At 43.8% G+C, this 113,577-nt stretch carries 108 protein-coding genes, 2 tRNA genes and 1 riboswitch (2 of these 111 cut by a window edge); of the genes, 49 read left to right on the top strand and 61 right to left on the bottom strand.

From position 1 onward, the window contains the following. A protein-coding gene (locus LEP1GSC050_RS08330; protein WP_010570779.1) for an LIC_10740 family protein crosses the window boundary here: on the top strand, positions 1-74 show its 3' end. It extends 700 nt beyond the left edge of the window; only the last 74 of its 774 coding nucleotides appear in the window; the start codon falls outside the window, past its left edge; its stop codon occupies positions 72-74. Between the two features lie 255 nt (positions 75-329). Then, positions 330-1,625 (top strand): hypothetical protein, encoded by a 1,296-nt coding sequence (locus LEP1GSC050_RS08325; protein WP_010570778.1) that lies wholly within the window; start codon positions 330-332, stop codon positions 1,623-1,625. Positions 1,626-1,676: 51 nt separating this feature from the next. Here LEP1GSC050_RS08325 and LEP1GSC050_RS08320 read toward each other — a convergent pair whose 3' ends face one another. Further along, entirely contained in the window at positions 1,677-2,525 is an 849-nt protein-coding gene (locus LEP1GSC050_RS08320; protein WP_016549473.1) for a tetratricopeptide repeat protein, read from the bottom strand. Positions 2,526-2,652: 127 nt separating this feature from the next. Here LEP1GSC050_RS08320 and LEP1GSC050_RS08315 point away from each other — a divergent pair, with 127 nt between their 5' ends. Then, a complete protein-coding gene (locus LEP1GSC050_RS08315) occupies positions 2,653-2,832 on the top strand; it encodes a hypothetical protein (RefSeq protein WP_010570776.1) in 180 nt (59 codons plus the stop codon). A gap of 17 nt (positions 2,833-2,849) precedes the next feature. Here the strand turns inward: LEP1GSC050_RS08315 and LEP1GSC050_RS08310 are convergent, their stop codons facing one another. The 7 genes from LEP1GSC050_RS08310 to LEP1GSC050_RS08280 all read right to left on the bottom strand — a co-directional run bounded on the left by LEP1GSC050_RS08310 (position 2,850) and on the right by LEP1GSC050_RS08280 (position 11,935). Further along, complete coding sequence (locus LEP1GSC050_RS08310; protein ID WP_010570775.1) at positions 2,850-3,674, bottom strand: crotonase/enoyl-CoA hydratase family protein; 825 nt, start codon at positions 3,672-3,674, stop codon at positions 2,850-2,852. A gap of 106 nt (positions 3,675-3,780) precedes the next feature. Further along, complete coding sequence (locus LEP1GSC050_RS08305; protein WP_010570774.1) at positions 3,781-5,148, bottom strand: histidine kinase dimerization/phosphoacceptor domain -containing protein; 1,368 nt, start codon at positions 5,146-5,148, stop codon at positions 3,781-3,783. Positions 5,149-5,415: 267 nt separating this feature from the next. Further along, a complete protein-coding gene (locus LEP1GSC050_RS08300) occupies positions 5,416-6,516 on the bottom strand; it encodes an alpha/beta hydrolase (protein WP_020987291.1) in 1,101 nt (366 codons plus the stop codon). A 76-nt stretch (positions 6,517-6,592) separates the two neighbouring features. Then, positions 6,593-7,714, bottom strand: a complete 1,122-nt coding sequence (locus LEP1GSC050_RS08295; RefSeq protein ID WP_020987649.1) for a peptidoglycan DD-metalloendopeptidase family protein — start codon at positions 7,712-7,714, stop codon at positions 6,593-6,595. A gap of 98 nt (positions 7,715-7,812) precedes the next feature. Beyond that, positions 7,813-8,223, bottom strand: a complete 411-nt coding sequence (locus LEP1GSC050_RS08290; RefSeq protein ID WP_010414395.1) for a bactofilin family protein — start codon at positions 8,221-8,223, stop codon at positions 7,813-7,815. Between the two features lie 154 nt (positions 8,224-8,377). Then, positions 8,378-10,843, bottom strand: a complete 2,466-nt coding sequence (locus LEP1GSC050_RS08285) for a penicillin-binding protein 1A (protein WP_010570771.1) — start codon at positions 10,841-10,843, stop codon at positions 8,378-8,380. 24 nt (positions 10,844-10,867) lie between these two features. Beyond that, a complete protein-coding gene (locus LEP1GSC050_RS08280) occupies positions 10,868-11,935 on the bottom strand; it encodes a zinc dependent phospholipase C family protein (protein ID WP_010570770.1) in 1,068 nt (355 codons plus the stop codon). Positions 11,936-12,012: 77 nt separating this feature from the next. Between LEP1GSC050_RS08280 and LEP1GSC050_RS08275 the strand changes: the two genes are divergently transcribed. The 3 genes from LEP1GSC050_RS08275 to LEP1GSC050_RS08265 all read left to right on the top strand — a co-directional run bounded on the left by LEP1GSC050_RS08275 (position 12,013) and on the right by LEP1GSC050_RS08265 (position 14,234). Further along, entirely contained in the window at positions 12,013-13,281 is a 1,269-nt protein-coding gene (locus LEP1GSC050_RS08275) for a diaminopimelate decarboxylase (protein ID WP_010570769.1), read from the top strand. After that, a complete protein-coding gene (locus LEP1GSC050_RS08270) occupies positions 13,259-13,963 on the top strand; it encodes an IspD/TarI family cytidylyltransferase (RefSeq protein ID WP_040911241.1) in 705 nt (234 codons plus the stop codon). Before LEP1GSC050_RS08275 ends, LEP1GSC050_RS08270 begins: the two co-directional genes overlap by 23 nt. Positions 13,964-14,152: 189 nt before the next feature. After that, positions 14,153-14,234: transfer RNA gene (locus LEP1GSC050_RS08265), tRNA-Leu, on the top strand. Positions 14,235-14,475: 241 nt separating this feature from the next. On the opposite strand, the gene LEP1GSC050_RS08260 is transcribed toward LEP1GSC050_RS08265, so the two are convergent. The 6 genes from LEP1GSC050_RS08260 to coaE all read right to left on the bottom strand — a co-directional run bounded on the left by LEP1GSC050_RS08260 (position 14,476) and on the right by coaE (position 18,639). Next, positions 14,476-15,297 (bottom strand): CPBP family intramembrane glutamic endopeptidase, encoded by an 822-nt coding sequence (locus tag LEP1GSC050_RS08260; protein ID WP_010570767.1) that lies wholly within the window; start codon positions 15,295-15,297, stop codon positions 14,476-14,478. Positions 15,298-15,336: 39 nt separating this feature from the next. Then, on the bottom strand, positions 15,337-15,765 hold the full coding sequence (locus tag LEP1GSC050_RS08255; RefSeq protein ID WP_020987347.1) for a VOC family protein: 429 nt from the start codon (positions 15,763-15,765) through the stop codon (positions 15,337-15,339). Positions 15,766-15,793: 28 nt separating this feature from the next. Continuing rightward, complete coding sequence (locus LEP1GSC050_RS08250) at positions 15,794-16,483, bottom strand: hypothetical protein (RefSeq protein ID WP_010570765.1); 690 nt, start codon at positions 16,481-16,483, stop codon at positions 15,794-15,796. 125 nt (positions 16,484-16,608) lie between these two features. Continuing rightward, the gene (locus tag LEP1GSC050_RS08245) at positions 16,609-17,262 is read right to left on the bottom strand and encodes an FFLEELY motif protein (RefSeq protein ID WP_010570764.1); all 654 of its coding nucleotides are present in this window, start codon (positions 17,260-17,262) and stop codon (positions 16,609-16,611) included. 82 nt (positions 17,263-17,344) lie between these two features. Further along, a complete protein-coding gene (locus tag LEP1GSC050_RS08240; protein WP_010570763.1) occupies positions 17,345-18,016 on the bottom strand; it encodes an SPOR domain-containing protein in 672 nt (223 codons plus the stop codon). After that, positions 18,013-18,639, bottom strand: a complete 627-nt coding sequence (coaE, locus tag LEP1GSC050_RS08235; protein WP_010570762.1) for a dephospho-CoA kinase — start codon at positions 18,637-18,639, stop codon at positions 18,013-18,015. Before coaE ends, LEP1GSC050_RS08240 begins: the two co-directional genes overlap by 4 nt. A 212-nt stretch (positions 18,640-18,851) precedes the next feature. Between coaE and LEP1GSC050_RS08230 the strand changes: the two genes are divergently transcribed. After that, the gene (locus LEP1GSC050_RS08230) at positions 18,852-19,094 is read left to right on the top strand and encodes a hypothetical protein (protein WP_010570761.1); all 243 of its coding nucleotides are present in this window, start codon (positions 18,852-18,854) and stop codon (positions 19,092-19,094) included. Positions 19,095-19,101: 7 nt separating this feature from the next. On the opposite strand, the gene LEP1GSC050_RS08225 is transcribed toward LEP1GSC050_RS08230, so the two are convergent. Beyond that, positions 19,102-19,174: transfer RNA gene (locus tag LEP1GSC050_RS08225), tRNA-Phe, on the bottom strand. A gap of 39 nt (positions 19,175-19,213) precedes the next feature. On the opposite strand from LEP1GSC050_RS08225, the gene LEP1GSC050_RS08220 reads away from it, so the two are divergent. Continuing rightward, positions 19,214-19,921 (top strand): protein-L-isoaspartate O-methyltransferase family protein, encoded by a 708-nt coding sequence (locus LEP1GSC050_RS08220; protein ID WP_010570760.1) that lies wholly within the window; start codon positions 19,214-19,216, stop codon positions 19,919-19,921. Between the two features lie 46 nt (positions 19,922-19,967). On the opposite strand, the gene LEP1GSC050_RS08215 is transcribed toward LEP1GSC050_RS08220, so the two are convergent. Next, positions 19,968-20,867: a porin OmpL1 gene (locus LEP1GSC050_RS08215; RefSeq protein WP_010570759.1), complete on the bottom strand. Its 900-nt coding sequence runs from the start codon at positions 20,865-20,867 to the stop codon at positions 19,968-19,970. A gap of 494 nt (positions 20,868-21,361) precedes the next feature. Continuing rightward, positions 21,362-21,459, top strand: a riboswitch (TPP riboswitch). Between the two features lie 132 nt (positions 21,460-21,591). On the opposite strand from LEP1GSC050_RS08215, the gene thiC reads away from it, so the two are divergent. Next, positions 21,592-23,172, top strand: a complete 1,581-nt coding sequence (thiC, locus tag LEP1GSC050_RS08210) for a phosphomethylpyrimidine synthase ThiC (RefSeq protein ID WP_020987261.1) — start codon at positions 21,592-21,594, stop codon at positions 23,170-23,172. A 34-nt stretch (positions 23,173-23,206) separates the two neighbouring features. On the opposite strand, the gene LEP1GSC050_RS08205 is transcribed toward thiC, so the two are convergent. Together LEP1GSC050_RS08205 and LEP1GSC050_RS08200 are read right to left on the bottom strand one after the other, a co-directional pair. Then, entirely contained in the window at positions 23,207-24,064 is an 858-nt protein-coding gene (locus tag LEP1GSC050_RS08205; protein WP_010570757.1) for an LA_0991 family prenyltransferase-like protein, read from the bottom strand. A gap of 48 nt (positions 24,065-24,112) precedes the next feature. After that, positions 24,113-25,144 (bottom strand): mechanosensitive ion channel family protein, encoded by a 1,032-nt coding sequence (locus LEP1GSC050_RS08200; RefSeq protein ID WP_020987370.1) that lies wholly within the window; start codon positions 25,142-25,144, stop codon positions 24,113-24,115. Between the two features lie 212 nt (positions 25,145-25,356). Between LEP1GSC050_RS08200 and LEP1GSC050_RS08195 the strand changes: the two genes are divergently transcribed. From LEP1GSC050_RS08195 to LEP1GSC050_RS08180, 4 genes are read left to right on the top strand one after another with little or no spacing between them, the layout of a single operon-like run. Beyond that, positions 25,357-27,684 carry an adenylate/guanylate cyclase domain-containing protein gene (locus LEP1GSC050_RS08195; protein WP_010570755.1) on the top strand — a complete coding sequence of 776 codons (2,328 nt, stop codon included), beginning with the start codon at positions 25,357-25,359 and terminating at the stop codon, positions 27,682-27,684. A 6-nt stretch (positions 27,685-27,690) separates the two neighbouring features. Beyond that, positions 27,691-29,202, top strand: coding sequence for a FecR domain-containing protein (locus LEP1GSC050_RS08190; RefSeq protein ID WP_010570754.1), 1,512 nt, complete (start codon positions 27,691-27,693; stop codon positions 29,200-29,202). A gap of 10 nt (positions 29,203-29,212) precedes the next feature. After that, the gene (locus LEP1GSC050_RS08185; protein ID WP_010570753.1) at positions 29,213-30,043 is read left to right on the top strand and encodes a fibronectin type III domain-containing protein; all 831 of its coding nucleotides are present in this window, start codon (positions 29,213-29,215) and stop codon (positions 30,041-30,043) included. Between the two features lie 10 nt (positions 30,044-30,053). Continuing rightward, the gene (locus LEP1GSC050_RS08180; protein ID WP_010570752.1) at positions 30,054-30,692 is read left to right on the top strand and encodes a DUF1554 domain-containing protein; all 639 of its coding nucleotides are present in this window, start codon (positions 30,054-30,056) and stop codon (positions 30,690-30,692) included. Here the strand turns inward: LEP1GSC050_RS08180 and LEP1GSC050_RS08175 are convergent. From LEP1GSC050_RS08175 to LEP1GSC050_RS08160, 4 genes are all read right to left on the bottom strand, one after another. Beyond that, positions 30,689-31,363 carry a response regulator gene (locus LEP1GSC050_RS08175; RefSeq protein WP_010414356.1) on the bottom strand — a complete coding sequence of 225 codons (675 nt, stop codon included), beginning with the start codon at positions 31,361-31,363 and terminating at the stop codon, positions 30,689-30,691. The genes LEP1GSC050_RS08180 and LEP1GSC050_RS08175 overlap by 4 nt on opposite strands. After that, on the bottom strand, positions 31,360-32,409 hold the full coding sequence (locus LEP1GSC050_RS08170; RefSeq protein WP_010570751.1) for a sensor histidine kinase: 1,050 nt from the start codon (positions 32,407-32,409) through the stop codon (positions 31,360-31,362). The genes LEP1GSC050_RS08175 and LEP1GSC050_RS08170 overlap by 4 nt, the downstream gene beginning before the upstream one ends. Before the next feature lie 110 nt (positions 32,410-32,519). Continuing rightward, entirely contained in the window at positions 32,520-33,821 is a 1,302-nt protein-coding gene (locus LEP1GSC050_RS08165) for an LruC domain-containing protein (RefSeq protein ID WP_010570750.1), read from the bottom strand. A gap of 203 nt (positions 33,822-34,024) precedes the next feature. After that, the gene (locus LEP1GSC050_RS08160; RefSeq protein WP_010570749.1) at positions 34,025-35,548 is read right to left on the bottom strand and encodes an HDOD domain-containing protein; all 1,524 of its coding nucleotides are present in this window, start codon (positions 35,546-35,548) and stop codon (positions 34,025-34,027) included. A 415-nt stretch (positions 35,549-35,963) separates the two neighbouring features. On the opposite strand from LEP1GSC050_RS08160, the gene LEP1GSC050_RS08150 reads away from it, so the two are divergent. Next, positions 35,964-37,454 carry an aldehyde dehydrogenase family protein gene (locus tag LEP1GSC050_RS08150; protein ID WP_020987685.1) on the top strand — a complete coding sequence of 497 codons (1,491 nt, stop codon included), beginning with the start codon at positions 35,964-35,966 and terminating at the stop codon, positions 37,452-37,454. 88 nt (positions 37,455-37,542) lie between these two features. Here LEP1GSC050_RS08150 and tpx read toward each other — a convergent pair whose 3' ends face one another. Continuing rightward, complete coding sequence (tpx, locus tag LEP1GSC050_RS08145; RefSeq protein WP_010570747.1) at positions 37,543-38,058, bottom strand: thiol peroxidase; 516 nt, start codon at positions 38,056-38,058, stop codon at positions 37,543-37,545. 60 nt (positions 38,059-38,118) lie between these two features. Further along, entirely contained in the window at positions 38,119-38,487 is a 369-nt protein-coding gene (locus LEP1GSC050_RS08140) for a DUF2065 family protein (protein ID WP_010570746.1), read from the bottom strand. 341 nt (positions 38,488-38,828) lie between these two features. Here LEP1GSC050_RS08140 and ilvB point away from each other — a divergent pair, with 341 nt between their 5' ends. The 3 genes from ilvB to LEP1GSC050_RS08120 all read left to right on the top strand — a co-directional run bounded on the left by ilvB (position 38,829) and on the right by LEP1GSC050_RS08120 (position 42,769). Beyond that, positions 38,829-40,562: a biosynthetic-type acetolactate synthase large subunit gene (gene ilvB / locus LEP1GSC050_RS08130; protein ID WP_051184928.1), complete on the top strand. Its 1,734-nt coding sequence runs from the start codon at positions 38,829-38,831 to the stop codon at positions 40,560-40,562. Between the two features lie 168 nt (positions 40,563-40,730). Further along, complete coding sequence (locus tag LEP1GSC050_RS08125; RefSeq protein ID WP_010570743.1) at positions 40,731-42,167, top strand: anthranilate synthase component I family protein; 1,437 nt, start codon at positions 40,731-40,733, stop codon at positions 42,165-42,167. Beyond that, positions 42,164-42,769: an anthranilate synthase component II gene (locus tag LEP1GSC050_RS08120; RefSeq protein ID WP_010570742.1), complete on the top strand. Its 606-nt coding sequence runs from the start codon at positions 42,164-42,166 to the stop codon at positions 42,767-42,769. Before LEP1GSC050_RS08125 ends, LEP1GSC050_RS08120 begins: the two co-directional genes overlap by 4 nt. Positions 42,770-42,791: 22 nt before the next feature. Here the strand turns inward: LEP1GSC050_RS08120 and LEP1GSC050_RS08115 are convergent, their stop codons facing one another. Beyond that, entirely contained in the window at positions 42,792-44,504 is a 1,713-nt protein-coding gene (locus LEP1GSC050_RS08115) for a response regulator (protein WP_010570741.1), read from the bottom strand. A gap of 132 nt (positions 44,505-44,636) precedes the next feature. Continuing rightward, positions 44,637-45,107 carry an LIC13081 family protein gene (locus tag LEP1GSC050_RS08110; RefSeq protein ID WP_010570740.1) on the bottom strand — a complete coding sequence of 157 codons (471 nt, stop codon included), beginning with the start codon at positions 45,105-45,107 and terminating at the stop codon, positions 44,637-44,639. Between the two features lie 80 nt (positions 45,108-45,187). Between LEP1GSC050_RS08110 and LEP1GSC050_RS08105 the strand changes: the two genes are divergently transcribed. Next, positions 45,188-46,066: a pirin family protein gene (locus tag LEP1GSC050_RS08105; protein ID WP_010570739.1), complete on the top strand. Its 879-nt coding sequence runs from the start codon at positions 45,188-45,190 to the stop codon at positions 46,064-46,066. A gap of 73 nt (positions 46,067-46,139) precedes the next feature. After that, positions 46,140-47,351: a BaiN/RdsA family NAD(P)/FAD-dependent oxidoreductase gene (locus LEP1GSC050_RS08100; protein ID WP_040911235.1), complete on the top strand. Its 1,212-nt coding sequence runs from the start codon at positions 46,140-46,142 to the stop codon at positions 47,349-47,351. A 26-nt stretch (positions 47,352-47,377) separates the two neighbouring features. On the opposite strand, the gene LEP1GSC050_RS08095 is transcribed toward LEP1GSC050_RS08100, so the two are convergent. From LEP1GSC050_RS08095 to LEP1GSC050_RS08070, 6 genes are all read right to left on the bottom strand, one after another. After that, positions 47,378-47,722, bottom strand: a complete 345-nt coding sequence (locus LEP1GSC050_RS08095) for a VOC family protein (RefSeq protein ID WP_010570737.1) — start codon at positions 47,720-47,722, stop codon at positions 47,378-47,380. Next, positions 47,719-47,997, bottom strand: coding sequence for a GNAT family N-acetyltransferase (locus LEP1GSC050_RS08090; RefSeq protein ID WP_040911541.1), 279 nt, complete (start codon positions 47,995-47,997; stop codon positions 47,719-47,721). Before LEP1GSC050_RS08090 ends, LEP1GSC050_RS08095 begins: the two co-directional genes overlap by 4 nt. Positions 47,998-48,104: 107 nt before the next feature. Continuing rightward, a complete protein-coding gene (locus tag LEP1GSC050_RS08085) occupies positions 48,105-49,478 on the bottom strand; it encodes a sensor histidine kinase (protein WP_010570735.1) in 1,374 nt (457 codons plus the stop codon). Between the two features lie 330 nt (positions 49,479-49,808). Then, positions 49,809-50,249, bottom strand: a complete 441-nt coding sequence (locus LEP1GSC050_RS08080) for a DoxX family protein (protein ID WP_010570734.1) — start codon at positions 50,247-50,249, stop codon at positions 49,809-49,811. Positions 50,250-50,354: 105 nt separating this feature from the next. After that, complete coding sequence (locus LEP1GSC050_RS08075; protein WP_010570733.1) at positions 50,355-50,804, bottom strand: MarR family winged helix-turn-helix transcriptional regulator; 450 nt, start codon at positions 50,802-50,804, stop codon at positions 50,355-50,357. Between the two features lie 94 nt (positions 50,805-50,898). Next, entirely contained in the window at positions 50,899-51,720 is an 822-nt protein-coding gene (locus tag LEP1GSC050_RS08070) for an aldo/keto reductase (RefSeq protein ID WP_010570732.1), read from the bottom strand. A 146-nt stretch (positions 51,721-51,866) separates the two neighbouring features. On the opposite strand from LEP1GSC050_RS08070, the gene LEP1GSC050_RS08065 reads away from it, so the two are divergent. Continuing rightward, positions 51,867-52,448, top strand: coding sequence for a hypothetical protein (locus tag LEP1GSC050_RS08065; RefSeq protein ID WP_010570731.1), 582 nt, complete (start codon positions 51,867-51,869; stop codon positions 52,446-52,448). A 17-nt stretch (positions 52,449-52,465) separates the two neighbouring features. On the opposite strand, the gene LEP1GSC050_RS08060 is transcribed toward LEP1GSC050_RS08065, so the two are convergent. From LEP1GSC050_RS08060 to LEP1GSC050_RS08050, 3 genes are all read right to left on the bottom strand, one after another. After that, positions 52,466-53,083: an HD domain-containing protein gene (locus LEP1GSC050_RS08060; protein WP_010570730.1), complete on the bottom strand. Its 618-nt coding sequence runs from the start codon at positions 53,081-53,083 to the stop codon at positions 52,466-52,468. 169 nt (positions 53,084-53,252) lie between these two features. Then, a complete protein-coding gene (locus tag LEP1GSC050_RS08055; protein WP_020987744.1) occupies positions 53,253-53,705 on the bottom strand; it encodes a DUF1801 domain-containing protein in 453 nt (150 codons plus the stop codon). Positions 53,706-53,858: 153 nt separating this feature from the next. Continuing rightward, positions 53,859-54,746: an LIC_13029 family protein gene (locus LEP1GSC050_RS08050; protein WP_010570728.1), complete on the bottom strand. Its 888-nt coding sequence runs from the start codon at positions 54,744-54,746 to the stop codon at positions 53,859-53,861. 135 nt (positions 54,747-54,881) lie between these two features. On the opposite strand from LEP1GSC050_RS08050, the gene LEP1GSC050_RS08045 reads away from it, so the two are divergent. From LEP1GSC050_RS08045 to LEP1GSC050_RS08030, 4 genes are all read left to right on the top strand, one after another. Beyond that, positions 54,882-55,904, top strand: a complete 1,023-nt coding sequence (locus LEP1GSC050_RS08045) for a DUF2804 domain-containing protein (RefSeq protein ID WP_040911233.1) — start codon at positions 54,882-54,884, stop codon at positions 55,902-55,904. Between the two features lie 38 nt (positions 55,905-55,942). Then, a complete protein-coding gene (locus LEP1GSC050_RS08040) occupies positions 55,943-57,067 on the top strand; it encodes an acyltransferase family protein (protein ID WP_408605400.1) in 1,125 nt (374 codons plus the stop codon). Between the two features lie 345 nt (positions 57,068-57,412). Further along, a complete protein-coding gene (locus LEP1GSC050_RS21305; RefSeq protein ID WP_156895955.1) occupies positions 57,413-57,736 on the top strand; it encodes a chemotaxis protein CheD in 324 nt (107 codons plus the stop codon). 167 nt (positions 57,737-57,903) lie between these two features. Next, entirely contained in the window at positions 57,904-59,142 is a 1,239-nt protein-coding gene (locus LEP1GSC050_RS08030) for an ATP-binding protein (protein ID WP_040911231.1), read from the top strand. 130 nt (positions 59,143-59,272) lie between these two features. On the opposite strand, the gene LEP1GSC050_RS08025 is transcribed toward LEP1GSC050_RS08030, so the two are convergent. The 7 genes from LEP1GSC050_RS08025 to LEP1GSC050_RS07995 form a co-directional block, all read right to left on the bottom strand. After that, entirely contained in the window at positions 59,273-62,419 is a 3,147-nt protein-coding gene (locus LEP1GSC050_RS08025) for an efflux RND transporter permease subunit (protein ID WP_010570723.1), read from the bottom strand. Positions 62,420-62,421: 2 nt separating this feature from the next. Next, complete coding sequence (locus tag LEP1GSC050_RS08020; RefSeq protein WP_010570722.1) at positions 62,422-63,450, bottom strand: efflux RND transporter periplasmic adaptor subunit; 1,029 nt, start codon at positions 63,448-63,450, stop codon at positions 62,422-62,424. Continuing rightward, positions 63,447-64,826, bottom strand: coding sequence for a TolC family protein (locus tag LEP1GSC050_RS08015; protein WP_010570721.1), 1,380 nt, complete (start codon positions 64,824-64,826; stop codon positions 63,447-63,449). The genes LEP1GSC050_RS08020 and LEP1GSC050_RS08015 overlap by 4 nt, the downstream gene beginning before the upstream one ends. A gap of 65 nt (positions 64,827-64,891) precedes the next feature. Further along, a complete protein-coding gene (locus LEP1GSC050_RS08010) occupies positions 64,892-65,263 on the bottom strand; it encodes a hypothetical protein (protein ID WP_010570720.1) in 372 nt (123 codons plus the stop codon). A gap of 90 nt (positions 65,264-65,353) precedes the next feature. After that, a complete protein-coding gene (locus LEP1GSC050_RS08005) occupies positions 65,354-66,565 on the bottom strand; it encodes an acetyl-CoA C-acetyltransferase (RefSeq protein WP_010570719.1) in 1,212 nt (403 codons plus the stop codon). 130 nt (positions 66,566-66,695) lie between these two features. Then, complete coding sequence (locus LEP1GSC050_RS08000; protein ID WP_040911229.1) at positions 66,696-67,688, bottom strand: YheT family hydrolase; 993 nt, start codon at positions 67,686-67,688, stop codon at positions 66,696-66,698. A gap of 42 nt (positions 67,689-67,730) precedes the next feature. Further along, positions 67,731-70,025, bottom strand: coding sequence for a hybrid sensor histidine kinase/response regulator (locus tag LEP1GSC050_RS07995; RefSeq protein ID WP_010570717.1), 2,295 nt, complete (start codon positions 70,023-70,025; stop codon positions 67,731-67,733). Between the two features lie 823 nt (positions 70,026-70,848). On the opposite strand from LEP1GSC050_RS07995, the gene LEP1GSC050_RS07985 reads away from it, so the two are divergent. From LEP1GSC050_RS07985 to LEP1GSC050_RS07975, 3 genes are all read left to right on the top strand, one after another. Further along, positions 70,849-72,423 carry a TolC family protein gene (locus LEP1GSC050_RS07985; RefSeq protein WP_010570715.1) on the top strand — a complete coding sequence of 525 codons (1,575 nt, stop codon included), beginning with the start codon at positions 70,849-70,851 and terminating at the stop codon, positions 72,421-72,423. Next, positions 72,420-75,686, top strand: coding sequence for an efflux RND transporter permease subunit (locus LEP1GSC050_RS07980; RefSeq protein ID WP_010570714.1), 3,267 nt, complete (start codon positions 72,420-72,422; stop codon positions 75,684-75,686). Before LEP1GSC050_RS07985 ends, LEP1GSC050_RS07980 begins: the two co-directional genes overlap by 4 nt. Positions 75,687-75,768: 82 nt before the next feature. Then, positions 75,769-76,383 carry a TetR/AcrR family transcriptional regulator gene (locus tag LEP1GSC050_RS07975; protein ID WP_010570713.1) on the top strand — a complete coding sequence of 205 codons (615 nt, stop codon included), beginning with the start codon at positions 75,769-75,771 and terminating at the stop codon, positions 76,381-76,383. A 4-nt stretch (positions 76,384-76,387) separates the two neighbouring features. Here LEP1GSC050_RS07975 and LEP1GSC050_RS07970 read toward each other — a convergent pair whose 3' ends face one another. The 5 genes from LEP1GSC050_RS07970 to LEP1GSC050_RS07945 form a co-directional block, all read right to left on the bottom strand. Next, entirely contained in the window at positions 76,388-76,774 is a 387-nt protein-coding gene (locus LEP1GSC050_RS07970) for a hypothetical protein (protein ID WP_020987598.1), read from the bottom strand. 199 nt (positions 76,775-76,973) lie between these two features. Next, complete coding sequence (gene leuA2, locus LEP1GSC050_RS07965; protein WP_010570711.1) at positions 76,974-78,272, bottom strand: 2-isopropylmalate synthase LeuA2; 1,299 nt, start codon at positions 78,270-78,272, stop codon at positions 76,974-76,976. A gap of 228 nt (positions 78,273-78,500) precedes the next feature. Continuing rightward, positions 78,501-79,118: a tetratricopeptide repeat protein gene (locus LEP1GSC050_RS07955; RefSeq protein WP_010570710.1), complete on the bottom strand. Its 618-nt coding sequence runs from the start codon at positions 79,116-79,118 to the stop codon at positions 78,501-78,503. Between the two features lie 147 nt (positions 79,119-79,265). Continuing rightward, entirely contained in the window at positions 79,266-80,051 is a 786-nt protein-coding gene (locus LEP1GSC050_RS07950) for a hypothetical protein (protein WP_020987727.1), read from the bottom strand. Between the two features lie 87 nt (positions 80,052-80,138). Further along, positions 80,139-80,933, bottom strand: coding sequence for a crotonase/enoyl-CoA hydratase family protein (locus LEP1GSC050_RS07945; protein ID WP_010570707.1), 795 nt, complete (start codon positions 80,931-80,933; stop codon positions 80,139-80,141). Positions 80,934-81,397: 464 nt separating this feature from the next. On the opposite strand from LEP1GSC050_RS07945, the gene LEP1GSC050_RS07940 reads away from it, so the two are divergent. The 3 genes from LEP1GSC050_RS07940 to LEP1GSC050_RS07930 all read left to right on the top strand — a co-directional run bounded on the left by LEP1GSC050_RS07940 (position 81,398) and on the right by LEP1GSC050_RS07930 (position 82,697). After that, on the top strand, positions 81,398-81,985 hold the full coding sequence (locus tag LEP1GSC050_RS07940; protein ID WP_010570706.1) for a hypothetical protein: 588 nt from the start codon (positions 81,398-81,400) through the stop codon (positions 81,983-81,985). Positions 81,986-82,114: 129 nt separating this feature from the next. After that, positions 82,115-82,303, top strand: a complete 189-nt coding sequence (locus LEP1GSC050_RS07935) for a hypothetical protein (protein WP_010570705.1) — start codon at positions 82,115-82,117, stop codon at positions 82,301-82,303. Positions 82,304-82,310: 7 nt separating this feature from the next. Then, positions 82,311-82,697 carry a phage holin family protein gene (locus LEP1GSC050_RS07930; RefSeq protein WP_010570704.1) on the top strand — a complete coding sequence of 129 codons (387 nt, stop codon included), beginning with the start codon at positions 82,311-82,313 and terminating at the stop codon, positions 82,695-82,697. Positions 82,698-82,721: 24 nt separating this feature from the next. Here LEP1GSC050_RS07930 and LEP1GSC050_RS07925 read toward each other — a convergent pair whose 3' ends face one another. Then, positions 82,722-83,318, bottom strand: coding sequence for a TetR/AcrR family transcriptional regulator (locus LEP1GSC050_RS07925; RefSeq protein WP_010570703.1), 597 nt, complete (start codon positions 83,316-83,318; stop codon positions 82,722-82,724). An 89-nt stretch (positions 83,319-83,407) separates the two neighbouring features. On the opposite strand from LEP1GSC050_RS07925, the gene LEP1GSC050_RS07920 reads away from it, so the two are divergent. The 3 genes from LEP1GSC050_RS07920 (at position 83,408) to LEP1GSC050_RS07910 (ending at position 85,789) form a co-directional block, all read left to right on the top strand. Next, positions 83,408-84,430 (top strand): zinc-dependent alcohol dehydrogenase, encoded by a 1,023-nt coding sequence (locus LEP1GSC050_RS07920; RefSeq protein WP_010570702.1) that lies wholly within the window; start codon positions 83,408-83,410, stop codon positions 84,428-84,430. Between the two features lie 100 nt (positions 84,431-84,530). After that, the gene (locus LEP1GSC050_RS07915; RefSeq protein WP_010570701.1) at positions 84,531-84,905 is read left to right on the top strand and encodes a hypothetical protein; all 375 of its coding nucleotides are present in this window, start codon (positions 84,531-84,533) and stop codon (positions 84,903-84,905) included. 17 nt (positions 84,906-84,922) lie between these two features. Next, positions 84,923-85,789 (top strand): hypothetical protein, encoded by an 867-nt coding sequence (locus LEP1GSC050_RS07910; RefSeq protein ID WP_010570700.1) that lies wholly within the window; start codon positions 84,923-84,925, stop codon positions 85,787-85,789. 73 nt (positions 85,790-85,862) lie between these two features. Here the strand turns inward: LEP1GSC050_RS07910 and LEP1GSC050_RS07905 are convergent, their stop codons facing one another. Together LEP1GSC050_RS07905 and LEP1GSC050_RS07900 are read right to left on the bottom strand one after the other, a co-directional pair. Then, positions 85,863-86,555, bottom strand: coding sequence for a DsbA family protein (locus LEP1GSC050_RS07905; protein ID WP_010570699.1), 693 nt, complete (start codon positions 86,553-86,555; stop codon positions 85,863-85,865). Positions 86,556-86,652: 97 nt separating this feature from the next. Continuing rightward, complete coding sequence (locus tag LEP1GSC050_RS07900; RefSeq protein ID WP_010414189.1) at positions 86,653-86,937, bottom strand: LIC10816 family protein; 285 nt, start codon at positions 86,935-86,937, stop codon at positions 86,653-86,655. Positions 86,938-87,316: 379 nt separating this feature from the next. Between LEP1GSC050_RS07900 and LEP1GSC050_RS07890 the strand changes: the two genes are divergently transcribed. Then, a complete protein-coding gene (locus LEP1GSC050_RS07890; RefSeq protein WP_010570697.1) occupies positions 87,317-88,462 on the top strand; it encodes a M14 family metallopeptidase in 1,146 nt (381 codons plus the stop codon). On the opposite strand, the gene LEP1GSC050_RS07885 is transcribed toward LEP1GSC050_RS07890, so the two are convergent. After that, the gene (locus tag LEP1GSC050_RS07885; RefSeq protein WP_010570696.1) at positions 88,459-90,222 is read right to left on the bottom strand and encodes a GAF domain-containing SpoIIE family protein phosphatase; all 1,764 of its coding nucleotides are present in this window, start codon (positions 90,220-90,222) and stop codon (positions 88,459-88,461) included. The two genes, LEP1GSC050_RS07890 and LEP1GSC050_RS07885, sit on opposite strands and share 4 nt — an antisense overlap. 148 nt (positions 90,223-90,370) lie before the next feature. Between LEP1GSC050_RS07885 and LEP1GSC050_RS07880 the strand changes: the two genes are divergently transcribed. From LEP1GSC050_RS07880 to LEP1GSC050_RS07860, 5 genes are all read left to right on the top strand, one after another. Next, positions 90,371-91,603, top strand: coding sequence for a metallophosphoesterase (locus LEP1GSC050_RS07880; protein ID WP_020987295.1), 1,233 nt, complete (start codon positions 90,371-90,373; stop codon positions 91,601-91,603). Positions 91,604-91,668: 65 nt separating this feature from the next. Further along, a complete protein-coding gene (locus LEP1GSC050_RS07875; protein WP_020987464.1) occupies positions 91,669-92,325 on the top strand; it encodes an MORN repeat-containing protein in 657 nt (218 codons plus the stop codon). Between the two features lie 123 nt (positions 92,326-92,448). After that, positions 92,449-92,877 (top strand): DoxX family protein, encoded by a 429-nt coding sequence (locus LEP1GSC050_RS07870; RefSeq protein WP_020987568.1) that lies wholly within the window; start codon positions 92,449-92,451, stop codon positions 92,875-92,877. 824 nt (positions 92,878-93,701) lie between these two features. Further along, complete coding sequence (locus LEP1GSC050_RS07865) at positions 93,702-94,127, top strand: host attachment protein (protein ID WP_010570691.1); 426 nt, start codon at positions 93,702-93,704, stop codon at positions 94,125-94,127. Positions 94,128-94,330: 203 nt separating this feature from the next. Then, entirely contained in the window at positions 94,331-95,881 is a 1,551-nt protein-coding gene (locus tag LEP1GSC050_RS07860; protein WP_010570690.1) for a glycerol kinase 5, read from the top strand. Between the two features lie 8 nt (positions 95,882-95,889). On the opposite strand, the gene LEP1GSC050_RS07855 is transcribed toward LEP1GSC050_RS07860, so the two are convergent. Continuing rightward, the gene (locus tag LEP1GSC050_RS07855) at positions 95,890-96,324 is read right to left on the bottom strand and encodes a hypothetical protein (protein ID WP_010570689.1); all 435 of its coding nucleotides are present in this window, start codon (positions 96,322-96,324) and stop codon (positions 95,890-95,892) included. A gap of 105 nt (positions 96,325-96,429) precedes the next feature. Between LEP1GSC050_RS07855 and LEP1GSC050_RS07850 the strand changes: the two genes are divergently transcribed. The 4 genes from LEP1GSC050_RS07850 to LEP1GSC050_RS07835 all read left to right on the top strand — a co-directional run bounded on the left by LEP1GSC050_RS07850 (position 96,430) and on the right by LEP1GSC050_RS07835 (position 101,907). Further along, positions 96,430-97,662, top strand: coding sequence for an alpha/beta fold hydrolase (locus LEP1GSC050_RS07850; RefSeq protein WP_010570688.1), 1,233 nt, complete (start codon positions 96,430-96,432; stop codon positions 97,660-97,662). Between the two features lie 221 nt (positions 97,663-97,883). Beyond that, complete coding sequence (locus LEP1GSC050_RS07845; protein ID WP_040911531.1) at positions 97,884-99,737, top strand: SpoIIE family protein phosphatase; 1,854 nt, start codon at positions 97,884-97,886, stop codon at positions 99,735-99,737. 53 nt (positions 99,738-99,790) lie between these two features. After that, the gene (locus LEP1GSC050_RS07840) at positions 99,791-101,152 is read left to right on the top strand and encodes an ammonium transporter (protein ID WP_020987264.1); all 1,362 of its coding nucleotides are present in this window, start codon (positions 99,791-99,793) and stop codon (positions 101,150-101,152) included. An 86-nt stretch (positions 101,153-101,238) separates the two neighbouring features. Further along, a complete protein-coding gene (locus LEP1GSC050_RS07835; RefSeq protein WP_010570685.1) occupies positions 101,239-101,907 on the top strand; it encodes an LIC11874 family lipoprotein in 669 nt (222 codons plus the stop codon). Positions 101,908-102,054: 147 nt separating this feature from the next. Here LEP1GSC050_RS07835 and LEP1GSC050_RS07830 read toward each other — a convergent pair whose 3' ends face one another. From LEP1GSC050_RS07830 to LEP1GSC050_RS07805, 6 genes are read right to left on the bottom strand one after another with little or no spacing between them, the layout of a single operon-like run. Next, on the bottom strand, positions 102,055-102,471 hold the full coding sequence (locus LEP1GSC050_RS07830; RefSeq protein WP_010570684.1) for a zinc ribbon domain-containing protein: 417 nt from the start codon (positions 102,469-102,471) through the stop codon (positions 102,055-102,057). Next, positions 102,472-103,023, bottom strand: coding sequence for a cytochrome c-type biogenesis protein CcmH (locus LEP1GSC050_RS07825; protein ID WP_020987624.1), 552 nt, complete (start codon positions 103,021-103,023; stop codon positions 102,472-102,474). Beyond that, positions 103,020-105,203 (bottom strand): heme lyase CcmF/NrfE family subunit, encoded by a 2,184-nt coding sequence (locus tag LEP1GSC050_RS07820; RefSeq protein ID WP_010570682.1) that lies wholly within the window; start codon positions 105,201-105,203, stop codon positions 103,020-103,022. Before LEP1GSC050_RS07820 ends, LEP1GSC050_RS07825 begins: the two co-directional genes overlap by 4 nt. A gap of 10 nt (positions 105,204-105,213) precedes the next feature. Further along, positions 105,214-105,627, bottom strand: a complete 414-nt coding sequence (locus LEP1GSC050_RS07815) for a cytochrome c maturation protein CcmE domain-containing protein (RefSeq protein WP_010570681.1) — start codon at positions 105,625-105,627, stop codon at positions 105,214-105,216. A 15-nt stretch (positions 105,628-105,642) separates the two neighbouring features. Next, on the bottom strand, positions 105,643-106,461 hold the full coding sequence (locus tag LEP1GSC050_RS07810; protein WP_010570680.1) for a YdcF family protein: 819 nt from the start codon (positions 106,459-106,461) through the stop codon (positions 105,643-105,645). 2 nt (positions 106,462-106,463) lie between these two features. After that, complete coding sequence (locus tag LEP1GSC050_RS07805; RefSeq protein ID WP_010570679.1) at positions 106,464-106,643, bottom strand: tautomerase family protein; 180 nt, start codon at positions 106,641-106,643, stop codon at positions 106,464-106,466. Positions 106,644-106,786: 143 nt separating this feature from the next. Here LEP1GSC050_RS07805 and LEP1GSC050_RS07800 point away from each other — a divergent pair, with 143 nt between their 5' ends. After that, a complete protein-coding gene (locus LEP1GSC050_RS07800; RefSeq protein ID WP_010570678.1) occupies positions 106,787-107,323 on the top strand; it encodes an Mpo1 family 2-hydroxy fatty acid dioxygenase in 537 nt (178 codons plus the stop codon). Positions 107,324-107,381: 58 nt separating this feature from the next. Here the strand turns inward: LEP1GSC050_RS07800 and LEP1GSC050_RS07795 are convergent, their stop codons facing one another. Together LEP1GSC050_RS07795 and LEP1GSC050_RS07790 are read right to left on the bottom strand one after the other, a co-directional pair. Then, positions 107,382-108,164 (bottom strand): helix-turn-helix domain-containing protein, encoded by a 783-nt coding sequence (locus LEP1GSC050_RS07795; RefSeq protein WP_010570677.1) that lies wholly within the window; start codon positions 108,162-108,164, stop codon positions 107,382-107,384. Beyond that, the gene (locus LEP1GSC050_RS07790; protein WP_040911529.1) at positions 108,161-109,006 is read right to left on the bottom strand and encodes an alpha/beta fold hydrolase; all 846 of its coding nucleotides are present in this window, start codon (positions 109,004-109,006) and stop codon (positions 108,161-108,163) included. Before LEP1GSC050_RS07790 ends, LEP1GSC050_RS07795 begins: the two co-directional genes overlap by 4 nt. Before the next feature lie 150 nt (positions 109,007-109,156). Between LEP1GSC050_RS07790 and LEP1GSC050_RS07785 the strand changes: the two genes are divergently transcribed. The 3 genes from LEP1GSC050_RS07785 (at position 109,157) to LEP1GSC050_RS07775 (ending at position 111,719) form a co-directional block, all read left to right on the top strand. Further along, positions 109,157-109,534 carry an SMR family transporter gene (locus LEP1GSC050_RS07785; protein ID WP_010414115.1) on the top strand — a complete coding sequence of 126 codons (378 nt, stop codon included), beginning with the start codon at positions 109,157-109,159 and terminating at the stop codon, positions 109,532-109,534. A 50-nt stretch (positions 109,535-109,584) separates the two neighbouring features. Further along, complete coding sequence (locus LEP1GSC050_RS07780) at positions 109,585-110,466, top strand: polysaccharide deacetylase family protein (RefSeq protein WP_020987590.1); 882 nt, start codon at positions 109,585-109,587, stop codon at positions 110,464-110,466. A gap of 80 nt (positions 110,467-110,546) precedes the next feature. After that, the gene (locus tag LEP1GSC050_RS07775) at positions 110,547-111,719 is read left to right on the top strand and encodes a CaiB/BaiF CoA transferase family protein (protein ID WP_010570674.1); all 1,173 of its coding nucleotides are present in this window, start codon (positions 110,547-110,549) and stop codon (positions 111,717-111,719) included. Positions 111,720-111,808: 89 nt separating this feature from the next. Here LEP1GSC050_RS07775 and LEP1GSC050_RS07770 read toward each other — a convergent pair whose 3' ends face one another. Next, on the bottom strand, positions 111,809-112,516 hold the full coding sequence (locus LEP1GSC050_RS07770) for a hypothetical protein (protein WP_010570673.1): 708 nt from the start codon (positions 112,514-112,516) through the stop codon (positions 111,809-111,811). Positions 112,517-112,568: 52 nt separating this feature from the next. Here LEP1GSC050_RS07770 and LEP1GSC050_RS21115 point away from each other — a divergent pair, with 52 nt between their 5' ends. Continuing rightward, the gene (locus LEP1GSC050_RS21115; protein ID WP_010570672.1) at positions 112,569-113,087 is read left to right on the top strand and encodes a hypothetical protein; all 519 of its coding nucleotides are present in this window, start codon (positions 112,569-112,571) and stop codon (positions 113,085-113,087) included. Positions 113,088-113,313: 226 nt separating this feature from the next. Continuing rightward, positions 113,314-113,577, top strand: partial view of an LIC_13076 family protein gene (locus tag LEP1GSC050_RS07765; RefSeq protein WP_010570671.1) — the 5' end (the start) only. 510 nt of this gene lie beyond the right edge of the window; the window shows 264 of its 774 coding nt (coding positions 1-264); it begins with the start codon at positions 113,314-113,316; the stop codon falls past the right edge of the window.

Genomic DNA, 113,577 nt, shown 5'->3' with positions numbered 1-113,577 from the left:
AGCAGGAAGAAATTCCCGGATTGAACTATTCACTTACCGAGTCTCATCTTAGAAAGAACGAACCTACGAAATAACGAATCCTCACCGCTTCTGCACGGACAAGATCGATTATTTGGACTGACTATTCCGGCGGCCTGGGCGTAGGAGCTCCCACATAGCACCCGTTTATAAAACGGTTGCACAATAAGCGAGAATATGATAAGAACGCCGGAACTCCGCCGCTTCGCTCCGGCCCCCGCCCAGGAAGGGTGGGGAATCCCGCAAAAAAACTAGGTATTTGTCCCGGAACCTTTTCTCCTTCCCCCGATTGACCGATATTAAATGTAGCTATGCTGCGAATTCAAATTTCATTCGGTGCGATAATAAAAAAATGCCCTCCGATTCTTATATTATGGGCCTTTACTGCTGCTTCTTCCGTGGCGGACCTACAAACTGCACCCGAGATCGGAAATATTACCGATTTTCGTACGGATCGCTTGGCATTTCATTATATTCAGCTAGTCGATAAGGATGGAAAGGCGCTTTCGGATCGGAATGCCGCCAAAGATAATTCCGAGTCAACCCTAGTGATCATCGAACGAGGACAGCTTACTTTACTAAAGGATGGGTTCGACGATCCGGCGCAAGTTCGCGAGAAAGAGCGAGAATATCTTGAAAAAATTTATCGATACACTCGATTACGGGAACTCGAGCAGGAATATCGCAAATTGCCCGAAGCCGAACGGAGTCAACCCACATCAAGTCAGGTAAAGAATCCTTCACAGAATTCCGATGTAAAGAATTCGGCTTCGGATAATGCAGTAGTCGTCTCCGCAAATATAGGGGAACTGGAGCAAAGATCGAAAGAGTTCGATCTATTATTAAAATTTGATGAAGAGTTGCTCAAATCGTACGGAGCCGAAAAATCCGCATACGCCGAATATTCAAGGTCGGAGCGCATTTATGGTAAGGATTCTCCGAGAACCGGTGCGTTACGGAACCGGTATTCGGAACTTAAAGATAAGACTAATTCTAGAAAAAAGTTCTTATTGGATTTTTTAAGAAATCCGGGACAGGAAACAAATCCGTATCCGGGAGAACGCAAAGAACAAAGCGTCTTTACGAATCATATGAATGGCGCTCCTGATTACTATCTGCATTCGACGAGTCCTAGGGAAGTGGACGGTTTAATGATAGGCGAAGAGGAAGTCGGAAAGAAATACGGCGAATTGTATAAAAAGGGGAGAGATCGCCTCATTGATGCCGAAATCGATAAGTTGTATTACTATCTTTGGAATCGGGACATGACGAATACCCGTATCAAAGTGGATAAATATCTTAAAGGTAAGAAAGTCGTAGTTATCACCGGAGATTCCACCGTGTATACTATGATCGATAAGGAAGGAGACGGAATTACGGAATCGTTCTTTGTGGATTCTCCAGGATTACGTTTTTCTTGGGGTAGAGATATTCCAAATATATTATCTATTTCTAATTGTACGGATGAATTTATTTTGGCTAAGATAAAAGCCCTTGCGGACGATGTAGCGTCCGGTCGAGTGCCGAAAAGAATCGAAAAACTGGATATTACGATTCCTGAAGAGCAGATTTTGGAAGAATTGAGACCTTTATTAAAGAATCTTTAGATTTCGGCTTTACTCGATCGGAAGAGGAAGATGGGTTCGATGAAAGATAGTTTAAGCTTCGTCGATTTCGACGTTTTCCAGGGTATCAAAGAAACCTGTTTGCAGCAACGGGCCGAAATCCACCATATCTTCGGCGGAAAGTTTTAATCCGTTTTCCATCGAGTATGCTTGCAGGAGGGACGCACAGGCCAGGTGACTTTCCCCGAGTTGCGCGTGCGCTCGAGCCTTAATAACCAGGATGTCCGCGTCGGATTCTCCGAAGTATTTAATGTAAAGATCGATGAATTTTAAAGCATTCTTATGATCACTCACTTTCAAATAGCATTGCGCGATCATATCGTAATGCAGGAAAGTTTCCTCTTCATCCATCCTCATGGCGGTTTTTAAAGATGCGAGGGCGGAATTATAGTCGCCTCTCTGAAAATAAAGGTAACCTAACTCTGCCCATATATCCTTTCTTTTGATTCCGCGTCCGCGGGAAAGTTTTTCCTGCGATAAGGCCTGCTTTAAAACCGCAATCGCTTCGTTAGATCGATCCGTGTCCTTCAAGAGGCTAGCTAGAGTTAGATACAACTCAAGTTGGTCCGGAAAAGATTCCACAGCTTTCCCTAAAATCTTTTTTGCGAGTTTATAATTGTGAACCTTGATTAGATAATTCGAGTAATGAAGATGACTTTCCGGATGGAGGGTGAATTTATCCAAGAGTTCCTGAAACAAATTCAAAGTTTCCCGGGTATTTCCGATGTAATATTGGCACCAGGCTTGACGATTCTTTACTTTTAGGACTGTTTTAGGATTTTCGGTGAAATTCAAAGATTCTTTGTACAAATTAAAGGCCTTTGTAAATTCCCGTTGCCTCTCCCTTTGAATGGCGCTGCGTATCAATTCCCGAAATCCCACGACGGGGACAGGTTAAAAAAAAAGCTAAAATAATCAAGTTTTCCTTTGATTAACCGATGATTGAAATGGGGAAACAGAAAGAGAAAAACCCGAAAATTTCGGCGGAATTCGCCGGAGAGGAGTGAATATGGAAATCAGCAACCAAGCCAGCCAATCCTTAATGCTCGAGAGAATCGCGAATCTACCTAAAGAGATCTTTCAAGCACAAGCGGATCTCAATTCAAAACTTTTGAAAGTCGGTATTGAGACGAAATTACAATCCCAGGCTATCGAAGGAAAAGCACGTTTACTAGACGCTTACGCATAAACGCCTAGATTCGTCCGTTAGAGCCTATTATATTCGGGACGCTTTCTCTCCTTAAAGGATAGCGAGGCCTCTCTGAAATCTCTGGAGTCCAAAAAACTCGAATTCCAGAGAGCAACGTAATTCAATCCCGCGTCCAGCGGCTTGCCTTCCGCATAATTCATGACTTCTTTAGCACCTTGAACTACGATTTTCGGATTGGCGGCGATTTCAGTTGCGGTTGCGAGCGCTCCCTCCATGAGTTTTTCCTGCGTATCGAATAATTTCGAAACGAGACCGATTCTGTATGCTTCAGATCCGTCTATATCCTTTCCCGTAAAGGCAAGTTCACGCGTATGACCTTGCCCAATAATACCCGGCAATCGATTGATCGATCCCATATCCGCAACAATGGCTACCTTCGCTTCACGAAGAGAAATGCTTGCATCCAAAGTCGCATAGCGAATATCGCAAGCCGAAATCAAATCCAATCCTCCGCCGATACAATGTTTGTGTACTGCTGCAATCGACGGCTTAGAGGAATCGTAAACCGCGTTAATTCCTTTTTGCATCTGCAGGATAAGATTGTAGAATTTCTTACGATCATCTCCGTAACTTCCCTGCACTATGCTCCCGAATTGCTGAAAAAATGAATCCAGGTCCAACCCGGTTGAAAAAGACTTACCGCGAGCGGCTATGACGAAGGCTCTGATTTCCGATGCGGAATCAATCTCTTCTATCACGTCCGGAAGGTCTCTCCAGAAACTCCAGTCCATGGCATTTCTTTTATCAGGACGATTCAAATAAACGATCGCAGTTCCGTCATTTCTCGGGACAATTTCGAAGAATTCGAAAGAAGTTTTCATGTCGTTCAGAATAGCTAGGCGGGAACTTACCAGGCTACCATTTTTTCTCATTTTATTCAATCGATATCGATCGGATTGAAAAAGGGGTTTTCGTTGCGGTTATATATTACTTCTTAACGGGAAAAGAGAGACGGGCGAGACAGCCCGAGGAATTTTCCAATTCCAGCTTTCCATGCAATAATTTTACGAAAGAGTCCACTAAGGAAAGCCCTAACGAATGTGGATTGCGGTTCCGGATTGCCTGGGCAGGCAATCCGACTCCATCGTCCTTCACTTCTAAGATAAAATTCCCGTCGTTCTTAAAGAATCGGACTAAGATTTCTCCTGTCTCGCGACCGACGAATCCGTGTTTAAAAGAATTTGTTAAAAGTTCGTTAATAATCAGTGCGCAATTCATTCCAGTTTCGCTCGGAATTCGACATTCTTGAATATCCAAGGTCAGTTTAAATTTGCTTCTGTCCACTTTATAGACTTCGAATAAAAGATCCGTCAATTTCCGAACGTATAGATCGAAACTGATGGACGAAAGATCGTGGTTTTCATATAAAACTTCGTGTAGAAGAGCCACTGCGTGGATTCTATGCTGACTCTCCTTAAAGATATCGACGCTTTCCTGATCCTTAAGATGGTTCGCGTTCATACTTAATATGGAGGAGATGATAGTAAGATTGTTCTTAATTCGATGATGAATTTCTTTTAGATAGGATTGGCCAGGGTCGTCTGAATCTTCGGTTCGAAGTACCGTGATAAAGCCGGTTACTTTCTCTTCCGTATTTAAAATCGGAGAGGTGTTGATCGAAACGGGGATTTTCTTTCCCATTGCGCTGATGACTACCAATCCGTCCCAGCTCACGTTATTATTCTGACCTAGAAGTTCAGAAATCGGAATCTGTCGCTGATTTCCTAAGTTGTCCTTTATTTTCAGGATTTTAGAAAGCGGTTGCCCGATGCATTCAGAAAAATTAAGTCCGGTGATTTGCTCGGCGGCAGGATTGCAAAATACCACAAGGCCGTTCTCGTCGGTAGTAATGATACCCGATTCGATTTTATTCAAAGTCGATTTTAGCGACTCTTCGCTTTTTCGATTCTTAAATTCCACTTCATTCTTGTACAATGCAACTTCGATGGAAGATCTAAGTTGATCGGATTCGAAGGGTTTTACGATGTATCCTAACGGCTGGGTTCTTTTTGCCCTGTTAAGAGTATTTTCGTCGGCGTATGCCGTAAGATAAATGACGGGGGTTTGAAATCGATTTCGTAATACTTCCGCAGTCTGTATTCCGTCCAGATTCCCTTCAATATTAATGTCCATTAATACTAGATCCGGATGATTCTCTTCGGCCTTTTGAATGGCCTCCTCTCCCGAAGAGGTAATTCCCACGAGATCGTAACCCAGTTTTTTTAGTTTTTGTCCTAAATTAACGGCGACGATGATTTCGTCCTCAACCACGAGAATTTTCGGTTTCGTGAGCATGCTTCTAATTTACGAATAAAAGTTATAGTTTCAATCACATTAATATAAATTCCTTTATGAAATTGTGAACGAAAAGGTTTACAAAAACGAAGAAGTGTCGGACGCAATCATTAATCGATCGGGATCGAATTTTTTATTACTTAAGTGTTTTCATTTTAGAAAGCTTCAAGAAATTAAGAATTACTGTTAATTCGAACGTGCGTTCCAAAATTTTTTTTAGAATGGCTAAATCCGATTTCTTACCAACTAATCCTTCTTGCTTATTTTTCAGTTACGAAGGACGTAGTTTTCGTTTCCGTAGGATTTTCGGATGAAGAGGCGCTTGTCGGCCTTTACCCCTAAGAAAAGCTGATATAGATCGGTAAGAATCGGCCTGGATGAATAATATCCGTGACCTAAGGAAATCATCGAAGAATCGATGGGATTCACATTAACTACGTCGACGCCGGGAAATTTCGAGCAGTTACCGAGGCGACCTGTCTGGTGAATCTGTGAAGAGGCAAGTAAAGCCGAATCTCCCGGTGAACAATATAAGGTAATTCTTGAGGACGATCTTAACAAAGGATCGAGTAAAAGGATAAATTCCCCAGTTTCGTAGTCCGGTGCGTTTAACACTAGTTCATGAATAAACGAATTCGAAGATTCTTTTGCGATTTCGGCGATGGGCTTGAGCGCGACTTGATGTCCCATGGAATGAACTAGTAAATGGATTTTTTTTCCAGTTTTGATCATTCTCTTTAAGAAAATTTTAAATGGTTCCCTGCTAGATCTGGCCGAAATCAGGTTTTTTTCATACGTATTTTTCAGAAGTAGGGAACCTAAAAGCGAGGCGTCTCCTCCGGCAGGCCACGTAAACGTCACGACGCGACCCGGAAATTTTAAGTCGTATTTCAATTGGGCGGTGCGCAAAACGGCCTCCTCGAATCCGACGTTGAAGCCGTGGACAAATACGATGATTTCATCAAAGGGATCTTCTTCGATTCTACTCCACCAAAGCTTATCGGATTCTTCGATAGATAGGTTCCCCGCGTTAATTCTGTGCTCTAAAAATTGAAAGAATTTATCTCTCGCACCGAGTCCGAAAGGAATTTCACCGACTTCCCTGTCTGCGGGGACGCTGACCACGCAACTTCCGGTCTTTTGCACTTGGTTCCCGAAAACCATAAAATACGCGTTCGAGCAAGCAACCTGAGCTGCAGGATTCGTGGATCGTACAGTTACAAAAAAAACTTCCATTGCTTGAGTGGATGCGTACGAGTTGGAGGTCCTTCGTTCGATTAATTCCGCAAAAGAAGGTCCGCAGGAAAAAAGGAAAGCTACGATACAAAGGTGTGAAGTTTGAGTGATACTTTTTAGGAAGAAAGACATGTTCCGAAGAGTTTTTAAAACGGGCGAATTAGGCAAGAAGAAAGGTCGATCAGTACGCTTACTTCCTATTGGCGCGTTAATGATTCGGTTTAGACCCTTTTTTGAAAGCTAAGCCTTTCAGATATTTGGCCGGATTTACGGATTTGCCTTTGTGAATGACTTCAAAATGTAAATGGGGTCCGAAGCAATAACCGGTGCAACCGGAAGTAGCGATTTTCTTTCCACCTACCACGTAGTCTCCCCGTTTTACGTTTAAGCGAGAGTTATGCGCATATAAGGTTTTAAAGTCGTCGTTATGCTCCACAACGATCGCGTTTCCGTAACCGCCCATCCAGCCGGCAAAGATGACCTTCCCGTTACGAGCCGCCATTACTGCTTCATAGTTGGCTTTTAAATCCAATGCCTCGTGAAATTTGTGCTGCGGGAAGGTTCTCCATCCGAAGTTGGACGTGACGATGTGCGAAGAAACCGGAACCACCCATTTTGGAGTCGGATCCGGGATGACTGCTCCGGGTAGGAATACCTTTTGTCCAGGACGGAGGACATCCAAATCATCGAGTTTGTTTTCCTCCAGGATTTCGTCCAAATTAACTTTGTATAAAGACGCAACCCGTGCGATTGTATCTCCTGCCTTGACTTTGTAAAGAAGTCCCTGCTTATTCGGTATTTGCAATATTTGACCGGGATATAATGCTTCTTCCAAATTGATATTGGACGAACCTGCGATCGATTCCATGGAAACTTTGAAACGAGTCGCAATTTCGGAGAGGGACTCATTACGTTTAACCTTGTACGTTATTACCTTTAGTTGTTTCTTTTTATCCGCCGGATTGCGAATCTCATTTGCCATTAAAATGGTGAGTTTAGCTTTTTCGGATTCTTCCAAAAACTTCTCGTCCCCTTTTTTGGCCTTCAGATCTTCCGAATCGTTTTCGGAGATTTCGTCGACTTTGGTTTCCATAGACGCGTTGGACGGGCTCATCCAAATCCCGAGGAAAAAGATCACGAAAAGTATCGAGGCAATTGCAGGGATCATCCGGAATTTTCGTCTTCGGAAGTCGACACTTCCGTGATATAGATTACCTTTAAAATAAAAGGAATAATGAAAGTGGAAAGAGCCAAGATAAATCAGCGTGAAATTATCCGTCCGGAGTAGTTCTTTTCCGGCGGTTAGCTGTCTGGGCTTCTTAAAGATCATACGTTCTAATTATCGGTCGGGCAGCTTGGACTCTGCCCGAGTTTTTCAACAGGAAGGGGGCTCTAGGTTGGAAAAAATATCCGGTCTCCGCCTTGGAGTTATTCTTCCTTCCCGTTATCCAAAGTTCTGGTTCCGCCGAAGGATTCTTCCACGATTTTCTTAACATCCTTCTTTTGTCCGCCGGTAACAGTTATATTCCCTTTTGCAACCACCCCTTTTGCTAGGGATAGGGCAGGGGCGATAATGTCTCCTAAGAGGCGTCCCGTTTCTTCGAGTCGAACTTCGGCTTCCGCCTTAATATTTCCTATTAAAGTGCCCGCGACTATGACCTCTCTAGCCGAGATATTGGTTCGGACTTTTCCCGTTTCTCCGATAAAGAGTGCGTCGTCGGTCTTAATTTCTCCCTCGAATTTTCCGTCGATGCGTAGGGAGCCAGCGATATAAAATTTACCCTCGAAGATAGAACCGGGGCCGATTACGCTGTTATTATTGTCCTTACCGATGGCCATCTGTTACTCCTGAATGCTGTTAAAAATACCTGAGAATAAAATCTATTTGGCAGTGCGTTGCGAAAACGACAACTCTTTTTGCGGAGCTTTGCTCCTTGTTTCTCGCTAATGCGACGGAAAGCCGCCGTTATCCGATGGAGGTCCGGTTGGGATTCTAACGAATTACGTCTTCGTCCCCTTCAAAAAGATTCGGTTTTTTCTTTTTGATCGGCGTAGGGCGTTGGGTCGCCGGAGAATTAGGTTCTCCCAGTCCTCGGTGGTCGTCGCATATTTCGGTAGGGACCGTATCTTTATCGAAAACTTCCTCTTCGGTTTGATGGCAATGGCTTCCGGGAAGTTTTCCCGAGATGGAACAAATTGTTCTTCGAACGATTCTCACCTCGCCAAAATCGAAAGGCTTAGATTTTTCCTTAGACAGCGCGTTTGCCATGAAGCGACCCCAGATCGGAGCCGCGACAACCGCTCCGGACATTCCTTTACCTAGAGAAAGTGTTCCGGTATCGTAACCGACCCAGACAACGCCGACCAATTCGGGAGTATATCCGGCGAACCAGGCGTCTCTAAAATTATTCGTGGTTCCCGTTTTGCCTGCCGCAGGACGAGTAAGTCCGTAAGATCTTGCTCCCGTTCCAGTCCCTTTTCGGATCACGTCCTCCATCATCGAGGTAATGATGTAACTGACTTCCGGAGAGATTAATTGCTTACGCTCTTTGTTTTCGTATTCTTTTCGAAAATCTTTTACTAGATTTCCTTTATCATCTTCCACATAGAGAACGCTCAAGGGGAGGATTTGTTTTCCGCCGGACGCGAAAACCGAATAAGCTCTCGCTAGTTCGAACGGAGATACTTCAAAACTTCCTAATGCGATTGAAAAATCTCGAGGAAGATTTCTGTTTTCGATTTGTAGAAGTTTTTCCAGATTGGGTAATAGATTATTTAATCCGGTGTGTTCCAATAGCCGGACTGCGACGCTATTTCGAGAAAGTTCGAGCGCTTGTCTCAATCGTATAAATCCTGAATATTCTCCGGAATAGTTCGTCGGATTCCATTCATCTCCATCTTCAAGGACGTACTGTAAGGGGGAATCGTCGAACAAAGATGCAGCGGTCACGTTTTTTTTCGGATCGGGATGCTGATGGTAGTATTCCATGGCTGACGCATAAACGAGAGGTTTAAACGCAGAACCTGGTTGTCTATATGCCTGGAAAGCGCGTATTTGTTGATTATCCGAACGAAACCCCGAGCCGCCTACCATCGCAGTGATGTAACCCGTATCGGGACGAATCGATATAAGCGCGCCTTCCACCGGAAGTAAATGGTCTTCCGTAGCTTGGGTTTTATAACTCCAATCCACCACTTCACCCAGGCTTTCCGTTCCGGAAATTAAATTCAAAACTGAAAGTTCGTCCCGAATATCTTCCTGCCAAGCACGGTTAAAGGTCCTGAAAGAACGCGATATTTTGAATTTAAACTCCGGGATATCGTGCAATCTCGCCAAGATTTCGTATACGTCCCCGTATGCATCCTCGAACGCATCGATCTTCGTAAACGCTCGCTGGTTTGATAATTGCGTTTGCTGTTTGAGACCGGCAGCCAAGGCTTTTTCCGCCTGGCTTTGATGCTGGATATTCAGGGTTGTGTATATTTTTAGACCGCCTTCGTAGAGTTGGGTCTTCGGGATATATCGGGCGAGATTTTTGCGGACGTATTCGGTAAAGTAGGGGAATCGATTCAATCGGTCCGAAAAGGCCGAATCATTAGGGGACCTATTTAAAGTAATATAATATTCAGAAAATGCGTCGAATTCTTTTTCCGCAGTTTGCACGTCCAAAATTCCGTTTTCTACCAGTTTCTTAAACACGACTCTGACTTTACTTTCCGAAGTGAGTGGATTTACGAGAGGGGAGAATTCCTTAGGGCGCGTCGTCAAGCTGGCTAAAAGCGCCGCTTCTCCCCAGCTCAAATCTTTGATGTCTTTTCTAAAATAGAACCGCGCGGCCGCTCCGGCCCCGATCGTTCCGTGGCCGAGAGGGATCTCGTTAAGATAGATCTCCATTAAAGTTTTTTTATCAAACTTCGCTTCCAATAATAGAGCGAGCCAAGCTTCCCTGGCTTTTCTTAGAAAGGATCGTTCCGTATTCAAAAACTTTAATCTTGCGACTTGCTGGGTAATGGTGGATGCTCCCTCCTTGACCCGGCCGGCGATTAAATTGACCATTGCGGCCCGCAAAATCCCTCGAATATCCAGACCCCTATGCGATCGGAAATTATTATCTTCCGTAGATTCGAAGCAGCGAATCACTTTATTATCCCAGCCGCCTGGGAGATCGGATTCGGTCAGTACGATTCTGGAAAAACGATAAAACTCCGCGATCGGCTCGTACTTTCCGTCGGTATTCACTCCGTAAAGTAGAGAGGGTTTTTCATAAAGGTTCGCTTGGGGAACTCGCCAAATATCCTTTACCGAAAAAACGAAAAGAAAACCGTTCGCGAATACGAGCCCTAAGCAAAGATAAACAAGTTTCCGGACCGGGTTCTCTGAATCCAAATATTTCTGGATGCGTTCCCGGAAGAGAGTAACGAAATAGCGGGCGAGAAAATCTACGGGTTCTTTTTTCATGTTTCGTTTAAAGGGTTTTCGAGTTTATAGCGGGGAGAATTGTTTCATCTTGTCGATTCCGTGGTAACGTAATCCTGTATCTAAGTTGTATCCTTGGTATTCTTTCAAAAAGGTCGCCCTGGACGTTTTATCATGCAAATAATCCCAAGCCGTCGTAACCGCGTCCTTTGCGACATCGCAGGACTTGTTGAGTAATTCGATAAACGAATCGTTGCGTACAAGAGACGGATCTGCGGGATAGGACCAATCTCTTTTTTCCTCATTCATAATTCTCTTATCAATATTTTCCTTTAAAGGAAGCATTAGAACGGAGGATTTTACTTTGTGAAACGAAATTTTATCGATAAGACCCAGTGCGGCACGTACGAAACGGCTTCTAGAATCGAGGTATTTATGAAATTGTAAATAACCCAGAAAGGATTCGTTTAGAATATCTCCCGGAATGATTTTGTCTTCCGAGCCCAAGTATTTAGACCTAAACAGTTCCGGAAAAGTCTCTTTCAATCCATTGAGCCAAAAATGCCAGAGCATCGGGTCCATTTTCCGTTTTCCGTCTTTTGCCTTGTGGATTACGTCCACATGATGCACGAAATCGTACGCTTTCGGCGTCATCCCCCAGCGGAAGTCCAATAACCAAGAATCGATGGCAAATTCTACTCTCATATGATTGTATTGGGCTAAGTTTCCGATTTCCTTATTCGAACTATAATAGTCCCCGGAAATAAAAAATATATAAGGATGGGTGACGATATCAACCGCACAATGAATGATATATCCTAGAGTGAACGCGAGAAATCGATCCCGGTACATTCCCTCTTCGGTTGAAAGGATTCGATCCAAAAAACTGGTCACTAGTTCGAAAACTTTTTCGTGATGACTGATATCACCCCAGTCCGTCGCCTTTTTGGTTCTTCTTGGGGAGAGAATATGATAAAAATAAAAAATATCGGGAGCGATCGCGCCTATATTCGCGTACTTACGGGTATTTTCTTCCCGTAACAGCCTTGCGATTTTGCGCTGTTCCTGACTGCCATGGTCCAAGTGTTTGCACACTTGCGATAGGGCCTCCAGATGGGTGATTTTGCCTGCCATATTAGAATTTTGCCTTTGAAAAAACCCCGACCGATCGAAATGATGGCCTAGAACTATCTAGAAAAGCCTCGATACGTATGCAATCAATAGAAAATCTAAAATTTTTGACGCCCGATGAAGCGAGAAAAATTGCTGAATCCTACGGAACTCCCGTCTTCGTTTATACCAGAAAAGGAATCGAATCCAGTTGCGATGCTGCACTCGCTTTCCCGAATGCCTACGGGCTTACCGTACGATTCGCGATGAAAGCAAATCCGGGTCGAACGATCCTGGAAATATTGAGAAGAAAAGGGATTCATATCGATGCTTCCTCCGAGCATGAAGTCGCCAGGGCTATCTTGGCAGGATTTCAACCGGGAGATATTTTGCTTACTTCCCAACAGCTTGCAGCTTCCCTAAAGGATCTGGTAGAACAAGGCGTTCAGTTCAACGCTTGTTCGCTTCGACAATTGGAAGAATTCGGAAAATTATTTCCAGGTCGGGAAGTTAGCATTCGTTTCAATCCCGGACTAGGCTCGGGCGCTACAAAAAAGACCGATGTGGGAGGAAAGACTTCCTCATTCGGAGTTTGGCACGAAGAAATAGATCAAGTTAAGGCAATTGTTTCCAGATACGATTTAAAAGTCGTAAGGGTCCATACTCATATCGGTTCAGGTTCCGATCCGGAAGTGTGGAAGGCTGTCGCTCTTTATACTCTCGAAATAGCCGCTCAGTTTCCTAATTGCAAAATCGTTAATATGGGCGGAGGCTTTAAAGTCGGTAGAATGCAAGGCGAAAAAACCACCGATCCTCAAACGATCGGCGGTCCAGTTCGAGAATTGTTCGAATCGTTTGCGAAGGAAAAAGGAACGAAACTTCGGATGGAGATCGAACCCGGTTCTTTTTTAATGGTGAATAACGGCGCGATTATCGCTCGAGTGGACGATATCGTCAATACCGGTCCGGGCGGATATACGTTCGTAAAATTAGACATGGGAATGGACGTGAATACCCGCCCTGCTCTCTATGCAGCCAAACATCCGTTGGTCGTCGTTCCTTCGGGCGGAGATGAAACGAGAGCGGCGGCCGATTTTGTCTATGTCGGACACTGTTGTGAAAGCGGCGATTTGATCACCCAGGAAGAAGGAGGCGGACCTCAATTAAGAAAAACGCATGAACCGAAAATCGGAGACTTAATCGTAATGGAGGGAGCCGGAGCTTATTGTTCTTCCATGTCGGTTAAGAATTATAATTCGTATCCCGAAACGCCCGAGATACTCTTCGATACGGACGGAGCTTATAAATTAATCCGAAAAAAACAAAACTTAGAACAGATCGTTCAGAATGAAATCCTGGTTCCCCTCTGAGAACCTATATGTAATTCTTCTCTTAGGGGGGACGGGTTCTAGAATGAGCTCCTCCTTACCTAAGCAATTTATAGAATTGGAAGGTAAACCGATTCTATTACATAGTTTGAATTCGTTTCTGGAGTGGGGGAAGTCCAAAAGTATAGTCCTAGTTTCGCACAGGGATTATATGGAAAAGACCGAAAGACTTTGCGCTCCGTACCTTAGGGAAAGAGATCGAATTGTAGAAGGTGGAGAGACTCGGCATCAGTCGACTCTTGCAGGTTTAAGAAGTATTCAAATATTCGATTCTGATCTGGTGCTCATACACGATGCTGCAAGGCCGTTCGTACTTCCTTCCGACTTAGATCGTTTATCTATAGCTGCGGAAGACTCGGGCATATCCACCTTGGCGAATCGAAATTATGAAACGGTATTGCAGGAAGAGAATGGGCGAATTCGGTTTCTGGATCGCGATACGATATGGTTTATGAAGACACCTCAAGCCGTTCGAGGAGATATATTAAAAAAATTACAATCCGATCGGGCAATACAGGAACCGACGGATCTTTGCACATGGACAGAGAGTTTCGGTATTACAGCGAGACTTATCGAATCTCATCCGTATAATTTGAAAATCACGAGATCGGAAGATCTCCCTTTAGCGGAGGCGTTTTTACCGCTATTTCGATCCTTGCAGTAACTAACCGACGATCCGCTGAAACCGGAAGTCACGCCAAATCGTGTGCCTCCTTGCGGGCGAGTTCTTCCACTCATTCAATCGCGCCACCTATGAAGCGATTGTATCTTAGAAAACTCGTCTTGCAAAATCGCTTTTCAATATCCTTGACTTCCGATTCCCGACTTAAAAAATGACTAAGTAGATCGCATCGCGAGTGTGGTGAAATTGGTAGACACGCCAGATTTAGGTTCTGGTGCAGTAATGTGTGGGGGTTCGAGTCCCTCCACTCGCAAGAAATTCCCTTCCTATCGCCTTAATCTGAATCAACAATAAATTCTAGGGACTCGAAAGCGAATAAGCCCGCGGAGCCGGGTTTGTCAGAGGACTGAAGACAGAGGACGGAGGAAAGAAGATTGATGAGCGGAATTTCCACGTACTAGGAAAAGATTCTCGCGTTATAGTAGATCTTTCCTCTACTTCTATTGTCTTTCCAACTAATAGCAACTTCTGTCTTCCGCTAATCAAATCTTTTCTTAATCTGCGAGTTTAGATCCTTGGCGAAAAAGGTAACTCGAGATCAGGATTCCGAATGCCGTGATGATTACGCCTAGGATATCAAGCCAAACGGGTTGCAATAATCCGTTGGCCATTGATTCGCCGGTATATCCTTCGATTTTAATTTGAAATCCATGTTTAACCAAAATCGGGAATCCGTTAAATACCATATGAGCTAAAATCGGCTGAGCTATGGATCCTGTTTTTGCAACTAACCAAGCAAAATAATAACCTACGATGCCCGCTCCTAAAAATTGCCAGGGATTCAAATGCAAAATACCGAATAATAAGGCGGTAAGTAATGCGGCCGTTCCAAAGGAGTAGTTTCGTTTTAAGCCGTCGAAAATAAGCCCTCGAAATAAAAATTCTTCCGTGAACGGCGCGACGACCATTAAGGTGATGCTGGTTCCAAGTAGATCGTCGTCGGAAAAAAGTCGATTCAACATATCTAAAATAAAATCCGGTTTGGGTACAACTAAAGAGAAAACGTTATCGATTTCGGAGATTAGTATAGTAAAGCCGATACATGTAAGGATGATCGATAGAGACTCCAATAATTTAGGTTTTTGAAATGAAAAGACTTCCGAGAATCGTCGTCTTGTAAAATACCAACCTGCGATAGTGACGAATCCTATCGAAACTGTGTTTGTGATCCCTAGAAGCGCGGTTTCAGTAAAACGGATTCCCGATGCATGACCGATTTGATTGAATAGGAATCCGACGGTGAACGTCACTAAAATCGTAGCCAATACGATCAGGATAGATCCGGGCAATCCGGGGAAACTTCGATAATCACTCATTTTTAATTTTAAGACCTATATTGATAAATAATTATTTTCTTAAATAGGTAACCGGATGCTTCCGTCTTCGTTCATGGGAAAATGAGGATTCCATGCCACTTCCCATAAAAAACCGTCCGGATCGGAAAAATAACCGGAACGTCCTCCCCAAAACGCATCGTGCGCGGGCCGAACGATTTTGCCTCCATTCTGTTTTACGAAATCCAGCGTGCGGTCCACGTCCTCCGCGAGTCGGACATTATGAGCGAGAGTAAATCCTCTGAAGCCGGTACCTGCGGAATCTACCGTAGCATCGTCAGCCAGATCCTCTCTCGGAAACAATGCCAGAACGATTCCTCCCGTGCGAAAAAAAGCGATGGCTTCTTCACTAGCGCCCGAGAGAGGCCATCCGAGTCCGTCCTTATAAAATTTTAAAGAACGTTGCAAATCGGAAACTCCGAGAGTGATAATGCTGATGCGAGATTCCATTTTTATCATGATTTCCTCAACGCAGTTTTCAAGATTCTTTAGGGATACGCTTCGTATCCAGCCATCCACCTAACGCGGCGATTACGATGTACCCGAAAAGCGCTTGAGCTGAAAATTCAGGGATGCTTGTAGGAGGCGGAAAGAAGGGGGTTACTATCGCTAGCAAGATGAGAAATGCCGCAAAAAATTGCATGCCATACTTGCCGGCAAAGGTACTTCCCGGTTTTGTCGCGCTGAAATAAAGAATCAGTCCGAGTAAAGTTACGACGATTTCCAGGCTAATGGAAAGAACACGATTTTTCCAAAGTCCTAATCCGATTTTCGGACCCGAGTCCCAAAGAATAGGAAGATCCGGAGTATGCATTAACAAATCCGCAAAATAATGTGAAAGGACCGAGATTCCGATCAAAAAGGAGATCTTAGTTTTCGTTTTTGAGTCGTAGGGTTTGGATTTTAGCAGAATATATTTTGAAAGAAAAAATATCAGAATGCCCCAAAGTATTCCGGCAACAAGGCTATGGGTATAAGGCATAAAGAATAAATCAAAATTGTTTGTTTCGGTAAAACCGGGAACGAATCGAACGCCTTCGATTCCAAACATAATGAAAATCATAAAGAGGATATCGACGAACTGAACGCCTACAAGGGTCGTCCAAAGCGGGGTCTTTGGTTCCGCCTTCTTTAGAGCGAAGGAAACACTGTAATGACCGATGAACATTCGATTTCTCCTATTTTATCGCTGAACGACTAAAATACGGACAAAGCATTTAGAGAACCGTGAAAATTTGCAAGAAGGAAGTTTCTTCGGTAGATAAGCGGAGGGTTTTTAGGAACGAGACGGGTTTAAATTCCGTCGCTATAGGAGTATTTTTGTCCGTCTTCTAACTTGGTAACCAAACGATTTTCACGATCTTGAAACGCTTCTATAAAGGGATTCAAGTCCTTGATTTTACTAGAAAGGCCGTAGCCTGCTTCCATCGTATCGACTAGAGACGTGGCTCCGACCATGGATGCCGCGACTTTAATGGGAGCCATAATCAATTTTACCATCGGAAGTTTTGAGAGGGAAAAAAAGAACCGCAAAGTCTCGCCGACCATCCGAATTTGTTCCCTTCGATCTTCATATCGTCCCACTTCTCCGATGGCGGCGTAGAGACTTTCCTGCCTAATGGTCCCGTCATCCATTAGGTTATTCTCGATTACGATTCTCGCAGTATCAAAATCTAGAGAGTCCGTTATTTTATTCAGGAGAATAATCTGATGAATGCTGTCCGTCATGGCCTTGCCGGCGACGGTTTTCAGTTTTTCGTACAGATTCTCGAGAGCGTTATCCCTCTCTTCCTTATTTGCGGGGGCATACAGATTATTTTCAAAAAAATGAGGAATGCCATCGTAGCCTTTTATCGTGGTAAGAAGATCCGAATACGTAAAACGCAAGCGGACAATTGTGGATCTGACTACGGCTAGACGAACTGGTTCAAGTTCTTTCAGATCCATTTCTGTTAGCAACACTTGGGCCCCCATAGCATTTGGGTCAATAGAAAAATAGATTCGGAAAGTTTCCGTTTTCCCGATCTTTCTATTCTTTTGAAACTATTGCTTTCTCCTTTAGATTAGACGGAAGTTTTTTAATCGATTTATCAGCATCTTCTCGAGTGGAGAAATTTCCTATTCGCACGGTGAAATATCCGTTCTTCGTTTTTTTTACGTAACTTTTTCCACCCATCGATGATTTTAATTCGTCCGCTTTTTCATGTCCTTTAAAGGCGGCAATCTGAACATAAAATACGCCTTCGTTCCTGTGAGCCGATTTTCGAGAAGCGATTTCCGATTTCTTGGATTCCTTCTCGCGCTTTACGAGTTTTTTCTCTTTATGCGGTTCGGTTGGGGCATCAGCGGAAATTTTCGCGACTTCTTCCTTTTTCGTAGAAGAAACGTTAGTCCGTAGATCTACTATTTCCGATCCCGGTGGTAGGTTACGAAATTTTATCTCTTCTTCGCGAGGCCCGTTCTGAGAAGCGAGGGAATTTTTCGCAATATGCTGTGTTTGTTCTTGGGTCGGTTCGGACGAAGGCGCCGTCGTTGAATTGTTAAGCGAATTTAACGATAAGTCTTCCTGAACTTGACCTCTTTTTCTTCCTATTGAAACTCCTAGAAAGAAAAAAGAGAATAGAAGGCCGATTAAAAAAATGGACAGCAATGTGATCCGTTTATTATCTAAATTAATTACGTAGAATACTTTTTCCTTCATTTCATCCTGCCTTTTAGTTCCGAGAACAGCTTTGCACAATCCTTCTTTAGGTCTTCTAAATCCCCTAGGTTCCTAAGGACATAATCGGCTCTTTCCGATTTTTCCTGGAGGGAAAGCTGGCTTTTTGCGCGCGCTTCGGCTTCTTCCATGGAAATACCGTCCCGATCCATGGTCCGTTTTAAGGACGATTTCGGGTCCGAAACCACGCAAACGGTAGCGTCACATAGCGTATAAGAGTCTGTTTCGAATAAGAGAGGGACTTCCCACGCCACCAAGCGACTTCCCGCCTGATTTTTTAAGATTTCTCGAAATTCCTTTCGAATCAGAGGATGGACGAGCTTATTTAAGGCCGTAAGCTTCTCCGAATTACCGAATACCAGCTTTGCGATCTTCTTTCTGTCCGGTTTTTGAGACTCATCTAAAATTTCCGAACCTAAAACCTTTACAAGTTCGTCTTTGATCGGGCTATCAGGGTCGGTATACTTTCGGGCGATTTCATCCGCGCTAATCCGGAAGGCTCCCAGCTCTTCAAAGAACTTTGAGGCAGTCGACTTTCCTCCGCCGATCATTCCGGTTATTCCGACTAAGAACGCATCGTCGTCTCTACCTGGATGCTTCGACATAAACAAACCTATGCATAGGCCGGTTAGGAGTACAAGCAAAAAAGAAGCGGGAAATGATCGGTTCTTTCAAAAGAGGAATCTTGTGGAATATATTCCCGATTTGAGTTATATTGTTTTTGCCTTCCTCCTTAGTAGGAGTTTTCGGCTTTAAAAAAGAAGGTGGAATGTTTTTGCACGTAGAGTAAAAACAACGAATCAGCTTAGAGGAAATTATGAAATATTTGGAAACATCTCAAATCATTCCATCCAAGGGTATGTCGTACACGATGTACGAAATAGAAGGCGATGATCAAATCTTGCGGATGTTGACCTATATTCCGGACACGGACGAAGTTCATGTTTACCCAAAGCCGCCGGTAAAGAAACTCTATAAGCCGGAATTATGTAAGGCAGTTCAGGATGTCGTATTTTCTGAATTATGGAAATTGGGGGAAGAGAGAAAGAAGGATAAGTAGAGGGTTTTGGCTCCGGGCAGAATCGAACTGCCGACACAAGGATTTTCAGTCCTCTGCTCTACCGACTGAGCTACAGAGCCGAACCCACTGCCAAGGTAAGAAATCGAGGCTAGCTGTCAATGGAAAATCATCCTTTTGGGCCACAGCCGCTCTTTGAGTCGGCGAGTTCTATCGCCGAGAGAGAGGCAATGGTGAAAAATCAAATCATCGCGAGAGGAATCTCCGACTCCTCCGTTATCAGCGCGATGAGGAATGTGCCAAGGCATCTTTTTCTACCCTCCGAATCTAGGCATCTCGCATATCTGGATAAAGCGATTTCAATCGGATTCGGACAGACGATTTCACAGCCGTACATCGTTGCCTATATTTTGGAAAAGCTCTCTCTATTTCCGAAAGCGAAAGTTTTGGAAGTAGGAACCGGATCCGGTTATCTGACCGCACTTTTAATCGAAATGAAAGCCGAAGTCGTTTCGGTGGAAATCGTTCCCGAATTGTATCAGAGGGCGACGGAAATTCTAGAGATTTGGTCTCCTGGTTGCACAAAGGTGCATCAGATCCGAATCGGAGACGCATACGAATTCGCGATGCGGAAAGATACTTTTAATCGCTTTGTTTCTTCGGCCTGCCTGCCAAAAATCCCGGAAACCATTCATCCTTTCTTTCTTTGCTTACGCGAAGGCGGACTCGCGGTCTTTCCGATTTTTGGGACGGGGAACATTCAGCATCTAGTCACTTTATTGAAACGTAATGATCAGTGGGAAGAAAAGGGTCGAATCGAAGTAAAATTCGTACCGTTAACCGGAAGAGGCGGCTTTGCCGATAAATAAAAAAGGCCCCGAATGGAGCCTTTTAAGAACGGGTTAAGCTTGAAGATTAGATTTCGAGCTTGTATCCGAAACGGTATTGAGTTCCACCCAAAACAATCGGATAAGCAGGAGTTGGGGATAAGCTGATAATACCACCCAAGGAATGAGTATGGCCCACTCCGTATTGGAAGGAGTAGAGAGTCTCCGCTTCCATAAAGAAGTGGCCTTTGTCGGTAAGTCTCGCTTGCGCTCCGATCAACCAGTTTGGAGCGAATCCGGCCACGCTAAAACGAGTATTTTCCCAGTTCGCTTGAGGGTTTGTTCCATCGGCGACTAGATTCGTAATCGTGTTTCCTGCTCCAAGAGTTGAAACCAAGTATTGGTGTACGTCTTCAGCGTGGTTACTACCAGCTAAACTCCATCCACCTTTGAAGTAGTGAATACCGGCTCCGATGTAAATCGCCGCATCTTCCGACACGGAAAGTTTGATACCGACGTTTACGGGAATTTGAATGGCGTTATAATCCCAATGAGTATTATAGTATTCGTATCCAGCAAACTTTGCAGTGGTATCTCCACCCATGATTTTTCTGGTATAGTTACCTGAAATTCTCCAGAAGAATGCTTTTCCAAAGTCCTTTTCATATCCGATGGATATCACTCCACCGGTCATGGCTCCGGCGGTTTTCGCGCTGATCAATCCGTTTGTTGTGTGTTGAAGAGTGATCAGACGATTTTCCGGAATGATCGCGCGACGTGGCGAAACACCCGCGTTAGCATTAGCAGATGACGGAGCGACGTCAAAGTTATTGGATGCATCCAGACCATCTTTAGTGATTGTGCCGCCGAGTTGCCCGAGGTCGAATTGAGTACCAAGGCTCCCGAAGACGTATGATTTTGCGCTTATGCTCGCTGCCGAAAAAAGAACGGCGAAGACAAGCACAACTTTGCTTATGTTACGAACCATTTATATAGCTCCTTTAAACTTTTCGTATCGTGAAGTGTCGTAAAGCCAGGACATTTTATGTCTATTGCCTGTCCCAGGCATAGGACAGGACTCTAAGGAGCTTCCGTTCGCTGTCAAACAGATAATCGAAGCTAAATAAAAAAGTCCTGTTTTCTATTTCTTTATTTCGAACATGAGTTAGGTAATCTTGATGACGTTAATTTTTCCGCAATGCAACACGTAAAATTTTTAAAATGGATCGTTTAACTTTCGTTTTCGCTCTATGATTTTGGATATAGCGAATGCTCGTTCAGCATGAACGAGTTTGTATCATGAATGTATCTATTCTATAGAAGAATGTAGAACGCGCTGTGAATGATCGAATTCTTAAAACATAGATATCGAGTAGCTTCTCTTTCTGCTGAATGGCCATTCCATTCTTAAAATTGCTTGGCCGTAGCGATATATGCTATGGAAAAGTCCTTGCAAGCTGATGAAAATATTAGCTAATGGAAGAGAACCGTTGGGGGTGGGACGCCATTTGGCGACTCTGAGAGAGTCCCCGGAACCTGATCAGGATAATGCCTGCGAAGGAAAACGGATGAGCAGAAGGATTTGCTCTCAAATATATTATTTTTTTCTGTTTGATCTCGATTCTTCGGAAAGTTTAAACAGAGGGTTTCCTTCTTTCACATTTTTTGTTTTCCTATCTAGGTTTTATTCCTCCCTTCGGTTGGAGAGGCATATGGACCCAATTCAAAGCGATTTCGCATCGAAATACCAAATTCCCAATAAAGAGATCCGTCTTACGGATGGAACTAAATATCATGCTTATACTACCGAAGGTCCTTGGGGAAAAGGGGAGATCCCACGCGATTTTAAAATCGGAATTCCAAAATTACGCGAGCCCTGGATCCGAAATAGGAGCGAGGACTCGAATCATTCTCAGATGTATTATGCCAGACGGGGTATACTAACCGAAGAGATGAGATACGTAGCTCTGCGAGAAGGTATGGAACCCGAATTCGTGCGCTCCGAAATCGCCCGAGGTCGTGCGATTATTCCATCCAATAAAAAACACTTGGAACTGGAGCCGATGATTATCGGTAAGAATTTTCTGGTAAAGATAAATGCAAATATAGGAAATTCCGCGCTTTCCTCTTCCATCGAAGACGAGGTCGAAAAACTGAGATGGGCTGTTAGGTGGGGAGCCGATACGGTTATGGATCTTTCCACCGGAAAGAACATCCACGAAACTCGCGAATGGGTGATTCGTAACTCGCCGGTTCCGATCGGAACGGTTCCAATATATCAGGCTCTCGAAAAAGTGAAAGGCAAGGCGGAGAATCTAAACCTAAACGTCTTTTTGGAGACATTGGAAGAACAGGCCGAACAAGGAGTGGATTATTTCACGATTCACTCTGGCGTTTTGTTAAGATATATTCCGCTAACAGCCAAACGTACCACGGGCATCGTTTCGAGAGGCGGTTCGATCATCGCGAAATGGTGCTTGGCTCATCATAAAGAAAATTTTCTTTATGAACGGTTCGACGAAATTTGCAAAGTTATGAAAAAATACGGAGTTTCTTTTTCTCTGGGAGACGGACTTCGACCCGGAAGTATCGCGGATGCGAATGACGAGGCTCAGTTCGGAGAATTAAGGACGTTAGGCGAACTAACTCAGAAAGCTTGGGAAGAGGATATTCAAGTCATGATCGAAGGACCGGGTCACGTTCCGATGCATCTCATCAAAGAGAACGTCGATCTTCAGATGGAAATTTGTAAGGAAGCCCCTTTCTATACTCTCGGCCCGCTGGTTACCGATATAGCGCCCGGTTACGATCATATCACTTCGGCGATCGGTGCCGCGATTATCGGCTGGCATGGAACGGCGATGCTTTGTTACGTAACTCCGAAGGAACACTTAGGGCTTCCGGATAAAGAGGACGTCAAGCAAGGAGTGATCGCTTATAAGATCGCGGCGCACGCAGCCGATCTTGCCAAAGGACATCCCGGCGCCAAACAAAGGGATGATTTATTGAGCAAAGCTCGCTTTGAATTTCGTTGGGAAGATCAATTTGCTCTTTCCTTGGATCCGGAAACGGCACAATCATTTCACGATGAAACTTTACCGCAGGATAGGATGAAGACCGCGCATTTTTGTTCTATGTGCGGTCCTCATTTTTGCTCTATGAATCTGACTCAGGAACTTCGAAAATACGCCGAAGAAAAAGGAATATCGGAATTAGATGCGGTAAGCGAGGGAATGAAGGAAAAGTCGGAAGAATTTTTAGAGAAGGGAGCGAGCGTTTATATTGCACCTTGAAATCATTAGTAGGCGTTCCGAAAAAGAACGCCTACTAATACCAAGATAATATCCAAGGAATAAAACCGATTATATAGATTCCTTCTCCTATCATTCTATATCGTTGGGAACCTGAAAAGAAATCGGAGTAACGTAAGATAATTCCCGGAACGGCACAAAGCAACCCGGCGAAGATACATGCGGAAACCGACTCGGCTGGTTCGAATTTGCGTGTCCAACCCGCGAGTAAAAGTCCGGCAACGGCTCCTAGTAAGGAAAATCGAAGCACCCAGTCTCTCGCCGATTCGGGTGAAAACGTTCCGAGCAAATAGACGAGTCCTTCTTTTTCGTCCAAGTCCATTTCCATCAACGAATTCATAATTAAGTTCAAGACGGTTCCCAAAAAGAAAAGTATCAGTAAGACTCCCGTTATCCAAGATCGGAAACCTACTACTAACAAGGGACCGAACCAAACTCCCAATGTGTAAATTGTCGCGACGGAAAATTCTTTTCCGAACCTGATTTTTCCCCAGGAGGCTAACGACAAATGAACGATTGCGAGAACGGAAAGGATCAGTCCTCCGAGGAATACGATTTCCCTTACGAAGAGAAGAGCGAGCGCCGCGCAAAGAATCGCGCCTCCGAACGCCAGTACTATTAGAATTTTAGAATATTCGAAATGAAACCTGTGCCTAGGGTTGACGGAAGATTCGCCCACTTTTCTTCCGTCCAATAAGTGGTCTGCCGTGTAAACCACCCAGACGCTAAGCGGGAGAAGAATCCACCATGCCCATTTCATCTTAGCGCCTGTAACCGTGACTGCGTAAGCCCCGGACCCGACTACCCCTAAGCAAATATCCAAACTGAGAACGTGGATATAAAACCAAAGACCTCGATAATTTTCAATTCGCATGGGGTTCGCCTTTTCAGGTCATCAACGATAAATTTAGCGTAAAATCGTCTAAACTTTTTTTTGCGTGGATATCGGAAATTCGATTCCGTCCGATTTGAACTTTTCATGCAAGGATTTTATAAATTCCGATTTCAGTAAATATTGATCGGTTATTTCCTTTAATTGAAACGTGACCGTTAAATCTATGCTAGACGGTCCGAATACCTGGAAACGGACGTGAGGTTCGATGTCTGTCGCTTTTCCATAAACGGATTGGAGAGTCAGCTTGGCGACTTCTTTGCAAATACTTTCCACTCTTTGAAGATCGTTTTGATAGGAGACGGATAGGGCAACGCCGATCGATACCTTCGAAGATGGGAGTTCATAATTTATGTAAGTCGTTTGAGACATTTTTGAGTTCGGAATGACGACCGTACTCCCGTTCAGTTTTCGTAGAGAAGTGGTTCTCCAGTTGATATCTTCTATATATCCTTCTTGTCCGGTTTCTAAGGTGATGAAATCTCCGACTCGGACCTTTTTACTGAGTAAGACCTCCAGTCCGGCGAAAAGATTCGAGAGAGTCTCTTGTAATCCTAACGCTACAGCTAATCCTCCAACACCTAATGCGGTTAAGGCGGGAGCGACGGAAATTCCCAGCGTTTGTAAAATCACCAATCCGCCGATCAACAATATGCAGATACGCAAAATATTGTTCAAAATCGAAGCCGAGGAAAGGATGCCTTCGTTCTTCGATGAGAATAATTCAAAAAAGCCCGTTGCGACGTTAGCAAGAGAAAGCGTAAAAAATAAGATTGTGAGGACCTTTAGGTATAAGAAGTAAGAAATCCTTGTCTCTGGATGCAAGGAAGACGCATGAATCGCGGCATACAATCCTAATATTAAGAAAAAATAACGTACGAAGGATAATAAAGCAAGATAGAGAGGATGCCGCTTGTCCAATTTATCTTTCGTAAGATTCGCCGCGAGCTTTGGAACTATAAAGCCGCCAAAAATATAACCGAGCAAAATCCCAAGGGCAGCGAAGGCCGGGCCGATGACCCAATGGAATCGAAGAATCGTTGGCCAATCAATTTCGTGCATTGGCATACTGTAAGAATCTATTCGATTCCGAAAAGGGTTTTCTCTTAGCGGAAAAGTCACCAAGTATTGATTATGTGGCATTGCCGCGGCATTTTTAGCGAGGATTCTTGACGCTAAATCGAACTCCCGTTTTTTGAAAAAGGATTTTCGAATGACAAACGAAGTAGTTTTGAGAAACTCCGAACCCCATGGATGGGGAGGCATACGAATAAATGCTCGAATATGCGTTGGATTCCGGGCTTTCGCTCTATGTCCAAAGGTTTACTCCCGAATCGGAAGAAGAGCAGCCCTGGTTGGAGGAAGTTCACACTCGAGGGATTAGAGAAGTAATCCTTTGGGGTAGTCCGACCGAGGCCGGCGCCTGGAAAAGGAACCCGGGTTTTATAAAGTTAATCAAGAGTCTGAAATCCGAGCAGATTTCTATTACGACTCTTGACGGTTCCAAGTTTAATTTGTCCGACAAATCGGTGGAAAAACTGATCTCGTTTCTGCAAGCGAGAGGAAAGAAATCTCCCGTTTTATTTTGGTATTCCTTGGACGAGGCGGATCGGGTATTAAGCGTATTCAAGGATCGCTTTCCATTAACGGAGAAAATTGTTTCGACGCCGTTCTCTCCTATTAAGAAGCCGGCGCCGGTTCAGGAAGTCCGTTCCGAATTCGCCAACTACGGAAAGTCCGGAAAGGATTCCGCAGAGAGGGAGGCTTTTCGTCCTTCCCAAGTCACCATACGAGTAAAGCTACTATCCATAGTATCCGCAATCGTCGTCCTTAGCATGGGATTTATGATCGCGCTAGCGACGACGTTATTTAGAAATTATACGGTATCGTTAATTCAAGAATATAACCTGAGTCTTGCCCGATTGACCGGTTTGCAGGTCGGTTTAAGGGTTCGAGATCTAGCCGACAAGGCCGATGAATTCTATGAAAAATCCCCGGGACAAGTCGTCCCGGGCACGAACTCTAAGAAAGGATTTCTCCCGAAGGATTTAGAAGCTTATTTTGCCAGTCAACCTAGAATCCTGGCCTGGGGGAAAGCAAAGGATGGAGAAGCGAACTTATTTTTCAATCCCCGTTTTCTTAAGGAGTTGAGAACGGAGGAAGAACCTATCCGTGCAAAATGGAATTCAATACCTATGACGGAGAGGACTAAACTTCTTTCTTCCGATTCGGATAAATTACATGTATCGAATATAAGCTCCAAATTCGGATTCCCGTTAGTGTTGTTCTCCGAAAGAAAGAAAGGCGGCAGCGAAGCTAGTTTCTTTTTATTGGCGCCCACCGATTTATGGGAATCGGCGCGTTCGGCGCTACAAACCGAATTATTCGAAATATGGATCGTCGATTCTCAAGGAAAATTGGTCGCTCATACAAATGAAGCGGAGGCTCTTTCCGAAAAAGATTATTCAAAGAATCCCCTAGTTCAATTTCTGCTTCGCAATCCTACGGATAACGGCTCAAGGACGACCGATTACGAAGGAAAGGAAACACTCGGATCATTCCAGCAACTCGAAGACGGAAATCTCGCGGTGATTTCCTCCATCGAGGCTGAAAAAGCCTTCGAAGCCGTATATAAAATTCGAAGGCAGAATCTTTATATTCTACTTTGTGTCCTATCGATAGCTTTCTTAGTCGTGTTTCTTTTTTCTCGAACGCTTACCGTGCCTATTATCAATCTGTTAAGCGCAACCAGACAGATCGAAAGAGGAAATTATCACGTAGCGATTCGTCCGGTAACTAGAGACGAGGTAGGGGTCCTTACGAATTCATTTTTAAAGATGGCTCAAGGTTTGGAGGAAAGGGAAAAAATCAAAGATACCTTCGGCAAATTCGTAAATAAGGAAATAGCGGAACGTGCTCTTTCCGGCGAGGTCTCTTTGGGAGGAGAAACGAAAGAAGTCGCGGTATTTTTTTCGGACCTACGGAATTTCACCGGTATGTCGGAAAGATTAAAGCCGAGCGAAGTCGTCGAATTTTTGAACGCATACTTCACCGAAATGGTGGAATGCATATATCTAACGCAAGGGATCGTGGATAAGTTCATCGGAGACGCTATTATGGCTCATTGGGGCGCATTGTATTCGGACGGAAACGATACTAGAAATGCCGTCAATGCAGGGCTTTTAATGAGAAACGCTTTGATCGAATTCAATCGAATCGGAAGTCAGATCGGTCGGCCGAAGGCAAGATTCGGATGCGGAATTAATACGGGGTCCGTTGTGGTAGGTCAAATCGGTTCGGAAAAGAAATTCGAATTCACCGTCATCGGAGACGCCGTAAATTTGGCCTCGCGAATCGAATATCTTACGAAGGATTTTGGAACCGACATTTTAATATCGAGCTCTTCATTCGAAAAAGTAAAAGATTATTATTTATTCGAAGCTCTTCCTCCGGTTTGGATTCGCGGTAAGGAAGAACCGCAATATTTATATGCGGTTTTGGGTTGGAAGGAAGACCCCGAATGCCCTAAAAGTTTGGAAGAGGTCAGAAGAATCTGCGAAATTCCCGAACCTGCCGGTCCGTCCCAGGCATTGGCACATTAGAAAATCATGAATTTCAAACCTTATATTCGAGAGATACAAGTAGGGTTGCTTTGCATCCTAGTTTTCTTGATGTCTTTATACTTGCTTTATTTCGAATCTAAATCCAGAGGGGATTCCGGAAAGGAAGCTTTAGGAACCGTTTCCTTTAGATACAAGACTGCCCAAAGGAAATTTCCGGATCGGATGCTTTGGGAGGATGTGGAACAAGGTATGTCCGTATTCAATAAGGATTCGGTAAGAACGGATGAAGCGTCGGAAGCGGTCGTGCATTTAAACTCCGGAACCCAAATCGAGTTGGATCCGCAGTCGATGGTCGTTCTGCAATTAAAAGAGAATCGGGAAATCCTACAGTTAGGGGAAGGGAGTCTTTTGGTCGAAGGTAAAAAGGTTCTTTCGGTGATAGCCGGAAAAGTCGGTCTGGATGCTAAGTCCGATTCCTCATTTCAGATAACAAATTCGCCGGACGGTCTTTCCGTAAACGTACGAAAAGGAGAAGTGATCTGGAAAGAAGATGGAACCTCTAAGATGACATTGGGAGAAGGGGAGACGGCTCTGAATGCGATCAAGTCCGAAAAAAAATGGAATTTAATCTTTCCCGAAGAATCGCAGAGATTTTTCCCGCAAGAGCCGGAGCAACTTGTGGAATTTCGCTGGGACGGCGGGGATGATTCGGTTTTGGAGGTTGCCTCGAAAAGAGATTTCGGCAAAATCATCGAAACGAGAACCGTCAAAGAAAAGGGACTTCGGCAGAAGTTCAAAGAAGGAATCTACTTTTGGAGAGTACGATCTCAAAATGGAAAGAGAATATCGGAGGTTCGTAAATTTCGAGTGCTTCCTAATCCGGTACCTGATTTGTTCTATCCCAAAAAAGAAGGTATCCAAGAAGAACGAACCGTTTCATTTGCTTGGGCGAGACAGAAGATCGCGAGCGGTTATCGACTTCAGATTTCGAGCGATCCTTCTTTTTCAAACGTAAGGGAATCGCAAGTGTTTCGAACGAACTTTTCAATGACCTTGGATCCCGGTACTTACTATTGGCGAGTAGTATCTTATACGAATCTGCCCGGGACGGATGCGATATCCGAAACACGTAAGTTCGCCATCGTTATCCCCGAATCTCCTATTGCTAAAGCCCCCCAAACTCCGCTAAAAGAACCGACTCAAACGACGAATAGCGACGTGTTGTCGCTGGAGTTCCCGAGAAGCGGATCGTTAGTCGATATGACCGGGAAGGAAAGTTTGGTCTTTCGATGGAAGTTTAAACCCGGCACTAAAGAATCCGATTGGAAGTTCCGCCTCTACGTACGAAAACCCGGAAAAGACGAACTAGTGTACGAAAGAAAGATGAAAGGAGATCGCTTTTCTTTTAGAGATTTGGAAAAATTAGATGTAGGCGTCTTTTTGTGGACTATCGAATCGGAAGAAAATCCCTCGATTAAATCCGAGGCTGAGTTTAGAATACAATTAAGAGAAGACTTAGAAGCTCCCGAAACTAAATCTAGCGGGGCGCGGCCTTGAAAAAAGATTCATGCAAAGAATATTTAAAAGAAGAAAGAATAAGGAAAGCTTGAAAGTATTTTACTTTATCATAATATTTTTTTCTTCCTTTTCCGTCGTTCTTTCCGAAGGCAGAAGTTTCATTTACTATATCGAATGGAAGGAAGTGAAAGGTAGCAGAGGATACCTAGTGGAAGTCCGGAACGCAGCTCCTCCGCAAAGTTTAATCGTGGAAAAGAAAGTTCAAGAAAATGAAATCGAATTCAAACTAGAATCGGGAACTTACGAGTATCGGATCGCCGCTTTGAATCGTTTTGGAAAGCCTTCTTCTTTTACTCCTTGGACTAGCTTTAAAGTGGAACAAGATAGGCCTAAGGAAGTGGCCTTAGCGGAAAAGGAGGGTCTTTCGAAACCCAAGAGTTCTAGAGTATTCGTGCCTGGATGGGGCTTTTATAAAAACGGAGAAAAATTAAAGGCTATCGGTGTATGGAGCGGATTGGCCGCGGTCGCATTTTTAGGAAATGCGGAGCGAGAAGCCGGAAATCGACTGGCTAGCGATCCTAAGAACGATCCTAAAGTGATCGGTCTTTTGGGAATGCAGCTTTCTCCTCTTTCGACTTTGTATCTATGGGACGCTCGTTCGAAAGACAAATCGGAATACGAATTGCATCAACGTAATCAAGTCGCTTTGGGAGGAATCGCAATCTTAGGAATCGTCGCTTCGCTTTGGTGGGAAAATCGGCTGCCCGCGAATCAGACTCTAGATCTTAAAATTCGTCCCGATATACCTTCGGCAATAAATTCGTCCTTTAGAGAAGGATTTGCAAGTCGTTGGGAAATGAGTTATACTTGGAAGTTCTAAGGAGGGAGTCATGCGTTGGAACAAATGCATTATAAAATTTTTGTTCTTCATTTCTACGCTTAGCGTGGGCTCTCAATTAGTATTTTGTTCCAAACCCTTTCCGGAAGGAGATGAGTATTTATTGTTAAGCGTATTGAAGTCCGGTTTGGGAGCCAATTCGCCGACTTCGTTTAAATATATTTTTGTGACTTCGGGGACGAATACAGGAAACTTGGGCGGGGTGAGCGGGGCCGATACGATTTGCTCCGCTGCGAAGGCAACCGACGGTGCAAGCTTACCGGGAACTAACACGGAGTACCAAGCTCTTATAGTCGGTACGGGAAGGACGGCAGGCGGAGCCGGTTGGCCCTTGCATGCCTCAACCGCCTATTATAAGAATTATTCCAATCCTACGTTAGTATTTTCCACAACCGCCGGGGCTCTTCCTAGTTTGCCTTTGAATCAAGCGATTCCGGGTTCTGCCATTCATATTTGGACCGGAATATCCGGCACCTGGACGACGGGCACTACCTGTTTAAATTGGGCGGATAATACCGTCGGAAATACTGGTGAATACGGAGTTTCCGGAGCCACCGATATGACTTCGTTTAATAATTTGTTAGCCGATACCTGCGATACTTTGAATCATTTACTCTGCGTGCGCCTTTAACTTTCCACGATTCCGGCTCGAATCGCATAAACGACCAAATCTGCGACCTTATGCAGATCCAACTTCTTCATAATATTCGCCCTATGAACTTTGACAGTAGCAGGCGAGATGTGCAGCAGTTTACCGATTTTTTCGTTGGAATTCCCTTCCGATATCAATTTTAGAATTTGGCGCTCCCGATCGGATAGGACCGAAAATACGGAAGGTCCTTCTTCGGACTGCTCTCCCGTTTTTTTCTTATTAAGTCCTGAAATGACCCTAGTTGCTATGCGAGGACTAAGATAGGTTTCTTTACGGCGCACGGCGTCGATTGCTCTTAACAAATCTTCTCCGGCGTCATCTTTCAATACGTATCCGTTAATTCCTAAATCGACCAATTTTTGAATATACTCTTCGTTATCGTGTCTAGAGAGTATGATGACTTGAATCTTAGGATAATAACGTTTGATCCCTTTTACTAAATCTATGCCGCTTACGCCTGGCATAGAGATGTCGGTTATGACGATATCCGGTTCTAGTTTTCCAATCTCGTCTAAGGCTTGTTCGGCGTTTCCGTTCTCGCCGATGATTTGTAGATCGGCCTGTCCGGAAATAATCAACCTGAGTCCCTCCCTTAGGATCGCGTGGTCGTCTACGAGATAGAGTTTACAAGTTGATGGTTGGGCGTTCATATCTTCTCCTTCGAACGTTGTTTCAGCGGAATTCGTAGCACATAGGTAGTACCTTTTCCGAGCTCCGATTCTAAGAATAGAGTTCCGTTCATGTCCTCGACTCTACGCCGGATATTTTCCAGGCCAAATCCGGTCGGTTTAATTCTAGCTTCCTTTTCTCGAAATCCTTTTCCGTTATCTTTTGCGAAAACGATCAAGGTGCCTTTTTCGGATGCGATTCTAATCTCCACCCTATTTGCCTGCGCGTGCTTAAGAATATTCGCACAGATTTCCTGAAGAATTCTGAAGACTTGGTTTTGCACGACTTGGGGAATCTTTTCCGGAACCTTGAATTCAGTCTTTACCTTTATTTTTTGAAGCGGAAAGATTCCCGAAGCAAGCGCGTTAAGCGCGGACTCCAATCCCAGTTCCTTTAAAGAAGAAGGCTGTAAGTTCGTATAGATTTCCCTTAGCTCCTGACTCGCCCGATCGATCAGACCAAGACCGGACTTGAAAGAGTCCGCATGATCTACTGCGGACTTTTGATAGGCTTGAAAATGCAATTTCGCCGCTAGGATAAGCTGACCTACTCCGTCGTGGAGTTCCCGCGCGAGACGGGACCTTTCTTCTTCTTGAGATGCCAAAACCTTGGTATGTAAGTTTGCGATTTTCTTTTGCAGTTTTTTATTTTGGCTAATGTCCTTCAGGATCATCCCGGTGCTGTTTCCGAAAGGGAATGCGGTATAACCGTAAAATTTATTTCCTTTCTTAAACTCCTGGTTTTGCAATTTTATATGACGGGACTTATTCAGATTTTCCCTAAGGTTGGCTTCTTCTTTTGAATCTAATTTCAGAATAGAGAAAAGGCTGGCGCCGATCATACTAGATCGGGCACGGAATTCTTTTTGAAAAGAGGCGTTCGCAAAATGAATCGTGTTAAACTTATCCAGGGCGACGATAGGAGAGATTTCCTCGACGAGGGAAAGAAAGTATACTAAAGCCTTCTCCGTCGCCGGATCGATAGAAAGACGCTTTAGGTCCTTCGGTTTTAGGATTCCCGTTGCCACATAGATCACGTTAAAGCTACTCCGTTAACCGGGAAAGGAAAAAAATTCCCCCTCCCCCGGCCGAATGGGGGAAGGGTCGAAGGATGCTTAATACTCTTTCAGGAGTCAGTTTATGGTGTGGATTGGAAAACTTTCGTATTGTCAGGATTTCGATACCAATCTACGTCCGTAGTTCCTAGCGATTCATACCAAGGTTTGAACTGAGAATAAGGGATTCGTATATTCTCTCCTTCGTAGGGCCATAGAAAATTACCTGGAATCAATAAATACCAAGGGAATCCCGTCGAATCCCTATATAAATCGACGCCTTTCGCATCGAAGAATTTACCGGCTGCATGAATGTCCTTATTCGTATTGATTACGTGTAGATACGTATCGAAAGGAGGAGGACCTAAGTTTGTCGTAGATATCGGCGAGGAAAGGATGACTTCCAAATGAGCCGATTTCCCGACATGAAACGTGTCAGTCTTTCTAGAATTCCAGGATTGGATAGTCGTAGAACTGTTACCGAGTATTTCCAACCCTGAGATAGCAGGTCCGGTTCCGCTCAATGCTTGCTCTACTGTCGTTCCATCATACCCTATGCGGTTCAGAGTGTAGGAACCTACGGCGGCTGCGGTCGGTAAACTAAAGTGAAGCGTATGATTATAAGCGGCTCCTTTGGCTACGTGAGTGAAATAACCTCGAACTCGAGCCACTCCACCGGTTGCATTTAGATCCTCTTCGAAATAAGTACGAACCGCATAATCGTTAAAGTCTGCGTCCCCCTCATTAGGAAACAAATCTTCGAAAGCAATCGTGTAGTAACCTGATACCGGGATCCGTACGATGAAGGCCCGAGTCGGATCGAATGGATATGCGTCGTTTATATCCGGAACTGTGTCCCCATCCGAATCCAGCAGAAGAGTTTCTTTTGCGGTGAACGAGATGGAAATTCTACGGCTGATCACCGTCACATTAGAAATATTGATATCGATGTCGTAGATTTTTCCGTACGCTTGTACTTGAAGATGGACGGTATTCGTATCGCTATCTACGGTAAAGCTTCCAGTTACTTGGCCGTTTGCATTCGTATACGCCGTAAAAATCGATTTACTACTCGGAGTACCAGGGGTAGCGGAAGCAACCGTCAATTGTACTAAGCTTCCGTTCACCGGGGCCACAGGATCGACTACCTGCACGTTTACAGTCAGCGTTCGAGTCGTATCAAATGCAAAATCAACGGGGGTTGAAGCGTCCTGAACTTGCACGCCAAAGTCAGAACTTCCTGTCGGGGCTGCCACGGGAGTCGCTCCCTGCGCAAGGCTAAGGAGCCATGCATAATCAGGATTTTGCTGCGACGAACAGGAGGTTAAAAAACAAAGCCCAAGTGCGAACCAGATTTTTGATATTTTTTTTGTAGTATCGGCCATATAAGAAACTTCCCAGAGACGACCTCATTATCGTTTCGCTGTTTCTTTATGGCAATATGCCCAAAGGTCTAATTTACCGCATCCTTAGGTAAAGACGATTTTCAACCGTACGTTAGAAATTCCACCTTAAACGCCGACATATTGGCATCCAGATGGAAATATTTTATGTACTAGAATGAATTCTATAAATATTAATAAGTTACTTATAATGTAGCCTCGAAACTTTCCAAAGCTTTGGTCCTAAAGGAATGGAAATCACCTGAAGTAAAAAACTTACAATATTTCAGGACTTCCTCCGGAATCTCGGAATATTTGGCCTCTTCATTGTTAATTTTTATCATCGTGTCCGCCAAGTAGATGGGGAAAATAATTTCTTTGTAATGCTCTTCGGCCAAAAGAGGGCGATGGTGGTATTCCATTCCCCGAGAATAAAGCTCGGGGAAATTCCATTTTTCCGCAATCAGGGCGCCGATCTTCGTGTGCGTAATTCCAAAGGCCGCTTCTTCTAAAGTTATGGCGGATGCGATTTCTTTCGAGGCCGAATAGTTTTGGATTTTATTCATCTTACTAGATTCAAGAGAAAGCAGTATAATTTCGCCTATATCGTGTAATAATGCGACCGACATTAAATTACTCACAGTTTCCTTTTGCATGGCCATTCTTAATGCGATCAGTTTGCAGTAATATGCACATTGATTCGATTTTTCCCAAATCGCAAGGAAGGCAGGAAATTTTTCCTCCAAAATCTGTTTGGTTCCCAGAGAGTAAAGAAGGACTTGAAGTTCTTTGAGTCCGATCAATTGGATTGCACGATCCAGGGATTCCACTTTTCCTCCCCGACGGAAGGCTGCGGAGTTGGCCAATTTAAGGATATTCGCAGATAAAGCCACGTCGCGTTTGATCATCTCTGCGATCTGGCCGATGCTTGAATTCGGTTTATCGATGGTAGTCTGAATGTCCTGGATCGCTTTCGGAAAAGTAGGTAACTCGTCGACCTGCTTGATGATCTCATCCGCTTTTTGAAGTTGGATATTCTCGCGCTGGATTCTAATCGGAATATCGATAATGACCGATGTGTTATTTCCCTGACTTTCCACTCTGTAGGAACTTGCGCCAAGGCCGTCGTTTTTCAACATCATTAAGGTCATAATTAAGCCGAGTCCCGCGCCTTCGGTCTCGTCGCCTTTTTCCATGAAGGCTTCGGCCAAGTCGTTATAGGTTTTGGCCTTTTCGATCCTCTGGTTGATTCGATCAACCTCTTCAGGACTTAATTTAACGTTATTCATTACGCGAATACGTATTGCATCTTTGCTGTGTATAAACGATACGAGAACCACATAATTATTTTTGAATAGTAGGTCCTCGTATTTTTCCTTATTATCGAGATACGATTTTTTAAAACCTATAATTTTACTTCTATACACCACAGGGTTCTGAATGTCCGCCTGTAATTCCCTGAAATAAATTCGTTTAACGTTCGCCTTAATGGTATTCGTGATCGTTTCTTTCAGAGCTGCAAGAACAGAATCCCGCACGAAAATAATATCCAAATGCAAAAGATATCGATCTAGAACTCTTGCCAGAACGTTATCCACATTTTCAGTTAAATTATGAAATTTGAAATGGAACGGTAGATTCTCTTGAATAGGATGATTCAAGTCCTTCAGATTGCTGAAGACTCCATAATCTTTATGGTGAAACAGTTCAAGGGTTTTTCCTTGGCTCATATTGTATTCAACTCTGGGAAACGTCGCCGTTCTTTGTCAAGATTTTGCAAGTTCGATTTATGTTAAAAATAATCCGTTGCTAAGCGAATTATACGGAGAAAATAGCTAGATTCCACAGGATAAGAGACAAATTATTTGTGCTTCGCGCAAAAAAGGAAGTTAGTCACTTTAGAAATAAAAAATAGACTTTTAGCGGTATTTTTTAGGACGTTTTTCCGATTAGTTTGGTCGTATAACAGTTCGTTAAAAACGGAAAAACCCCCCTTTTTTAGGGGAAAAATTCTGCTATTGTTACGGAATGATCATTCAATAAAAAGGTTGCTTCTTCTCCTCAAATTTGGTTTTATATTACCTTGGTTCCCGACTCGAAACCCCGACTAAAAGGGTAGAACCACCTGAATAAGGAGCGCTTTTCATGCCAACTACAGCAACCCCAAATCCGACAACGACAGCTTCCTCCCCTCCAGCCAGCATGGTCGTATTCCCTCCAGCCAATCCAAAGGAGATGGAGAGAATTTTTAAGCTACAAAAACGGCAATTTCACACGGTCTTAAAGCTTACGAAGGCGAAAGACAGGATTCAGCGTTTAAAAAAACTCAAGGCAGCAGTCGAAAGACTGACTCCGGAGATTAAACAAGCTCTTCAAAAGGATTTTCGGAAGGCTCATCACGAGACCGATCTTACTGAAATCATGCCTTCAATCGGAGAATTAAACGATGCCATTCGCCACGTAAGAAGCTGGATGCGACCTGTCCGGGTAAAGACTCCTATGTCTTTATTCGGCTCCTCCAGCAAAGTCGTTTATGAACCGAAAGGCGTTACTTTGATTATTTCGCCTTGGAACTATCCTTTCTACTTAACGATAGGTCCTTTGGTTGCCGCGATTGCGGCCGGAAATACGGCTATCATCAAGCCCTCCGAGTTTACGCCGGAAATGTCCAAGCTTTTAGTAAAACTCATAAAGGAAACATTCCCTGAAGAAGAGGTCGCAGTTTTCGAAGGAGACCATACCGTATCAACGGCTTTAATGGATCTTCCTTTCGACCATATTTTCTTCACCGGCAGTACGCATGTGGGAAAAATAGTCATGGCCGCTGCAGCGAAAAATCTTTCTACCGTGACTCTGGAATTGGGAGGAAAGTCTCCAGCCATTATCGTACCGGATGCGGATTTAAAGAAAGCGGCTAAAAAACTCATGTGGGGGAAAATCATGAACGCGGGCCAAACTTGCGTTGCCCCGGATTATCTCCTACTTCCGGAAGGAAAAACGGATGAGTTCGTAAAATACGCGAAAGAGGCGGTAGCTAATTTCTACGGTAAATCGGAGGAATCCATTAAACAAAATACCGATTTTTGCCGCCTAGTCAACCAACGGAATTTTCAAAGGGTTTCGGGCTATATTCATGAAGCGGTCGAAAAGGGAGCAAAAATAGCGATGGGAGGCGATACCGATTCGGCCCAGAATTACATCGCTCCGACGCTGCTTACTAACGTACCGGAAAATTCCCATATCATGGAAGACGAAATTTTCGGACCGGTTATGCCTATTCTCACCTATAAGACTTTGGACGAGGCGATCGAGAAAGTAGTTTCGAGACCGAAACCGCTCGCTTTGTACGTATTCGGAAAAAATAATAGATCAATCTCGAAAGTATTGAGAGAGACCTCTTCAGGTGGAGCCTCGGTCAACGAGGTAATCGTGCATTTGGTAAATCCTCATTTGCCTTTCGGCGGGATAAACCATTCCGGACACGGAAGCTATCACGGTTGGTGGGGCTTTAAAACCTTCTCCCATGAGAAGTCGGTGTTTAGGCAGGCGACTATTGCTTCCATCGATATGCTATATCCTCCTTATACCGGTTTCGTGGATAAGATGATCCAATTTACGAAGAAGTTTTTCGTTTAATAAAATCGAAATCCGATATTTCTGACCCTTTCTCGGAGTTTCCGAGAAAGGGTCTTTATTTGCGGGTTAATCCTAAAAATAGGATTCTCTAAATAAGCTTCTTCGCTTCCGCTACTGCAGCTTCGTAGTTAGGTTCGCTTGCAATTTCCGGAACTAGCTCCGCATATTTTACGGTATTGTTTTTATCCAGAACGAACACCGCTCTCGCGGATAAGCCTTTTAGTCCGCCATCGGCGATATGCGTCCCGAAAGCTTTCGAGAATGAAAAATCCCTAAATTGAGAGAGAGTGACTAAGTTCGGCGAATCGATTCCTTCGGTTGTGCAAAATCGGTTCATTGCGAACGGCAGGTCTCCGGATATCACGATCGTAACGATGCCGTCCAACTTAGCTGCTCGTTCGTGAAACTTCTTCGTTTCCAAAGCGCAAACAGACGTATCAAGACTGGGAACACCGACTAGGATTTTTACCTTGTCTGCGAAGTCTTTTAAACTTTTCGAGCTTAGATCTTTTGCCGTTCCAGCAAAGTCGGGAGCTTTGTCTCCGACTTGTAATAACTTTCCTTCCAATTGAACCGGACTTCCTTTTAATGTGACGCTTGCCATGAATTTTTCCTTAGCAAATTAGACTTATCATAGAGTATGGAGTTAGGAAATTGTGCGAGTCTATTTTCGAATCCCGTCCGCCTCACGACGCAATTCGAAGAAGGTCCAAATGCCTGCAAGAAATTCAACCCCGCCGGCTATAAGAATGGTAGGACCGATCCACTTCAATATGACGAAGATTCCTAAAATTACGAATTGGAACGTTCTAGTATGGGTGGAAAGAACCAAAAATTGCCTGACGTTTTGACTTCCCATATTGAAGTAAAAATAACCGAGGATCATTAGACAAAGGCCGGTAATTCGGACCCACACATCGGTTGCCTGAAGGAGAAATAGATTTAAAAAGAAATCAGGAATCGCTAATAAAAGAATTCCTTCAAAAACAAGATATATTCCAAAATACTGAACGCTTTTAGCTGCACCGATCATAATTATCCTCGCTCCAGAATTGTGCACAGATTTCTTGTGTTGGAAATAAAAATCGGATTTTTGCATAAGTTTTGGATAAGATAAAAAAATCTTGCATTTTTAAAATATAATTATTCGAATGGGCGAAGGCCGTTTGGCCGCTATTAAGTTTAGAATGAATTCCGTAAAACAACAGTCTAGTATTACAACCCTTTGGGTGGTCTTATGGATGCCGGTAGTGGTAACGCTACCTGGGCCTGGCTTTACGCCGTAGGGATCATTCGCAGACAGTAATCTTCGAAAAGCCCCCCTCGGCTAAAGCCGAGGGGGGCTTTTTTTATCGATTTTACATGGAGGAAAAAATGAAAACCAAGATCTTATTGGAACCGGATATATCACAAAATACGAATACTCCTAAAAATGGAGCCGAGATTGTCGTTCGTTTTCTCTTACATAAAGGAATCGGAACGGTCGTAGGAATTCCTGGAGGAGCAAACCTACCGTTGTACGATTCTTTGCACGGAAGCGGAATTCGTCATATCTTAGCCCGCCATGAACAAGGCGCCGGGTTCATTGCGCAGGGGATTGCTAGAGCTAGCGGAAGGGCGGCAGTCTGCCTGGCTTCTTCCGGACCAGGGGCGACAAATCTTATAACGGCAATCGCCGACGCAAAATGCGATTCGGTGCCTTTAGTTGCGATTACCGGACAGGTTCCTACATCTTTGATCGGTACGGATGCGTTTCAGGAAGTAGACACGTACGGCCTATCGAAGCCTATTACAAAAAGGAATTATATTGTTCGGTCGATTCCGGAATTAATCTCCGCGTTAAGCGAAGCGTTTCAAATTGCCGAAGAGGGTCGTCCGGGACCTGTGTGGATAGATATTCCGAAAAACGTTCAACTATCTCCGTACGTCGGCGATTGGGAAAAAACGTTGGAAGAATGGGATCTTTTAGAAACATCCGGAAATATAACGTTCGTCGACTCGTTTTTTGAGGAAAAGTTTACAAGATTTTGCGAACTTCTGCGGGATAGTAAACGACCTGTTTTGTATATCGGAGGCGGGATAAAACTTGCAGCCGCGGAATATCTTCTACGGGATTTTGCGGAATCCCAAGATATTCCGGTAACTTCCACTTTGATGGGCTTGGATTGCTTTCCTCAAAACCATCGCTTGTCGTTAGGAATGTTAGGAATGCACGGCGCCCCGTCTACGAATGTTTCATTAGAAGAATCTGATTTGCTTTTGGCCTTCGGCGTGAGATTCGACGACAGAGCTACCGGGAAATTGGAATCATTCTGTCCGAATGCGAAAGTCGTTCATGTTGATATCGATCCTAGAGAGATCGGAAAGCTGAGACGACCGGATCTTTCGTTTCAAACCGACCTATATGATTTTCTGAAGAGCGCCGCCGGAATTCCTTCAAGAAAAAGGGAGGAGTGGAATTCGCTTATTTCGAGTTGGAAGACGTTGTTTCCGTTTCCGAGACTTCGAGCCGGAAACGGATTTTCACCGGATGCCATTTTGAAGATTTGCAAAGATTCTCTGGGACCGGACACGATACTAACGAGCGACGTGGGCCAACATCAAATGTGGGTGGCTCAGTATTATCCGTTCCAAAATCGACGGACTTGGATTACTTCGGGCGGTCTCGGCACGATGGGCTTCGGGTTGCCGGTCGCCATCGGTATTTCGCTGGCAATGCCGAAGAAAACCGTCCTTTGCATTTCGGGAGACGGTTCCATTTTGATGAATATTCAAGAATTGGATACTCTCGCCGATCTGCAATCGAACGTGAAAATTCTAATATTCGATAATCGGCATTTGGGATTGGTTCGTCAGCAGCAAGAGCTTTTCTTTGAGAGCAGGTTTTACGGTAGTTCTTACGAGCGAGAGTCTAAATTGGCTTCTATCGCGCAGGCATTCGATATTCCGAGTTTGAATTTGGCCGAATCCGAGAATCCATTCGAAGAGTTACGGAAATTTCTGGTTAAACCGGGTCCGGGTTTTGCCGTTATTCCCGTGGATCCGACGTTGCATGTTTTACCGATGGTTCCCGCGGGAAAGGGAAACCTGGAGATGTTATTAGAATGAAACTATTTAAACATTTCCTAATATTTTCCTCTAAAACCGACTTAGATATAATTCTATCTAGTCTACTTTCTTGGCCCCGTTCCGGGGCATAATTTTCAATTAACAGATCTTTTATTTACCTTTAACGGTCCGTTTTCGGGCCGGTTGCAATAATTCCAGGAGGAATATATGCGCTTAGAAATACGCGATTTAAGAAACCAGGTGGAATCCTTATCTCCACGACCGATTATGAAACCGTTTCCGTTAAGAGAAGAGGAAACGAACTTTTTTTTCCGTTCATTACTTTCCGAGTCTCCGGTTGCAACGCTCCTCGAGAGTCTGGGACCGGAGTCGGATAATTCCAGATATACGTTCATTTCAGGATTTCCCAAACGAACGTTTACGGCAAAAGGAAATCGCTTGGATGTTGACGGAGTTCTCTTGGGTGAGGGAAATCCCTATGATTTGTTATCGGAGATCTTCTCTCCTCGAAGAAATCCCGGTTTAAGTGATTTTAGTACGGGCACATTTCACAGATCTTTCCTGGAAAATACGGAATCCGGGGGAGGAGGTCTTTATGGATTTCTTTCTTATGAGGCGGTAAACGATATGGAACCGGGGTTGGGATTAAAGGAACACCCTCAATTTCCCAAGTTTCAATTCGCTTGGATGGAAGACGGGATTTTAATCGATCGTAGGACGGGGAAGTCGAGATACTTTCATTACGGCACCGATCGCTATAAACTCTTTGAAGATATCTACAAAAAAAGAAACGTTAAATCAAATTCTATTTCTTTAAAGTATTTGGGACAGTCTAGGACTAAGGAGGATCACCGTAAGATGGTGGAACAGGCAAAGGAGGAAATTCGCTTAGGAAATACGTTCCAATGTCAAATAGGTTTTAGGCGATCATACGAAGTTCGAGGAGAGAATATGATGTTGTACGAGGCCTTGCGTGCAATCAATCCTTCGCCGTTTATGTTCTATATGGCGTTTCATAATCAAACACTTTTAGGCGCAAGTCCCGAATTACTATTTAGATTGAAGGATGGAGTCTTAGAGTCCTTTCCGTTAGCGGGTACGATTCGGAGAGGGGAGAATGAAGAAGAGGATCGAAATCTTGCATTTCAACTTCTTTCCGATCCTAAAGAAATCGCGGAACACAATATGTTAGTGGATTTACATCGAAACGATCTGGGGAGAGTCGCAAAATTCGGCACCGTGAAAGTTAGGGATTCGTTTGCGTTAAAAAAATTCAGTCACGTTCAACATCTTTCCACCGAGATTTCGGGGATTCTTAGATCCGGAAAGGATATGTTCTCCGGGTTGGCTTCGTCTTTCCCCACCGGAACTTTAAGCGGAGCTCCGAAAATGGAATCGATGCGAATTATAGAAAGAATCGAAAACGACCCTAGGGGACCGTATGGTGGAGCGATCGGTCGTTTCGGTTTTGACGGAAACTGTTCCTTTTGCATTCCGATTCGGAGTTTCTTTAGAAGTGGAGAGGAGGGATTTATTCGCGCATCGGGCGGCGTTGTCTACGACTCAGTTCCCGATTCGGAGTATCAGGAAATTCAAAATAAGATGGGCGCAGTATTGGGAGCCATCGACGAGGTATCAAAATGAAAGTTCTATTGGTGGATCATTACGATTCTTTTGCATACAATTTGTTCCAGTATTTGGGGGAGCTTTTGGAAGATGAGCTCGGTTCTCGATTTAGACTTGACGTATTTCGTCATGATGAGATCGAGTTTTCAAAAATCGAGGAGATGAAATACGATCGTATCGTATTATCACCCGGACCGGGGACTCCGAAAGACCCGAAATATTTCGGTGTCTCCGCGGAGATTCTGCTAAAACTTGAAGAGCAAATTCCTGTCCTCGGTGTTTGTTTAGGAATGCAAGGAATGGCGTTCGTCTCCGGAGCTTCTGTCGTACCGGCTTCCGTTCCGATGCACGGCAAAGTATCCGAAATTACACACGATGGAAAAGGGGTATTTGCCGATTTACCGAAGGATTTAAACGTTATGCGCTATCATTCCTTGGTCGTAGATCCGCGCGGGTTATCCGATCAATGGATACTCACCGCGTTTTGCGGAAAAGAGTTGATGGGGATTCGGCATAAGCACAGACCTTTAGAGGGGATTCAATTCCATCCGGAATCTTTTGCTACCGAAGGGGGGAGAAGAATGCTTTCGAATTTTCTATTTCAGGAACAAAGCAGGTAAGAGAATTTAAGTCGGATTAATATTAACTTGGGAAAGGTAAATATGCGGTTCGCAAGTATTGTCGGATTTTTTCGGCTAAATCTTCGATTCGAAACGGCTTTCCCAAGTAATCGTCTATCCCGGCCTTTGCGCAATGCTCTCTGTCCTCCGGGCTATCGTGAGCAGTTACTGCAACGATCCAGGGAATTTTACGGGAAGTGGGTTTCAACTTCAGGATCCTGGCCGTATCCAATCCGCTAAGTTCAGGCATCTGAATGTCAAGCAAGAGGAGATCTATTTCCCTTTTTTCCCAGAAAGCGAGGGCTTCAAGTCCGTTCGAGACGACTTCGCAAGATAGGCCCATCCTTTCCAACATTTTTCGGATCAGCTTTTGATTCACCGGATTGTCTTCGGCGACTAGGATGCAGATCGTAGAATAGCCGGAGAAATCCAACGTGTTCGGCAAATTCGACTTCGGTTTTGTAGGAAAGGAAACGCTTTCGGCGCTTGCCTTCGGTAAAACGATTTCCAAGAGAAAATTGCTGCCTTCTCCCACTCGACTTTCGACGTTTATTTTCCATCCTAAAGCATTGCAGATTTTTTTACTCAAAGCCAACCCTAGACCCGTTCCACCGTATTTTCTCGAATTGGACGAATCCAGTTGGGAGAACGCTTCGAAAAGATCCGGGATCCTTTCCTGTGCGATTCCGATTCCGGTATCTTGAAATCGTAATGTACCTCGAACATGCGTTTCGGAGATCGAAAGATTTTCCAAAGAGAAATCTATTTTTCCGCTTTCGGTAAATTTGAGCGCGTTGGATATCATATTGGAAATCACTTGCCGTATGCGACCCGCATCCGATCTAACCTCTAGTCGTTCAAGGTCCTTAGGAAGATTTAACGAGAAAGTGAGTTTCTTTTTCTCCGCTTCTTTTACTGCCAATATTCCAATTTCCTTTAATAATTCGATTAAGTTAAATTCAATGGAGCTGAGTACGAGCGCTCCCGATTCCGCCTTACTAAAATCGATAACGTCGTTTATTAATCTGATTAAATGTTCTCCACTCTCCTTAACCGAATCCAAATATTCCGACTGTATCTGATTCGTTTCGGTCTGATGCAATAAATCAACCATGCCCAGAATTCCGTGGACTGGAGTTCTGAATTCGTGGTTCATATTCACGAAAAATTGCTCTCTGGCTTTCTGTAGATCCAAAGTTATCGCCTGAGCGTGAATGAGCTCCCTAGTATTCGCCTCCAATTCCATATAAGCGACGACCGAATCCGCTAAGGCTCTCAAAGCTTCCAGTTGTTTCGAATCCAAGCCTCGCGGAACCGTATCAAGTACGCACAGTGTTCCCACGGCGATCCCGGACGGCGTCAAAAGAGGAGCACCTGCATAAAATTTTATGAAAGGAGATCCTGAGACTAGGGGATTCTTCTGAAATCTTTCATCCTTGGAAGTGTCCTCCACGATAAGAATTTCCTGGCCTTGAATCGCAAATTGACAGAACGAAATATCCCGAGGCGTTTCGGATACATCCAATCCGGTCTTAGATTTAAACCATTGTCGGTTCGCGTCGATCAGGGAAATAAGAGCGATCGGGGCGCTGCAAATAAGGGAAGCTGCTTTGGTGATTCCGTCATATTTTTTTTCGGGTGGAGTATCGAGGACCTTATACCTATCCAATTCACGAAGCCTGGCCATTTCGTTCTTCGGCACGGGAGCGACTGAATAAGGACTAGGAGTTTCCATAATGATAGCGGACGGTCGATAGACGCGATATTGTCTCCTAATCCTGGGATAACTATTCAAAAAAACAAGGGTTTTGCGCTTTAGATAGGCGTTTAAGATTTAAACTTTTTTTGACAAATTAAAAATTATTCTCTAACTCTTGATGACTTGAAAGCTTCTAGATCGTATCGTCTTTCCTTGTGATAAAGTCTCTTGGAGACTTCTCATATCTTTACATATTTGATTCCGAATTTTTCGATATGCCCAAACATTCAATAGACAACCGAGTCTCTTTAGTCTGAATCGATTCGTAAAAACGATTTTCGTATCCGTATCAGTTCCTTTGGGATCAGGATAAAACGAATAAGTATCACGTAATTGTAAAAAACGATTTTCCTTAGTTATTACTATTCTCGTGGGATATCTTTCCTCTTCCAAATTATAGCAAGAAGTGAGTTTCCAAAAACCGATTCCCACTTTGAGTTCATATTTATTCGTTCCCGGGACTCTTTTGCACTCTAGAATATAACTATCCCACTCCGGTAAATTCTCCAGGTCGGATACATAGTTAAACGCTTTAGCGAGTGGGGACGGAACTGTGAACGCGATCGTGGTCGTTAGCATGAAAATTCGTTGTACCCGAATGAGAAAAGACTTCCCTCTACTTATCGATCCAAAGTCCAATAAATAAGATCGAGGAAACTATGGGTTTTAGACGAATTATTGGAACGAGAATGGCCGAAAAAACGCTAGAGGGCGGAGGGTTCCCGGTACGAAGACCGTTCCCGGTCTCCGGTTTTTCCTATTGGGATCCCTTTTTACTTTTGGACGAAATGGGACCGATCGTATACGGACCGGGCGAGGCGATCGGAGCTCCGGATCATCCGCATAGAGGATTTGAAACGGTAACCTACCTTCTTTCCGGAGAAATGGAACATAAGGATTCATGGGGTCATGCAGGAAGACTCAAGGCGGGATCAATCCAATGGATGACGGCCGGTTCCGGATTAATCCATTCCGAACTTCCTTCGGCGGAATTCAGGAAAAACGGCGGTAGAATGCACGGGTTTCAAATCTGGGTGAATCTTCCAAAAGAAAGAAAATTGATATCTCCCCGATACCAGGAAGTAAATTCGGAAGAACTACCGATCGTGGAAAAAGACGGAGTTTGGGCCAAAGTTATCGCCGGAGACTTATGGGGAACATCCGCAGTCATACAAACGCAAACACCCATCGTATTTTTTCATTTAAAACTATCTCCGGGAGCATGGGCGGAAGTAGCAATACCTAACGGTTTTACCGGTTTCGCATATCCTTTCGTCGGCTCGGGAACGGCGATCGATTCCGATGGAGAGATAGAGGTTAGGGAAGGTGAGACCTTATATTACGGAAACGAGGAAGGAACAATTGCATTACGAGCTCCTGAGGATTTCGAATGGGAAGTTCTCATCCTTGGTGGAGTTCCTATTCAAGAGCCTGTTGCTCGTTACGGTCCGTTCGTGATGAATACGTCGACCGAAATTCAGGAAGCTTTCGAAGATTATTCCGCGGGAAAAATGGGCGCAATTCGCACCCAAGACTAGGTCTTGTTTTGAGAATTCGATTCCGCACTAAAAACAAAGACCGGAGAAGAATTTGCCGTCCTCGATAGAAACTATGAAAATCGCGGTCATCGGCGGTGGAGCGGCGGGTTTTTTCGGCGCGATTCAAAGCCGTCAACTTTCCGGCGGGCATTGTGAAGTAACATTGCTCGAAAAATCACCGAACGTCTTATCGAAAGTAAGAATTTCCGGCGGAGGAAGATGCAACGTTACGCATGCTTGTTTTGATCCGGAAGAATTAGCGAAACGTTATCCTAGGGGCGGAAAGGAATTACGCCATGCGTTCGAAAGTTTTCAGCCGAAGGATACGATCGATTGGTTCGAGCATCGGGGTGTTCGTTTGAAGACGGAGACCGACGGTAGAATGTTTCCGATCACGGACGATTCCGAAACGATCGTGGATTGTCTACTACGGGAAGCAAAACGGAATGGAGTTACGATTCGCACTAAAGTTCCAGTACTAGGAATATATCCGCGTCAAAACGAATCGAAAAATAGTTTTCTCGTAAAATGGGAAGGCGGAGAAAATGAGTTCGATAAAGTTCTACTTGCCTCGGGCTCTTCTCGAAAAGGTTGGGATTGGGCCAAAAATATGGGCCATACGATCGAAACTCCGGCCCCGTCTCTATTCACATTTGAAATTTCTGATTTTCTAATAGATGGACTACAAGGATTGTCTCTTCCAGAAGTGGAAGTGACTCTACCTGAATTCAAATTGAAACAGAGAGGACCGATATTAATCACTCATTGGGGATTAAGCGGACCCTCCGTTCTAAAGCTTTCAGCTTGGGCAGCAAGGGAACTCGCCGCCTGCGAATACAGAACGACTTTACTCGTGGATTGGATACCGGATCGATCTAGAGAAGAGGTTCGAGAGATATTGAAAACGTTGAAACAAAAAAATCCTTCGCGTAAACCTTCCGCTAATCCGGAATTCCATTTTGCTTCGCGTTTTTGGGAAAGAATTTGGGGGAAGGTCGGAGACAAGCGTTGGTCCGAAATTTCATCCAAGGAAATGCACGAGGTGGAGGAGACTCTGAAAAGAAGCGTGTTGCAAATCGAAGGGAAAGGGGCGTTCAAGGAGGAGTTCGTGACTTGCGGGGGAATTCGGCGCAAAGAGGTGGACTTTAAAACGATGGAAAGCCGTCTGGTTCGGGGACTTCATTTTGCCGGAGAGGTCTTGGACATAGACGGAATCACCGGAGGTTTCAATTTTCAGAATGCTTGGACGACTTCGTATTTAGCAGCTAAAGGAATGGTTTCTTAAAAATATAGGTAGCCGATCAAAGACTATTACGCATTCCAAGGATTCGGATAGGAACTATATCCGATTCGGTTCCCGTCGGGATCTCGCAGGTAAATAGTGTATTCCGTTCGGGATTCGATTTTTTCTCCGAATCGTTTTTCGATCAGCTTCTTAATATCGGAGGAATTCGCTTGAAAAACTAAGGCTTGAGGACCTTTTCGAAATTCTTCCCGTTCGATCATGATCAATGCCTCGCCGGATCGAAACCAGCTGGATCGAATTGATCCGTCCGAAAACAAATTATCTTTTTCGAATTCTATACCCGGTAAGCGGTCGTAAAAGGATTTTAACAAATCTATGCGGTCCGTTGCGATCGCAATATGATGGATCATTCGATTACTAAATCGGAATAATCCGGATTTCGCTTCAGAAAAGTTTCCACGTAAGAACAAGATGGAATGATCTTTTTTCCGGACTTTCGTGCGGCTTCTAAAGCAGCTTTCACTAAAATAGCTGCCAATCCTTTGCCGCGTAAACTGTCGGGTACGAAAGTATGAGTCAGATTCCAGATTTCCTTTCCGATTTCGTTATAATCCAGATAGGCCTCGAAGCCGTCCTGGATCAATACAAAGGTGCGGGCCTGTTCGTCGTGCTTTACTGCATTCATTTTATACAAGTTAGACATAGAAAATTTACGGTATAGAATTTTATTATTTAGGAGTTGGAAAAGAAGAAAGCGGCCCGTTCGGGAGAAATACAAAATCGTCGATAAAGTTAAAACCGGGAAAATTCGAGTCTGATCGAAGTCCCTTCGGAAGGCTCCATTATTATTCTCGCCTTAAGTTGTCCCGCTAAAGATTGAATGATCATTAACCCTAACGAATCGTGTTTATCTCCGTCGGCGATCGGCATTTTTCCTGCGGATAAAAATAAAAACGCGGACGAGTCTTTCGGCAGGCCGACCCCGTCGTCCATAACGCAAAGCGCCAACCCATTCTGGCGCTCTTCCAGCCGAACGGTGATTGTCCCTTTGCGTCCGTTAGGGAATGCGTGTTTAAGCGAATTAGAAATGAGTTCGTTGACTATGAGCCCGCAAGGGATCGCTTTTTCCATCGGAATCAGGATTGGCTCCCATTGCGTTTCGAATCGGATTCGATTTCCTGGCGGAGCTTGCGAAACAATCAGATGGTTTATTAAAGATTCCAAATATTTGTTCATGAATACGGTCGAGAATTTTCCTTGCTGATAAAGGTGGTCGTGAATCAGGGCCATGGCTCGAATTCGATCTTGGGCCTTTTCTAAGACTTCGATAGCTTGGGTATCCTGAGTATATAAGTTTTGAAGATTTAGCATTCCGGAAACGATTTGAAGATTATTCTTAACTCGATGATGGATTTCCTGCAAAAGTACTTCCTTTTCCTTCAAGTGTTCCGCTAATCGTTTCTCGATATCCCCTTTTTGGATTATCTCAGATTCCAGATGCTTCTTGGATCTAGCGATTTGAGAGCGTCGTTTCTTCAAATTATCCAATAGATTATTTTTTCTTTCTATATTTCGTTGCAATCCCAACATTAAAATGGTAAGCGAAAGGCAGACGATCCCATTCGAAACCAAAAAATTAAACCCGACGACGAAGAATCTATCTTGAGGCATCGACCACGTTAGTTGAAATTGCGATAGGGCCAAGGAAGTGATTAGGAGCGCCATAAAATTTCCGAATAGCGCGAAGATACAAGGAATTACGCCGAATAAAACGCCGGTTAGGACCGGAAAAGGGAATAACCATATCATTCCTCCGCCTTCCGGGCCGAGCGCTATAAGGAGAGAAGCACCTAAAAGGAAATTTAAGAATAGTACTCCGCAAGAACGCAGGGTAAACGGCAGCTTTTTTCCGAAGAATAAGATATAAATTAAGAGCATTGCGAACGTGTTTATGAATACAACCGAAGTTCGTGCTTCCTCCAATGCCAATAACGTGCTCGGAATATACGCGATAGTTCCCAATACTGCCATCGCTAAAATCAAGGAAGAAAGAACCGATTCACGCCAAAACGGTAAACCGTCCCGAATCGATTCGTCCGGGGCTATATAGTTCGAAATAGACCGTCGAATCCAGTTCAAAGCGCCGTACTTCTTTCTTCGCTTCATAACTAGTAATAATAGACTATCTTTGCACTGAAAAATATTCCTTTTTGCTTTTCGATCTAGATAGACCGAAAAAATAGGAACGTAAAATAGATATTCTATTTTTGATTTTCATCAGGAATTGCAGGTTTCTTAATATATAGTATGTTGTTTATTAATCCTTTTTGACTAATGTCACTCAATTGAGGAAAAAATTGTCAGGACGAAACATTTAAGAAAAAAAAAGAGGGCTTATGCCCTCCGAAATTGCGGTAGTTAGGTATGCATTGATTCCATGAATCGTGTTTCAGCAACTTATGGAATCGATTTGTTAGAATATCGTATTTTAAAATTTTATTTTCTGCTCGCGATAATTCCGTCTATCGATGCCCAACCGGATCCTTTGATTAGAAGTACGATCGAGATCGTAATTGCAAGAAGATGGTATTCTATACCTTCACCTTGTTGATTTCCGGCCCAGTTGATAAAAAATCCGTGAGGAATATGGACTAATAAAGCGACAGACATCGCAACCGCAATGCCTGCTGCCGCAACTCTAGTCAATAAGCCGAGTGCAAGGCCGATGGGACCGAGAAATTCCGCCGCAAATAAAAGAAGAACGAGTAGCGTAGGAATTCCCTGCGCGGTAAAGAAGCCTAACGTTCCTGAAAACCCATAACCTCCGAACCAACCCAACACTTTTTGCGCTCCATGCGGGAAAAACACGACGGCTAACACAATTCGCAAAATAAAAGACGTTATGTCCTTATCGGTCTTAAAAATTCTTTCAATCATATCAAAATCCTCCAAATGATTTGATAGGGTATAGTCTATTGTTGTATAGTTTAATATTAAAGTAATGGTCCGAACAATCCAAAAAACATTGGCTCCTCCTGTCCTTTAAAGGTCCCGAAGACCTACGGTCTTACAGATTTGTCCCAGTTGTTTTAAATCATCATCGGAAAGGGGAGACATTCGGTCTTTAAGATGCTCAAGGTAAGAAGGGAAAACCTTACAGATGAGTTCCTTTCCGGAGTCGGTTAGATTGACGATAAAATATCTTCTATCTTCCTCACTTCTAACTCGCTGGACAAGACCTCTTTTTTCGAGATTATCCACGATTTGAGTAATATTACCTTCACAGGAAAAAATCTTTTGTCCGATTTCTTTCTGACACATCGGGCCGAGGTGATGCAAAGTTTCCAAACAGCCAAATTGACCGCTCGTCAAGCCGAACTGACTTAAGACTTTGTCTTCCATAGAGCGTATCGAATCGGTGCAACGACCTAACTTTATGTACGCATCTAGGATTTTGACATCTCTTGGTTTTCCTTTGAAATGACTTCCCATATTAGTTTAAGAATGAACTATCTCTATTTAGACGGCGACTTTTCTCAAATGTCAATCTTTTTTCGGTCCAAGCACGCTTTCCTCCGCGGAAGAATTAGGCGTTTGTAGGATCCCAACAGGTTCTGAAATCTTCATTCCAAGATTCCATCTCTTGTAGTTCGCTTTGAGACAAGGAGAAGTCAAATACCTGCGAGTTTTCCTCTAACCGTTCTTTCTTTACCGATTTAGGAATTACTACAAATCCTTTATCGATCGCCCAGCGAATCAAAACTTGGGCCGGAGTTTTCCCGATTTTTCGAGCGATAGAAACCAATTTAGGATCGTTAATTTTTCTCCCGTGCGCTAAGGGGCTATACGCTTCTAGAATGATTCCGTTCTCCTTGCACTTAGCGGCTAAGTCTTTTTGATTCAAGAAGGGGTGGAATTCCACTTGGTTTACGGCAGGTATGATTTCTGCTTGTTGGAGGAGTTCCTCCAGATGAGAAACCGTGTAATTACTGACTCCAATCGATTTTACTAAACCCTCATCGTAAAATTTTTCCAACTCTTTCCAGGCCTGCTCTCTTGTTCCGGAAACGGGAAAATGAATCAGATATAAATCGATCGACTCCAAACCTAAACCCTTTAAGGAGGTTTCCAAATTTTTGCGCGGCTCCTTTTGATCGGAATTCCACAATTTAGTCGTCACGAAGATTTGATTTCTCGGGATTCCGCTTTCCTTAATTGCTGCGCCGACATCCTGCTCGTTTCCATAAATTTTTGCCGTATCGATATGGCGGTACCCTGCTTCTAGAGCCCAGTTAACCGCGTCTCTACATTCCTTTCCGGATTTGGTTTTCCAGACTCCAAGGCCAAGAACCGGCATCGGTATTCCGTTATTCAGTTGAATCGATTGCGTTAAGGGTTGTTTTAACATACGGAAAATTAGACTGTCCCGAATCGATTCGGTTGGAAATCATATTGAGTCCGAACGAATTTTTATTTTAAATAGGGACTTTTACCGGAACGAAAGAAGTCTCAATCGGACTTGCAATTTATCGAATCTCTTATTCAATACCCTTCATGCAAACAAGCACAGTTATTTCCGATTTTATTCTAGCGGCCTTTGCGGCTTGGACAGGGTTCCGACTTCACGGTAATTGGAATAAACAAAGCGGAGCCTGGGGATTTTATTCCATCGCTATCGGCGCCGCTCTTGGAAGTTTATTTTTTGCGGGAGTTACGGTAATCGAGCCTATCTATAGAATAGTGATCAGATTCGCCGCCGAAGTTGGAGTTCCTTGGATCGGCCTGGCTTTTTTTGTCGGAACTTTCGGAAGAATCAGCCGTAGGAACTGGATTACGATTTCTCTCTTTCTTGTTTTAATGTCGTTAGTGGATCGTTGGATTGGTTTAGGAGACTATTCCACCTTCATCGGAGCGCTATCTTTTATTACTATCATCGTATCCTGTGTTAAACGATATAATGGGGCCCATAAGCCTGCCGCAATGTACGGAATCCTCGGGTCTTTATTATTTATTTTTGCTGGTCTTGCAATCGGAACGGTAGGAGAGGCGGCAGGTATTTTAAAAGTCGATATTTACCATTTCGTTCTCGCCGGAGCTTGCTATTGCTTGGGCTTTTCTCTAAAAAGACTAGGATAATAAAACGATAATTTTTTTTATTCTAATTCTTCGAGCTCGTAGCTTAAATTAGCTCTAGCTTGTTTCTCAAGGGTTTCAAAAAATTCCCGACTGGTAAAAATCCGTTCCATCCGTAAAAAATATTCCAGTACTTTTTTTCTGCCGGAAGAATACTCTTCGTCGGAATATTCTTTATATTCGTTTCGAATGCTTCGAGCGTATTGTTGATATTCGGATTTTTCCGCGCCTAAAATCGATAAGTCACAATCTAAAAAATATCGGATATCCGGATCGTCCTGAGCCCTATGCATTTTAGTGGCGAGAATAAGATCCTTAACCTTAAAGATAAGAAGTCTAGGAGCATTGATCCGGTTTAATCTCTCCTCCGCCAATAGTGCGCTATTTTCTTCGTTCTGGAAATCCTTGGGATCGTAGATAATATCGTGATAAAACATCGCAAACAGCATGCTATCCCAGTCCTGAATTCTTGTCCGAACGGTTTTCAATCTGTCTAGAAAGGACTTTAGATGAGTAAGAGTGTGATAATGTCTATGGCTTTCCGAGTAGTTTAAGTTTATTTCGGTCCACAAAGCGTCGATTGCGCCTTTCAATTCGGAATACTTACTTGCAGTTCGGTAAAACTCTTCCCTTAACATGAACCTCTTCTCCTATCATTTTCGGAAATCCGCTTCGAAGTTCTTTATTACTTGATGCCGAGCTTTTTCGCTTATTACTCGGGGCATCCCGGAGATTAATTGTAGCGATTAAATTCATTCGTTACAATTAGTTTTCCTTATTCCAAGTTGAAAGAAAGGGCGATTTTCTTTAGCCGTTCGATTTACTGCTGTGATATGTTAAAGCTAGAGAGATACAATCCTGCAATTCGGCAACAGGGATCGATTCGTCGTATTTAAAAATGATACTTCGATTCCCTTCGAAGTGGAACTTCTTTCTGTACTTCCTTTTGAATTGTTCGACGAGGGTCGTCTGACAATTAAAGTAAATTCCATATTCATCTCCTTGAGATTCCCTGTGATGAATTCGAATCGTACTTCCGCTTTTTGTTTGCGTTGTCAGATAACTGGGTTCACCCCATTTTAAGGTTTCTTCCAAAGGACCGACGCTTTCCATCTTCGAAGCCGTGTCGAAAATCAATTGCCTCAAGAAAAGAAGTTTAGCCCGCATTCTTTCCGGATAATTATAGAAAACTTCGGCTACCGCGGCAGTTCCGAACTCTATCTTCTTTTTGGAATCCGTATTACTTTTCTTCGGTTTCATAGCTTGTCGCCAAATACGATCTTCCTCTTCGGATTTCCGCACCTAGAACTTTGGTGCGGATCGATATAAAATTCAAACCCTTTTTAGATCGGAAGAAATCGCGATATTATAGGTTCGCATTTTCGGGGAATGTAATAATTCGATTCGCTCGAATCAGGCGGGGATTTGTTCGGAAACTTGAGTGACCCATGAAGAATAATAATTGGAGAGCGTCCGTAAAAACATCAGGTCCATCTCGTTTTCCGGTTTGATGGCTCTCAACGCATTTGCATACTGGGTTCGAAAATCCGTAAGAGTTGCAGCTTCGGAAATATACGTCCGCATCGAATGCGCCTGCTCCGGTCCGAATCCATATTCATTCGACCACTTATCGATCAGAGTTCCGCAATTGTATTTTCTTGAGAGCAGTATTTGAGCCAATATGTTTCGAAACATGTTTTCGATGGAAATGATCGTAATATCCTTGTGCGCGATCGAAATGTCCGTTATGATCTCGTCCTTTTTATCGATTACGGCTTTGGAAGTTCCCATTTTGTTAAAAACTTTGGAAAGATCATTATAAGCTCTGAAATGTTTTAGAATGATCTCACGATCCTTTACATCCACCGTCCTTTGGTCTTCGGGGTGATTCATCTCTTGAAGAATCGACTCGATTACCTGAAACATGATGTCGAAAGTAAATTGGGTAGTTTTACCCAGTAAATAACGGATCTCGCTTTGAAAGGCGGCGTGAATTCCGATAAAAAAAGACTCTAGTTTTTCAGGAGGGAGAACGGTAGAGGCTTTAAAGTAGGAGATCATATCTCTTACGAACTTGGTTCGATCGAGTAGGGGGAATTGTTCCGGATGGTTGGAATGAGTGCGGATAAACGGTTCTTTAACGATTTTAATCGCACCGGTTCTTGCCTCTTCCGAACGAAAGATTACCCGATATAGCAGGAGGGAAATTTCCCGCGAAGTCTTCTTGTCTTTTAAGGTTTTGAGATCTGAAGGCTCGAGCAGATCGCTGCTACTAAGGTGCTTGCTCTGGACTTCTCCCATAGAATGGCTTTGCTTTTTTTCCTAACGCTTGGTATGTCTATACTCGGAGGAAAAAGCGAAAAGTAAAGCAGATTTGCCGACTGAGTCGGAAATCCATTGATTTTTCCACCCAAGCTTCGAAACTCGCTCGGACATATGAACAAAATCATCGGACCCGATAATCAAGTTAGGTACGGCGTTTGGGAAACTCCCATCGAATTTAATCATAACGATTTCCGTCTTCTGGATTTTTTCGGGAAGGAGATTACGGGATTAAGAAAGCGATTTGCATTCCATACATTCAATTATCTCGGCCTCCTTATGGAAGATTCGATAGTCGGAATTGCTGCAGTCAGTCTCGGCTATGCCTATAATGTGTTCGCTTATCTATATCGCTTTGACGAAGGGAAAGTATACGAATTCAATACTAAGGGGCCGGATCTTGGTTTAGCGTTAAAATTCCCCGTAAATCCGGACGAGTATCAGATTCAATTTAGAAAAGGGAAATCATTCTTAGAGATTCGTAAATCCCACTCCGAAGGGATTTTATCCTTAGAGGCAGATTTCGAAGGAAAGTTGAAAATTTCCGGAGAATTTCCTTATTCTCTTAACACTCATAATCCTTTGAGAGTTTTGAACCCTTCCGAACCGACTCGCTGGACGTTCACTGAAAAATGTTCTCCGTTATCGCCGACCCGTCTCTCCGTTCGCTATTTAGCGAAAGAACTGGTAAGAGATCCTAATAAATCGACTTTAGTATATGATTGGTCGGGCGGATATGTAAGAAGGGAAACGAATTGGTATTGGGCCGCGTTTTCCTCCGTCCTACCGAATAAAACTAAGATCGGAGCGAATTTCGCCGCGTTGGTAAACGAAAGCTTCTTTTCCGAAAATGCTTTCTGGATCAATGCAAAGCAGCAAAGAGTTGATCGCTGTATTTTCGATTTTTCTCAAGAAGATCCTTATAAACCTTGGCGCTTATGGGACGAAGCCGGTAGATTAAGATTGGAATTCAAGCCGGCAGGGGAACGTAGGGAAAAGATGAATCTTATTTTTACAAAATTGTATTTTAGACAATTTGTGGGAAAATTCTCCGGAACATTCCGACCGGATCAGGGAAAGGAAATTTCTTTCAAGAATGTTTGGGGTTTTACCGAGTTTCATCGTTCTCTCTGGTGAAAATTCGAAACGAAATACATTTCGTGAAACAAGAATTAATAAACGACTCTTCTGTCAGAAAGAGGCTTTTATCTATCGATGCATTGCGAGGATTTACCGTTGCCGGTATGATTCTTGTGAATAATCCGGGGTCCTGGTCGGCCATTTATTGGCCGTTGAAACATGCAAAGTGGTTCGGATGCACTCCGACCGATTTAGTTTTTCCTTTTTTTCTCTTTTCTGTCGGCGTTTCGATTCCGTTTTCCTCGATCGGGAACGGCGGGACTTTCTTTAAAATCCTGAAACGTGCTTCAATTCTAATCTTAATCGGATTATTTTTGCATTGGTTCGGAGAGTGGAGTATCGACCAACTCAGAATTCCGGGAGTACTTCAGCGAATCGGGCTGGTCTATTTCATCTCTGCGATCGCCTATCGCTCCTCGAATTTCCATGCCCGTATACTGATTTGTCTATCGATTCTTTTTGGATATTGGATCTTACTGGAATTCGTTCCGCCCCCAGGCTCGGATTCCGTGAGTTTGTCTCCCGGGAAGGATTGGGGGGCTTGGTTGGATCGAATCGTTTTCGGAGAAAATCATCTTTGGAAATCCTCTAAAACCTGGGATCCTGAAGGTTTGCTTAGCTCTCTTAGCGCAGTTGCCACGACGTTCTTAGGATTTTTTTTCGGGGAGGTTTTGAAAAAGGATTCGGATACAAAGAAGAATATTCAAAAAACTGCATTTAACTTCATCCTTGCTGCGATAGTAATTATGGTAGCCGGATGGATTTGGCACCAATTCTTTCCGATGAATAAAAGTCTTTGGACTTCCAGCTTTGTATTATGGACGGGCGGGTTAGCCGCTCTCCTGCTTGCGCTATTTCTTTTGCTCGAATCCATTTCCATAAAAAGCAAGGATTTACTATTAGCACCTTGGATTCCTTTCGGTAGGAATGCGATCCTCGTTTTTTTTGCGTCCGGAATTTGGGCAAGAACTTTGAACTTAATCCATGTCCGGAACGCCGGAGAATCAATAAGCCTCAAGACGTTTCTGTTTCAAAATGGGTTTGCGGTTTGGGCCCCCACGTCGGAATTCGCATCTTTGGCGTATGCGTTGAGTAATGTGGTTCTTTGGTTCGGAATTTTATATATGTTAGATAAAAAGAAACTGTACTGGAAAATCTAAGAACTTAAAATCGGTCGCCGCTTGAAATTCTTCCTAGCGGCCTCCTAAATACCGCAATTAGATCGTAAGCAATTTCTTTACGGCCATTAATAAGTCTTCGTCGTTAAACGGTTTGGTCATCCACCCTCTTGCTCCCGCGTCTTATCGTTTCTTTCGGGAGTTCTTGTTTTTGTAATTTCAATCTCGGTAGTCGTAAAAAAAATATGCAGAACTCAATGACCAGCAAACCTATTCGAAGAATTTGCGTGGGAGAATATTTTTTTCCGAAGAGCCGGTTGAATTGAAAACCCTTTTAGATTCTTGCGTTTCGGTTTGTCTTTTGATTCCGTAAGTCGTTTCGGCTTTATGAACCATATACTCTTACTAGATCGTATGTCGGAAGCGAGTGCGGATGCTTCGCCAAGATTCGGTTTCCGTGCAATGGAGATACTGATTAACGAGTTCGTAAAAAGAGGGAACCATAGAAGAAATCTTAGCGCTAAAATAATTGGCGGCGGCCGGATGACGACTATGTCCCCTGAACTTTCTGTCGGAACGAAAAATATTTACTTTGCTCGAAGTTTTTTAGAGGGTGAAGAGATACCTGTAATTGCCAAAGAAGTCGGCGGCCAATTCTATCGGAACTCGCGCTTTTTTTTCCGATACAGCCGAAGTTTTTGTCCGCCGTGAAAGGATGGATTTTGAAAGAAAAACGATCGAACGTCAGAAACAAGAATATCTTAGGGAATTGGAGAGAAACATTAAAGGACATCCTCCTGTAACCTTTTTTTAATTGATTGTTCGTACCATAGTATAACAACTTTATTTCCGTAATTCTTAAATAGGGAGAAACATTCCTGAATCCTGTCATTCAAACATTATCGTCCGGCGCGATTATAACCGATTGGTCCGGAAGAATTTTGGAATTTAGCCCGACGTTTTTATCGATGTTAGGTAGGGACCCGAATGTCGATCTACCCGAGAGCTATTTTGATTGGATCCATTCGGTCGATAAGGAACATGAAGAGCAGTTTCTGAAAAAAGCGCAAGACGGCGAAATTAAACACTATGAAATTCTAAAACGTTTACGGAGGGAAGACGGCTCTTACGAGGTATTTCAATCGATTAGCTCGGTTTTAGATTCGGCGAATTCTAAAGGAGGGAAATTATTCACTCTTTTCCTGCCTATCGATGGAGCTCCTCAATCCCCGGCTTGGAGAGAATCAGGCGATCTTATTAGGGGAGAGGAATTGTTAGGCGCCGAAATGGAATTTTACCGAAAAGCTTTGGAAATATTCGACTGGAAGCAATCATTAAAGGATCGTTATTCGTCCTCGTCGCGGATGGACTTAGCCATAAAGCAGATCAACATTACGCTTATGCAAGGAACCGGTATCGGGAGTTTGATGAGCGTCTTATCTATGATCATCACAAAAGCGAAGCGCAAGGAAGTCGAAGGAATCGTCGAAATCAGGGAAAATCTTTTCGATTTACTTAAAGATTCGGTGGATAGCACAGGAAAATTTACTCGATTCTTATCTTCGGCGCAGGCCCTCTTTGAGGAAAACCTGAAAGTCGAAGAAACAGCAGCAGTCGGAGATCTAATAGATTGCTTACGGGAATTAATCGACGAGATTGAACCTTCCGTTCAATTCCGGGGCCAGAAGCTCCTTATATCTGATAACTTGCATATTTTATCCAACAAACTTAGGTTAAAGAAGGTTTGGTTTCGGAAAATCATTCGCGAAGTTCTCATTAACGCCCTTAAATATTCTCCCGAAAAATCGAATATCATGGTTTTGGTTTTGAAGATCGGAAATGAAATTCAATTGAAAGTGATTAACGATCCGCCTTTTTCCGGCTACCTTCAAGAGTTTCATGAGGATCTCGTTTTCGAGCCGTTCTATAGGGGGGTCGAGTTTATGGACGAGCGTTACGATCAGGAGGAATTCGGAATGGGATTGGGTTTGTCTGTCGTAAAAAAACTGGTCGAGCTTCATGGTGGAAAAGTTCATTTGCAGACCATTAACTTGAATCTGCACGAGAATAAAAAAGAAGGAATTTGTCTGACAATTCGCCTGCCTGTAATCAGTTAGGGTTCTTTTCTTATTTTACTTCAGTAACCAGATCGTGCGCGACCCATTCTTCAATAGAACAATGATTTATCCGATAAACATAAAAATATTATGATGTTTTACTATTTCTTCTGAAAAATTGAACAAAGTGTTAATCCAGGGCCTGTTTCCGATTGATAAGATAGAAGAGAGAGGGAATAAAGACGAGCGAAAATAATTCCGCCGTTAAGCCTCCGACTACGACCGTTGCCAAGGGCCTTTGCACATCCGATCCTATTCCTGATGCGACTGCGGCCGGCAATAACCCTAATAAAGCTAAAAGAATCGTCATTATTCTAGGCGTAAATTGTAGGTCGGCTGCGGCTAACACGGACGATCTGAGAGTCTCCGTTTGATTTTCCTGTTGCAGGCGAATCATGCGGGATACGAATAGAACGCAAGTCATAGTGGCGATACCGAAAAGTGAAACAAAGCCCACTCCTGCCGAGACGGAGAAATTGATTCCCCGCACTAATAATGCTAAGATTCCGCCTGCAATAGAAATGGGAACACCGGACATTGCTAATAACGCATAACGTGGATTTCGGAATATTATTAGCAAGATACAGAAAATCCCTATGAGCGTGGCAGGAATTACGATTCTTAATCTGGAGGCGGCTCTGGTTAAATTTTCGAATTGTCCGCCCCATCGGATGTCGATTCCTTCCGGGAGCGAAATTAATTTCTCCACCTTGCTCCTGGCCTCTTCGACGAATCTTCCCTGATCTCTCCCGCGAATATTAGTGCGAATAGAAATCTGCCGTTTCCCGTCCTGCCTTTGTATAATAGTCGGTCCGTCTTTGAGCTCTATGGAAGCTAATTCGCTTAACGGTATCCTCCCTCCTGACTGAGATGTTACTAAAAGATTTTTAACCGATTCCAGGGAGGAGCGATAATCCGTGGAGTATCGGACCATGATGTCGAATCGCTTCGAGCCTTCGTATAATGTACCGACTTCGGTTCCTCCGATCGCAGCTTCTAACGTATCAAGTATGTTCGATACGTTAATCCCGAAGCGAGCCGACCTTTTTCTGTCGATAGTAACCGTCAATTGTGCCTGGTCGGACTCCTGTTCGAGTCCGGATTCGGTCGCTCCGGGGATTTCTCGAACGATATCCAATATTTTTTTTGCAAGATTTCTGAGTTGGTCCAAGTCTTCTCCGTTTAGAAGTATCGCCAAATCGGATACGCTACCCGTCACGGCTTCCGTTACGTTATCCAGGATCGGTTGAGAGAATACGAATTGAACTCCGGGTAAATCTTCTTGCAAACCGGCCTTCAATCTTTGAAGGAGTTCCTTCTTCGTTATCTTTTCCCGCCATGTATCGTAATTTTTTAAACCGACTAGAATCTCGAGACGATTCGGTCCGTACGGATCGGTTCCTTCGTCGTTTCGTCCGAGCTGATTTAAGACGGACAATACTTGTTCTTGTTTCATGATTGATTCTCGAATAACAGGAAGATATTGCTCCGAACTTTTCAGATTTATTCCTACCGGAAAGAAACAGCGAATATTAATCGATCCCTCGTCAAGATCCGGTAAAAATTCCGTTCCTAATTTATAATATCCGAATGTAATTACGATTAGAACGATCGATAGGGAATAAATTACTACTTTTTCGGAGGAATTTAATAGCCGCGAAAGCAAAGAGTGATAAAATGATTTGATCCGGTCTAATATCGGATTACTCCATTCCATTTTGCCCGGATACGCCGACTGCATTTTGACTTTATACGATATACACATCAGTACCGGAATTAATGTAAGAGTAAACAATAGACTTCCGATGATTGCGAAGGACAAGGTAAAGGCCATCGGGGAGAATAGTTTCCCTTCCACTCTTTGGAAAGTAAAAATGGGGAGGTAAGCGAAAATGATGATCGCGATTGAAAAGAAAATTTCCCTTCCGACTTCGATTGTGGACGAACGAGTAATACTTAAAAATTCCGTAAACTGGATTCCGGCTTGGGATGTTCGTTTAGCAAACGAATACCTTCTATATATATTCTCCACCATCACTACCGCACCGTCGACGATTATGCCGAAATCGATCGCTCCGAGAGAGAGTAGATTAGCGGGGATCCCGGTTAGTTTCATCATGATAAAAGCGAAGAGTAACGAGATCGGTATCATGCTTGCGACCACGAGAGCCGACCGGACGTTTCCGAGAAAGAATATCAGGACTAGCATCACGATGCTTACTCCTTCGAATAACGTGCTTCGTACGGTTTTCACCGTATAGTCCACTAATTCGGTCCTATCATAAGTCGGGATCAATCTCACGCCTTCCGGAAGCAGATTGGAGTTGATGTATCGGATTTTTTCGTAAACCCTTTCGATTACCTCGGATGGATTTTCGCCCCGGCGCATGGCGATGATTCCTTGGATTCCGGATTCTCTTGTTCTTAGCTCACCGGTTAAGGGATCGCGAAGAGTATAATTGAAAATTCCATCCGGTCGTCTAGGATATTCCTCCACCGAAGCCAGATTTTCGACGTAGATCGGTGTTCCTGATACGGCGGTTACAACTATATTCCGAATATCTTCTTTTGTTTGAATCGCACCCAGGCCTCGAACAACAAAGCCTTGATCGCCTCTGGTAAGTACGTTTCCTCCCGTATTCCTATTATTGGAGCGAATCGCATCAAGTAAATCCGGTAGAGTCAAATCATAACGCAATAATCGATTCGGAGAAGTGATGATGTGATATTGTTTTTCCAAACCTCCAAAATTCAGAATGTCCGCCACTCCGGGCGTTTGGCGTAAGGAAGGTACGATCACCCAATCCTGCAGAGTTCTCAAATCCATCGGCGTCCAATTCTCCGACGCCTCTATCGTATATCGATAGATCTCACCGACCGGCCCCGTAAGAGGAGCGATAGAAACGTTCGCTTCCGCAGGAAGTTCGATTGCTTGCAGTCTCTCCAACAGGAGCTGCCTTGCAACAAAATCGCTGACTCCTTCTTCGAATACGTATTGAAGAACGCTAAGCCCGAAAATCGTTTTGGATCGACGAGTTAGAACATAAGGAACCGAATTCAATCCTCGTTCTAAAGGCAACGTGATTCTTCGTTCGACTTCTAAAGCAGCCTTTCCAGGAAGAAGAGCGATCACGGTAACTTGAGTATCTCCAACATCAGGATAAGCTTCTTTCTTAAGCGTAATCCAGGACCAAATTCCGAAGCCGATGATCGCGATGGCCAGGGCCAGAGTAGGTATTCTATTTTTTAAGGATTCGTCGATGAGTCGTTCAATCATATTTAAAACCCGAAGCTTAATCCTTTCAGCAAAATCACACCCTCGATCAAAATCGTTTCACCGACCGAAAGGCCGTCGGTTACGATCGTACTAGTTTCTCCGGAGGTTCCTAATACGACTTGGCGTCGGCGGAAGGACCCCATTCGTTCTTTTACGAAAACGTAATTTTTTTCGTCGACTGTAAGAATTGACTTATTGGGAAGTAAAATGACCGAAGTGTGTGGATCGCCGAAATCCACTTTCGCATACATCCCTGGGAGAATCTTTTCTTTAGGGTTCTTAATCGTTACCCTTACCTTTACGGTTCTTAAAACGGGATCTATCGCGTCGCCTATCGCCTCTGCATGCCCGATGAAAGTTTTACCCGGAAAGGAGGATAACTGAATTCGAACCTCTTCACCTTTTTGTACTTCGCTTAACTGAGATTCGGGTACGTCGCATATTAGCCAAAGTGTGGGCCCCTTTACCTGATCTAGTTCTTTCGGATTTAAGCCGATTGTTCTCAGCTTCGATTCGGATTCTTCCGCCTCGGCCTTTGTGACCGCGAAGTTTGACTCAGCATCAGTCACGTCCCGACCGGTAGCGGCTTGATTGGCGTACATATCTCGCACTCTGTGTAGATCTTTCAGTCCTTTGATTGCAGTGGCCCTGTTTCTTTTGTATTCCGAGAAAAGCTGAGTGTTTTCAGGCGAATCGAAAAGAATGATCTTTTCTCCCGAGTTGACGGACGTTTTTATGCTCGCGACGACTCTTGCGGGAGCGATAACCGAAAATGACGCGTTTCCGACTCCAACGGTAATATACGAAAATCTAGTCAAGCCCGCGTAATCGCTCGGAAAGGAAATCAGCCTGCCTTGCTCCGAGATTTTGGGAGTCCGATTTTGTTCCTGTCGCCAAAGATCCTTTCCTTTTTTTTCGGTCAATAAATGATAGGCGATGAACGAGCCGATAAAGGAGACCAATGAGAGAAAAAGAATTCTATTTTTTTGTTTTAAGAATTCAGAATGTATTTTTGATCGATAGGTCGTCATTTGCCTAATTCCGCAACGGTCTTTCCGATCGAAAAATTCAGAGATTCCGCGGCCTCGATCCGATCCGACTGAAGCCGAATCATATTGAGAGTACTTTCACTGTACGATTCGAAAAAATCCGCAAATTCCAATATGTTAATGTATTTTTTTCTATAATTTTCTATCATTAACCCGGCTAGGTTTTTATATTCTTTCGTGAAAGAATATCTGTAATTCTTTAATAATCGCTCCTTGTCCCTCGCGATTTCCAAAGCAGCCCGGACTTCCGTGTTCACTTTTAAAAGCTGTTCTTCGTAGGCGATTTTCTTGGAATTCAATATCATCTCTGAGGATCTGATGTTCCCTTGGTTTCGATCGAAAAGGGGAATTGAAGTGGACAGCGTAAACCCGTAATAGTTATTAATATAATTTCCTGCCCGGTCATAGCTTCCGCCTAGAGCTAAGTCCGGAATAACCATTGCCTTTTGCAAAGAAAGATTGGTCTGTTCGGCTTTTACGGATAGTTCGAGACTTTTAAGATCGGGTCGATTTTCGATTGCGGACTTTATTATCTCTTTCGTATCCAAGGAAAGGATCGAATATTCCGAGTCAGCATGTTCCGTAAATTCGGGAAATATCTCGTATTCTGTCGTATTTTGTTCGTTTAACAGAACCCTTAAAACGGCCTCCTTCTCATAAACTATCTGGGTTATTTTGGATCTATCGTTTTCCAGACGAAAGAGCAAGGATTTTAATCTCAATAATTCCGAGAGAAGAATATTTCGATTTTGGTATACGTTTTCCGCCCCTGAGATCGTTTTTTTAACGGCCGGTATGCTTTCTCCATAAAATTCGAGGGATTTCCTGGCGAAATACAATTGAAAGAACGTAGTTCTAAGTTCTAATTTAAGAGAGCGTAAAGTATCGTAGAATATCTGCTCTGAGATTTCCTTATTCCATTTTGCCAACCGTATTCGTTTGTCTCTCTTGCCTGCCATCAGGAATAGTTGCTGGATTTGAATCGCAGTTTCGCCGTTCTTGGTGGTATCGAAATAGATTCCGGTTTGCCTGTTGTAGATGTTCTGATCGATCGCGATGCTCGGGTTGTCCCATAGTTGGGCCTGCAGAATTTCGGCTTTTTTCGCTTCGATTTCGAATTTGGAGGAAATTAGAGAAAGATTATTTTTGAGGAATAATTCTTCTGCCTCTCTAAGGCTTAATTTTCTTTTTAAAAGAAGAGCCGTGTCGTTTCGGGAATTTTGTTCGAGAATATCCGATGCTTCTAGTTTCGGAACGGATGGAACCGCATTGCTCGGCCCTATAATCGTTAAAAAAAGATAGGTTAAAGTCGCAACGGTAATAGTGGGCGCAGTAATTGCGCATTTGTATAAGTGCATTAAATAAAGCTCCTAGACGACTCCGTCCGAAATTTACGACGAAGCCCGACAATATGATCGAAATGTCAGGTTTTGCTAGGCGGTGGAATGTTTAATAGTAGATCGGAAAGTAGAAAATAAGAACTATAAACGGGCGATTGGAATTCGACTATAGAGGGAACTCTGAGAGACTGAAACTCGGAATTCGTATTTTCGGAATCGTATTCCGAGGAATCCGGTATCCAAACCGAATTGATACCATCGTCCTCTTCCTCATCCTGAAATAGGCGAAGAGCTTTTTTAATCGGAGAAGATTTGGAATAAGCGGATTTGTATTGGCCGTTGGGATGGGAAGAAATGGAAATCCGGGCCTGGGAAAAGTAAAAGTAGGAAAAATTGAACAGAAAGATCGGCAAGAATCCGTAGAAAAGAGGTCGAATTCGGCGGAACACGTTCATTCTGAATTATAATATTCGGTTGGGTGAGGAAGGAAAGAAGAAAATTGCGTCGAATTCCGAAGAATTTAGACGCAATTTTCTTTGGCGAATTTAGATTCTCTCGATGATCGTGGCGATTCCCATTCCTCCACCGATGCAAAGAGTAATGAGAGCATAACGCTGTTTACGTCTTTCTAATTCATCCAACGCGGTTCCTAATAAAATCGCGCCGGTTGCGCCGAGCGGGTGGCCAAGGGAGATAGATCCGCCGTTAACGTTGATTTTTTCGAGCGGGATGCCTAAAGTCCGTTGAGTGTAAAGAACGACGGATGCAAATGCCTCGTTAATTTCCCAAATATCGATGTCTTCCACTCTTAAACCTGCTAAGTGAAGCGCCTTTCTAGAGGCGGATACCGGGCCGGTCAACATGATGGTCGGGTCTTCTCCTGTCGAAGCCATTGCGACGATTTTGGCTCTAGGCTTAAGTCCGTATTTTTTAATTCCGTCGTCGTTGGCTATAAGAACGGAAGCCGCTCCGTCTACGATACCAGAAGAATTTCCCAAGGTATGGATGTGATTGATCTTTTGAACTTCGGGATAAGAACGTAATGCGATTGCGTCTAGTTCCTTTTCTCCGATCGTTTTAAATACCGCGCCTAGGCCGGAAAGGAATGCGTAATCTGATTCGATACGGGGATTCTCGTCGGTATCGACGACGGTCCCGTCTTCCAATTTAACGGGAATTATGGATTTCTTAAATACGCCGTCTTTGATGGCCTTATCCGCCTTCAATTGGGAAGATTCCGCGAATCTATCGGCATCCTCTCTGGAAATGTTATATTTAGTGGCGATTAAATCGGCGGAAATTCCCTGAGGAACTAAATTATAATGTTTTGCTATATTAGCATTTCCAACGTTAAAATCCCTGTCTCCCATATCCGCGCCCATTTTGACTCGGCTCATGGACTCGATTCCTCCGCCCAAAGCGACGTCCATGCTTCCGGCTTGTACGTGATTGGCTACGTTATTGACTGCTTGGAGTCCGGATCCGCAAAAACGGTTCACCGTATATCCTGGAACCGAATTCGGCCATTGTGCGGCCATAACCGCGTAGCGTGCGATGCAAGCCGCTTGGTCTTCCACTTGCGAAACGCAACCCAAGACTACCTCTTCTACGATTTCAGGTTTTAATCCGTTTCTTTCTTTGATTGCGTTTAGAGTCGAGGCGGATAGCTCTTGAGGGTGAACGGATGCCAGGGTTCCTCTTTTTTTTCCCTTACCGCGAGGGGTGCGTACGGCATCGATTACATATGCATTGGACATGATATATCTCCTATAACGAAAGGCGTTCGTCTTATTTTGAACTTTCGTTCAAGAACGAGATGCATTCTGGTTCCAATTTATCGCAAAGGGCGGAAAAGCAAGTTCTTTTGCAATAATTCTAATTTGGGTTCTAAACCTGTTTTAAAGATGTTTTTTGGTCGAAGATGGTTTCTAAAACTTTGAAATACCAACAATCGCCTTTGAGATTTTCGTAAAAGCCGTTATGTCCTCCGTATTTCTGGATGAGGATTTTTAGTCTAGAATTGGAAGGAAGTTCATGAAAATCGTTAGGACGTATGATCGGGTCGTCTTCCGATGTAACAATAGTTACAGCAACTTTGAGTCCCTTAAAATCTTTAGAGCCTAACGTGTATGATAGAAAATAGTCGTCGGTCGTCTTGAATTGATGGGTGCTTGAAACGATTCTGTCGGTCATTTCCATCACGGATTTTCCCTGCATGATTTCCTGATAAGGATGCAGGTCGGGAAAGTGAACGTTCTTTTTGGCCAGCGAAGCTCTCCACTTATCCCTAAAATATTTTCCTATAATCAATTTCGAATCCATCATTTCGGTCGCGCTTTTAGGATGGAGAGCGGGACTGACAGCGATGCAATGCTTTAAATTCGGTATCGGATGTTTTCCTTTCGAATGCTCTCTGGCGATTCTAAGCGTGAAATTTCCGCCGAGAGAAAATCCTGCGATGTAGACCGGAATTTTTTTTCCGTATTCTCTGGCGGCTTTCCGAACCGCTTCGTACGTTTCTCGAATCAAACTTCCGTTGAACGGCTCCGGGTTCAGATGATGGGTTTCACCGTGATCGCGTAGGTTCAATCGAAAAATCGAAATTCCTCGCTCAAAGAACTTTCTTCCGGTTCTTTGAATGTAATTGGAATCGATACTTCCTTCCCAACCGTGGATTAAAATCAAGAGCGCTTTATTTTCAGGAGCTTTCGAATAATGTCCGAGTAATTTGACTCCCTTTCCGGCGTCTAACACTGCCGGGACTGCCGCGCGATCCATCGGGTGATTCGGATTTTTCTGCTTGAGCAAGGAAGCGAGAACCGTTTGTACGAAAGGATTCCTAAGGTGAATCGGAGGGTTGAATGGACGGAGATGTTCCATAATCACAGGATAGCTGTTTTGACTCTCGCAAGCAAGCAATCCTTAAAGAAACTTTTCTAAAATTGAATAGAGTTGTTCGGAATTATAAGGTTTACCTAAAAATCCGGTAATCCCGTGCTCGGCGCATGCCTTATACGTTTCCGAAAAAGAACTTGCCGTCACTGCTATAATGGTTACGTCCCAACCGAACTTGCCCGCAGCGCGAATCGCGTCCGCGGTTTGGTATCCGTCCATTCCCGGCATTTGCAAATCCAAAAAAATTACGTTAAACGACTTCGGATCCGCTTTAAATTGGAATACGGCATCCTCCCCGCTGTCGCTCAATACTGTTTTTGCTCCGGTCTTTTCTATGAGTTTGGAAAGGATCTTGCAATTGATATCGTTATCGTCGACGACCAGCGCCTTTAGAAAAGGAAGCTTCGGAATTTCTTTTGTCGAAGTTTTAGTTTCGACTATTGTCGGTTGATCGGATATTCGGAGGGGAAGCTTCAACGTAAATTCCGAACCTTGATTTTGTTTAGAATCCAAATTAATTGCGCCTCCCATTTTCTCCGCGAGTTTCTTGCATATATAAAGCCCTAAACCCACTCCTTTATGTTTGCGAGCATACGCTAAGTCTTCCTGATGGAATGCTTCGAAGATTCGCTCATGTGCTTCCTTTGAAATTCCTATTCCTGTATCCATGACTTTGAAGACGATGGATTCTTCTTCCAATGCAAGCAACAAATCGATGGATCCGACTTCGGTGAATTTAATCGAATTAGTGATGAAATTTAGGAGGATCTGTTCGATGCGAAATCGATCTCCTCTAATCGATGTCGGGACATTTGCTTCGGTTTTAAGGTTGAATTGCAATCCTTTCGCCGCGGTTTTAGGCAGGATTAAGCCGCTTAAATGAGTTAGCATCGCGGACAGATCCACGGTCTCTTCCCGAATTTTAATTTTAGGATTCTCTAAAGTTATTACTTCGAGGAGATCGTCTATCAACTGCGTTAGTATATCCGTAGAGGAAACGAGGTCTTTCAGAAATTCCCGTTGCGAACTATCGAGAGAGGTTTGCTGGAGTAAATTCGCCATTCCGGAAATACCGTGTAGCGGAGTTCTCATTTCATGGGAAATCATCCCTAAAAATTCCGATTTAGCCCTGTCCGCGGCTTCGGCTTTTTCTTTGGCGAGAGCCAAGGCGTTTTCCGTTTCTTTAATACTAGTAATATCAGTGTGAGTTCCGACCATCCGGATCGGTTCTCCGTTTTCCGATCTCAGTACGATCGCTTTAGATTGAATATATACATAGCTTCCGTCTTTTTTTTTGAAGCGTAGAATTTCGTTGAATCTTACTATTTTTTCCAGTTTTCCTTTAGAGATCGAGGATGCGATTATATGGGAATCTTCAGGATGGACTAATCTTAGCCAGCTACGTAAATCGTTGGATATTTCGTGATCCTCGAAACCGAGCATATTCTTCCACCGACTAGAGAGGAATAGTTTCCGACTCTTAATGTCGTAATTCCAATATCCGTCGTTCGAAGCCTGGTAGGTTTGTTCTAATTGTTCCTTCTGATCTCTGATTTCCTGTTCGACTTTACGTAATTCGGTGACATTTCGGTTAGCAATCAGTATCCCTTCCGGTAAGCTAGTTACGTGCTGAAAGTACGTTCCTGAAAGTGAATTGTCGTTTTGGACGGTATATTCCTTTTGGAAGGGCCTTCCGTTGATAAAAACATTTTTATAATCATTAAAAGACTCCGATTTCGGATCGATATGAAATAATTCGCAAAGTCCCTTCCCGATAATATTTTCCTTACTTTGCGCTAATTCGAGCTCTCCAGCCGGATTTACTTCGCTTAACGTAAAATCGAGAATCTCTTTTTTTGAGTTATAAAAGGGCTCGAAATAATAGATGGATTCGGTGCTGATTAAAGCGGCCTGGCGATATATGTCCTTCTGTTTTACTTCGGACGACATATCTTGGGTGATGGAAACGACCCAATCATCCAAAGGCGAAAATAAAGTGCAGTCGTAAGGCTTCCCGGAAGCGCTGGAAGGTAATGTGCCTTTCCATTCCGAACCTTTTTCGGCCAGGGACGAAATAAAATTCAGCAGATCCGGTTTTCGTTCCAGCACTCCCGGATTTATTTCGCGAAAGGTTCTTCCTATCACCTGGTGCAGGGATAAATTTAAGCTTTCGGCGGCGCCCTCGTTGCAATAAGCGAATTTCCAATCAAAAACCTGATCGTCGCTATTCCGAAGAATTTTCAGCAAAAATAATCGGACCGATTTTGCCTTTCCGAGCACCGAGAGGAATGAATCAATTTCGTTAGGAATTTCGATAACCATTTGAATTCGGCCACCGCCTTGACGGATCTCTATAATTTATTGGTCGAATTTAAGTAAAATTCTCTACCATTTTAATATTAGTTTAGAAGGATAGGCGGCAAAAAATTTACCGGAATCTCCGCAACACCCTGGCCGATTTTGAATTCGAATTTGCGATCTTGCATAAAGCGAGGAATTTCCGCACCGCATTCCCTTCGATTCCCCCAGTTTGATTTTGCCTGCGGATTAGGACGGACTTTATCCCAGGAACCCCTTTGAGCACCGAGAGGAATGAATCAATTTCGTTAGGAATTTCGATAACCATTTGAATTCGGTCGCCGCCCGACGGTTCTCTATCATTTATTGGTCGAATTTACGTAAGATTCTCTGCCATTTTTCCGGTGCACAGTTCATTCTACGTAAACAAGCGCGGGATTCGATTTCCGAATAAAGTCCTGCACCAACGGAAACCGGGTCCGGATTTGAGCGAATCTACACGGGAAAAAACGAATCGCCTTATGTTTGGGATTGGTGTATTTCTTCGATTCGTGATATCGTCTCGAATTCATTTCCCTCTTGAGTTGATTTAGACGGTTCGGATCGGACGGGATTGCCCTTTTCAATCGGTTTAGCGGACGATTTACGGCACATTTCAAGAAATGTCTGGTCTGGAAGTTTTAGGCCACGAATGCTCATTCCTTTTTTATTTCGATATTGAGACTTAAAATCAAATAAAATATCCGCCCAGAGGATTGATTTTTTGTAGACATGGAAACAGTAGATACAAATTTTGTTTCCAACAAAGGAAACATAGAAAACTAAAATTGTTTCCTTTTGAGGTCGCATGAAAGAATATTGGAATTCTAAGAGAATCTTTTTGTTCCGAGGAGTTTCTGTCGGGATTATTTTTTGGGGTTTTTCCTTGTTTCCCGAATCTCTCGAAGAATCCGAGTTTGGGAAAGGAAAGACTTGGAACACATCAAGACTCATTCGATACGCCATGGAAAATTCAGTTCAAGCCAAGATTGCAAGATTAGATTTAGATAACTCCGAGTACGACTGGGAAAAGGAGAACGGTAAATATAATTTTATCGGAAACGTTACCGCTAACGCGCAAAATACGGTGAACCTTCCCCTTCCACAGTACACATTACAAGGTCGGAATATTACAAGTAATACGATTTCCGGAGGACTTTCCAAAGCATTTACGAGCGGGACCACATTGGGTGTCACCGTCGCCGACAACCGGTACGAAACGGACGCAGGTAAGCGTCCTGAGCAGCAAGGAACAATTGCACAACAGTTCGCACAGCCCAGCCTCCATTTCGGGAGCATAGGTTTTACTTTGAAGCAGGACCTTTTGAAAAACGTATTCGGTTATCAACAGAAAAGAAATTTGGATATGAGTCGCCGCAGCTCGGCAGTCCGTCGTTTGGATGCGATGAATACATTATCTAGAACGGTAGTTCAATCCATACTCGCATTTTGGAATTTGTCTTTAGCCGAAGAAAATTTGAGAACCGCTGCGCTTTTAGCGAAGAGTGTAAAGAACGTAAAAGATATTACCGCTTCTAAAATTCGTCTGGGTGTCGCCGAGGAATACGAATCGGGACAATGGAACGCATTGCTTATCGCTGCGGAAAACCAACTTAGACAAACAAAATTGGAAAGAGACCGCACGCGTCGAGACCTTTTGGTATCTTTAGGTAAAGATCCGGAGACTCCGGTTGAATTGGAGACTAGTTTGGAAGAGCGTTTTGATCCTTCCAAAAGCGAAGCCCAGGAATTGGACGAGGCGTTTTTACATCGGTATGATTTTAGAAGCATGCTATTGCAGAAACAAAATGCGATTTCCGCTTTGGAAGTGGCAAGGAACGGGTTATTACCTTCTCTTTATGTAAGCGGGACTTACAATTCAAGACAGTACGATCGAAATTTTCCGCAAGATTTTAACGGGGTGGGCGTCGGTCGGTATACTCAGAACTCCGCAGAAATAAAAATGGAAACTCCGATCGGAAACGATACTGCAAGAGCTGAATTTAAAAACGCTCAAACGCAAAATAAAAAAATAGACCTTCTTCTAGAACAGACCAAGGACCAAGTTAAGACTGATGTTCGACAAGGCTTGGAAAGAATTAGAATAACGTACGATGTTTTGGTAGAGTCTAAAAAGAACCTTGAACAAGCCGAGAAATTCTATACGGGAATACTACCTCGTTACAGATTTGGACGAACTACGTCTGTAAATGTTAAGAACGCGTTGGATCTGGTTGCCCAAGCTAGATACGGACTCATGCAAGCAAAAGTAAATTATAATACCGCGCTCGTGCAATACGAACTCTCCAAGGGAACTCTATTTCAAAAATATGGAATGGACGCCGAGGAAGTATTGAATCAAACTATCGGAGACTTAAGATGAATTTCGCAGAACTGTCGATTAAACGACCTATATTCATCACCTGTACGGTCCTCATCATTCTAGTTACGGGATATTTATCCTTGAACAAGCTTGGAGTGGATTTATTTCCTAACGTTACGATCCCGGTTGTGACGGTAACCGTTCCTTATCCCGGAGCCGCCCCCAACGAGATCGAGACATTGATCGCAAAACCGGTCGAAGACGAGTTATCGACGATCTCCGGCGTAAAGCGGATTAAGTCGGCTTGTAGCGAAGGATCCGGAACCGTCGTTGTGGAATTCACGCTGGAAACCGACGTGAAATACGCGGAGCAACAGGTTCGAGATAAGGTTGCTGCGGTAAAACCGAAACTTCCGGACGATGCAAAAGAACCGATCATTCGAAGGATCGATCCGGCTGATCAGCCGATTTTGATTCTCGCCTTGCAGGCGGATCTACCGGAGGCGATTTTGTTCGACATCGCCAGCGAAGAGATTAAACAAAATCTTCTGACCGCGAAAGACGTCGGGAATATCACCATTTACGGAGGTCGTAAGAGGGAGATCCATGTCGAGCTAGATCGCTCGAAATTGAAGGCGCATATGATTCCGGCCTCAGTGGTTTCCAATAGACTAGCGTCCGGCGGGACGAATATTCCGGCCGGGAAAGTAAGTAAGTCCGACAAAGAATTAGTCTATCGAACGATTAACGAGTTTCAATCTCCTCAGGAAATTAGAGACACTCCGATCTCTTTATTCGGTAACGAAGTTCCTGTAAGAATCGGACAACTGGGCGAAGTAAAAGACACTATGGAAGACGAAACTTCCAGAGCTTATTTTAACGGAAAAAAAGCCATCTTTCTGCTGGTTTATAAACAATCCGGAGCGAATACGGTTGCAGTAGCTCAAGAAGTCAAGAAGAGAGTCGGGGAATTAAATAAGGAACTCGCCAAGAGAGACGGAACTCCGAAGCTCGCAATGGCAAACGATAACTCCATAATGATCGACGATAATATTTACGACGTTAAGGAAACGATTCTAATCGGGATCGCCCTTACGATCGTGGTAGTGCTATTATTTTTAGGAAGCGTTAGATCCACGATCATTACCGGTCTTGCATTACCGAACTCGTTGTTAGGCGCTTTTATTCTCATGGCCGTAGCCGGTTTTACGGTGAACGTGATGACCCTATTGGCTTTGAGCCTTGCCGTCGGATTGTTAATCGACGACGCCATCGTCGTTCGTGAAAATATTTTCAGACATAGAGAAATGGGTAAGACTGCTCGTCTGGCATCCATCGATGGAACGAAGGAGGTAACGTTAGCCGTCATTGCTACAACGATGACGGTGATCGCCGTGTTCTTACCGATTGCCTTTGTGAGCGGGGTTGTGGGTCAATTCTTACGTGAATTCGGACTTACTGTCTGCTTTGCCCTATTAATTTCTCTTTATGATGCGTTGACGATCGCACCGATGCTCTCCAGCTATTTCGGAGGAAAAATCTCGGGTCACGGACATGCAAACGAGAATCACTCTTCTCCCGTTTCGGAGTTTTCCGCACAACCGGAAGGATCTAAAAAGAAGAAAGGGAAACCGGAAATAACTCCTTTAGAAGAGCTGGCCTATTCCAGAATTCGAGGAAAGCAAAATAGACCGGGTTTACTGAGAAAAGGTTTAGGTATGATCGGATCTTTTTTCGGAGCTTTGGAGAAGGGACTCGATAGCATTCTATCCATATTCAATATTTTTCAGTCTTGGCTTGAAGATCGATACGCCTCCGTTTTGAAGTTCACGTTAAAGAGACCAATCTTGATACTTTCCGGCGCGGTTTTGATTTTCGTAGCCAGCTTGATGCTGACCAAGTACATTCCAAAAACTTTCCTCCCCGCACAGGATAACGGAAAATTCCAGGTCACTTTGGATATGCCGCCAGGCACTTCCGTCGAGAAAATGGCCAAAGTAGCCAAGGAAGTTTACGCGAACATGGCCCTACATAAGGAAATTCTTGTGGTGGCTATGTTTAATACGAATAGGACGACAACTATGTTCGTGGAAATGGTTCCTTCCAAACAAAGGAAAATGAATACCTCCGAATTCAAGGATATTCTCAGAAAAGAACTAGAGTCGTTTTCCTATGCTAACCCGATCGTCAAGGACATAGATAACGTGGGCGGAGGACAAAGGCCGTTTACTCTTGTGGTTAGCGGTCAGAACGGTCAAGCCGTTGAAAATTATGCCCATAAACTTTTCACTCGATTAAGGGAATCGAAGGCTCTCTTAGATGTTGATACCAGCTATAGGGCCGGAGCTCCAGAATTTAGAGTCGTTCCCGATCGAAACCGGGAAGTGTTGTTAGGAGTTCCCGGTACAGTCATCGGATCCGAATTGAGGACGTTGGTGGAAGGAACCACGCCTGCTGTGTACCGTGAAAACGGAGTGGAATACGATATTCGGGTTCGATTAAAAGAAGGACAAAGAGATTTAAAGGAAAACTTTTACAATTCCTTCGTTCCGAATTTTAATAATATGATGATCCCTATCCAGAACGTAGCTCGGGCGGAAGAAACAACAGGACTTGCGACGATTAATCGATTGAATCGGAATAAATCCGTGGAGATTTACGGGGACGTAAATCCGGAAGGTCCCGGAATGGGAGGAGCGATGCAGGAGGTCACTCAAATTACTCAAAGTGAACTTCCTCTGCCTCCCGGAATTCGGATCGGTTATACGGGGCAGGCGGAGAATTTTAAAGAAATGGGAACGTCCATGGGAATCGCTATGGGTCTCGGAGTCCTTTTCATCTACATGGTTCTCGCGTCGCTTTACGAAAGCTTTATCACTCCTATCGCGATCATGCTGGTCTTACCGCTGGCTCTTTGCGGCGCCTTTATTGCGCTTTTTCTGACTCAAAAATCCCTGGATATCTTCTCCATGATAGGATTGATCATGCTAATCGGAGTCGCTACCAAGAACTCGATTCTATTAGTGGACTTTACCAATCAGCTGATCCAGAGAGGAGTTGAAATGAGGGAGGCAATCATCGAGGCGGGAAGAGAACGTCTCCGCCCGATTTTGATGACATCCTTCGCATTGATAGCGGGAATGTTGCCGATAGCAATAGGATTAAACGAAGCATCGAAGCAGAGAACGAGTATGGGAGTCGCTATTATTGGAGGCCTGATTTCTTCCACAGTTCTGACTCTGGTCGTAGTTCCTGCAGCCTTCTCTTATATCGAAAAATTAAACAATTTTGTTCGACGAAATGCTCCGAATCCGGATGCTTAACATGGACGAAGTCCTAAGGTCTTCCCGGACAGAAGGAAACGCCTTAAAAAAGCGTTTCCTATGGGGAAGGGGGTAGGTTAGAATGCAAACCGTCGTGGAACAGCTAGTCAGTACAGAACCGGACGATGTAAAACTTCGCATTTTTGAGAAATCGTTCGAATTGTTTCTTCGCTACGGGTTTGCGAAAACTCGGATGGAAGAGATTGCGCGGACTTTAAGAATCAGTCGTAAGACTCTTTACAAATATTTTGCCAATAAGCACGACCTTCTCATGGAATTGATGACTCACCGGCATCTTAGGATTCATGGGAAAATCGAAAAGATCCAATCCGATCCCGACAAGAGCATCAAAGAAAAAATCCAATCCATGCACGAATGCATTAGCGGGGAAATTCCGCAAGGCATGAACGAATTTTTGCGGGATATCCGAGACCAGGCCCCCGATCTTTGGAAATTGTTTTCGGAGCAGAAAGAAAAGAATATAAATAGGACGATGCGCACGATGATCGAAACCGGGATCAAAAACGGCGATATTCGTCCGGACGTGAACCCCGATATAGTTTTATTGATTCATTCGGCCTCCACCGAAGCCATGTTTGACCCTGCCTTTTTAGCCCAGACGCCTTACACGATTCGAGACCTAGTTAAAGAATTAGATAATATTATTTTTTACGGGATCGTAAAACGTTCGGATTAGAACGTTAGATTTTGGTCTTGCGCCAGACTTTTAGACCTCGGGTTTGAAGAATCGAAGTATACTCCGAGTTCGTATCGAAGAATCGAATCATTTCAATCGAAGTAACGCCTTTTAATAAAGGCTCTTTCTGCTCGGTCGCCAAAATAACTAAATCAGGTTTCCATTTTTTTGCATGGACCTCCTCCCAATCTTTGTAAGGAAGCCATAGCTTTCCTCCATAAAATACGTAAGCAGCTATATTAAGCGAAGCGAATGTGCTATTTGCGTTTTGGCTCCGAAGTTTTATCAACGAGATTATAATCGGAATTTTTTCGGGGACCGTTTTTAAGGAAGCGCCGAGATCAGGTATATTCGGACTCCTTAGGAGAGCCTGATTTGGAAAAGTCGACATTGCAACGCTATTAATCGGCAAACTTATCTGCAATTAGAAATCGTACCAACCGAGGCGTAGCGTGGCGTATTCGAAGAAAGAAAGAGATCCGAGATACAAGAGTGAAGCAATAAAGAGAAATAATTCCGTCTTGTGCTTCTCTACAAAATCTTTCATTCGGATCTTTCTTTCTAATTTTTCTCTCATCTCAAACGGGATCTTACGATAGCCGCTTCTTTGGCGATTCGATACTTCTCATTCGTCGCAATTCTTCCTTCATTTGATCCAGAGTCAATTCCCCTCCGCCGTTTTTTTCGGATTTATCTTTTAGTATAGGCTGTAGCTTCGCCGCTTCCTCTCGCGTAATATCCGATCCGGAAACTTTAAGGATTTCGTATATAGCTGATTTTCCGGATTGGCTTGTAAACGCGATTCTATCTCCTTCGGGTCGACCGATCAAATCGGCCTCGAAAGCGCGATAAGCTCCCTTTTTCATATTCTGCGTTTTGGATACTCCGTCTTGATGAATTCCGCTACGATGGGCCACGACGTCTTCTCCGATAAGCGGAGCTTTTTCCGGAATCGGAATATCGGCCATTTGAGAAACGATTCTTGAAGTTTCATAGATCGCTTGAAAATTCAAATCTACGTTCACTCCACAATTATGCAAAGCGATTGCAACTTCGTAAGTATTCGTGTTCCCGGCCCTCTCTCCTAACCCGTTCAATGCGGTCTCCAATTGTGTCGCACCAGCGAAGAAACTTTCGACGGTCGTCGCAGTCGCCATACCAAGATCGTTATGAGTATGAACGGAAATCCTGGAGTCTTTCGGAAGCGACTCCACGACTTTGCGAACCATCGCAACGAATAAATACGGTCTATATCGTTCCACAGTGTTCGGCAAGTTCACAAGATCGGCGCCGGCATCCAATGCGGCCCGAAATGCATCGATTGCAAATTCAAGATTCTCTAATGCATCTCCGAAATGTTCGCCGGAGAATTGGACCTCTCCGAAATTTCCGGCTAGTTTTCGCGCGTATGATACCGATCGAACGATATTTTCCTTCACCTTTCGTTCGGAAATCCCTAAAACGTTTCGAATTGTAAAATCGCTTACAGGATATACGATATGGATTCTCGGCTTCGGCGCTCGTGAAATGGCTTTCCAAGAAAGATCGATCTCTGCTTCCACAGCACGCGAAAGACTCGAAATGACCGTATTCTCGGGCGCTAAGGAAGAAAGATAAGCACATGCTTCGAAATCCTGTTTTCCGGCGGAGGCGAAACCTACCTCGATACCCTGTACTCCTAGTTTCAGAAGTTGCCTAAAGATAATTTCCTTCTCTTTCAGATTCCAAGGTTTACGAAGGGCTTGATTCCCGTCACGAAGGGTAACATCCATAAAAAAGGGAGACGCTTGGGGCGCCTTGAGTCCTTTACCGGGTACGATGATTTCTTGAAGAGATGGGAAGGACGAGCTTACTTGATTGCCCGAGCCAGGTATCGTTTTTGTTTCCATAATCACTCACTTCTTTGCCATCGAGAGCGGTGCCTTTGGCTTCCGAAAGTGCCGGAAACAAAAAAACCCGCTCAAGAGGAGCGGGTTTTTGCGTACGCAAGGTCCTTAGCTCCCCTAATCTCCAAGAAGGAGAAGGAGGAGTCCGAGCAGATTTGCCTGGAAAAACCGTTGTGCCATACGTTCTATTCTTAGACTCGGTAGAACTTTTAAAATCGTCAAGAAAAATTCTTAGGCATTTTCATCGTCTTGAGTTTTAAGAAAGCTCCAAATTCCACCTTGTTCGAATTGCTTTTCCTCTAAAAGTTGCTTGAGTTGCAAATATTCCTTCTTGACTTGATCGGGAATCCCCACTGTTTCCAATTTTTGGAATGTTTCTCTAGCCTGGGAAAATCGATTCGTGCGAACGTAACAAATCGCTAATGCATACAAAGTCGGAGAATCGTCTAACGCCTCATCGGGTAAGCCCGTTAATAGTTCTAAAGCCTGGTCGAATTTGGAAGCTCCAGTGTAAACTGCCGCAAGATTTTTGCGTGCGAAGATATCCGTATCGTCCAACTCCAAAGCTTTGGAAAGATGAAATTCGGCCTTAGGTTTATCCTTTCGTCGGGCGTATAAAACACCGAGACCTACCCAGGCTTGGACATGCCCCGGTTCCAATTGCAGACATTTTTGAAGTTGCTCCTCCGCAAGCGAAAGATCTCCGAGTTGGGACAAACACATTCCGAAATGAAAGTGGGCTTGCGGGTCGCTAGGATCCGATATAATCCAGGCCTGGAGAACTTCCTTTGCGCCATTCGAGTCCCCTTGCTTTAAACGTTCTAAAGCGGTTCTGAGTCTAGAATCCATAATTGCATTTCATCAGATGAAACTCCGTGTCGCACGTACTTTTTTACGTATCAAGACTCAGCCTAGAGGATCGTAAGAAAAAAATCGATCGAGTCTTTTGAATTTTAGTACGATTCGAATCGAACGAAAGTCCGGATTTCGCTCCTTTCATAATTTTCGGATTGCAAGTCGAATCTTAGGTTTGTTTTCGGAAGGAGAATCCTTGGAGCAGTGATGTTGGGACGAATTCAATTCCCACGCCGCGTTTACTTTTAACCATTCTTTGTCGGCGGAATATTTTTGTATTAGAGAATCCAAAAGCCTAATATCGGATTGGTCAGTGGAATTCACAAAATGATTCGATTCTTCTTGAAAGTTCCGCTCCCATTTTATCGCAAAAGGAACTAAATATTCTTTTTTAAAAGTTTCCAAGCTATCTTCGACTTTTTGGCATTCCCGAATGAGATCCTCGACATGCCTTTTCCGAATAAGGTCCTCTTTTTTTTCGGTGATCTTTTTATAGGTAACGTAAATGAGTCCCACCGTTAAAGTCGTTTCAAAGGCGAACGGTACGGGGACGATCAATGCGATTGCGAGCGCTGCTCCGAGTCGTCTAACTATGGAGGTACTATCCTTCTTTAGTTCGATCGTTTGCTGGTCGATTTCCTTTAGCCGATCGACGAATTTTTCTCCCAACGGGCGTAAGACTTCGACTCGAAATCTTTTTAAATCGGATAAGGCGTCGACATATCGGGACTGAACACTTAAATTTGCCGTAAACAATTGTCCTTCTTCGTTTTTGTACAAAAGGAGATAGCGATGATCGGCGGTTATATCCGCTTTTTCGCTGCGCGGGAAGGAAGAGCAGTTCAAAAGCAATTCTGCAATTAGTAAAACAAAGACGGTTAAACGAAATTTCAAAAAATTCGAAGGAAATGCGCTGTCTTTGGACACAGTAAGGAATTTTCCGGGAAATACCTATTTTTGTAAATTAGAATCTTCCGGGAAATACCTGCATCAAATGTCAGGAACTAGACTATATCATTTACCTATAAATTTCCCCTTTCTTTTTTCAAGAAATGAGCGGACTCCCTCCGCTCCATCCTCGCTTTCCATTAATCGTAACGTTACAGGAAGTAGATCTTTAGCTGCGTTAGACTCTCCTTCTAAGACGGCTTTTCTCGCCGAAGCGATCGCGGCCTGAACGGCGAGAGGCGCTTGCTCGGAAATTCTTTCGGCAATCGCGATTGCTCTTTGTAAGAGTTCTTTTTTAGGAACTATCTCCTGAACCAACCCCATCCGAAACGCTTCCTCAACGGAAAAATCGTCTCCCGTTAGAATATACCGCATGGCGTTCCCCCATCCCGCGGCTTCTACGAACCGAAACGTAGCTCCTCCGAAGGGCATAATACCTCTCTGAACTTCGACTTGGGCAAATCTAGTCTTTTCGGCTGCGATGCGAACGTCGCACGCTAATAGCAACTCTATGCCGAGAGTAAAACAAAATCCATGAACCGCGCAAACGATCGGCTTGGTTCGTATGCGCTTCGTTGCTCCATTATTCCATGGATCGATATGATGTTCGGAATAAGTATAGGCTTTTTCCTTTTTTATAGTTTCCGCGACATCGTTTAATTCCAAACCTAACGTAAAATGCATTCCGTTAGCATATAATACCGCGCATCTCAATTCGGGATCATCTTCGAACTCGGAGTATGCTTCGCTTAAACGATTTAGCATTTCCGTATTCATTGCGTTTCTTTCTTCTGGGCGATTTAATCCGATTAAGAAAACATGATTTCGTTTTTCAGTCAGAATAAGATTGTTAGTAGACATTCTGCTTCCTTTGGCAACAAAACTATCTTACGTTACCTTAATTCACTCTCGGAGTTATTTGTTGGAAAAGTCAAATTAGTTTTTAATTTCGGATCAATTTAAAAGGATAGAAAACGAATCTTATTAACTATTTCGATTCCGAAGTTTAAAAAGAACGGCGTTTATCAGTTTTTCAAATTGATCCAAAAAGAGAGGATTGAAGAGAGATCGATTTTTACATTCGGGAATAAACGCATTTATAATTCATGTAAAGTAAATCGCTAAACGTCAAAGCTTGTATCGATCGAAATCGGTAGGTTATATGATCCATTCATTCGATTTTCTAAATGATGTTTAAGGAGAATGTGTAGATCGATTCTGAGAGTTTTTTAAGAATTAATTCTTTGCTCGGTCGGTTGTCGGGAACGGGTTTTGGCTGGACAAAAAGACATTTTTATAATTGGATTGATAGGTATCGTATTCCAATGAAGAAATATCGCCGTTTACTCTATTTTCCGATTCTATTTTTAACGATCGCATGCTCTCAAATTCGGAAAAATACGACTCCGGTTCCCGTGATCGAACCGAGGCGGGCCGAGATTCCACTACTCGTACAATTTGAAACGGTCGATCAATTCGATGCGGGAAGTATCATGGCCACTTTTTATACCGGAGCGGAAGGTAAAGACCGGAGAGCGGATCGCGAATACGCAAAATTTCCGATTTTGATCGGTAGCGGTGCGAGAGCAAAAGAGTTGGAATTAGAAGGAACGATTAAGCGAAGAGAATCGTTTCTACAATCCGAACGGATGGATTTTTATCTGTACGCTGACGGGACCAATCTTTCTCATAATTGCGGCTTGGGTGTGGAAGATCGATCTGCAAAAGAACCTAATCTTTCTAGAAGATCCTTTCGAGCGGTAAAGCTTTACTTCAGAGGAACGGGAGTAGTCGATATGAGAACTACAACCATTTCCTACGCAATCGGTTTCGTAACTTACTTTCTTTATAATGTTATCTCGTCCGGGTTCCGAATGGAGAAATTGGACTGCGGAATCATTTTGGAAGGATAAAAGATAAAATAAGGGATTTCAAGCGGTGAAACTCTCTCGGAATTGGAGTTTTTCCATGATGATTTTAGTTTTTGCTTTCTTTCCTTTTGAACGTCTAAGATTGTAAAGTATCCGTTCGAGGTTTGGTTTATGCCTTATATGGCAGTTGGATCGAGGCAAATTCTGTTTTCCGAATCAAGTGCACCTGCGCGTGTGGGAGACGAGCCGAGAGAAGTCGCTTCTGTTTCGGATAATAATGTCGTTCAGCCGCAAACGGTGATTGTTCCGCCGGGCGGATTGCCGCCTTATTTGGGACAATTTTTGGATTCAACAGTTTAGGACGGATATGGCTAAATTACTACTTTCTTTAGCGCTTCAATCATTAGTTATTCTTTATGTATTTCCTTTGATAAATCCGCTTTTTCGGCTTTCGGGAAGCTTTTGGGATGCGTTGATTATCGCATTGTTTTTCGGATTTCTAAATTTCATATTGAGATGGCTCTTAGTGATTTTCACCCTGGGTTTAGGTTATTTATTTTATATCCTTACCCTCGGAGTCGCAGGATTAATCGTTAACGCGGTCGTTTTACTTATGATAGGGGATATTTTTCCGGGAAAGATTTTTGTACCGAGCTTTTTCTCGGCTTTCGTGGGCGGAGCGGTTCTTGCTTTGGCGAACTACGTGGCAAAGAGAGAAGCAAGCGACGAGGGTTCGAATCAGAATCGGAATTAAGAGAATGTAATTAAAGTTTTTTGCTTATGTTAATTCTCCGATCATTTCTTCTTCTAACTCTTTAAAGAATTTCGAATTCCCGGTTATCATATAAAATTGGGAATTTCCTTGAAATAACTTCATCAATCGTTCCGCTTTTTTTCTGGCCGGAAACGATCTGGGTAATAATCCCCTAGCAATATTTTCTTCGAAATAAGTTTCCAAACAATGAATCCAAGATTCTAATACTTCGGCGCCTTGATTGACCCAAGCCTGGTCGGGTTGATCCAAGCTTCCCATGAACCTCGCGAGCGGGCATCCGAAATATTTTTTTCCACGTACCTGCTTATTCAACAAAGCCATCCAGCGATTTATAAATTCGACCGGTGTAGCGGATCTCTCCATTAATCGCTCCCAGCTATTCTGAAAATTGGCCGCTTGGATTTTCAGGTATTCTCTTCCCAAGTCCTCTTTAGTTTGAAAGTATCGGTAAAAACTAGCCTTATGGGAATCCGATTCGCTGATGACCTGATTTACGGAAGTCCCGGCATAACCCTGGAAATAGATTAATCTAACCGCGGTTCCTACTAGTCGCTCGTAAGGGCCTTCGTGATTCAGGATCGGATCTTTCTTTTTTTCCATAAACCAAAAATATTTTGATAGACTGCATGGTCTACAAATATTCTTCATGGTAGAATTGAATAGACTACGTAGTCTATCTGGAGAACGTCATGCAGCAACTACAATTTGTCAAAAAACGGACCCTTGAATGGTTGGAAGTGCCTGAGCCGAAAATTACGGGTAAAAATCAGGCCTTGGTTAAACCGCTCGCAGTTTCTCGTTGTGACCTGGATCTACCGATCCTAAGAGGAGAGACATTATTACGCCCTCCGTTTCCGGTCGGGCACGAGTTTGTAGGAGAGGTTGTTCAGACAAGTCCCGAAATAACCGATTTATTTCCAGTCGGCACCAAGGTAGCAGTCCCGTTCCAGATCTCCTGCGGTCATTGTCATTATTGTGAAAGCGGACAATCTAAAAGCTGTTCCAGTGTAGCGCATACGAGCGCGTACGGCATGGGAAAGGGAGGTAAGGAATTCGGAGGTGCCTTATCCGATCTAGTAGGAGTTCCCTATGCGAAGGAAATGCTCGTCCCTTTTTCATCCAAGACTGACCCTGCCGCAATTGCAAGCATCAATGACAATCTCTTAGAGGCTTGGAAATTGGCGGGAATATTCCTGAATCAAAATAAGAACCTCAGAATCTTAGTTTTAGGAGGTTTCGCTTCGAGCGTCGGATTATACACCGCCGCTCTGGCTAAACATATGGGCGCAGCCGAAATCGTTTATTTAGATAGCAACAAGAAAAGATTGGATTTGGCGGCTTCGGTTGGAGCTAAAGTGGAACAAGTCTCGAAATTTCCAAAAAGTTTCGGAAAATTTGATATAGTCGCGGACGCTAGCGGAAGTCCGGAAGGATGGGACTGCGGTTTGCGTTCTCTCGACATTGACGGAATTTTCGGTTCCGCCTCCATTTTTTGGACGAATACTTTGCCGATTCCTTATTTAGATCTTTATAATAATGGAGCATCTATCCGTATCGGTCGCGTACGATCCAGGGAATGGATTCCGGAGATGTTGCGTATAGTGGAAGAGGAAGGGTTTGATCCTTCCAAAGTCACTACCAAAAAGGTAAGCTGGAAAGACGCGGCCGAAGCATTCCTGGAGGAAGAGACCAAATTAATCGTCGTCCGATAGGGGCCAACTTCGAAAATCCGGAAATTTATGCAGAGGGTGTAGGAAAAAAATTTCTGGACAAATTGATTTTATATTACCATCGTAAAGTTCCGGATTTTCGATGAAACGGTTCGTTATCAACAGCACTTGTTTTTTTCTCCTTTCGATTTTTCTCTCCGGTTGTGCCGTATTCGAGAAGAAGAATCGAGCGCTGACTAATTATTTGGATGAAAAGATTACGCCGGAAAGCGCTCCGGCTCAGATAGCGTTGGCTCCGATATTTATTCCGGTCGGTGTCTTATCCCTTTTACTGGATGCATTCGTTCTTCACCCGATCAGCGTAATTCCGGATGCGCTTGAGGACACTTACAAAGTTATTTGGAAAGATCCAACCGGAGGGGTTGTCTTTCAAACCATCGTGTTTCTTCCCAAATTGGCCGTAAGTCCCGTCTTCTTTCTGGTCGATTTTTTAGGACGAAGCGGAATCGATTTTTAAGTAAGAGCTGGTCGAATATGAAGCGGTCTTTAGTCGTTGCGAGAATCTTATTATTTTTTTCGTGTATTATAATATTCGGATATAATTGCGCGATTTTTAATCGAAATAATACTCCTCTTATAGTTCGAGTCGAAAAGCATCTCGTTCCGGAAAAACCGGTTCCCAAAATTATCGCGGCTCCCTTCTATATTCCGGTCGGTCTTTTGGCCGGATTGCTGGATTTATTTATCGTTCATCCGATCATGCGTATTCCGAACGCATATCAAGACACGATCAGCATTCTATGGACGCCGAGGCCTGAGAATCGTTACGTCACTAGAATGGCCTTTCTCCCGTTTTCGGTCTTACTCACACCGGTGATTTTTTCGGGGGATTTACTCTTTAGAAGCGCATTCGACGTAAATGGAAACGTGGATCGCGCCCGAATCGAAGAAGAGCCTATTAAGCAGGTTAAACCGATTCAGCAATCTCTCGCGGAAAATGATAGGGCTGCGATTTTAAAATGGCTTACTTCTTACGCCTATCATGAACCCGAATTAAGCCAGTCGATCCTTGATAAGTATCCTGAAGACGCCGAAATCAGGAGACTCGCTTTGCAAAAGCTCGTCGGAACATTAAACGACAAGACGTTTCCGAAATTTGAAGATTTCTTAATCGGTTATTTAAACAAAGATCAACAATCGGACAGAATCCTTTTGGGAGTCTTTCGTAGGTTATATTCTAAAAAGGCCAGCGAAGCGATATTGCGTCTAGTACGAACGAAGCAAGTTTCGAAGGAGAATGCAAAAGATTATATTTTGACGGTACTTTATATCGGGGACGAGAAAGATATCCAGTTTATTATCGATCAACTTTCGGAAGCGTCCGAAGGCAAAAAACCTTAGATAAATCGGTCGGATAGGTCAAAAATTTTTGAGTATCAGTTAAGGCTATTATAGTTCGCGTAAACTTTCAAAGTTAAAATTGACCGATAGAGCGAAAGTAATCGGTGAAGATCGACTCAACTTCTTCGTATGGCAAAAATCCTTTCGTGAGTATTCCTCTCTCCAAACCGTCCGAGAATACGAGCGTTGGAAATCCGGTTACACCCAAAAGAAATCCATAATTGAAATCGGTTTTGGTTTCGAGAGACGTTTCTTCCCTCTGGTAGAGTTCTTCGAAATCGGATTCATTAATAGATAAGTCGGAGGCAACAGAAAGAAACGTATTCAAATCAGTAGGATCCTTTCCGCCAGCGTGGAAGCTGAAAGAAAGTGAATCCAAATATTCGAAGGCAAGAGTAGGAGCTAGTCGCTGTGCCGTAATTACTGCGCGGCATGCCGGTTCCGAATCGAATATTAGATCCTCTCGGTTTAGAATTTCGTATTGAAATTTGCGTCCAGAGACTCTTTCTACTTCTTTCCAAAGATACCGAAGACGATCCGTCATTTCGGGGATAAATGATTCGACATCGACGCCGTACTTCAATCCTCCCAAGACTAAAGAAAAATCGATCTTGTCCTCGTATTTACTTTTGAGTTTAAGAATAGACGGACCGAATCCGTACGACCACGCACAAAGCGGATCAGCCACATAAATTAGGGAACGCTTGTCGGAAGGTCGAAGGAGTTCCACAGGACCGGTATGAGATGGAATCTTCGGAAAGACCATCATTTTCTCGGATAAGAAATCGATCTTCCAGTCGATTGATATAAAAAAGGCGGGACATTCGTCCCGCCTCCATCTCTTTTTCGTTTCGGAGGATTTTCTAAATTTCGTTCGGGTGTTTGACGTAGTAAAGCGATAGCCATACCACCCCGAATAGTACCCCCGCGTACGCTAGGATCGCGGTTGCGATGTCTATCATCGGAAGAACGGTAGCTATCGGTGTAACTTTAACTGCCGTAATCTTCGTAGCCTCGCCTAAGATCAGGAATAGACCTCCCAATCCAATTAGGTGATAGCGATTCATCGCGTCCTTTGATACTCGGGCGAACCGGGCAAACACAGGAACAGCCAAAAGCGCTAAAGCGAAAATGGTGACTGCATCCATGGTTCATACCTCCTTAAGGTACTAGGTTAGACACGCATAGGTTTTCGTTTATTACCGCAAAAGGAAAAAATATTTTAAGGAAATTGAATGTAATATAACGAGCGATTTATTATCGTTATGATTCGTAGTACATTCGGTTTAATCATATTTCTTCAAAGAATTAATTTATTCCATTTCGAGCGAATAAATGTTCAATAAGGGATAAAGACTTTCTAGTGAAAAAAGCAAAATTTTTTCCGATTTTTTTTATTGAACCTTTCTTTTCCTCTTTCGAGTAGAGCTTTTTATCCCCTGGGCGGGTAATCCTTAACCAAATCGTAATCATTTTAGAAAAAATTCTTTTCGACCCCTGCCTTCGTTTCAAAAGAATTTCCTTAACGTGGATTTACTTTCATACTATTTGGAAACTTACGAAGCCTGCCAAAGGGCATTTCTTTCCTATCGCAGGGGTTTAAAGAAGGCCTTTCCGCGTTTTAAGCACGAAATACTGGAGATCCCCAAGGGAGGAGGAAATATCGACTCCTATTTGATCGGATCCAAGAAGAATCCTCCCAAGAAAATCGTGATCATGAGTTCCGGCATTCACGGAGTAGAAGGATACGCAGGTTCTTCCTTTCAAAGAAGATGGATAGAAGAATTCCTTTTGAACGAAAACCCGTCCTATTCTCCTCCTAAGAACACCGATTTCCTGATATTGCACGGAATCAACGTTGACGGCTTTAAAAAGATGCGCCGGGTAAACGAAAGAAATGTGGACTTGAATAGAAATTTTGCCCTTAAACGGGAAAAGCTGCATAAAAAAGCCAAGAATAAAGGTTATAGAAAGATTCAATCATTCTTAAATCCGGCGAAAAAATTTACTTATATTACTTGGGAATATCTTATTTTTGTAATTCGTTTTGCAGGGATAGTTGCACGATTCGGAGCAAAATACGTACTCGATGCAGCGGTTAACGGCCAGTACGAGTTCCCGGAAGGAATCTATTACGGCGGTAGGAAGCCGGAACCCGTCGTGAGACGCTTAAGAAAATATTTCCGAAAGACCCTAAAGAATTACGAACAGATTCTGATCCTGGATTATCATACGGGTTACGGGGCCCGCAATACTTTAAGTCTCATGCAGAACGCTCCCGCCGGTTCGAGAGAGGACAAGAATTTACGAAAAGTTTTCGGCGATTTCGGGCTTTTATTAAGCGAAGCCGAAGACGATTTTTACAGGACTTCGGGTGACTTTACGGATTTTTTCGGTAAGCTATTCGGAAAGGATAAGGAACTATTTCCGATCACGGTCGAAATGGGTACTTTCGGAAATTTGAATATGCTCGGAGGTCTCAAAGGCAGTTTTTTAATGATCAGCGAAAATCGAATTCGTTTACACGGATCAAAGTCGGATCGCTCGGCTGAAAAAATACGAAACGAATTTCGTGAGATGTTTTATCCCACCAGGGAAGATTGGAGATTGGCGGCAATGGACCAGGTCTTCGGCGTTGTTCCCGAGGCGATTCGCAGATTTTCTAAGATTTAAACTCGATCGACTATGAGCAACGTAACATCGTCTTCGAAATCGGAACGTCTACAATAGGATCGGCATTCTTTTACTAGTCCCGGCGCGGCTTCGCTGGCGGAACTTTGCGATAAGGAACGTATTGCAAGAGTCAGCAGATCATCACTATAACGGCGACTCCTATCTTCGTTAGAATGCTCGGTGATGCCGTCCGTATATAAAACGAGTCGATCCATCGGTTTGAAAGAGGTAACAAATTCTTCAAAAAATAAATCGGGAATAACTCCGACTAACTTACCTTTCGTTTCCAAAGGTAAGGATGTTCCTTCTTCCTTCCTATATAATATCGGCGGATTATGACCTGCGTTAGAATAAACTAATGTGTCGGTTCCCGTATGAACCACTGCATAAAAAGACGTAAGGAAATTACCCGCAAGCTTATTGTATAAAGCGTGGTTTAGAGCGGTAAAAAACTTGGACGGGCTGGATAAAGTCTCTTCTTCGAACGTTTCCATGACGGTATGAATTACTGCAGCCACTACCGATGCGGACAACCCGTGCCCGGATACGTCCGCGATAAGGACCGCAGTTCTATGTTCGTCTAATTTTATGACATTATAAAAGTCTCCGCCCACATTATCGAAGGGAATATGCTGAACGCCGAATTCCAAGCCGGGAACATACGGCAACGCGGAAGGAAGGATTTTGGCCATGACTTCCCGGGCGCGTTTGAGCTCACGTTCATTATCCACTACTTTATGGAATAGATTCGCATTTTGAATCGTGACGCTAAGTCGGTTTGCGATGGCTCCTAGCATTTCCAAATCCGCATGAGTAAATGCGTATCCCGAATACTTATTATTCACACTAATCACGCCGAGAAGTTCTCCTCGATACAATAAGGGAGCGGAGATTAAAGAACTTGCTTCGAATTTATATTTTGCATTCTTATCATATCTCGGATCCTCGTCCAGATTTTGAATTAGAAGACTTTGCTTTTCCCTTGCCACCCAGCCGGAAACTCCTTCTCCATAGGGTACTTGGATAGAATGAATTGCGTCTTCCGGGATTCCTCTTGCGGCCAAAATACGTAAAACTTCCAGAGTGGGATCAGCTAGATAGATCGTTCCTGCTTTAGCTTCTAGGAATTCTAAAACTTTATCAATAAGCCAATTTCCTAATTCCTGAATGCTCTTTTCCGCAACCGTGAGTTTCTCGAATTCGTATAATAATGAGAGTTCTAGAATCCTTTTTTTTAGGGATTCATGAGTCTTGGCGTTTTTGATTGCGATCGCGGCAATTTCGGATAGAGACGCAAGAACTTCGATATCCGAATTGTCGAAGCTTCTATTTCCTGATTTGTTCAGAATTTCAAGCGTTCCGATCACTTGATCTTGAACGAATAATGGGACGCAGGCAAGGGATCTGGTTCGAAATCCCGTTTTTTGATCTAGGGAAGGATTAAAACGTGTGTCCGTATACGCATCTTCTAACAGAATCGGTTTTTTTTCCTGGGCCACCCAACCAGCGATTCCTTGTCCCGGCTCTAATCGAGCGTATTTTTGAATGATTTCCCCTTTTTCCCCTAATGCGACTTCGCAATATAGGAATCCATCTTTTTCGTCCAATAAGAATAGGGAGCTTGCTTCCGCTTCCAGAAGATCTTTCGAATACAACATAATAAGCGGAAGAAGTTGGTAAAGATCCAAGTTTGCATTTAAAATCGTACTTGTATTAAGCAAACTTCGATATTTACGAGCTTCGGAATCGACCTGAACCATAGATGCGCCCAGACTGGCACGGATCGGGCCCAAAGTCAACGATTGTCGTTTTTCAAATCGACAAAAACCGAAGGAAAGCCCTCAGTTTCTTTCCGCTTTCCGGTTTTTCCGGAACAGAAGGCGAGGTCTTTCGGTCGGATAAATGAACATGGAGTTTGAATTGCAGAGATTTTATATTTTCCTCGGGGTATTTACGGTTATTCTCTTTCTCGCGTATAGCTATGCGGTGAATAGATTGAGTGCTCCGTTTGAACTGAATTCGGTTCAACAGGGGATTCTTTGGCTGCTAGTCATAGTATTTGTTCTGCTGACCCCGACAGCCTATCTCCTAAGCCTATTTTACCGCGAAACCCAGTGGCAAAAATTATGGTCCTATGCCGCGTTTACCAGTCTAGGATTTTTTACACTGCTAGTTTCATTCGTGGTTTTTCATGACTTGGGCAAGTTAGCCTGGAAAGGTTGGGTAGTATTATCCGGAATCCTACAAAGCAGTTCCGGCGTAAGCGGGTTAACAGACTCGGATTCGGTCCTTTCTACTGCTGAACTGACTCGTAAAGACTTTCTTTCAAGATTGGCTTCATTTTTAGTTATAGGTTTTACCGGGGGTCTAACGGTCTTTGGGTTTTATCAGGCGCATAAGAGTCCTGCGCTGAAAAAGGTTTCTATCAAAGTTCCCGGACTACCCGAGGGCCTGGAAGGTTTTAAAATCGCTCAATTATCGGACATACATATCGGCCCCACGATTAAGAAAGGATTTTTGGAGGGTGTCGTGAGAAGAACGAATGAGCTGGATGCCGACCTAGTCGCTATAACCGGCGATCTTGTAGACGGCACAGTAAGTTTGTTGCGGGAGCATACGACTCCGTTAAGAGATCTTTCCTCGAAATATGGAACGTTTTTTGTAACAGGTAACCACGAATACTATTCAGGCGCAATCGCTTGGATTCACGAGCTTAAGGAAATGGGCGTCAATGTTCTTTTAAACCAGAATAAACTCATAGCTCATAAGGGAGCAACGATTGCAGTTGCCGGAGTAACCGACTATAAGGCTCATTCCGTCATTCCCAATCATAGGACAGATCCGGAGAGAGCTGCGATAGGTATCGAAGGCGCCGACTTTAAACTTTTGTTGGCTCACCAACCTAACTCGATTTTTGAGGCGGCGAAAGCCGGGTTCGATTTGCAGCTTTCAGGACATACTCATGGAGGACAATATTTTCCAGGTAACCTATTGATTCATATTTTTCAAAAATTTGTGGCCGGTCTTAGTAAATGGGAAGGAACGCAATTATATGTAAGTCGCGGCACCGGCTATTGGGGACCGCCATTACGAATCGGAGCTCCTTCGGAAATTACTCTGCTCATACTGGAAAGAGCCTGATCGCGATTTGGATTTGACAAACTTCTCTCCTGCAATTCTTTACAGTTAATTTTAAAGGAGAGGCGATGAAAGGGACTGAGTCTCTAGTTCTAGTCCGTTGCAAAGGTAATTTTATAAAAGGAAAAGAATCCGAACGTTTGAATCGTAGGTTTTTTTCCTTTTTCCCGCCGTTTGTTCTTATTTTTTTTCTCATTCCGGGCATAGCATTCTTAACTGCATGCGGGAAACCCAAGCCTAAAACTAATTCGGAAATCGAACGATTGAAACCAAAGAAGAAGGCGGACGATCGAGAGCTCGATCCGGATTTATCTTCGAGGGAATACTTCGACGAAGATGCACAAGGGAAACCTTTGGAAAAGAAAGTGAGCCCTAGTAACTCTGCTCCCGACTTATATTCCTTTTCGAAGAAAGGTTCCGGTTGCAAACGAGGAAATTGCAAACATGGGGAGGGAATCTACGTGTACGAATCGAGAGATGTCTATTTCGGTCGTTTTGCAAATGAGCAGAGGGAAGGCTGGGGAATACTTGCTTATTCGGACGGCGATAAATATGAGGGAAATTGGTCGCGAGATTTAAAATCGGGCCAGGGTACCTATACGTTTCGGGACGGCGGTGTCTTTAATGGTCGCTTTTCGGAGGAAGGAAACGGAAGCGGACAATATCACAAAAGCGGTAAAACGTATAAATGCAGATTAGAAAATCGTAAGGTTCTTTGCAAATAAGCCCTTTTTCGATCAATTAACTCGTAGTTTAATTGATCGTTCGTTATAGAATCGCTTTTTTTAGTTAACCCTTGCTTTTCTTTCGATCAGGAATACAATCATCGGCGATGTTTGGGGGTTCTTATGGAAAGAGTAAATCATTGGTTAGATGAGCATAGGGATTGGTGGATCGATATCGTTCGGATGTACTTAGGCGGAGTGTTGCTATACAAAGGCCTTTTATTTCTTTCAGACACTGAGGCTCTAATTCGATTAATGGAATTGCATAATGCGCCGTTTGCGTCCACTTTGATGGCTCATTATATTGTGATCGCCCATATTTGCGGCGGTATTCTTCTTTTTGCCGGACTACTGACTAGATTTTCCGCCATCTTACAATTGCCCGTGCTAGTCGGCGCGGTTTTATTTATCCACTCGAAAGAAGGTTTCGTATCCGCAGGCTCCAACCTCCCGTATGCCAGTATGATACTTTTGCTTTTATTGCATTTTTCTTTATACGGTTCCGGAAGAATTTCGGCAGACTTCTATATCGAAACGCATAGAAGCGTTTAGTAATTTAGAAAAACAAGATTTTCCTTCGACAGAAATTTTTTTCTTCGGTTCGATCTGATTAAATCGACTCGAGGGACAGTTATGCTTTATTTCGATAGTATGTAGGACCTCCTACAGGTGCCCATTCGATAATAAAGATTGCAATAATAGAGATTTTGTGAAATGGAGGCGGGTACCGCCGCTTCGCTCCGGCCCCCGCCCAGGAAGGGTGGGGACTTCTCCTATGCACCACACTTCTGAGTAATCCGCGAGTCCCATGTAGGACCTCCTACAGGTGTTTATTCGATAATAAAGATTGTAATAATAGAGATTTTGTGAAATGGAGGCGGGTACCGCCGCTTCGCTCCGGCCCCCGCCCAGGAAGGGTGGGGACTCAACGCTAATGAAAAGCAAGAAAGGGAGTAAGACGGAATTACAGCATCAGCCCGGAAATAAAAGGAATCTCTAATCTTGAGAATATAACTCAAAATTAGAAAAGGAAACTACGAAAGTATGCCGTCGACAAGCTGCGAAGCATTTTTCATAAGCGATGCAACGTTTATACCAAGGAGTTCTCCGAGCACACGACGTAGAAAATTCCCATGAAAGTCAATTTTTGTTTCCGGGCTGGTGGGTGAAATTGGCTCTGCCAATCAGACTTGAAATCAATAGAAATATGATATACTAACGTTCTCAGATCGTCCGTTTCTCTAAATATGTTTGATTTTAATATCTTGCTTCAAACGGGAAAAGTTATTGAACAGCTCTTCGGCTTAGTATAAAACTATGGAGCTATTTCACCTTCCAAAAGAAGGAGAATTGTTTCGTTTACAGGAGGAAAGCTTATGAAAAAAAAGTGGGTGGTGGTTGCGAACCGAAGCGAAGCGAAAATATTCGAATATCAAGGACCCTCTCAAGGACTTAAGCTGGTTCAATTTATGGAAAATCCGGACGGCCGTCTCCGGAATTCTGAATTAGTTACCGGATCCGGACATGGATCTAGATCAGATTTCGATTTCTCTTCAGAACACGAACCGAAGAAAAAGGTGGCGGAAGCTTTTGCCGGAAAACTTTCGGATTTCGTAAATTTAGAAAGGAAAAAGGACTCCTTTTCCAATTTTATTTTAATTTCCGAACCGGGTTTCATGGGAATGATACTCGGCAAATTGGATGATAAATCGAGGGAGAAAATCTATCATAAGATGCCGAAGGATATTGTTCATATAAAAGAGTCCGGCCTACTCGGACATTTAAGGAGTGTGCTTGCCTAAAGTTCTAAAACTTAGGTTGATGTTGATATTTAAAGATCGCCGTCTAAGGATTCATCTATAGTAAAAGATTCCAAGGACGGTGATCCCAATAACATGCTGCCCACTACAGCTCCTTTCAGTACAATTTTCATTCATCATAAAAACCTTCATTGACGAGATGTTGTTGTCCGAGATTCTTCCCGAAAAAAGAAAGGAAGTTTCTAATGGCTGTACCTAAAGAAAAATTCATTCTCTCAATCGACAGCGGTGGGAGCGGAATTAGGGCGATTCTGTTCGATAAAAAAGGTAGAATCGTTGAACGCCAATATGAAAAAACTCCTCCCATCTTAAAATCTCCCGGCGCTCTCGAACACGATCCTGATATTCTTTGGAAGGCTTTATTATCGGTCGTAGGAAAGGCTCTCAAAAAAAAGCAATTTCAACCGTCAAATATCGCGGCCATCGGAATATGTAACCAACGGGGCTCTTTTCTTCTTTGGGATAAGCAAACGGGTAAACCTTTGACCAAGTTGATCAGCTGGGCGGACGTAAGAGCCGTAAATACAGCCGACGAAATGAATGCGAATAAATTCTGGAAGACCATCCAGTTCGTTTCCAGAATTGCCGGCGCAATCACTAGACATCCGATGATGATCGCGACCTATCTACTTAAATTTACGACCGATCACGCCTCCGTTCGATTGAAATGGGTGTTCGATACTCATCCGGAGTTGCTTGTAAGAGCTAAGAAAGGCGAAATTCTTTTCGGTACTCTGGATACTTGGTTTGTTTATAAACTAACGAAGGGAAAAATACATATAACCGATGCGTCCAACGCGACAGTCACAGGAATGTTCAACCCCTTTCAACTGCAATGGAATGCCCCTCTTTGTTTAATTTTCGGAATTCCTACTAAGATTTTTCCCGAAGTGAAAGATACCGGAGCCGACTTCGGCGTTACCGATCCTTCCCTATTCGGGGGTTCGACAATTCCGATTCATGCAGTTATCGGAGATCAGATGGCGGCCCTCTACGGACATTGTTGCTTTGAAAAAGGTGGCGTAAAAATCTCTCAAGGTTCCGGGGCTTTTGTAGATATGAATATGGGAGATAAACCAAAGATTTCGAAGAGGGGACTCTTTCCTTTAGTCGCGTGGCAGCTAAACGGAAAACCGAAATATATGCTGGAAGGATATATCGGGACTGCGGGAACCTTGATCGATTGGCTGGGAAAAGGAATCGGTCTTTCAGATACTCCAAAAGTGTTAAACGACCTAGCATCCCAAACTGAAGATACCGAGGGAGTCGTATTCGTTCCGACCGCAGCAGGTATGCGCTTTCCTCATTTTAATCCGAGGGCAAAAGCCTCCGTTTTCGGGTTGTCCCTGGCTACACATCGACGACACGTTGCAAGAGCCGTCTTGGAAGGTATCGCCTTATCGTTATACGAAATCCTGGAAGGGATCAAAGAAGATACGAAGGTCCCGGTTAGTGCCATCATGGTGGACGGAGGAGTATCGCAATCGGATATTCTACTTCAATGTCTTGCCGATTTTTGCCGAGTGGAAGTTAAAAGAGCGCCCGAACCTGATATGACAGCGACGGGTGCAGCCTACATCGCCGGCCTTGCTTCAGGTTTTTGGAAGAACGAAGCTGAATTAAAGGCCCTGCAAAAGGGGTACAAAGTATTTCTGCCCAAAATGAACGAGTCCGTACGAAACGCGAAACTCATTCGCTGGAAAAAAGCGGTCGATGCAACCCTGAAAATCGAATAAGAAGATTTTTATTCGATGACTCGAATGGAACTGACGACCGCGGTAAGATGTTCCGCCAATTCTTCGGTGGGTTCTTCGTCCCCGTTATACGTCACGAGAATCATTTTATTTTTCGCGGCGACTAGATAGACCATCCAATGTCTTCCGTCTTCCTTTAAGAATTCGCAGGCGATGATTTTTCCACCCTCGTTGTTCTCGAAAAATGCAGCCTTATCGGCTTCGTATACGATACCGTGGGTCGCCAAATATCGCTCTAATTCTTCTTCTGCGTTGAAACTTCCGTCCTTATTTTCGAACGCATAGACTTGCATTGCGCCCGCGCCATTTTCTTCAAAGAAGGCAGGAATTCCTTCGATCACGATTTGCTGCCAATGACCTGGAATCACCATGGTATACCAGCCGGAGGGAGAACGGTAAAATTTGTAATCTAACTTGCGATCCATGAGTCGGAAAAACAATCCGTTGCCATTATATCCGCACGAAAATTCAGGGCAAGCATGTTCGGGAAGACTTGACACTTCGTTTTTTGCCGGAGAAGCTTTCGGATCGTGATTGCAATTTTAAAAAACCGCAGAGGCCCGCTTTATCTGGTGACTACCTTTTTGGCCATCGTCGCATTCGCAGTGTTTGCCTCGTCTCTCGCAATACTTTTTTCCCTTTTCTTGATCGCGATTTTAATCTCCTATCCTTTCCTTTTGGATTGGATTTCCCGTTTGTACGGTCAGGAAGATATCGCGGACGAAGTTCACTTCGCACGTACAAAGGACGGTTGGAATATCGCGATGCATAGACATATTCCTCCGCAGCCTAATCCGGAATTAGCCCCCGTAATCGTTGTGCACGGAATTGCTACGAATAAGTATGTAATCGATTTGGATAAGCGGCATTCGCTTCCCTATTTTTTAAAGTTAAGAGGATACGAAGTATTCTCGATTTCGTTGCGCGGAGCGGGTTCTTCGTTTCACGAGAGTCGAAGCGGATATGAAGATTTTACCTTTGATGATATGGCAAAATACGACGTTCCTGCAATCATTGCGAAAGTTATCGACCTAACGGGAAGTCAAAGAGCAAGTTGGATAGGTCATTCCATGGGAGCCATGATACTTTACGCTTTCTTCGGGATTTGCGATAAATCGGATAAGGAAAAAATAGCAGCGTTCGTTTCGCTTGGTGGACCGGGAAATCTGAACCATTTAGGATTGAGTCTGATCGGATTACTTTCTCGATTTCCTCGAGCGCGTCGTGTTTTGGATCTAAAATTCGGTGCATCGATGCTCGCACCGATTGCGGGAGAAATTTTTACTCCGATAGATGAGATTCTGTATAACCCGAAGGCAACCAAACCTAAGACGGTTAAAAAAGTGATGAAAAACGCGATCGAGAATATCAGCGAAGGTGTCATCGAACAACTCATGTCTTGGATTGAAACAAGGCGGATGATTTCCTTAAACGGCTTCTACGATTATATTGAATTGCAGAAGGAAATCACAGTCCCAAGCTTGTTTGTCGCCGGGTTAAAAGATGCGATTGCAACTCCGGAATCCGTGAAATTCGTATATGATCGAGCAGGAGCCAAAATTAAGGAATTTTTGGTTATCTCGAAGGAAAATGGGGCATCCGAGGATTATGGTCATGGCTGTCTTATGTTAGCCGAAAAAGCGGAAGATGATCTCTTTCCGAAGATCGAAACATTCCTTCGATCGTACGGAACTCGAAAAAAAATAGGCTGGATAGGAAAAATTCGGCGAAATTTGCGGATGAAATTTCAAAAATTTCGATAAAGCTGAGATTCATTCTTCCTTAAATATCAACATCCTTTCTCTTTAATAACCATTTCTCTTTCTAAATATAAATAGGGAGTGCTTATTTTATGTGCATTTTAATAAAATATACCTATCAAATAGGCAATATATGCGTAATTGACGACTTGGTACGCTAATTGCATATTGTTCAAAAAGAACCAAGCGAATCTTCGAAAAATCCGATTCGTAGAGGGTCGAACATGATAGAACTCAAATTTGGGCAGAGAAAGGTAGTTAATTTTCGTGGAGCGAGGAAGGTCGTCGGAGGATTAACGGAGAAGAACAAGATAGATATCCTTTTGTATATCAGTAAGGAATTTGCAAACGCAGACAAGGAGGAGGATCTTTACGATATCGTAATCAGTTTGTGCAAAGATATCTTTGAGTGCGATAATACGACCCTTCGCATGTGGAAAGACAAGTTTCTCGTGCCGTCGCGCTTTATACAAGAAACGGAGCCGCCGCGCCGTAAACTAACTCAGGACGAAGGATATTCCGGTTTTACATTTAAAACCAGGATGCCTTTGCTCATTCAGGATCTAAGTCATCACCAGGAATACATCGACGAAGGGGAGACTACGCGTGCCGTCATGTGCGTGCCCATTATATATAAGGAAGATTGCCTCGGTACCATTGCAGTGGAATGTAATACGGAATTCTTTTATCGAGAAGACGACTTGGAAATTCTGGAAGCATTAGGATCGCAACTGGCGCTTGCAATTACGAGTGTTCGTTTAATCCAAGGGCTCGTACATGCTAATGAGAGAGAGGCCCAGATCCTAAAACAATTGGAATGGGATATGCGGATGGGCCGCAACGTTCAAAGTCAAATCGTGGAAACGAATATTCTCCCGTGGAACGGTCTGCATTTCGGAACTCACTACGAGCCGATGACTGAAGTTTCCGGAGACTATTTTAACGTGGTCCGCCAGGGGAACTCCATTACCGCAATCATCGTGGACGTATCTGGCCATGGAATTCCTGCAGCGCTGGTCACCATGTCCATTCACTACCAATTTCAAAGATGCACCTCTCTCGGTATGGGTTTGGGTGAAATGTTAACCGAATTGGGAGAATCGGTTAGGCCGCAACTTCCTGACGGAACTTATTTTACCGCATTTGTTCTGAAAGTTTATAGCGATTATACGTATTCTTATGTGAACGCAGCCCATCAAAAAATGCTTCATTTTCATAATTCTACCGGACGGGTCGAAGAATTGGACACGGCAGGCGTTCCATTGGGAATCTTCGAAGTGGAACGCAGTAATTTTGAGGAAAAACACGGCCGGATATTACCCGGCGATATCCTATTTCTTCCGACAGACGGGATCGTCGAACAAAAGAACGATCAACGTCAGGAACTCGGGAATCAAAGGTTCATTGAATGGATTCGCCAGGAAAAAGCCACGATCGAAGAACAGAGAGATAAGATCTTTATCGGCGATTTAGTCGGTTCCTTAATCGGAAGGTTTAAGAGATATAAAGGCGACGTGAGAACGGGAGACGATGTTTCCTTATTGGCGCTCCAATGCAATCCGGAATTAGGAAAAGCTAAAACGATGCTTTCATTAGCGAAGGCTGCTGCTAAGGCCAAGAAGGACCAGATGGCGTATGAAAAAGCCTTAGAGGTTTTTTCAATGGATGAATCGCTCAAGGATAGTTTGGTTTTACTCGGTAAGATGTATTATAGGGATAGGAACTTTGAAAAGAGCGTTCAGTTTCTGGAGAAATACATCCGGACTAGCGGAGAAGAGTCGGAGCATATTCAATACTTACTAGGTAGAGCATATTATGAATTAGGCAATATTCCGGAGGCAAAAAAAGCGTTAAAGAGATCGTTGGCGATCGACCATACGTACGCTAAGTCGAGCCTTCGATTGGCTCGTTGTTATTTGAAAGAGAACGAAACCCCCAAAGCGATCAAAGTTCTTCAACAAGGTATGAAGAGCGCTCCCACGAACGAATATCTTAAAATTTCTCTGAAGAAATTGGAAGAACTCGTTCGTAGAAAAGGGGCGGAAGAATCAATGGAAGAAAAACGCGCAGCCGTTTAATCGAAGTGCTGGCAGGAATGATTTTTAGAGAGAAAAAGGAGACTTAAAACAATATGCGCATAATGGCAATACTAATACTCGCGCTTACCGCGAGCGGACTTTGGGCTGATGGAACCGCCCAAGCCGCTCCTCCGGATAATGCAGCGCTAAACACAATGATCACGACACTGAGAACGGAGACAAACTGGCTATGGACCGCGATCGCAGCGTTCCTTGTTTACTTTATGCAGGCCGGTTTTGCGTTGGTCGAAGCCGGTTTCACTCGTGCAAAGAATACGGTAAATATTCTTATGAAGAACTTTATGGATTTTGCATTAGGCTCTCTCGCTTATTGGCTGATCGGATTTTCCATAATGTTCGGACCTCAGCTTCTTGCAGGTTTTGGGATCGGAACCCCGGGAGTTGCTGACGGCTTGATCGTTAAAGGAGGCAAACCGGATGCAGGTAGTTTCACATTCTTTATCTTTCAATTAGTGTTCGCTGGAACTGCAGCTACGATTGTTTCCGGAGCTATGGCTGAGAGGACTAAGTTTATTGCGTACGTTATCTTTTCCATCGTAATATCTGCGGTTATTTATCCGGTTTTCGGTTCGACTGCATGGGCCGGTCTATTCGGTTTGAATAAAGGATATTTAGAAGGCAAAGGCTTTATCGATTTTGCAGGTTCTACAGTAGTTCACTCCGTCGGTGGTTGGGCGGGTCTCGCCGGTGCTCTCGTTCTCGGTCCTCGTATCGGGAAATACCAAGACGGAAAGGTTGTCCCGATTCTAGGACATAACATGACCATCGCCGCGTTAGGCGTATTTATTTTATGGTTGGGTTGGTTCGGATTCAATCCGGGTTCCACCACTTCGGTTACGGGCGGACTTTTTGCAATCATCGCGGTTACCACAAACTTTGCGGCGGCTGCAGGTGCGATCGCGGCCATGACCACTACTTGGGTTATTTTCAAGAAGCCGGACATAGGATTAACCTTAAACGGTGCGCTTGCCGGTCTCGTAGCGATTACTTCTCCTTGTGCGAATGTCAGCATTTCTTCCGCAGTAATTATCGGTTTAGTCGCAGGCGTATTAGTCGTATTCAGCGTTCTATTTTTCGATAAAATCAAGATCGACGATCCGGTTGGTGCGGTTTCCGTCCATGGAGTTTGCGGTGTATGGGGAACCATTGCCGCCGGCTTGTTTGCCGAGGAAGCTTACGGCGGAATTAACGGGTTCTTTTTCGGTGGCGGATTTGATCCTGTGATAGTTCAATTCACCGGAGCTCTTATGGCTTTCGTCTGGGCTTTTGGCGCTTCCTCTTTGCTCTTCATTGCTCTGAAATATACGATCGGTCTCCGAGTCTCCGAAGACGAGGAAATTCAAGGTTTGGATATTCTCGAGCACGGTAACGAGGCGTATCCGATTTCTAAATAATCTAAAAACGAAAAGCCTCCGTATTTGCCCTGCGGGGGCGGTCTTTTCCCGTTGACGGAATCCGCGCCTTCCTCCCGAATGAAGGTATGACTTTGGGAAAACTTCCCTTAAAACGCTTCATTCCGATCTTCTGCCTTCTATTTACGGGCTGCTTCGATTATGAAGAAATCCTCACAATCAACCCGGATCTTTCTGGAGTCCTTGAGGTTACTTACATCGTTCCTACTAAAAAGAAGTCGGACGAATCTTTGATAAAATTCCTTCCGACTCGTCGTGACGAGATTCTAAGCCGATTGAATAAAGGCTTTTTTTCCAAAAGCGTAGTATTAAAAGATTATACTTTTCAGAAGTTGGAAAGTCCCGAAGCTGAACCGGGCGCATTCCGCGAAAAGGCGAAAGTAACGTATAAGGTTGAATTTGCGGATGTGACTCAGATCGAAGGAATTCTGATCGGAAACGTTCAGATTAAGAAGGAAAAAGCCAGGACGATCTATATTAAACGCGAATTTCCTTCCATCAGTCGTTCTGCGGATTCAATGCAAATGGACGGGGAAAAGAAGGTGTTTAGCGAGACGCTGAGATTAATCCGAACTAGCTCGATGCTCTTCCGCGTGAATTTCCCGATTACTTCGATCTGTACCTCCAATCGGGGAGAAGTGAACCTGGGTCGTTTAAGCTACAGACTCCCGTTATCGGATACGATAGAAAAATCGGGAAACAAATCCTGGGATTATAGGATCACTCTAGTTTATTAAGTGATTGTAATAGAGTCCCGCGGAGATCGATCCTTCACAAATTCGGTTTATCGCGAATTCGTAAATTTTACGACGCGGAAAAATCGATATAGTTTTCTTCCCCACGATCGAATTCCTTTTTGAAAACGGTCAGAAAAGTTACGGATCTCATGCCATGAGACGCGTGCCGCATTCAGGACAAAATTTCGCGCCGACCAATTCGATTTTAAAACCGCATTGGTGACAGTACTTCTGCGTAGGAACCTGGTTTGAAGAGACGGGTTGCCGATCGATATCGACGTTTTTTCGCGCGCTCCAGGCCTTGATTTCCCGATCCTGCTCTTCGAGTTCGTGCACTATCCCGGAGGAAATGGATCTGAATTCGGGATCGGTCAACTTGCCGGTATCGAACTCGATTTTCAAATCCCTTAAGTTTTCTAATAAGACTTCTCGCCTATTGACTAACTCCAGCCTTGGTGTTTCCAACTCGAGATCTTCGCCGGGCTTCGCTAGTCGTACGTATAAAAACGGAGCTAAAACCAAGGCCGATAGAAGTATATAAAAGAAGATTAATAGATAATCCATTTACTTTTGCTTCTCCTCGATTTCGGAAAGATATTTACGAAACGCTGCATCTTCGTTTGCGCCCGTAGCGGAGAGTGCTTTCGGCGCCATTCTTTTTTTTAAATAAAGAATAATCAAAAGAATGCCTAATGCTCCCACCATGGCTATGCTGACATCTATCCAAGTCGAATCCGGTTTTGCTAAAATATCCGGTCCGAATCCGTAAACGACGCTTTGTGCCATCCCGGTGTTTCCGGTTTCGATGAACTTGGCAATGATCGGGTCTTTCACCGCTTCGGGGCCGAACCCTTTTACCATTTTGTCTACGATCGTATCGGCGCTTTCACCGATACGGATCCGATTTTCGATAAAGACCTTCAGTTTTGCCGAGACCGTGCAATTATTAAACGAACAACTTTTTATAGCGATGGAAGGAATGCAAATGCATCTAATCCGATTCGTCACGTCGTGAAACGTCCGAATTTCCTCCGGGCTTGTCAGATTCGTAAAAGTGGATTCCGCAAACAGGACTCCACTGAGTAAAAAAAAGATCGGGATCGAAGCGAATCTCATGGCCGATTTTCTCCGATCGGTAAGAGTATCAAAAGTCCCGAGAGAAAGAACATTAAAGAACCGGCCCAAATGAACTTTACCATAGGATTGATCCAAACTTCAAGGTTTGCAACGATTTGTCGGGGAAATCTAAGATACTGTTCCGACTTGATATTCGAATCTCTAGTAAAGAAGAAATTCATAAACAACCTTGGTAAATCCGGGTTTTCGTCGGAAAGATCGGCGTGCTCGATCGCGCCCAATTGTATATAAAGATCTTCTTTAGGAGTCGAAGCGATCGAAGGTTCGCTGGTAGGAATATGAGTTTCGAAATCTCCGCTCAAATGCGAGATCTGAGGATAGAACCGCCTTTCGGTTACCATTGTGGCGAATTCTTTGAGTTGTCGTTTTACTTCGAACGTGGCCTCGTGGGATACGATGACGTTTCTATGGCTGATTCCTTCCGAAGGATCTCCGTTGATGATCGGTTTGATTTTAAGGCTGCTTGCAGCTATGATATAATCGCCCAGCACGGCGGTATCTTGGCTGGAGTAAACGATTTCGTTAGCGCGGGGGAGCTCAAGAAAATAAAAGAATTTAACGGACGTATTCTGTTTAAATGCGTTCCCGGCAAGACCTATGAATAGGATGACCATCGAAAGATGGACTAAATATCCTCCATAGCGTCTTTTATTCTTCAAAAGCATCCTTACGCCGGCCGTCAAATATCCTTCATTGGGATAAGAAGCCTTGCGGGCCATTATCCCTTTATGATATTCTTGAGCGATGCCCGCGATGGTAAATACGCCCAATCCTATCGTAAGAACGCTGTATATTTCTCCTAACACGTCTCCCAGGCTATAATCGCTGATCGAATAATTGCGGGAATAATAGAATATATATGCCCCGGCCCCGAGTATGCCTGCAATCAGAGGCTTAAATAGAGTCGTAAAAAATATTTTGTCCGCTCCTTTACGCCAGGCTAGGAGAGGGGCGGAGCCCATTAATAAGAGTAATAAAATTCCCGAAGGAACTCCCCATGAATTGAACCAAGGAGCTTTGAACTCTCTCCCGTATAGAAGGGGAGAAAAAACACCCAATAGGATTGACAACGTTGCGATAACTAACAGAAAATTATTAAGTAGAAAACTTCCTTCTTTGGAAGTCATCGCCTCTAGATTCCGTTCCGGGACAAGTTTGTTTCTTCTATATATTAAGAATCCCATATATACCAAAAAGCTTAATCCGATATATATGATGAAAGGCGTTCCTATCGTGGATTTTGAAAATGAGTGAGGTCCTTCCAATACTCCGCTTCGAGTGATCCATGTCCCGAGTAGGCAAAAGTGAAACGCTAGAATAATCAGAAACATATTCCAAAATTTCAACATTCCTCTACGTTCCTGGATAATCATGGAATGCAGGAAGGCCGTTGAGAGTAACCAGGGCATCAGGCTCGCATTCTCCACCGGATCCCAAGCCCAATATCCGCCCCATCCCAACTCTTCGTAGGCCCATTTTGATCCGAGGAGGATTCCGGTACCTAGAAAAAACCAGGAAAAAATACTCCAACGACGGACGAAGCGAAACCAATTTTCCGAAAGCTTACCGGTGATTAGCGCCGAAGTCGCAATCGAAAATGGAATCGCGAAACTTACGTAACCTACGTATAAAATCGGAGGATGTATGATCATTGCCCAATGTTGCAACAGAGGGTTAAGACCTCTGCCTGCGACTGCGGCAGGTTGAAATTCTCGGAACGGTTGTGCGTCGGGAAAGAAGATCGCAAGAAAAGAGAAAAAGCAGGCAATTACGCTTAGGCTTAAATTCATTACCGGGACTCGGTCATTGACAAGATGTCTTGTTTGCCATAGTACGATAAAAGTGAAAAAGGAAAGTAGAAGATTCCAGAACAATAGAGATCCGGACGAGCCCGACCAAACGGAGGTTATCTTGTAGAAGAGCGGTAAATGTTCGCTCGAATGCATTACGACGTAGTAATTATTAAGGTCGGTTCGCATAAGCTGGACGACTAACACAAGGAAGGCGAGTAGAACGACTCCAAAATTCGCCATTAACGTATATCGACCTAATTCGATTCCTTGCGAATCGTTTCTAAAAATTCCATAGGAAGTTTGAATGATGGAAAAAATCAGGAGGGAAAAGGAAGTAATGAGGCAAAGCGCTCCGAAGTCGTTCATGATTTCCCGCTTAGTATTCTTCTGCGGAAGCTTCTTTATCAGAATATCCCGCTTCGTATTTAGAGGCGCATTTTGCTTCCACTCTATCGGCCACTAATACTCCATTTTTCCAAACTCCGTCCACTCGTGCGCGGGTACCTTCTTTAAAAGCGTCGGGCAAAAGGGTCGCACCCGTAAAGAAAACCGGAACTTCCTTATCGTTTAACTGAAGTACGAACTTGGCGGTTTTTCCCTCGCGAATCACCGTGCCCGGTTTGACGAATCCGCGAACCCTTAGTAGTTCGTCGGAATCATAATTGGATGGGTGAGCGGCAAGTTCGTTGGCATCTAGGAGAATGTAAGAAGTCTCCTTAGAGGAAAAAAATGCGATGGCTCCCAATGAAAGAGCGATGGTTCCTGCGAGGATTACAAATTTTACGTTCATTTGTTCAAACTAAGTCTAGTCCTTAGACCAAGGAAACACAAGCCGGAGGGGAAGAAAAGTGGAAATACTTTCTCTCGCGTCGTAAACGAGCAGTCCGATTCTCTCTTTCCAGACCGTGCTAGTAAGAGATAAAATATGAGCCGAAGGAACGAAAGAATCGAGGGTCAGAACTTTTACTTGCGAATAATAATCAGTCGGCCAGGGAATCACTTTTAGGCCGGTTTTTCCAAAAACGCGAAGAGATCTTTCCATATGAAATGCCGAGGTGATTAATATCATCGATTTCCACCCTCTTTTCCGAAAAATCTCCGCTGTAAACTCCGCATTTTCTTTGGTGTTACGACTTTCACTTTCAAGCACTAACGCGGATTTAGGGACGCCTAGAGAGGTTAGGAAAATTTCAGCAGCCTCGGATTCCTTTCGAGCTTGAAACATTAGATTTCCCGACCCTCCCGTAAAAACGATCCTAGGCGCCTTATGTTCTCGATAAAGAATAACCGCATCGGTCATTCTTTCCGCTGCGGAACTCAATTGAGGTCGATCTCCATAAAGCGCTAAATTATCGATCGCTCCTCCGAGTACAACGATCGCATCAGTCGTCGGAAGAGTCTTGATTGCGACAGGTGGATGCTTTTCTTCCAAACCTGTTACTAACCATTGGGAGAAAGAATCGGTGGAACAGATCCATAAAACGATTAAGGGAAGACAAACCGAAAGTTTTTGCTTTTTCTTGGGTAAGCGTAAGCCGGCGATAAATGCCAAGAACAGACAAACGGGTAAGGGAAAAAGAAAAATTCCGGCAAGCTTTGAGAGAATGAAAAAAAGGGTATCCATTTCTACTCGAGTAGCTTGCCGCCTGCGGCCCAGTTTTCCCGAGAGACCTCGTCGATAACTATATAAGTCGATTCCGGTGGTTTAGAGGCGACCTTCCTTAACGTTTCCGTAAATTCCTTTACGATCGTTTGTTTTTGCTCCTTTGTTAAAGGACCGGCGACTTTTACGTTCACATAGGGCATAATCGAAACCTTCTGATTGTATTTTGAATTTTTATTTCGAACAAGTATTCTGCAATGGATTTTTTTATTAAAACGGCAGATTCGTTCAAGTCGTATCCGTTCGATCCAGCTATACTTCGATTATCTTCGTAAGGAGTCTTGTTATGAGATTTGCAAAAGAAATGGTCTTTTATTCGGCCTATCACCAGGAAAAGAGGAATATTCTGATACACGTTTTGGGCGTTCCCACGATTACATTTACGTTGTTTCTAGTATTATGTAGGTTTTCGCTACTTTCGATCTGGGGTTTCGATATCACTGCCGCAACCGTATTTGCCGCTGTCGTACTGGCTTATTATTTCAGCCTGGATTTTATTTTCGCACTAGCTTCGGCAGTCGTATTCGGGTCGTTACTCGCGATCGCACAATATTTGACCGCATCTTTGGAATCTTCGACTGCTTGGACCGTATTCGCAGTAGCTCAATTAGTCGGTTGGGGAGCACAGTTTTACGGGCACTTTATTTTCGAAAAGAGTCGTCCGGCCCTCTTCGATAACCTATTTCAGACGGTAGTTTCCGCTCCGATATTCGTTGTGGCAGACGTCTTTTTTGAATTAGGTTTTCGTAAAGATGTTCAGGAAGCGGTCCGCAAAGAGTTGGCAGCTCAAGGAAAGCTTAAGGATTTCCGCACAGCGCATTAAATCTCTCACCTTTCGAAGAGCGAATCCGGAAGTCGTCGCATTGCTTCCGGGTTTTCGTTTAAACGCAGAACGTAACTTTAACCGAACTGTTGGATCCTAAGAACCGGGAGGGCTGCACTCCGAACATTTTTTTGAAGGTTCTGCTTAGATGAGCCTGATCGGCAAACCCTGCGGCATGTGCCGCCTCGGTTAAATTTCCTCCTTCCTTTAATAAATAGGCCGCCTCTTGAAGACGGAGCCAAAGCTGATATTGCCTAACGGGTAGTCCGAGTTGCTCTTTGAATAAGTGCATAAATCTCGTTTCGGAAAAGCCGGATTCCTTAGCGAGCTCCGGAACAGATACGGAACCGGGAAGGGAAGCCTTCATCCTTTTAGTCGCGGAGAGTATTCTCGGATCCAAAGAGACTTTCATCGGTTTTTCCGCTCCTACTGCGGAAAGAATATCTTCGAACAAGGATTTAGCCCGAGAACAATCCAGTTTTCCCTCTAATAATTTTCGACAATCATCTGTGAGATGGTTAAGATCGGAATGGAGTATTTCATGAATACCTGATTTTCCGAAACGGGCTGCGATCGGCGCATAATCGGTGCTATGAGGATCCAATTGAACTACGACGATATCGGATTCCTGTGCAAGAAGAGTATGGTGAAAATTCGGAGCTAGTACGACTGCTTGATACGATTTCCTTTCACCGCTTTCCGTCTGGATGAAAAAAGGTAAGGAAATCGAAATCAAAATAGAAACGGCGTAATGTGAGTGCGCTTCCGCGACTAAGCCGCGATTCGCAAATAAAATTCTCCCTTCAAAGTAGAAAAGAGCTCCCGTTTTGGCATCCGTCATCGAGGCGTTTCCATATTAAGAATTCTTTGAATTCTATCCCAGGTCCGTTCCGGTTCTTCGAAAGGAAAAAAGTGAGTCGTGTCCTTCCAAATCTCGAGAGAGGATTCGGGATGTCCGTTAACGATTCTTTCCGCAGCTTTCGGCGTACAAACTTCGTATTTTTCGGGAATAGTGATATGAGTCGGAATTTTAATTTTTCCGTATTGATAAAGACTTAGGAAATTAACAGAGTTGAATATTTTCGCCTCGACTTCCGGAGGACATCTTAGATATACTTTTCCGTTTTCCTGACGAAAGCAGCTCCTGAGATAATCCTCGAAAATTTCCGAATCCCATTTTGAAAATGCAGGAGTCCTTCTGTAGGCTTTTCGAATCAAATCGATGCTCGCAAATTCCCTTCTTCTTGCTAAGGCGCCTTTCGACAGCGGATTGCCGAGAATCCAAGCATATAGAATGAACGGAAGGTTTAAGATTACCGGATCCATTGCTATAATTTTCCGAAAGCGGGAAGGACTATGGTAGGAAGAAAGAAGAAGACTCGCGCCGCCTAACGAATGACCGATTCCTACGCAATTTTCTAGATTTTCCGTCTCGATTAAAGCGAGAATTTGGTCTCGGAAAAAAAACCAATTCTTCCAATCGAGGCTGGGTTCCGATTCGCCATGGCCGCAAAAATCGAGAGCAAGAACCCGGAATTTTTTCGAGAGCTTTTCGATATAGTAAGAATAGCAACCGGCACTATAACCGTTCGCATGCGCGATCACTATGGGAGGAGCCTTTTTGGTTCCGGCATCCAGATAAGAGAGAGAGAGTCCTCTAAATCGAAAGGATTTTCTATCTATTCGCGATTTGCCCTTGATCTTTCTCATACTTTCCTTTGGATGGACGCTGAAAGTCGGAACCGATCCCCCTCTCGCGTCTATGGAAGATTCTTCAACCTTCTTCTTAGGGCATTCTAGGGAAAGAAAAATTGAACTTGGGAGACAGGCAGAATGAAAGCAACGGTCGTAATCGTCTTCGTTGTGGCTTTATTTTTTAATGCTTTAGCCAATATACTCATTAAAGCGAGTTCCTTGGGAGATAAAACCGATGCGGTCCCCGGAATCGAAGGCCTGATTAAAAGTTTTTTGCACCCGGTATTTTTTACAGGAATAGCCTCTTTTGGAATAGCTCTTCTCGGATATCGTTGGGTTCTTGGGAAAGGACTAAAACTCTCGCTGGCTTATCCGGTGTTCACATCGGCTGGATTCATCGTAGTTTTGCTGGCTTCTTTTTTCTTATTTAAGGAAAGATTAAATTGGTCTCAATGGACCGGAATTTTATTGATTATCGCAGGTGTTTGGTTGACTGCCGGAGAAATGTTCGACTAAAATATATTTACGCAAGAACGTTCCCCGATAAATTGGAAATTAATTTCGATATGCCAAAATTAATTTCCTACCTCTTTCTTTTTTATTTTTGTATTTCTTGTTTCCACACGATTGATCGAAAGGATCCCACGGGAAGTTCCGCAAAGTACGGTGCGTACGGCTTTTATGACGGTGATCCGATTCCGGATAAAATCGCCTACTTAACCTTCGACGACGGACCCTCGGATTGGACGGAGGAAATTTTGGACGTTCTACAAGAGGAAAAAATTAAGGCTTCCTTTTTTATTTGCGGCGATTGGGCCCCAAAGGAAACCAGAATCAAAAACGGATTCAGGAAGCATAAAGATGTTCTGATCCGCACGAGGAAAGAAGGACATTCCGTGGGAAATCATACGATCGATCATCGCAATTTGCTTTCTCTTTCCGATGAAAAAATCGCAAAGCAATTCGACGATAATCAGCGCATGTATGATCGCGAACTTGGAACCGAGTCCGCAAAGATGACGCTTTTACGACCGCCTTTCGGCTCACCTTTCAATCGCCCCGTTTCCGACCAGGCAAAGAAAAGAGTCGGATCCGTTCTCAAAAAAAAGGGGATCGTCGTTATGTGGTCCAAGCATTTTGATTCCTCCGATTCCAAGGAATGGGTTAGAGGGGAATGGTACGAAAAAGGACCGCGCATTAATCTGGATGACGAGAAATTCAAAGCGAAAATGAATCGTATTTACTTTCGATTGGTTCGAGGTGCGGACGGTAAAGGAATCATCGTTTTATTTCACGATACGCATCCGACATCCAAGGAAATTTTAACCTCGGTAATTCGAAAATTAAAATCGGAAGGATACGGATTCGGAACGATAGAAGACTATGTTCGATGGAGATGGAATATGACTAGCGCGGAATTATTGGCTTCCGAACAGGATTCGGAATAGATTTCGCTTTCGAAAATTACTTTCCACTCTCGAAGTTTATTCTAAACAATGCCTCAGTCAAATCACGGAGACCGCTAAAAATGAACAAAGGTCCGCTTTCAGGCGTTAAAGTCGTCGATCTCAGTTTGCTTCTTCCAGGCCCTCTCTGCTCCATGTATTTGGGAGATATGGGCGCCGATATCATCAAAATAGAAAACCCTCGCGCGATGGATGCCACCCGAGTTATGTTTAAGAAATCAAACGGGGCGCCTTCCTTATACTTGATGTTGAATCGAAATAAGAAAGCGATCACTCTCAACTTGAAGCGGGAGAAATCGAAGGAAATTCTATTCAAATTATTGGAAGGCGCTGATATTCTACTCGAAGGATTTCGCCCCGACGGTTTGGCAAAGATGGGACTTGGATACGAGGATTTAAAGGATCGATTTCCTCGGTTGATTTACTGCGGGATTTACGGTTATGGTGATTCTGGAGCCTACCGGGATTTTGCAGGCCATGACCTAAATTATCTCTCCCTATCCGGCGTATTATCTCAGACGGGAAAGGTCCCCCAGGCTCCCGGTTTTCAATTGGCCGATATAGGAGGTGGAACTCTTACAGCGCTCTCTTCGATTCTGGCCGCTTTGTATTACAGAGAGAAAACGGGTCGAGGTCAAAAAATCGCCGTCTCCATGATGGAAGCTTCCTTACAATTTATCTCGCTTTACGGCGGGATTTATTCCGCAACCGGTGAGGATCCGGAAGGAGGAAACGAACTTCTTTCCGGTAAGCTCCCGAATTATAATACGTATAAGACGAAGGAAGGGAGATGGGTCGCTCTCGGCGCCTTGGAAGACATGTTTTTTAAGACGTTTCTTCGACAATCTGGTCTGGATAAACACCTGGAGAAAATTCCGGCAGACGAAGCGCATTTCGGGGACTGGAAAAAAATATTAACCGAATATTTTGCTTCGAATACATTACAAGATTTGCAACCGATTTTCGAGAACCCGGATTCTTGTCTTACTCCGGTTAAAACGTTAGATGAAGTCGCAAAGGATCCAGTGCTTATTGAAAAAGGAATGATTCTGGAGCGTAAACATCCGCTGTACGGAAAGTATGTTCAGTTCGGTTCTCCATTTCCTTTTTCGGAGAGCAAAGTGACTTATCGCTCCGAGCCGCCTGAGCACGGTCAGCATAACGTTGAAATTCTGAAAGAATTGGGTTACTCCGATGCAGATATCGAAGAGTTAAAGAAAGATAAAGTCATCTAATTTAAGAAATCGGAAAGTTTCCGATCTTACGGATAGCCAGCGATCGAGTCGAATAGAAATCGGATACGATCGGAATTCCCCGTTACGCATCAATAACAAAGACAGAAAATCGCCCTCGTAATATCGCAGCCTGCTCCGCTCGGAGCACCTTCCCCATTGATGGCATCATCCAGCCATATCGAAAAAGTTGCATCTGGAAATCCGATTCTCCCCGAAACTGCGGCGGAATTAGAAGTACCGTTTGAGCAACTGTCCACAGCAGCATAACCGCCGGAAACCGTAGAAAAGCTCCACCAACCGGCGCCGCTACTATATTCGGGAATCGCGTTACGGATGGTATTTTGGATAGTCCCGCTCATCAGTGTGACACTATTGGAAGCTAGTATCGTTCCCTGACTTCCTAAAATGATTGCCGACCCAGGAACTGAAGTCAATAGATTCGCGATAGTATCCACGCCGCTAAGCGAAATGAAGGCGACAACGGTAGAGCAATTATTTTTCCAGGGATAGGTGCTTGCACTCATAGAGGCAAAACGAGCATTACAAAGACCGTTCATATTTGCGCGAGAGATTACGTTACCGTCGCTACTGGAAGTCGAATCGAACAGATATGCGGCTGACATCGTTATGGCGGATTGGGATACATAAACGCTTTGGTTTCCGGCTTGGTCGGCGACGATCACGTTAAAGTAATAAGTCGTATTCGCAAATAGTTGGTTTACGTTACTATTGGAAATGTTCGCTTGAGCGGAACCGAACGGGGTTCCGTTGATAAGCGTCGTAGATAAAGTAGTCATATTATTGCTCGTAGAATAATACGCTTGGTAAGTTAGATTTGCGGGAAGAGTAATGTTGTCGGTGCCGATTGTCCACGAAAGATTCACCTGGGCTTTAGTGGACGGAGAATATACACCGGAAGGAGTTGCGGTTATGATTCCTGATCCGCCCGGAACGGGCGGAATTGTATCCAAGACAGGGGAACTCGGAATGGCCGTAGGTTGGCTTGCTCCGGCTCCGGCGCCAAGTAAAGCGCTCAAAAAGAATCCTAAGGCATTGGAATTGTTCGAGTTTTCCGTCGGAAAAACCAACGGCCTGAAGATTGGATTCGTGAAGCAAGCTTCGAATAGAAAGAAGCAAATGAAAATTAGAAAACTTATCGAGGCTAACCGAACTTTAACCGTTCTTTGCAGGGATCCAAAATCTGGCAAAAAGGTTTTCGATTGTTCGTTCATCGTCAGCCTTCCTGTTCCGCCTAGCGCCATCAAGTTGTCATTCAATGGAAGATCGGGAACTTTAAATGACCGGGCCGCTTGCAATTTGGCGTTTCGCTTAAGCTCATTACATTTAGCAAAGAAATCAGTAAAATAGCAAGAAATTAAAGGCACTAAGTTTTTGAAAACTAAAAGATTATTTAAGGAGGATTCGCTTCCTACTACTTTCGAAGGACAGGAATCAATTCATAGTTTGGCGGCTCTTCGCTTATCAGAAAGTTTTTGCTTGTGAATCGAAGCATGGTGGATAGCCTTTTACCGTACAGGGAAACTTCGATATTGAATTTCCCGAAACCAAAATTTAAGAGAAGTGATTCTATATTATGCGAATTGGATCGACTTGGATTATTTTTTTCGCCGCGATGATTTGGCTAACTTCTTGCACCGTAGAAAAGCGAATTAGTTCTAATCCTGAAAAACGGATCGTATTGGCGGCGGAGACTTCCTCTCAATGCAAGGTCCATTCGACTAAATCGCGCTGGGCGTTCCTTGGAGGCTTGGTCCCCGCATGGCAGTCTCCGATATTCTTCGGCTTAATTCCGGCATTAAACTCGCCAATTCCGGAGCCTCCTCTTGGCCAGACGATC

This window comes from Leptospira broomii serovar Hurstbridge str. 5399 (genome assembly GCF_000243715.2).
Lineage (GTDB): Bacteria > Spirochaetota > Leptospiria > Leptospirales > Leptospiraceae > Leptospira_B > Leptospira_B broomii.
Note: the sequence above shows the minus strand (reverse complement) of the source record. Positions and strands in the feature narration are given on the sequence as shown.

Bases quoted from the DNA above. Each gene is read 5' to 3' on its own strand.
- LEP1GSC050_RS21305 (WP_156895955.1), top strand. From the start codon at position 57,413: ATGAACCATATACTCTTACTAGATCGTATGTCGGAAGCGAGTGCGGAT.
- LEP1GSC050_RS07835 (WP_010570685.1), top strand. From the start codon at position 101,239: ATGACTTTGGGAAAACTTCCCTTAAAACGCTTCATTCCGATCTTCTGC.
- LEP1GSC050_RS08100 (WP_040911235.1), top strand. From the start codon at position 46,140: ATGAAAATCGCGGTCATCGGCGGTGGAGCGGCGGGTTTTTTCGGCGCG.
- LEP1GSC050_RS08175 (WP_010414356.1), bottom strand. From the start codon at position 31,363: ATGAACGCCCAACCATCAACTTGTAAACTCTATCTCGTAGACGACCAC.
- LEP1GSC050_RS07995 (WP_010570717.1), bottom strand. From the start codon at position 70,025: ATGGTTATCGAAATTCCTAACGAAATTGATTCATTCCTCTCGGTGCTC.
- LEP1GSC050_RS07940 (WP_010570706.1), top strand. From the start codon at position 81,398: ATGAAGAAATATCGCCGTTTACTCTATTTTCCGATTCTATTTTTAACG.
- coaE (WP_010570762.1), bottom strand. From the start codon at position 18,639: ATGTCGAAGCATCCAGGTAGAGACGACGATGCGTTCTTAGTCGGAATA.
- LEP1GSC050_RS08270 (WP_040911241.1), top strand. From the start codon at position 13,259: ATGAAATCCTGGTTCCCCTCTGAGAACCTATATGTAATTCTTCTCTTA.
- LEP1GSC050_RS07825 (WP_020987624.1), bottom strand. From the start codon at position 103,023: ATGAGATTCGCTTCGATCCCGATCTTTTTTTTACTCAGTGGAGTCCTG.
- LEP1GSC050_RS08310 (WP_010570775.1), bottom strand. From the start codon at position 3,674: ATGAAAACTTCTTTCGAATTCTTCGAAATTGTCCCGAGAAATGACGGA.
- LEP1GSC050_RS08195 (WP_010570755.1), top strand. From the start codon at position 25,357: ATGCTCGAATATGCGTTGGATTCCGGGCTTTCGCTCTATGTCCAAAGG.
- LEP1GSC050_RS08150 (WP_020987685.1), top strand. From the start codon at position 35,964: ATGCCAACTACAGCAACCCCAAATCCGACAACGACAGCTTCCTCCCCT.
- tpx (WP_010570747.1), bottom strand. From the start codon at position 38,058: ATGGCAAGCGTCACATTAAAAGGAAGTCCGGTTCAATTGGAAGGAAAG.
- LEP1GSC050_RS08275 (WP_010570769.1), top strand. From the start codon at position 12,013: ATGCAATCAATAGAAAATCTAAAATTTTTGACGCCCGATGAAGCGAGA.
- LEP1GSC050_RS08300 (WP_020987291.1), bottom strand. From the start codon at position 6,516: ATGTCTTTCTTCCTAAAAAGTATCACTCAAACTTCACACCTTTGTATC.
- LEP1GSC050_RS08005 (WP_010570719.1), bottom strand. From the start codon at position 66,565: ATGTCCAATGCATATGTAATCGATGCCGTACGCACCCCTCGCGGTAAG.
- LEP1GSC050_RS08255 (WP_020987347.1), bottom strand. From the start codon at position 15,765: ATGGAATCTCGCATCAGCATTATCACTCTCGGAGTTTCCGATTTGCAA.
- LEP1GSC050_RS07970 (WP_020987598.1), bottom strand. From the start codon at position 76,774: ATGTCGACTTTTCCAAATCAGGCTCTCCTAAGGAGTCCGAATATACCT.
- LEP1GSC050_RS07900 (WP_010414189.1), bottom strand. From the start codon at position 86,937: ATGGATGCAGTCACCATTTTCGCTTTAGCGCTTTTGGCTGTTCCTGTG.
- LEP1GSC050_RS08280 (WP_010570770.1), bottom strand. From the start codon at position 11,935: ATGGCAGGCAAAATCACCCATCTGGAGGCCCTATCGCAAGTGTGCAAA.
- LEP1GSC050_RS08200 (WP_020987370.1), bottom strand. From the start codon at position 25,144: ATGCACGAAATTGATTGGCCAACGATTCTTCGATTCCATTGGGTCATC.
- LEP1GSC050_RS08000 (WP_040911229.1), bottom strand. From the start codon at position 67,688: ATGGAACATCTCCGTCCATTCAACCCTCCGATTCACCTTAGGAATCCT.
- LEP1GSC050_RS07820 (WP_010570682.1), bottom strand. From the start codon at position 105,203: ATGAACGACTTCGGAGCGCTTTGCCTCATTACTTCCTTTTCCCTCCTG.
- LEP1GSC050_RS08305 (WP_010570774.1), bottom strand. From the start codon at position 5,148: ATGCTCACGAAACCGAAAATTCTCGTGGTTGAGGACGAAATCATCGTC.
- LEP1GSC050_RS08075 (WP_010570733.1), bottom strand. From the start codon at position 50,804: ATGGGAAGTCATTTCAAAGGAAAACCAAGAGATGTCAAAATCCTAGAT.
- LEP1GSC050_RS07955 (WP_010570710.1), bottom strand. From the start codon at position 79,118: ATGGATTCTAGACTCAGAACCGCTTTAGAACGTTTAAAGCAAGGGGAC.
- LEP1GSC050_RS07830 (WP_010570684.1), bottom strand. From the start codon at position 102,471: ATGGATTATCTATTAATCTTCTTTTATATACTTCTATCGGCCTTGGTT.
- LEP1GSC050_RS08185 (WP_010570753.1), top strand. From the start codon at position 29,213: ATGCAAAGAATATTTAAAAGAAGAAAGAATAAGGAAAGCTTGAAAGTA.
- LEP1GSC050_RS07775 (WP_010570674.1), top strand. From the start codon at position 110,547: ATGAACAAAGGTCCGCTTTCAGGCGTTAAAGTCGTCGATCTCAGTTTG.
- LEP1GSC050_RS07865 (WP_010570691.1), top strand. From the start codon at position 93,702: ATGAAAAAAAAGTGGGTGGTGGTTGCGAACCGAAGCGAAGCGAAAATA.
- LEP1GSC050_RS08315 (WP_010570776.1), top strand. From the start codon at position 2,653: ATGGAAATCAGCAACCAAGCCAGCCAATCCTTAATGCTCGAGAGAATC.
- LEP1GSC050_RS08165 (WP_010570750.1), bottom strand. From the start codon at position 33,821: ATGGCCGATACTACAAAAAAAATATCAAAAATCTGGTTCGCACTTGGG.
- LEP1GSC050_RS08015 (WP_010570721.1), bottom strand. From the start codon at position 64,826: ATGCACTTATACAAATGCGCAATTACTGCGCCCACTATTACCGTTGCG.
- LEP1GSC050_RS08180 (WP_010570752.1), top strand. From the start codon at position 30,054: ATGCGTTGGAACAAATGCATTATAAAATTTTTGTTCTTCATTTCTACG.
- LEP1GSC050_RS08250 (WP_010570765.1), bottom strand. From the start codon at position 16,483: ATGTTCATCGGTCATTACAGTGTTTCCTTCGCTCTAAAGAAGGCGGAA.
- LEP1GSC050_RS08090 (WP_040911541.1), bottom strand. From the start codon at position 47,997: ATGAATGCAGTAAAGCACGACGAACAGGCCCGCACCTTTGTATTGATC.
- LEP1GSC050_RS07815 (WP_010570681.1), bottom strand. From the start codon at position 105,627: ATGAACGTAAAATTTGTAATCCTCGCAGGAACCATCGCTCTTTCATTG.
- LEP1GSC050_RS08115 (WP_010570741.1), bottom strand. From the start codon at position 44,504: ATGGAAACTCCTAGTCCTTATTCAGTCGCTCCCGTGCCGAAGAACGAA.
- LEP1GSC050_RS08045 (WP_040911233.1), top strand. From the start codon at position 54,882: ATGAACAAAATCATCGGACCCGATAATCAAGTTAGGTACGGCGTTTGG.
- LEP1GSC050_RS07770 (WP_010570673.1), bottom strand. From the start codon at position 112,516: ATGACTACTTTATCTACGACGCTTATCAACGGAACCCCGTTCGGTTCC.
- LEP1GSC050_RS08070 (WP_010570732.1), bottom strand. From the start codon at position 51,720: ATGTTAAAACAACCCTTAACGCAATCGATTCAACTGAATAACGGAATA.
- LEP1GSC050_RS07780 (WP_020987590.1), top strand. From the start codon at position 109,585: ATGCCAAAATTAATTTCCTACCTCTTTCTTTTTTATTTTTGTATTTCT.
- LEP1GSC050_RS07925 (WP_010570703.1), bottom strand. From the start codon at position 83,318: ATGGAAAAAAAGAAAGATCCGATCCTGAATCACGAAGGCCCTTACGAG.
- LEP1GSC050_RS07905 (WP_010570699.1), bottom strand. From the start codon at position 86,555: ATGGTCTTTCCGAAGATTCCATCTCATACCGGTCCTGTGGAACTCCTT.
- LEP1GSC050_RS08240 (WP_010570763.1), bottom strand. From the start codon at position 18,016: ATGAAGGAAAAAGTATTCTACGTAATTAATTTAGATAATAAACGGATC.
- LEP1GSC050_RS08105 (WP_010570739.1), top strand. From the start codon at position 45,188: ATGGGTTTTAGACGAATTATTGGAACGAGAATGGCCGAAAAAACGCTA.
- LEP1GSC050_RS08290 (WP_010414395.1), bottom strand. From the start codon at position 8,223: ATGGCCATCGGTAAGGACAATAATAACAGCGTAATCGGCCCCGGTTCT.
- LEP1GSC050_RS08140 (WP_010570746.1), bottom strand. From the start codon at position 38,487: ATGATCGGTGCAGCTAAAAGCGTTCAGTATTTTGGAATATATCTTGTT.
- LEP1GSC050_RS07810 (WP_010570680.1), bottom strand. From the start codon at position 106,461: ATGGATACCCTTTTTTTCATTCTCTCAAAGCTTGCCGGAATTTTTCTT.
- LEP1GSC050_RS07930 (WP_010570704.1), top strand. From the start codon at position 82,311: ATGGCTAAATTACTACTTTCTTTAGCGCTTCAATCATTAGTTATTCTT.
- LEP1GSC050_RS08110 (WP_010570740.1), bottom strand. From the start codon at position 45,107: ATGCTAACGACCACGATCGCGTTCACAGTTCCGTCCCCACTCGCTAAA.
- LEP1GSC050_RS08215 (WP_010570759.1), bottom strand. From the start codon at position 20,867: ATGGTTCGTAACATAAGCAAAGTTGTGCTTGTCTTCGCCGTTCTTTTT.
- LEP1GSC050_RS08295 (WP_020987649.1), bottom strand. From the start codon at position 7,714: ATGATCTTTAAGAAGCCCAGACAGCTAACCGCCGGAAAAGAACTACTC.
- LEP1GSC050_RS08230 (WP_010570761.1), top strand. From the start codon at position 18,852: ATGAAATATTTGGAAACATCTCAAATCATTCCATCCAAGGGTATGTCG.
- LEP1GSC050_RS08205 (WP_010570757.1), bottom strand. From the start codon at position 24,064: ATGCGAATTGAAAATTATCGAGGTCTTTGGTTTTATATCCACGTTCTC.
- LEP1GSC050_RS08095 (WP_010570737.1), bottom strand. From the start codon at position 47,722: ATGATCCATCATATTGCGATCGCAACGGACCGCATAGATTTGTTAAAA.
- LEP1GSC050_RS08160 (WP_010570749.1), bottom strand. From the start codon at position 35,548: ATGAGCCAAGGAAAAACCCTTGAACTGTTTCACCATAAAGATTATGGA.
- LEP1GSC050_RS08190 (WP_010570754.1), top strand. From the start codon at position 27,691: ATGAATTTCAAACCTTATATTCGAGAGATACAAGTAGGGTTGCTTTGC.
- LEP1GSC050_RS07935 (WP_010570705.1), top strand. From the start codon at position 82,115: ATGCCTTATATGGCAGTTGGATCGAGGCAAATTCTGTTTTCCGAATCA.
- LEP1GSC050_RS07910 (WP_010570700.1), top strand. From the start codon at position 84,923: ATGAAGCGGTCTTTAGTCGTTGCGAGAATCTTATTATTTTTTTCGTGT.
- LEP1GSC050_RS08025 (WP_010570723.1), bottom strand. From the start codon at position 62,419: ATGATTGAACGACTCATCGACGAATCCTTAAAAAATAGAATACCTACT.
- LEP1GSC050_RS08125 (WP_010570743.1), top strand. From the start codon at position 40,731: ATGCGCTTAGAAATACGCGATTTAAGAAACCAGGTGGAATCCTTATCT.
- LEP1GSC050_RS07800 (WP_010570678.1), top strand. From the start codon at position 106,787: ATGAGATTTGCAAAAGAAATGGTCTTTTATTCGGCCTATCACCAGGAA.
- LEP1GSC050_RS07855 (WP_010570689.1), bottom strand. From the start codon at position 96,324: ATGGATCGCAAGTTAGATTACAAATTTTACCGTTCTCCCTCCGGCTGG.
- ilvB (WP_051184928.1), top strand. From the start codon at position 38,829: ATGAAAACCAAGATCTTATTGGAACCGGATATATCACAAAATACGAAT.
- leuA2 (WP_010570711.1), bottom strand. From the start codon at position 78,272: ATGGAAACAAAAACGATACCTGGCTCGGGCAATCAAGTAAGCTCGTCC.
- LEP1GSC050_RS08220 (WP_010570760.1), top strand. From the start codon at position 19,214: ATGGAAAATCATCCTTTTGGGCCACAGCCGCTCTTTGAGTCGGCGAGT.
- LEP1GSC050_RS07985 (WP_010570715.1), top strand. From the start codon at position 70,849: ATGAAAGAATATTGGAATTCTAAGAGAATCTTTTTGTTCCGAGGAGTT.
- LEP1GSC050_RS07870 (WP_020987568.1), top strand. From the start codon at position 92,449: ATGGAAAGAGTAAATCATTGGTTAGATGAGCATAGGGATTGGTGGATC.
- LEP1GSC050_RS07795 (WP_010570677.1), bottom strand. From the start codon at position 108,164: ATGACGGATGCCAAAACGGGAGCTCTTTTCTACTTTGAAGGGAGAATT.
- thiC (WP_020987261.1), top strand. From the start codon at position 21,592: ATGGACCCAATTCAAAGCGATTTCGCATCGAAATACCAAATTCCCAAT.
- LEP1GSC050_RS07945 (WP_010570707.1), bottom strand. From the start codon at position 80,933: ATGTCTACTAACAATCTTATTCTGACTGAAAAACGAAATCATGTTTTC.
- LEP1GSC050_RS08085 (WP_010570735.1), bottom strand. From the start codon at position 49,478: ATGAAGCGAAGAAAGAAGTACGGCGCTTTGAACTGGATTCGACGGTCT.
- LEP1GSC050_RS07875 (WP_020987464.1), top strand. From the start codon at position 91,669: ATGAAAGGGACTGAGTCTCTAGTTCTAGTCCGTTGCAAAGGTAATTTT.
- LEP1GSC050_RS07975 (WP_010570713.1), top strand. From the start codon at position 75,769: ATGCAAACCGTCGTGGAACAGCTAGTCAGTACAGAACCGGACGATGTA.
- LEP1GSC050_RS07840 (WP_020987264.1), top strand. From the start codon at position 99,791: ATGCGCATAATGGCAATACTAATACTCGCGCTTACCGCGAGCGGACTT.
- LEP1GSC050_RS07920 (WP_010570702.1), top strand. From the start codon at position 83,408: ATGCAGCAACTACAATTTGTCAAAAAACGGACCCTTGAATGGTTGGAA.
- LEP1GSC050_RS08260 (WP_010570767.1), bottom strand. From the start codon at position 15,297: ATGAGTGATTATCGAAGTTTCCCCGGATTGCCCGGATCTATCCTGATC.
- LEP1GSC050_RS08120 (WP_010570742.1), top strand. From the start codon at position 42,164: ATGAAAGTTCTATTGGTGGATCATTACGATTCTTTTGCATACAATTTG.
- LEP1GSC050_RS07880 (WP_020987295.1), top strand. From the start codon at position 90,371: ATGGAGTTTGAATTGCAGAGATTTTATATTTTCCTCGGGGTATTTACG.
- LEP1GSC050_RS07805 (WP_010570679.1), bottom strand. From the start codon at position 106,643: ATGCCCTATGTGAACGTAAAAGTCGCCGGTCCTTTAACAAAGGAGCAA.
- LEP1GSC050_RS07785 (WP_010414115.1), top strand. From the start codon at position 109,157: ATGAAAGCAACGGTCGTAATCGTCTTCGTTGTGGCTTTATTTTTTAAT.
- LEP1GSC050_RS08010 (WP_010570720.1), bottom strand. From the start codon at position 65,263: ATGAACGTGTTCCGCCGAATTCGACCTCTTTTCTACGGATTCTTGCCG.
- LEP1GSC050_RS07885 (WP_010570696.1), bottom strand. From the start codon at position 90,222: ATGGTTCAGGTCGATTCCGAAGCTCGTAAATATCGAAGTTTGCTTAAT.
- LEP1GSC050_RS08050 (WP_010570728.1), bottom strand. From the start codon at position 54,746: ATGGGAGAAGTCCAGAGCAAGCACCTTAGTAGCAGCGATCTGCTCGAG.
- LEP1GSC050_RS21115 (WP_010570672.1), top strand. From the start codon at position 112,569: ATGTTGTCGGTGCCGATTGTCCACGAAAGATTCACCTGGGCTTTAGTG.
- LEP1GSC050_RS07980 (WP_010570714.1), top strand. From the start codon at position 72,420: ATGAATTTCGCAGAACTGTCGATTAAACGACCTATATTCATCACCTGT.
- LEP1GSC050_RS08055 (WP_020987744.1), bottom strand. From the start codon at position 53,705: ATGAAACCGAAGAAAAGTAATACGGATTCCAAAAAGAAGATAGAGTTC.
- LEP1GSC050_RS08245 (WP_010570764.1), bottom strand. From the start codon at position 17,262: ATGGATCTGAAAGAACTTGAACCAGTTCGTCTAGCCGTAGTCAGATCC.
- LEP1GSC050_RS08020 (WP_010570722.1), bottom strand. From the start codon at position 63,450: ATGACGACCTATCGATCAAAAATACATTCTGAATTCTTAAAACAAAAA.
- LEP1GSC050_RS08285 (WP_010570771.1), bottom strand. From the start codon at position 10,843: ATGAAAAAAGAACCCGTAGATTTTCTCGCCCGCTATTTCGTTACTCTC.
- LEP1GSC050_RS08060 (WP_010570730.1), bottom strand. From the start codon at position 53,083: ATGTTAAGGGAAGAGTTTTACCGAACTGCAAGTAAGTATTCCGAATTG.
- LEP1GSC050_RS08080 (WP_010570734.1), bottom strand. From the start codon at position 50,249: ATGATTGAAAGAATTTTTAAGACCGATAAGGACATAACGTCTTTTATT.
- LEP1GSC050_RS07915 (WP_010570701.1), top strand. From the start codon at position 84,531: ATGAAACGGTTCGTTATCAACAGCACTTGTTTTTTTCTCCTTTCGATT.
- LEP1GSC050_RS07860 (WP_010570690.1), top strand. From the start codon at position 94,331: ATGGCTGTACCTAAAGAAAAATTCATTCTCTCAATCGACAGCGGTGGG.
- LEP1GSC050_RS07845 (WP_040911531.1), top strand. From the start codon at position 97,884: ATGATAGAACTCAAATTTGGGCAGAGAAAGGTAGTTAATTTTCGTGGA.
- LEP1GSC050_RS08325 (WP_010570778.1), top strand. From the start codon at position 330: ATGCTGCGAATTCAAATTTCATTCGGTGCGATAATAAAAAAATGCCCT.
- LEP1GSC050_RS08065 (WP_010570731.1), top strand. From the start codon at position 51,867: ATGCAAACAAGCACAGTTATTTCCGATTTTATTCTAGCGGCCTTTGCG.